We start from the raw sequence: 115,343 nt of genomic DNA, 5'->3' as shown, positions 1-115,343 counted from the left end.
ATATACTCACCAAAACTAGCTAAAGGATAATCCGCTAATAATTCATTAGCAAGTGTAATATTAGCCGTACTACTATCTCCTTCTGTAAGTGCTATTCTTAATTTAAGAAACTTAACGAAATCTTCACTAATCCAAATTGGACTTGCATTAGTAGCATTAGACGGATCAAATAAAGTTAAAGCTGTATTCAAATCCTCTTTAATGAAGGTTAAGTTTTCAGAAACTGTATTTCTTTCAAAAACATCTGAAGTTTCTGGAACAAAATCCATATTAATTGCACCTAAAGTATTAGGATTACTATAGTCTGTTGTATAATACTGAACAACTTCAAAGTGACATAACGCTCTTATAGCTAACAATTGTGCCTTTATGTGATTCGCTTCAACTAATTCTTGACCAGTAAAAGTTAAACGATCTAATACGCCAAGTACACGATTCGCAAAATTGATTGTTACATATCTATTATTCCAAATGTTATGAGGAATACTTCCACTAGTAAAACTTACTACATAGTTGTAATCCTGAGCACCCTGACCATTACTAGCTAAACCAGCTTTAAGGTTATCACCTAAAATTGCATTAGCGTATAAAGAATTACCTGTTCCATTACCACCTCCATCTGGAGCATAAGCGGCATAAACACCAAGTAGTCCCGATTGTACGTCGGCTAAAGATCTATAGGCAGCATCCTCTGTAAGCTCCCCTTCTTGCAAAATATCAGTGGCATCCTCACAAGAGACTGACAAAGACAATGCAAATAAAAATAATATTTTAAATATATGTTTTTTCATCTTAAATTTTTATTAAAAATTAACTGTTACTCCTAGAGTATATATTTTAGGTGTTGGGAACTGCCCTCTATCCGTTGTTCTAAAGTTAGATTCAGGATCCCATCCTCTATATTTAGAAAACGTAATTAAATTCTCACCTTGCAAGTATAGTCTTACACCACTTACTGGTAACTTTTCTAATGCCTCTTTTGGAAGTGAGTATGCTAACGTAATATTTCTTAATCTAAGGAATGATGCATCTTCAAGATATCTATCCGTAGAATTAATATAATCAACACTACCAAAAGCAGACCCTACACGAGGTACTTCAGTAATATCACCTACATTCTGCCAAGCATCAAATAAAGTAACTGATCTATTTCTACCATTCTCTATAGAACCTTGAGATACTTCCTGTAAACTAGCATAATCTAAATTGTTTCTATAAACTTCAGCAACGAAAGACCATTGTGTAGTGAATGCGAAACCTTTATATTGTATATCCGTACCAAAACCACCTTGAAAAACAGGGTAGATTGATTTATCAGAAAACACTCTATCTTCATCCAATAGCGTCTCTGTTAATGAACCATCTAATTTTCTAAATAATGGATTACCATTTGCTGGATTAACACCTGCATAAGGCACCAAGTAGAAAGATCCTAATGACTGACCTTCACCTAACGCTGTAGAACCACCATTATTAACTAACCCATTAGATGATGGAGGTAAAGCCTCAATCTCATTCTTGTTATAAGATCCATTAGCATTTACAGATATTCTCCAATCACTATCATTAAATAATCTGTACGATAATTGTAATTCAACACCTTTATTTACCATAGTACCTAGATTAGAATCAATTGTACCGCCTGTAGCATTTAACAGTGAAATATTATTATTCTGAAACAAATCTTCCGTCTTTTTCTCGTAAACATCAATCGCACCAGTAAGCTTACTATTCCAAATTTGGAAATCTAATCCAACATTCGTTTGAGTAGTTTCTTCCCATCTCAAAGATGTATTAGCCACTTGAGCAGCCACAGTTGAAACTGAACCATTATAACCAGTTCCTGCAGTATATAGGTTTCTAGTTAAATTAAGACCCCCATAATAAGTACCTGCAATCCTGTCATTACCAGAAATACCATGAGATGCTCTAAGCTTTAATAAATTAAAAGCACTACCATCCATAAAAGGTTCAGCATCGATATTCCAACGACCACCAACAGACCAAAATGTACCCCATTTGTTATCATCAATAAATCTAAACGAATTATCTCTTCTTATTCCTGCAGAGAAACCATATTTACCATCATATTCATAATCTAATTGACTGAATAAAGACATATTTCCAACTGTAACAGTAGTTTGACCTACAGTATCAATATATGGGTTAGTTGTGTTTCCGTTGATAACTTCAGTTGTTGTTCCAGGAATAAAAGCAGCACCTGAACCTACTAAACGTGGATCAAGACCAAATTGCGAATAATTAAATCCATCTAAATGTCCTTTTAAATACTCCATAAAAACAGTAACGTCTAGATTATGTTTATCACCAAAAGTGTTATTATAATTTAACGAAGTAACTGAGTTAAATCTAAAATCTCTTAAGAATGACTCAGACTGAATACCACCAAATTGAGCATCTACACCTTGTGCTGACTGAAACGGCCCTAATATACTTTCTGGGTGAAGAATATCTATAGCTCTTTCACTACTGTAATCCACACCTAATTGAATACCTGCCGTAAGATTTTTGGCAAAATTCCAATTTGCATTAAAAGACGCTAAAACTTTTACTTCCTCTTCTTTGTCAGTATTAAGCGCTATACTATTTAATAGAACATATGGAAAATTAGAAGCTCCACGTCCAAGAATAGCATTAATATCACCTGGCTGAATACCACCATCACGAGTTATTGAACCATCAGCTGCATATGGACTTAAATAAGGTAATCCCTGTAAAGCAGCACTAAACGGATTAAAAAATGTAGAACCAGAACCAGAACCATCTTGCTCATTTGTAGTAGAAACACCTACAGACAAGTTTAAACCATAATTAAATTTGTCATTAGAAGATTTACCACTGAAGTTATTTCTTACAGAGAAACGTTTAAATGCCGATCCAATAAAAATACCATCTTGTTCAAAATATTGTAATGAGGTAAAATTATTAGAATTTTCTCCACCAGATGTAATTGATAAGTTATGAGAATTAGTTGTTCCTTTTCTAAAAAACACATCCGCCCAATTTGTATTTGTTTGATTAGCTAAAGCATTAATCTCACTTGCTGATAACTCAGCACCTAAGCCACCATTATTTTGATTTTGCCAATTTAAAACCTCTCTTGAGTTCATCAACTCAAAAGGCTGATCTTGTAATTCATTATAACCGAAAGTAGAAGTATATTTAAACTCTAACCCTTGATTATAACGACCTCTCTTAGTTGTAATCACAATCGCTCCATTCGCAGCTCTGTTTCCATAAATATTTGCTGCAGCAGCATCCTTTAAAACTGCAAATGATGCAATATCAGTTGGATTGATACTTCTAAAATTATCTTCATCTACCGGAATTCCATCTACAACAAATAATGGCTCGATATTACCATTAATAGATCCAGGCCCTCTTAATATTATAGTACTATCCGACCCTGGCTGCCCAGAACCTGTAGCAATATTTAAACCAGCAACCTGACCTTGAAGGTTTTGCAAAGCAGAAGCATTTGCTCTATCTTCTAATATCTCTGCATTAACCGTAGTTATAGCAGCAGTTACTGTTCTTACAGAAGCAGCATTACCGTAGGCAACCACTACAACTTCATCAAGTTGGCTGTCTGCTTTTAAAGCTACATTCACAACCGAACTAGAACCTACACTTTTTTCTACGCTTACAAATCCTACGTAAGAAAAAATTAAGATATCATTTTCATTTGCCTTAATGGAAAATTTCCCATCAAAATCTGTTTGTTGACCTCTAGAGGTCCCTTTTACAATTACACTAGCTCCAGGAAGGGGTAAACCATCCGTTACTGTTGTAACTGTACCTGTGATAGTCTTCTCTTGTGCAAAAGAAAACTGCATCACGAACGCCATAAATAGCGTTAATAACCATGTTAATTTTAATTTCATAAAACAATTATTTGAGTTAGTCTAATTGCAAACATCTTAATTAAATATTAAATAACCAAGCAATTTTCCAAAAATAATGTTAACTCTGTTGCGAATATGATAACTATTCATAGATTGCTATTTCCCCAATGTTTTTAGGCATTAACTCAATAGTTAGATGTGAAAAATGAGAAAGGGTTGCGTTAAAATTTTAACTTTGTTCAAAATTTAACATTTTGGTATTAAAAATTCAGTTTTCAACTTATAATATTGAATGTGGTACGGATGAAGCAGGAAGAGGTTGCTTAGCTGGTCCGGTGACAGCTGCTGCTGTTATATTACCCGTTACATTTAAAAACACACAACTAAATGATTCTAAGCAGCTTTCCAAAAAAAACAGAGTAATTTTAAAACCCTTAATTGAAAACGAGAGTGTCTCTTATGGTGTTCAACATATTTTTGAACAAGAAATCGACACTATTAATATATTAAACGCTTCCATAAAAGCCATGCATGGCGCTATTTCTAAATTAAAAACGATTCCAGAGTTTATTATTGTAGATGGTAATAGGTTTAAACCCTATGAAAACATTCCACATGCCACAATAATAAAAGGTGATAGTAAATATCTAAGTATAGCTGCTGCTTCCGTTTTAGCAAAAACATATAGAGATGCCTATATGGAAAAAATCCATGAAGAATTCCCGATGTACAATTGGAAACAAAATAAAGGCTACCCTACAAAAGAACACAGAGCTGCGATAAAAAAATACGGGATTACTAAATATCACAGAAAATCATTTAGATTATTGCCTGAGCAATACAAATTGGATATATAACTTTTTATATTTGTAAACTAAACACAACTTAATGAAGCGACTTGGTTTTTTATCGATTTTGTTCACCCTAGTTTTGGCCTGCCAAAAAGACTACAGCAAAACCAAACAACCTTATAAATTAATTCCAACCGAAACATCTGCTATCATTCAAGTAAATGAGCTTAATGATTTTGTTACTAGTATTGAAAATAATGACGTGCTTTCTGGACTATATAATAAAGAGTTAAAAAATGCTTCTCTATTTCTAAACCAGCTTAACACAACGCAGCAAGTTTATATTTCTTTTACAGATTCTAATTATCTAATTCTCTCAGAAAACGACAGCACTTTATTTGTGCTTGATTCGGTTAAGAATATTATTTCGACAACTTTGGTCGATTCAGAAATTGAAAAAACCCAAATAAATGATAACATATTCTATCATAAAATTATAGGAAATACTTTTGCAGGCTCAAACGATTTAGAACTTTTAAAAACGCTAAACACTGATAACGAAAACACAGAGCTTAGTAACTTAATTGAGACCACAGATAAAAAATCGATCGCTTCCATTTTATTTAAGTCAGAGGCTACTAATTATTCTAAACTATTATTTTCGGATGTCATAAATAAAGGCAGCAAAACCTTTACGGTCTTAGATTTTGACTACACTGAAAAAGGCCTGAATTACAACGGTATATTAACATCTAAAGATTCAAGTGCTCACAATTTGGATAGTTTTAAAAATACTGTTCCTCAAAAAACAAATACACCCTTAATTGCTCCATATAACACAAGCTCTTTAGTGAGTATTACATACGATAATTTTTCAGTATTTAACAAAAACAACAACTACCTAAAGGATAGCCTAGTAGACGTTTCTGAAACTTTCTTAAATTTTACGGATGAAATTGCCCTGATTGACAATGCCCTAGTGCTTCATTCATTGGATCCGAACTTAATTATAGAATCCATTGAAGATAAGTCTATATCTGAATCATTTAGAGATATTGACATCTATGAGTTTGGATACCCTAACTTCTTCGAGTCTAATTTAATGCCCTTTATTACTTTTGAAAATGCTAATTTCTTTTCTGTTTTTGAAAATTTTATTGTGTTTTCTAATTCTTCCGAAATCTTAAAATCAATTCTAACAGACGCTTTAAATAACAATACACTTGCTAATTCGGATGCCTTTTTAAGTATTAGCGAAAACCTGAGTGATGAAGCCTCCTTATTTATCTTTAAGGATTCTGAACAACTCTCCACTGTTTTAGACCAAACCATGAACGGCTACAATGCCAATGCTGTTCAGTTTATACGTGAAGATACCTATACACATATTAATGGAATAATTCAGAAATTCAAAAAAAGAGCGGCTTCAAATTCTGTTGCGGAAACTTTTACCACCCCACTTGAAGCCACAATATTAACAGTACCGCAAGCCGTTAAAAATCATGTTTCTAAATCGCATGATATTGTGGTTCAGGATGTAAATAATATGCTCTATCTTATTTCAAGTTCCGGCAATATTCTTTGGAAAAAACAACTCCAAGGACGAATTCTGGGTCAAGTAGATCAGATTGACATGTATAAAAACGGCAGGTTACAATTAGCTTTTACGACACCAAACCAACTATATGTTTTAGACAGAAATGGCAACGATGTTTCTCCTTTTCCTTTAAAATTTAATGACGCCATTACACAACCTCTTTCTGTATTTGATTACGATAAACGAAAGGATTACAGATTAATGGTAACGCAAGGTAAACACCTACTAATGTACAATGCCAAAGGGCAATCTGTTAGTGGCTTTAAGTATAAGAATAATGATTCTGAAATTTCATCAAAACCCAAACATTTTAGAATTGGAAGTAAAGATTACATCGTATTTGGCGCAGGTGAAAATCTTAAAGTTTTAAACCGCCAAGGCGACATTAGAATTAATGTAAAAGACAAGATTCGTTTTTCTGATAACGACGTGTATTTATACCAGAATAAGTTTACGACAACAAATACACTTGGCGAACTTATCCAAGTGGATACCAAAGGAAATCTAAGCACAAAAAATCTAAATCTTACAGATAAGCATAAAATCGCAACGACTAGCAAAACATTAGTTTCCTTAAGAGAGAATAGATTAATTATTAAATCGAGAACCGTTGATTTGGACTATGGCGAATATACAGAGCCTAGAATATTTTACCTGAATGATAAGATTTACGTTACCACTACAGATTTGCAATCTAAAAAAGTATATCTTTTTGATAGTCAAGGAAAATCAATTCCAAATTTTCCTGTTTTTGGCACTTCAGCTGCAGTGCTAGAAAAACTAGATAATGATAGTGGTTTAGAACTTATTACGCAAAGTGATGATAAAACGATAGTGGTTTACAAACTACACTAAAATCATCCTTATTTTAGTATTATTTTCACTTAGAATAAGCACATTCTTTTGTAGTATTGTACAATCAAAATATAGACGACAATTCCCATCATGATAAAAAGACAGAAAGCATCCTTAAGAAGCTGTATAATTCACAAAGTTGGCAACAAATTTAATGGCACAAAAAATGCTTTTTCAGATGCTATTGTAGATTTTGATGAAGCCACTTACAATTTAATGTTGCCTTATCTTTTAAAGCCCTTTATGAGTGTTGCTGAAAATTATCGTTTTCACCACCACAGTGATGTAGCACTCAATGAAATCAACACCTACAGCGAACAATTATTTAAGGAAGATGCTGATTTCGTAGAGATTTCAAAACATATTGTTACGCATTTATTTGAGCAAAGTAATTCGGCTCAAATTAAAACCGGAGATGTCCTTATTTGTCATTTTGAAAACATACAATACGAAGACTATTTTACAGATGCTATTGGGATCTTTAAAATTGAAAATAAAACTGAGTTTTTTCAGACTTATTTAGAAGATAATAACTACGATATTTTAGTTCAAAAAGGTATCCAAGCCAAAAAGGTAGATAAAGGTTGTTTAATCTTAAATACTTCTGATATGGAAGGCAAAATTGTACTTAGTGTAGACAACAACACTTACGATACACAATACTGGATTAAAAGCTTCCTAAACATAAGATATCCAGACGATAGCAATCAGCACACCAAAAATTGTATTGAACTTTGTAGAGAGTTTTCTAAAGAAGTTCTACAACCTAATTTTGGTGGTCAGGAACAGAGTAACTTCCTAGCTAAAACAGTTGACTTTTTCAAAGAAAATGAAATTGTAAATATCGACACTTTTAAAGAAGAAGTTTTTGACGAAGAAGATAAAATTCAATTGTTTGAAGATTATAAGAAAACTTACGAAACGGACAACAAAGTTCTCATTAGAAACCAGTTTGACGTCTCTGAAGTGGCCTTAAAAAAGCAAAAACAAAAATTAAAACCGAAATAAAATTAGATACCAACATACAAATAAAACTCGATGTTGATGCACCTGATGCTTCTGCTGAGTATTTAGAACGCGGTTATGATGAAGAGAAGAAAATGCACTTTTATAAGGTGTTTTTTAATGACGAGTCTTAATTTGAGTTAGTAAAGTCAGGCTCATATGGATAAAATTAAACGAAATTCGCTTCAAAAAGCGCACTAAAATGCTTTAAAAGCTTCACTTTAACTTCATTTTCATTTACGCTATCGACACCCAATTCATTATTCAATGTTGTCACCGCTTTACCTCGAATGCCGCATGGAATAATATGATCAAAATAGCCTAAATCTGCATTCACATTTAAGGCGAATCCATGCATGGTAACCCAACGGCTAGCCCGTACTCCCATAGCACAAATCTTTCGAGCAAATGGAGTCCCTACATCGAGCCAAACACCTGTTTCACCTGGACTGCGCTCTGTTTTTAAACCATATTCAGCTAAAGTTAGAATGATCACTTCTTCTAAAAACCGTAAGTATTTATGAATATCTGTAAAGAAATTATCTAAGTCTAAAATCGGATAGCCTACTATTTGTCCCGGACCGTGATAAGTAATATCTCCACCTCTATTAATTTTATAAAACGTCGCACCTTTTTCTGCTAATTGACTTTCAGAAAGCAATAGATTTGAGAGATCACCACTTTTACCCAAAGTATAGACATGAGGATGTTCTACAAAGAGAAAATGATTCTCAGTAATTAAACCAGCATCTTCTCTTCGATTCTTTATTTTAGTATCTAAAATAGCTTTAAAGAGTGTTTCCTGGTAATCCCAAGTGTCCTTAAAATCTTTAGTTCCTAAATCTTGTAGTTGTATTTTTTTATTCAAAATAATTATTCTTTTAATCCTCTAAAACAACTTCAATATTCAATATTTCAGGATCCTTTAGCATATCTATAAATCCTACCTCATAAGTAACGGTTTTCCGATCGTCACTGTACATGGCCCCTTCTTTCGAAAATGATTTTACAGCTTTAGGAAAGTGATAATTAATTATATACTTAGAAGATCCCAACATCAAGGCCGATTTATCTATACTATCTAAAGATTTTTGATGTTTTTCTAAATCAATAATCTCAGCATTTCTTCTAAAAACGGTACCATCATATGAGTAACTAACCAAAGTTGAGCCTTCATTACCCATACTAGAAAATGGACTTAAAGGCAAATTATCACTAGCAGTGTCATCACCTTTTAAATTATTGAAACTATTCATTGCTTTGTACATATCGCGCAACTCACTAGCATCATCAAAGTCTGTTTCTAAATCAAAAAACATCTTCTTCTTATCTGGATCCATAACCATATGAATTTTATAATCCTCCATGGCTTTAATCTTTTCCTGTTCTCCTACAGACAAATTCGCTATACTATCTTTATATTCTACCAAAAAGTCCTTAAAAACGATTGTTGAATCCACAGCTTTACTCATTTCATCAGAAGCATTCTCGCCCAGTTGCCCTAACACATCCATCATTTCTGATGCATCCATTGAGAATTTCACCTTACCACTACCGTCTTCATTGATATAGATATTTTCAGAAAACTGACAACTTGTTAGCAGCATTATAAACGCACAAGAAAGCACCGTAAAAACCTTTTTCATTTTAATCTTTTAAATACATTATTAAGACCGCAAAGGTAAGAATTTTATCGCTTTGGGTTATTGAGAATAATCAATGCTGCTATAACGCCTGGCACCCAACCACAAAGCCATAATAGAAAGGTAATAAGAATTGATCCACAGCCTTTATCTAAGACAGCTAAAGGTGGACAAATAATAGAAAGGATAACGCGCCAGATACTCATAATTTCGTTTGATGATTTGATGTATTTATAGGACGTCATTTTAATCTAAATGTTACACTTTTTATGAATTCATAATATTGAAATTAGAATAAAATTCAATAAAGTATTATGACTATAAAATAATATTGATTCTTATTCTGAATTCTTGTTTATCAACTAAAGAGATTCAGAATGACCTCCCTCTGCCAAAATACCATATAAAAGTGTTCTTCAAGATTCTTTAAAGTGTCATAAAAACATTTCTAAACAACCATAATTATTAAGAAAATTTAGAGCTTGTTAAATCTAACTAAAAAGGAGCTCGTTAATTTTTGTAAAAAGTGTAATTTTGCAGCCACTTACCAACACTTGGTAAGTTTATAAAATTAATTAAGAATGCAACTTTCAGAACAAGAATTGGTAAGACGCCAAAAGTTAGAAAAGCTTAGAGCTTTAGGGATTAACCCTTATCCAGCGGATTTATTTCCCGTAAACCACACTTCAAAACAGATAAAATCTAATTTTGAAGATGGTAAACAGGTTATTATCGCAGGTCGTCTAATGGCTATTAACATTCAAGGGAAAGCGTCTTTTGCACAATTGCAAGATAGCGAAGGTCGTATTCAGGTGTATTTTAATAGAGACGAAATTTGTACAGGTGAGGATAAGTCACTTTACAATGATGTCTTTAAAAAATTATTAGACTTAGGTGATTTTGTAGGTATTGAAGGGACACTTTTTACAACGCAAGTTGGCGAAAAGACTGTTATGGTAAAGGATTTTAAATTGCTTAGTAAAGCTTTAAAACCATTACCCATCCCAAAACAAAAGGATGGAAAAACCTATGATGCATTTACAGATCCAGAAATGCGTTACAGACAACGTTATGCCGATTTAGTAGTTAATCCTCATGTAAAAGAAGTGTTTATAAAGCGTACTAAACTTTTTAATGCGATGCGTCAATTTTTTAATGATGCTGGTTATTTTGAAGTTGAAACACCGGTTTTACAGCCTATTCCTGGAGGAGCTGCGGCACGTCCGTTTATGACACATCACAACAGTTTAGACATTCCATTATACATGCGAATTGCTAACGAGTTATACCTAAAACGTTTAATCGTAGGTGGTTTTGATGGAGTTTATGAGTTTTCTAAAAACTTCAGAAATGAAGGTATGGACAGAACGCATAATCCAGAATTTACTGCCATGGAAATCTATGTATCTTACAAAGATTACAATTGGATGATGGATTTCTGTGAGCAATTATTAGAGCATTGTGCTATTGCTGTAAACGGAACTTCAGATGCTACATTTGGCGAACATAAAATCAATTTTCAAGCACCTTATAAGCGTATTACCATGCGCGATTCTATTTTAGAATTTACAGGCTTTGATATTTACAATAAATCTGAAGACGACATAAGAGCGGCTGCAAAAGGCATGCATATTGAGGTTGACGAGACCATGGGTAAAGGCAAGTTGATTGATGAGATTTTTGGTGAGAAATGTGAAGGAAATTACATTCAACCAACGTTCATTACCGACTATCCGAAAGAGATGAGCCCATTATGTAAAGAGCATAGAGAAAATCCTGAATTAACCGAGCGTTTTGAGTTAATGGTTTGTGGTAAAGAAGTTGCTAACGCCTATTCTGAGCTTAACGATCCTATAGACCAACGCGAGCGTTTTGAGCACCAGTTAAGTTTAGCTAAAAAAGGAGATGATGAAGCGACAGAATTTATAGATCACGATTTTTTACGTGCACTTGAATACGGAATGCCTCCAACATCTGGAATGGGAATTGGAATGGACCGTTTAATAATGTTCTTAACCAACAATCAGAGTATCCAAGAAGTATTATTCTTCCCTCAAATGCGACCAGAGAAGAAAAAAGTGGATTTAAGCGATAACGAAAAAGCGATTTTAGAAGTTTTAAAAGCTGAAAAACGCATGGACTTAAATGTGCTTAAATCAAAATCTGGCTTAAGTAATAAAGGTTGGGATAAAGGTTTAAAAGGTTTGAGTAAACATGGTTTAACAAAGGTTGAAAAAACTGATGACGGTTTGTTTGTAGAGCTCGTTTAAAAGCTATTAATTATAAATATAAAAAAGGAATTACCGAGAGGTAGTTCCTTTTTTATTCTATTTTTCATGAAACATTAATAGCCAAAATCACTTTATTATTTTTTTAGTAATTTGCCTAATAATAGTCAACCAAAAACTGTATCATATCACATGAAAAATCTATCTATATTAATCCTTTTTGCTTTACTTTTTACTTCATGTGAAAAAGAAGATTCAATAACTCCAGTTGTTATCCCAAACGTAGCAACCGAGTTTAAAACAAATCTTTCTGAGTTGAATTTATTTTCAGGAAATCTAAATGAATTAAACATTACCACAAAAGCATTTGAGTACAATCTTAGCACTACTCTATTTTCTGATTACGCACATAAGCAACGTATCATCGCTCTACCTGAAGGCACAAGCATGGAATTTGACGGTGATGGTTTACCGCTTTTTCCAGAGAATACCGTAATTGCGAAAACATTTTATTACAATCACGATGAACGCGATTTATCCTTAGGAAGAACCATAATTGAAACCCGTATTTTAATGAAATTAAATGGCGAATGGGAAACGGGAGATTACAAATGGAACGACGAACAAACAGAGGCTGTTTTAGATTTAGGTGGAAGCTCGCTGCCTGTAACTTGGATTGATGTAGAAGGCAATACGAATTCCACGACTTATAAAATTCCGTCAAATACAGATTGTTTTACTTGCCATGGTAATAATGGCAATATTATACCCATAGGACCAAAATTACGATCCATGAATTTTGAAATCAATGGTATCAATCAATTAGAACAATTTATCAGCAACTCTCAATTAACAGGTGTTGCAAATAGTGCTTCTATTACAAGTTTACCGAATTGGGAAGATGAAGGCTTTAGATTAGAAGCTAGAGCAAGAGCCTACATGGATATTAATTGTGCGCATTGCCATATTCCTGGTGGAAGCTGTGCCGATGAAACCACCTTAAATCTGGCCTTTGAAACGCCACTCGATGAAAGTCAAATTGTAGAGCAAAGCCACCTTGTTAGTTATAGAATATCGTTTTATCTAGATGGTTTAAGTATGCCATTTATAGGCACTTCAATGATGCATACAGAAGGTGTAGAACTAATTCAGTCTTACCTAGACACCCTAGAATAACCACGTTAAAGAAATACTAAAATCAGTTTTTAAATTAACATATTCTTAATAGAATACGTATTTTCAACAAAATTTAAAAACTAACTATTTTGAAAAACGTACCCATTAAACTACTCTTTGTAGTTTCCGCCTTTTTAGCGTTTTCTTGCTCTACTGCAAAAAAAGCTGGAAAATCAGGCAAAGATGCCACAGCAATGGCTAAAACTTCAGCAAAGAAACCTGGAAAAAACGATCCAAAACCTTATGACAAAGTCATCACTAAAGATGCCAAAAGTGATAAAGGATTATTCACAGTTCATACTTTAGATGACAAGTTTTATTACGAAATACCAGACTCTCTTTTTAATAGAGAAATGTTAATGGTTACTCGTATTGCTAAAACAGCTTCAGAGCTAGGTTTTGGTGGAGGCAAAACTAATGAGCAAGTATTGAGATGGGAGAAAAAAGACAAAAAAGTTATACTTAGAGTTGTGTCTTATAATGTTGTTGCTGCTGATTCTCTTCCGGTCAGTGAAGCTGTTTTAAATTCTAATTTCGAACCTGTTTTATACACATTTCCTATTGAAGCATTTAGCAAAGACTCTACAAGCACAGTGATAGATGCAACGCCTTTATTTGAGAAAGATGTAAAACCTTTAGGATTACCACAACGTAATAGGTCTTCTTATAAAATATCGCGTTTAGAAAGTGATAAATCATTTATCGAGACCATTAAAAGTTACCCTAGAAATATTGAAGCACGTCACGTAAAAACGTATGCTGCAGGAAATCCCCCATCTAATTCTAGCACAGGTAGTGTTTCGATAGAAATGGCTAACTCTATGATTCTGTTACCAGATGTACCTATGAAGCGCCGTTATTTTGACGAACGCGTAGGTTGGTTTTCAAGAGACCAAACAGATTATGGACAAGCAGATCAAAAAAGCAAAACTTTAACTTATTTAGATCGTTGGAGATTAGAGGTTAAAGATGAAGACATTGAAAAGTTTAAGCGTGGTGAATTAGTAGTACCTAAAAAACAAATTGTATACTACGTTGATAGAGCGACTCCAGAACAATGGAAAAAATACATTAAGCAAGGTATTGAAGATTGGCAAGTCGCTTTTGAAGCAGCAGGTTTTAAAGATGCTATAATTGCTAAAGAACCACCAACGGTTGAAGAAGATCCAGAATGGAGCCCAGAAGATGCACGTTACTCAGTTGTACGTTATTTAGCCTCTCCTATTCCAAATGCTAATGGACCTCACGTAAGTGACCCAAGAACAGGTGAAATATTAGAAAGTGATATCAACTGGTATCATAATGTAATGTCTTTATTACGTGGATGGTTCTTTGTTCAAACTGCTGCAATTAACCCAGAAGCACAAAGTCCACAGTTTAAAGATGAAGTTATGGGACGTTTAATTCGTTTTGTATCCTCTCACGAAGTGGGTCATACATTAGGTTTACCTCATAACATGGGATCTAGTGTTGCGTACCCTGTAGAGAAATTGCGTGATGCTGAATTCACTAAAGAATTTGGTACTGCTCCATCAATTATGGATTATGCACGTTTTAACTATATCGCTCAACCAGGTGATGAAGGTGTAGCTTTAATGCCAGATATCGGAACATATGATAAGTACGCTATATCTTGGGGTTATAGACCAATTTTAGATAAAACTGCAGAAGAAGAAAAGCCAATCCTTAACGCATGGATTATGGAGCACGCTGGTGACCCAATGTATCGTTTTGGACACCAACAAGCTGGTGACGTAGTTGATCCTAGTTCTCAAACTGAAGATTTAGGTGATAATGCTATGTTAGCAAGTGAATATGGAATTAAAAACCTTAAACGTATTGTACCAAACTTAATTGAATGGACAACTGAAGCTGGTGAAAACTATGACGATTTAGATGAAATGTACGGTCATGTGATTTCTCAATTTAATCGTTATATGGGTCACGTTTCTAACAATATTGGTGGTGTTTACGAAAACTACAAAGCTGCAGATCAAGAAGGAGTTGTGTATACTGCTGTGCCTAAAGCACACCAAAAGGAAGCAATGAACTTTATTCAAGAGAACCTATTTGAAACTCCAGAATGGTTAATTGATAAAAATATTTTTGATCGTATTGAATTTACAGGTTCTATAGAACGTGTTCGTGCTTTACAATCTAGAACTGTTAATAATATTTTAAGCTTAGGAAAAATGCAACGTTTAATAGAAGCATATACCTTTGATAGTGCAGCCTATTCTTTACCAGATATGATGAGCGATTTACGTTCAGGTATTTGGAGTGAATTACGTACAGGTAAAAAAATTGATACCTACAGACGTAATTTACAACGTGCACATATTGATAGATTAGAGTATTTGATGACTGCAAAGGACCAAGCTCCTAGCAGAAGATCTAGTTCTTACGTTAAGGTTACTCCTGTTAATACTAGCCAATCTGATATTAGAGCGGTTGTAAGAGCTGAGTTAACATCATTACGTAGTCAATTACGTTCGGCACGTGGTGGAGATGCTATGAGCAGAATCCATATTGCTGATGCCATTGAGCGTATCAATCTTATTTTAGATCCTAAGTAATCTAAATTTAAATACATTTTTAAAAAGGCTTCAATTAATTTTGAAGCCTTTTTTTAGTTTAAAATAGTTTGAATAATTTTATGATAGCCTTCAAACTCAATTAAATTATTATGCTCACCTCCTTCAACTGTAATAAATTCGAGATCTTCAATATTTAATTCTAAAAGTTTTTTAGCTGATGCATAAGGTACAACACCATCATTAGTTCCATGAATAATTGTAATTGGACACGATGCATCTGGTAAGAATTGATAGGTTGGAAAATGATACTTTAACAATTGCTTTATAGGCAATACAGGAAACCGATCTTTTGCAACATCTAAAATACTGTGATAGGGTGTTTCTAAAATCAATTGTTTGGGATTGTTTTTTGAAGCTACGTACGAGGCAATTCCTGTCCCTAATGATCGACCATATAAAGTGATTTGATTTTCAGAATACTGCGTTAAAAGATAATCATAACAATATTGTGCATCACTATATATAGCTACTTCACTTAGTTTTCCTGTACTTTTTCCATAGGTTCGGTAGTCCATTATTAAGACATCATACTCCATATCAACAAAATATTCTGAAACCGTTCCCCAACGACTTAAATCACCAGCGTTTCCATGAAAATAAAGGATAACTCCTTTTGGGTTTTCAGCCTTAAAATGAAGTGCGTTTATAATGGTATTGTCATCTGTTTTAAAGAATAATTCTTCAAAATTATGTTGAAACTGGTATTGATAATTTTGCTCTAAAGTATTAGGCAAAAACAATAACTTTTCTTGCAAAAAATAAAGTGCGGATGCTATCATAATAAATATGCTTAAAAGTACAATTATAAACTTTTTAAGTCTTTTTTTTAATATCACTTTAGTGGTGCGCTCCATTTGTTTCTTAGTATTTAGTAACCAAAGGTATTACAATAGTCTTTTGGAATAGGTAAACTAAAATAACACACTGATTATGCTCAAGATTAAATCATTTTAAAAACCTCACAGCACAAAGAATGCTGCAAGGTTTTGGGTTAGTAATTAACCGATCATCAAAACTAATCGTCGTCTTCTTTTGTCTCCAATTCATTATTTATATAAGCTACATCTCTGGTGTTTTTCTGCACTGCAATAGCCGAAAACAAACTCAAAGTAAATGACATAGCATAGAAGCCTTTTTCACTTAATTCTAAATCCGCATTCCATAGTCCTATGGTTAGCAAAACTATGGATGCGATAGACGTAAACCAGCTAATGCCGTAGTACATTTCGGTAACCTGAATGTTTTCGAGTTTATCTCTAACGGCTTTTTGTCCTGAGATTACTGAGAACAATCCGAAAAGTAAAATCGTAAAATAATAGCCTTTTTCGTTAAGCATCATCTCTGCATTCCAAAGTCCAATACAATAAGCAACCATACCAATAAGTAAGGCCGACCACGAGGCTCCAATAAATGCTGGTGTTGGCTTATGATTATATAACTTCTTTTCTTTCTTTTCTTTCTTTTTTGATTTTAAATTTTCTTCGTCTTTTAAAGACACTGTTGTTTGATAATTCATACTATTTTGTTTTAATGATTATGAGGCAAATCTCGAATAAAAATCAAGAAGCATAAAATCACAATTCAAACGAAACCGACGATATATTTTATAGACTACATTTAAAATTACCTATATTTAGGGATAAATTAAATATATTTATGACGTTTAAATGATAGCATTAAAATCTATAATTGATACATTAACTATTGAAGAACAACAGAAATTCGTAAATTACCTTCAACAAAAGAACAAGCGGAAAGACACCAAGAACATTCAATTATTTAAGGTACTCGCATATTCTAATGACGATTCTAAAAACATTTGCAATCAACTTTATAAAGTAGAAAACTGCAATGCTTACCATGCCTTAAGAAAACGCCTATTTCAATCCTTAATAGATTTTACCGCGAATAAAAACCTCGAAGATGAGAGCTCCATAGACATACAGGTTATTAAGTACATTTTAGCATCACGAACCTTTTTACTTCAAAAAAATATGAGATCGCATATAAAGTTTTAGACAAGGCTGAACGCTTAGCAGATGAGCATTTAATGTTCCCAATACTCAACGAAATCTATCATACCAAAATCCAATATGCTTCTAATTATCCTAAAGTAGGATTAGATAACTTAATTGTTAAACAAAAGAAAATCAGAAAAAGCATCAATTAGAAGATGAACTCAATATCGTGTATGCTAAATTAAAATCGATGTTAAATGACGTCACATATGAAGGCACCGTCATTGATTTCGAATTAGAACTCGAACACCTACTAAAAGCACATCATATTGAAATTAACACATCGCTTTCCTTTAAATCCTTGTATCAGATTTTAGCGATTGCTAATATTTCGGCTTTAGTCACAAAAAAATATTATTCCATCGAAAGCTTTGTGATGAAGAGTTATGACATTCTAAAACAAAAGAAGGAAACCGACAAGCAACTTTTTTATCAAATTGAAATCGTTTATATAATTGCGAACACACTTTTCAGGAATAAAAAATTTGAAGCTTCTACACGTTACATCAAAGAAATGGAACAGCTCATGCAGCTGAAAAAACGGGCCTATTACAAATCCTTCATATTAAAAAAAACCTTAGTTAAAGCTTTAAACCTCAACTACAGCAATAAACAAGATGACGCTATTATATTAATTGAAAGCTTCACTAATAAAAAACATGAAGACACAGAAACCTTACTCGACTTACAACTTACATGCTTTATGTTTTACTTTCAAAAAGGAGACTTTTTAAAGTCCAAATCCATCTCATCCAAATTTTATCATACCGACCAATGGTATAAAGAAAAAGTAGGTATGGATTGGGTGATTAAAAAAAACGTTGCAGAACTTCTATTATATATAGAACTACAAGAAGACGACTTGTTTTATTCACGATTAAAAAGTTTTAGGCGACGCTACTCAAGCTACTTGAACCAAATTGGACAATCCCGAATTCTAACTTTTATAAAATTTGCAGAACTATATTACATAAAACCAGAAAACATAAACACAACAGAATTTCTAAATAAATTAGAGTTAACCTTTGAGTGGACTACAATAAACAAAGAGGATATATTTATCATAAGCTTCTATGCATGGCTGAAAAGCAAGGCTGACAAGGAAAACGTATTTCAAACAACACTAAGGCTAATAAAAATGTAACAAATGTTAATATACGTGTTAAAAAACGAATCATAGTTAAACCTAAATACTTACTCTAGGTCTAAACAAGTATAACATAAAACATAAAAGACATGAGAAATTTATTAGTAATCGCCGTAGCTCTATTTACACTAAATGGCATGGCACAGGAAAAAGAAAAGAGATCGGACCGCAAAGATAGATCAGAATTAAGAATGCAAATGACACCTAGTGATATTGCCGATTTAAAATCAAAAAAATTAACTTTAAAACTAGACTTAACTGATGCGCAGCAGAAAAAAATACATACTATTTTCTTAAGCGAAGCAAAAGCCAATGAAGGTTTAAGGCAAAAACATAAAGCCGCAGAAGGAGAAAAAAGAGAAAAGCCTTCTCAAGAAGAATTCCTTAAGATGCAAAATACCAGATTAGATCAGCAGATTGAAATGAAGCGCGAAATGAAAACGATCTTAAATGCAGAACAGTATGCTAAGTTCGAAAAAATGAAGCCTAGAGATCATAAAAAAAGAGGTGATCGTCATAAAAAACGTGATGAAAAACGCGAAGGAAAACACAACAAACAACAAGACGAAAACTAATATATAATCGTCTAATTTTGAAGAAAAAGTATCGCTTCGGTGATACTTTTTCTTTTTATTGAATAAAATTGTTATTTTAGTGTCGAATTTAAAAATTAATAATGAAAAAGACTATCACACTCTGTTTATTTGTATTTGCACTATTTTTAGGAACTCAGACTGCTGTTGCACAAAACAGTAATACTGACAAAGAAGCAAATGCTATTATAGAAGCTAAAGCTATTAAGACCACTAAGGGTTTAATTAAATTTATTCAGTTAGAAAAAGACAAGACAGAAGAAGTCTACAAAGTAGTAAAAGAGCATACTAGCGATTTATATTTCATTGAAAATGAAAAAAACTCAACTGAAAAAGAAGTATTTATTAAAACAACAGCTGCAAACGAACAGCTTGATAACAAAATGAAAGTTCTTTTAAATAAAGTACAATTTGAACGCTTTAAACGTTTTCAAAAAAGTTAAGCTCAGTTTTTTATAAAAAAAAGTCTCGCAAATAGCGAGACTTTTTCTGTTTATAAATCTTTCGCAATGTCCTCGACAGCTGCAATGGTTTCGTTTAAATCTTCATAAGTTAAAGCATCCGTTATAAACCAGGTTTCAAATGCACTGGGAGCAATATAAATACCTTTGTTTAACATGCCGTGAAAGAACTTTTTAAAAGTGTCATTATTCCCTTTAGCAGCAGAGTCAAAATCCACTACAGCATCTTCTGAAAAATGCACAGAAATCATAGACCCTATTCTATTGATTGTATGTGTCACATTATTTTTATTAAGCGCATCAGCAATACCGTTATGAAGATATTTTGTTTTCTCCTCTAGCCTATTCATCAAATCAGCATCAGCATTAATGGTTTTAAGCATAGCCAAACCTGCTGCCATAGCTAACGGATTCCCACTTAAAGTTCCCGCTTGATACACTGGGCCAATTGGAGCTAAATAGTTCATAATTTCATTTCGAGCAGCAAAGGCACCAACTGGCAATCCACCACCAACAACTTTTCCGAAACAAACGATATCTGCATTAATATTTTTAAGTTCTTGCACGCCTCCATTTGCCAATCTAAAACCCGTCATTACCTCATCAAAAATCAATAAGATATCATTTGAGTCGCAAATAGACCTTAAACCTTCTAAAAACCCATCTACAGGAGGAATACAGCCCATATTACCAGCAACAGGCTCAATAATAATTGCAGCTATGACGTCTTTATTTGCTTCAACTAATTCGTTTACATTTTCAAGATCATTATAGCGTGCCAATAATGTGTCTTTTGCGGTTCCTTCTGTTACACCAGGACTATTGGGTGTTCCAAATGTTATGGCACCACTTCCTGCTGCAATCAAAAACGAATCGCTATGCCCATGATAACAACCCGCAAATTTTATAATCTTATCTTTTTTAGTAAAGCCTCTAGCTAAACGAATAGCACTCATACACGCTTCAGTCCCTGAATTAACAAAACGAATTTTATCAATATTTGGCACCATAGAAACCGATAATTCTGCAATCTCAGTTTCAATAGCTGTTGGCATCCCAAATGAAGTTCCTTGTTTTGCTTTTTTCTATAACCGCATCTACTACAGGAGGAAATGCATGCCCCAGCAACATTGGACCCCAAGAATTTATATAATCTATAAAACGATTTCCATCTTCATCATAGACATAAGCTCCTTTTGCTGACTTAGCAAAAATAGGAGTTCCACCAACGGCACTAAAAGCTCTTACGGGTGAATTGACTCCACCAGGAATAACTTTTTGAGCCTCTTTAAATAAAGCACTACTTCTTTGATATAACATAAATTAATTAGGAATAATAAGTTGTTGACCAATAGTAAGGTCATTTGATTTTAAATTATTTTTAACTTTAATAGCATCAACCGTAGTTTTATATAATCTAGATAAAGAATACAACGTATCTCCTTTAGCCACCGTGTGCTTTTTAGACGTCACCTTCTTTGGTCCCTCTATTATAGTGGTTGATCTGCGCGATGACTTAGTAGTTGTTCCATTAAGGACTTCATCATCATATTTATCAAGATTATAGCGTTCAATTAAGCTAATCAGTTTTTCAGGATATTTACGATCTGTTGCATAACCTGCCGCTCTTAAGCCTTTAGCCCAACCTTTATAATCATCGGGTCTTAGATCAAATAAACTCGCATAACGGCTACGGCCTGTTAAGAATTCAGAATGGTCTTCGTAAGACATTTCTGCTTTATCATACTTCCTAAAACATTCTTGAGAACGATCATCATCGTGGTAAATCTTAGCACCTGTCCAACCGTGGCATTTAATCCCAAAGTGATTATTTGCCTTAACCGCTAAACGTCCTTTTCCAACACCAGATTCTAAAATACCTTGAGCCAAGGTAATACTCGCTGGAATTTTATGAGTCCGCATTTTGTTTTTGGAAATTTCAGCATATAAACTAATATAAACCTCAACACTACTTGGAGCTTTATTTTCTTCTACAGCTGACGGATTTGTTTCAACCGTTTCAACCGTTTTAACCTCCTCTTTTTTGTCTTTTACTACAACTGTTTTAGTCGTACTACTTCGTTTCTTTTTAGTTACAATACCTTTTTTAGGACCACAACTCATTGCCAATACTGCAACTAATAAGATTAAATATCTGAACTTCATGTTTTATATTTCAATTAAAGGGCGATTTTTACGCTTCAACATATCATTTACACCTGCAATTCCTTGCAAACCTCCTGTGTGAATGACAAGTATTTTAGAACCTGTTGAAAAATATCCAAGAGCAATTAAATCAAATATTCCAAATAGCATTTTACCTGTATAAATCGGATCTAATGGTATATTATAATCGTTCTTAAACGTATTAATAAACGAAATCAATTCGGGCTTTATTTTACCATAACCACCAAAATGATAATCTGATATTAATTTCCAATTATCTTGATTTGCAAATTTACGAATATCTTCTTGTAAAAAATCACCTTTTAAAGCCGGAAAGCCTAATATTTTCTGATGCTTTTTCGACGAATTAATTAAGCCAGAAATTGTCCCACCTGTTCCTACAGCACAACAGATATAATCAAATTTAAAATCGTCTGCTTCCAAGATTTCCTCACAACCTTTGACAGCCAATTCATTTGTACCACCTTCGGGAATTAAATAAAAATCCCCAAATTCATTTCTTAAGCTATTTATAAAATCATCATTCGTTTTAATCCGATACACCTCCCGAGACACAAATTCAAACTGCATACCACAAGATTTTGCAAACGTCAAGGTTGGGTTTAAATCTTTCTTTTCCCTTAACTCCTCCCCTCTTATGACCCCAATCGTATTAAAACCATATTCTTTTCCGGCGTAAGCCACAGCAGCAATATGATTTGAAAACGCACCTCCAAAGGTTAATAAGGTTTTTACATTAGTAGTTTTAGCGTCTTCAATATTGAATTTTAACTTGCGATACTTATTTCCAGAAATAAACGGATGAATTAAATCTTCGCGTTTAATTGCAATTTTAATCGAAGAATCTGGAACAGATAAGTGCTGATTATGAGTATTATAATTTAACAACGGCTTTATTTTTATAGCAACAAAGTTAGTTGATGGCGAATAAAAAATCGCAAAATTTAATTTCTAATAAATTTAAACACATTATACAAAGGTCTAGATTTTAAATAGTCGAGATCCTTTTCATGCCCATAAGCTTCACGTTCAAAAGAAATATTTCTATAGGCTAAATCCCATTTTTTATATTGAATTAATCGACATAAAAATTCAATTGTGTAAAGGATATAAAATGGAAGAACAAACAATTCAAGCTGTTGCTTGAGATGAATTCTTTCATGATTTATAAGTACAGCATTACGCTTTAAATCCTCAGTCTTTAAAAACATAAAAGGAAAAATGGTAACGCCCAAATAACCTTTTGGCACTATATATTTCGAAATCAATATCATGCTTTATTCGTTTCAAAAATCAAACCAAATTACGTTATCTTTGTTATACCAAATGAATTTTAAAATTATTGAAGGTAAATTTGGAATATATTTTCTTTAAATTAAATTGAAAATATAAAGGAAATAGCAACGAATTTAACCCAGCATTTTGATGTTTATTTGGTATTAACTATGAAAAAATACGTCCCAATTGAAGACGGTGATTATTATCTGACACCCGAAGGTTACCGCTGTTTTACTGAGCAATACCACTTGAAACGTGGCTATTGTTGCGAAAGCGGCTGCAGACATTGTCCTTATGGATTCAACAAAAACACATTAAAAAAGAAGTAATGCATACTACAAAACTCTCGTTCAAAGATCAAATATTAGAAGGCATTCCAAACATATTACCAGAACCAAAGCCTTACGATGCTTCAATAAATCATGCACCGAAACGTAAAGCAATTCTTTCTGCAGAAGAAGAAAAATTAGCGCTTAGAAATGCTTTGCGTTATTTTGATAAAAAAGATCATAAAACCTTATTACCTGAGTTTAAAAACGAGTTAGATACTTATGGCAGAATCTACATGTACCGTTTACGACCAGATTATAAAATGTATGCCAGGCCAATTTCTGAATATCCAGCAAAATCAACACAAGCTGCAGCCATTATGCTAATGATTCAGAATAATTTAGATTATGCCGTGGCACAACATCCGCACGAATTAATTACTTATGGTGGTAATGGAGGCGTGTTTTCAAACTGGGCACAGTACCGATTAACTATGAAGTATTTGGCCGAAATGAATGATGAACAAACCCTGACCATGTACTCTGGTCATCCTATGGGATTGTTTCCATCGCATAAAGAAGCACCAAGAGTTGTGGTAACCAACGGTATGATGATCCCGAATTACTCGAAACCAGACGACTGGGAGAAATTTAACGCTTTAGGAGTTACACAATACGGACAAATGACTGCCGGAAGCTACATGTATATTGGCCCACAAGGCATCGTACACGGTACAACTATTACAGTACTTAACGGTTTTAGGAAAATTAAAAAGGAACCAAAAGGCAATTTATTTGTAACTTCAGGTTTAGGAGGCATGTCTGGCGCACAACCAAAAGCTGGAAACATTGCAGGCTGTATTACCGTTTGTGCTGAAGTAAATCCTAAAATCACACAAGTACGATTAGATCAAGGTTGGATCGATGAAAAAATAACCGATTTAGATCAACTTGTTACTCGTGTTGAAAAAGCTAAAGCTGATAAAGAAACCATTTCAATCGCTTATCTCGGAAACATTGTAGATGTATGGGAAAAATTTGATGAAGCTAATGTTCATGTTGATCTAGGAAGCGACCAAACATCGCTTCATAATCCTTGGGCCGGAGGCTATTATCCTGTGGATATTTCTTTTGAGGATGCTAACGACATGATGGCGAATCAACCCGAATTATTTAAAGAGAAAGTTCAAGAAACCTTACGACGTCATACAAACGCTATAAATAAACACACCTCAAAAGGCACTTATTTCTTCGATTATGGAAACGCCTTTTTATTGGAAGCCTCTCGTGCTGGTGCCGATATTATGGCAGAAAATGGTATCGATTTTAGATACCCAAGTTACGTACAAGATATTATGGGACCAATGTGTTTTGATTATGGTTTTGGTCCATTTCGTTGGGTTTGTGCTTCTGGTAAGCCGGAAGATTTGATAAAAACGGATGCTATTGCCTGTAAAGTTTTAGAAGACATTAAAAAGAATTCTCCTGAAGAAATTCAGCAACAAATGGCTGATAATATTCAATGGATTAAAGGTGCACAAGAAAACAAACTTGTGGTAGGTTCTCAAGCTCGAATTTTATATGCAGATGCAGAAGGCCGAATGAAAATTGCCGAAGCCTTTAACCAAGCCATAAAAAATGGTGAAATCGGAACCGTTATTTTAGGAAGAGATCATCATGATGTTTCAGGAACCGATTCCCCATACAGAGAGACTAGTAATATTTATGACGGCTCACGCTTTACAGCAGATATGGCTATACAAAATGTGATTGGTGATAGCTTTAGAGGAGCCACATGGGTAAGCATTCACAATGGTGGAGGTGTCGGATGGGGCGAAGTTATAAACGGCGGATTTGGTATGGTTCTTGATGGTACTAAGGAAGCATCAAAAAAATTAAAACAAATGCTGTTTTGGGACGTCAATAACGGTATTTCAAGACGAAGTTGGGCTAGAAATGAAGGAGCCGTTTTTGCAATAAGACGTGCTATGGAAATCGAGCCTAACCTAAAAGTTACTTTGCCAAATTTCGTTGATGACGAATTATTAAATTAAGTGTAATTAAAAAACAAACCCATTATGAAAAAACTACTCAAACTTACTCCAATGTTTCTTTTATTAATAGGATTAGCATCTTGTAGCTCAGTTAAAGTTGCAGCTGACTATGATAGAGAAGCTAATTTTGACAGTTACAAAACTTTCGCTTTTTTCAAACCTGGAATTGACAAGGCAGAAATCAACGACATTGATAAGCGAAGAATTCTAAGAGCAATTGAAGCCGAACTAATGGCTAAAGGTTATACCAAATCAGAAAATCCAGATATGCTAGTGAGTATATTCACCAAATCTAACCAACGTGTTGATGTTTACAACAATGCTTGGGGCAACGGTGCTTGGGGCTGGGGCGGTTATGGTGGCTGGGGCTGGAGATCTGGCTGGAACAACAACCAAGTCACTACCACTACTGAAGGAATGCTATTTATAGATCTTATTGATGCCAACAAAAAGAATTAATTTGGCAAGGTTCAGGTACAGGAAATCTTAATGCTAGTAACCCAGATAAGAAAGACGAACGTATAAAAGAATTTGTATCTCAAATGTTAGAGCAGTTTCCTCCAGAGGAAAAATAATATATTGCACACAAAAAGAATAGAAAAGCATTGGTATCCACCGATGCTTTTTTGTTTAACAAACTACTGCTTTTTAGATTAAATTCAAAAAGTCTACCTTTGCCGCCTTTTACAAATAAAAAGTATTATGTTCGGTCAAAAAACCATTAAAAATTTCACACAAAACCCTAAGAATGATATTCTTGCAGGCATCACGGTATCACTCGCAATGATTCCAGAGGTGGTTGCCTTTGCCTTTGTTGCTCAAATTAGTCCTATAGTAGCCCTCTTTGGTGCCTTTATAATTGGAATCATCTCTGCACTTTTTGGAGGAAGACCTGGCTTAATATCTGGAGCTGCAGGAGCTGTTGCTGTTATTTTTGTTCACATGATTCAAGAAGGACATGCTAAAGGTCTTTTATTTGATACACCTGTAGAAAACATGGGCTACTTCTATTTGTTAGCTGCCGTTGTTTTAATGGGTATTATTCAAATATTAGCAGGTGTACTGAAGCTTGGGAAATTTGTACGTTTAATTCCTCACCCTGTAATGATGGGCTTTGTAAACGGTTTAGCTATTGTGATTTTCATGGCGCAATTAGGTATGTTCAAAGAAAACAACAAGGATCTTTTTGGACAAAACATGCGTAATACCGAATCTAAGGAATTGGTTTACAATGTTAACGACAGTGATAATACCGTAAGAGATTTAATTTCTGGCACTAAATTGTTTTCAATACAAGGAGACTCTGTTATTAACATCAATACAGGTGAAGCTGTTTTTATCATGTCGAACAATCAAGTTTTCGATGTGAATACTAAAAAAGTCGTTTTCAATCTTCAAGACAACGGCTTATATTCTGTAAAGGACAATGGCGTTTTAAAGTCCACAATGGAAGGAGAAAAACTCTATATAATGATTGGTTTGGTATTATTAACCATGCTTATTATTTGGGGTTTACCTAAATTAACTAAAAAATGCCTGCTGCATTGACGGCGATTTTAATAGTGACTTTGATTTCTATTTTTGGAGGACTTCAATCCATTAATGTAGGTGATTTTATTAGAGATGGTGGTGGAGCTGGCTTGAATGGACTTGATGAGCTTTCTAGCAAACTCAACCTTGCAGAGCTTTGGAGTCATTTGCCATTTAACTTAGACACTTTAAAATTCATTGCACCTTATGCCTTTTTAGCGGCATCAGTAGGTTTGATTGAAACCTTAATGACTATGAATCTTGTGGATGAATTAACAGACTCAAGAGGAGATGGAAACAGAGAATGTATCGCTCAGGGTTCAGGAAACATGCTTAGCGGAATCTTTGGAGGTACTGGTGGTTGTGGTATGATTGGACAAACCGTAATTAATATTAATGCAGGTGGTAGAGGCCGTTTGTCTGGTGTAATGATGGCAATAACGTTACTTACTTTTATCTTATTCGCTGATAAATATATTGAGCAAGTGCCAATTGCAGCCTTAGTCGGTGTTATGTTTATGATGGTTATTGAAACCTTTGCTTGGTCTAGTTTCCGAATTATGAAAAAGATACCTATGTCAGATGCTGTGGTACTTGTCATTGTTTCTGTTGTAACGGTGATCTTCGATTTAGCAATCGCCGTATTCGTTGGTGTAATTATTTCAGCCTTATCTTTTGCATGGGAAAATGCGAAGAAAATTAGAGCACGTAAGCGTATTCAAGCCGATGGTACAAAAACATATGAAATTTGGGGACCATTGTTCTTTGGTAGTATTACAGCTTTTAATGAAAAATTCGATATTAAAAATGATCCAGATAATGTAGAAATCGATTTTGTTGAAGCGCGTATTTCTGATCATTCAGCTATTGAAGCTATTTTCATTATTGTTGAAAAATATCAAGCTGAAGGAAAAACAATAAAACTAAAACACTTAAGTGAAGACTGTAAAATTTTGCTTTATAAGGCGAGTCCTAAATTTAAGGATGTTATCGTTGAAGCTATTAACGACCCTAGATATCATTTAGCGGCTGATCCTGAAAAATTTACAAGACCATTATCTGAATATAACGTTTAAATTTAATTGGCTATAAGCAGAGATTAAAGCGCTTATTACAATAATTAAAAATAACTAGATTAAAATAATTGAATTTCAATTAATTACCTTATATTTGCACCTTAATTTAATATATTTTAATATGAGTACTGGTACAGTAAAATTTTTTAATGACTCTAAAGGTTTTGGATTCATAACAGAAGAAGGAAACAATAAAGAGCATTTTGTACATATTTCTGGTTTAGTCGATGAGATTAGAGAAGGTGATAATGTAGAATTCGATTTAGCAGAAGGAAAAAAAGGATTAAACGCAGTTAATGTAAAAGTTATATAATTATATATCTTACAATCTTTTTAAGAATAGAGCCTGTCTTTTAGATAGGCTTTTTTATGTCTAATAGTTAAATATAATGGTGTAATCAGGTTAATCTATTTTAAGATTTAACAATCTGTCTTTTTATATTTTTTCTCTAAAAAAGAATAGGTCGGCTTATTTAATTATTGCTAAGCACCAAAAGCATACACTGACATTTTTCGTGATAATACTATTTTAAAACTATGCTTTAAATTCACGTCTATAATCCTTCTTTTAAGTTGTAAAAAACAACCTCATCTAATTGCGTTTTCAAATAGGAAATGGCGCTATTACTTCTTTTACCCGATTTACAATAAACGACGACAGGTAAAGTAATATCTATTTCTTGAAATCGTTTTGATAACTGTCCCAAAGGAATATGTTGTCCTCCAATGTGATATCTTTCTCTTTCAGAAACCTCCCTAACATCTAATAAGTTATAATGCTCTTTGTTTTTATTTAATTCATCTAGCGTGATTTCTTTAGTTGAAGTAATTCCGCAGAAAAAATTATAATCTTTTTCTAAAGCCATAATTTCTGAAGTTTCGTCTTTTTCAAAACCCAATATTTGTTGATTCAGACTTAAAGCATCAAATAATAATAGCCTATTCGTTAGCACGTCTCCAATACCACAAATAATTTTAATAGCTTCATTTGCCTGTAAACTCCCAATGATTCCAGGCAACACTCCTAAAACTCCTATTTCTGAACAATTGGGAGAATCTTCTGGTTTTGGAGGTGTAGGGTATAAGCATCTATAAGTTCCGCTTCCTAAATAATTAAAGACACTAACTTGACCTTCAAATTTAAAAATAGCACCATAAACTAATGGTTTATTAGTAATTACTGCCGCATCATTTGCTAAATATCTTGTTGAAAAATTATCGCTTCCGTCTATTATAATATCATAATTAGGAAATAAAGCAATAGCATTTTCACGTGTTAGTTTTTCGTTATAAGAATTGAAAAGTACAAATGGATTTAATTGAGATAATCGCTTAGCAGCAGTTTCAGCTTTAGACAAACCAATATCCTTTATAGTGTATAAAATTTGACGCTGCAAATTACTTTGATCAACTACATCATGATCTATTATACCAATAGTTCCAACACCTGCCGCTGTTAAATATTGCAAAACAGGACAACCTAAACCACCTGCTCCAATGACTAAAACCTTTGCTTGCTTCAGTTTTAATTGTCCGACTTCTCCTATTTCATCTAAAATAAGATGGCGATTATATTGCTTTCTTTCTTCTAGGGTAAGGCTCATTACTTTTGTATTTCTTCAAAATGTTCCCAATCTTTCCAAACCACTTCTAATCCTTGACCTTTTAACATTTTAACGACTTCTTCTGTACTTCTTTCATCGGAAATTTCAAACTGCTCTAACGATTGTGGCTCTACAGTATAACCACCCGGATTTGTTTTAGATTCTGCACTAATTGAAGTGGCACCTAATTGCACAATATTATTTCTAAATATTTCGTTTTCTCTTGTAGACATAGACAATTCTATATCTTCATCTAACAGACGAAAAGCACATATTAGCTGCACCAAATCACTATCGGTCATTTCTACTTTCGGCTCTAAACCCCCAGAATGCGGTCGCAACCTTGGAAATGAAATGGAGTACTTTGTCTTCCAATACGTTTTCTGTAAATATTTTAAATGTAATGCTGTAAAAAAACTATCTGCACGCCAATCTTCTAAACCAAACAAAGCACCTAATCCAATTTTATGAACACCTGCTTTCCCTAATCTATCTGGCGTATCTAAACGGTAATTAAAATTAGATTTTTTTCCTTTTGGATGGTGTTTCTTATACTCTTCTCTGTGATACGTTTCTTGATATACCAATACGGCGTACAATCCGTTTTCAATTAACAACTCGTATTCCTCTTGATCTAGAGGCTGTACTTCTATAGTAATATTCGAGAATTGAGAACGTATTATTTTAATCGCGTTTTTAATATAGCTTACGCCTACCGTTCTGTTAGCCTCTCCTGTAACTAATAAGATATGGTCGTAGCCTTTTCCCTTTAAAAACGCCACTTCTTTTAAAATTTCAACATCTGTTAATGTGCGTCTTGGTATTTTATTAGTCATACTAAATCCGCAATACGTACAAATATTTTGACACTCATTACTTAAATACATTGGTGCGTACATTTGTATAGTATTCCCAAATCGTTTTTTAGTGAGTCTACTGCTTTTCTGTGCCATTCGTTCTAAAAATGGCTTTGCTGCAGGAGAAATTAAGGCTTCAAAATCTTCTAAATCCAGCTTTTCTTTTGCCAAAGCATTTTCTACCTCAACTTCTGTTTTACTGAAGATGCTTTTCAGTGTGTTATCCCAATTATAAGTATCGAAGAGTTCTATGAAATTTGCCATATTTTAGTTTAAAAAACTTGTTAACGGACTACTAGCTTCCGCTTTATTCTTAATTGGTGCTAGTTTTGCTTCAAACGCCATTCTACCAGCTTCCACGGCCATTTTAAAAGCTTTTGCCATAGCTACCGGATTTTTAGACACTGCAATTGCCGTATTTACTAAGACAGCATCTGCACCTAATTCCATTGCATAAGCTGCATGCGATGGTGCGCCAATACCAGCATCTACAATGACAGGCACATTAGATTGCTCGATAATAATCTCTAAAAAATCTTGTGTTTTTAATCCTTTATTACTTCCTATTGGAGCTCCCAATGGCATAACACATTGCACGCCCACATCTTCTAATCGTTTACACAGTACAGGGTCCGCATGAATGTAAGGCATCACTACAAATCCTAATTTTACTAATGCTTCAGCCGCTTTTAAAGTTTCTATAGGATCTGGCAATAAATATCTAGGGTCCGGATGAATTTCTAATTTAACCCAATTAGTACCTAAAGCTTCTCTTGATAATTCTGCTGCAAAAACAGCTTCTTTTGCCGTTCTAACACCAGATGTGTTTGGCAATAAATTAATATGAGCATGTTTTAAATGCCTTAAAATATCATCTTCATTATTTTGAACATCTACTCTTTTTAAAGCCACAGTTATGAGCTCACTTTCGGAAGCTAATAAAGCGTCTTTCATTACTTCTGAAGAGCTAAACTTTCCTGTTCCAGTGAATAATCTAGAGGTGAATTCTTTATCTGCTATTTTTAATATTTTATTCATTTTTACTTTTTTGAATCTATGTTAGATTAAGAATACTTATGCTTTTATTTCTGACGAATTTAAGATTTCATAAAACTTAGAAATACTTGTAAAATCTTTAGTTATTGTTCCCGAAACGGCTATTCCGTAAACACCTGTGTTTATAATTGCTGAAACATCTTCCATGCAAATACCACCAATAGCGATTATAGGCGTGTCTGTTTTTAACGTTCCTATTAACTGCTTGTAACCTTCGATACCTAAAATTGGACTTAAATTCTTTTTAGTTTCTGTAAACTGAAAAGGTCCTAAACCAATATAATCCACACGCTTTTCTATTAGAACTTTGCAATCCTCTAAAGTGTTGGCAGTGCCTCCAATTAGATATTGTTTTCCCAAATAGGTTCTAGCTTTTAATGGACATGCGTCTGTTTTTCCTAAATGAACACCGTCTGCTTTTACGGCTTTAGCTATTTTATAATGATCATTTATTATGAGCTTTACTTTAAATTGAGTGGTGACTTCTCTAGCTTTTTTTGCAGTTTCTAAAATGATATCTAGTGCCATTTCTTTTAAACGCAACTGTACTAATTCTACTCCGTTTTCACATGCTTTTTGTATGTTTTCTAAATGATCTTGCGGTGTTTTACCTTGAGAGATATAATGTAGTTTACTTAGCATTTTCTGTGTATTTATGTGTTCCTAGCAAGGTGTTGTTTGAATTTAAAAACTGTTCGGTATACCATTTTACATTTTTACAAGCATCTTCTATGTTCATTCCTTTTTCTAAATTAGAAGCTAATGCTGACGATAAAACACAACCACTTCCATGCTTTTGAAAAACGGTTTCTGCAATTGGCGGAATGTTTAGCTTTACTATTTTACTATAGTAAACTTCGTCCCATCCTTTTTTATCTGTTCTATGACCTCCTTTTAAGTAGGTATTTGTTCTTTCTGATATAAAATCGATGGTGTCTTCTATAGATTTCTCTGGAAATAAGGCTTCAATCTCTTCGTAATTTGGTGTAATAAAATCACAACTTCTCAAGACTTCTTCTAAAATTTTTAAATCTTGTTTATTATGAAAACTAAAACCTGCACTCGCTTTTAAAACAGGATCTAGTACTATTTTTATAGTTGGATTTAGCTTTTTTAATGTTTGAATAACGTCTAATAAAACATCCCAAGACTGGATGATTCCTATTTTTACTACAGCAATTGAAAAGCGTTGAAACAATAGTTCTATCTGATTTAAAATGATTTCTTTTTCTATCCAAATACAATCTTTAAAATCTATATCGTTTTGAACAGTAACTGCCGTACACACGGATAAACCGTACAAACCATGCGCTTCAAATGTTTTAATATCTGACGTAATTCCGGCACCACTTGATGGATCTAAACCCGCTATTGTTAAGATGTAGTTTTTTTGATTCAATTTTTATGTATTTAACATCAGTAGGTTATTAAAAAAACACTTATTTGATGGTGTGTTTTTTATAGGTTTCTTTTATTTTTATAAAATGCTCTAATGGGTTTTCAGCATTCCAAACGCCACCTAAAACACCTATTCCTTTAAATCCTAACGTTATCGTTTCTTCTATCGTTTCAGCATTAATACCGCCCATACCGATGATTGTTTTATCAATATGGTTAACGTCAAAACCTTTTCCCTTATATCCTTTTTTTGATATTGAAGAAAAAACAGGACTTAATAAATGATAATCGAACTCAAAATAACACGCTTTTAAGACTTCTGGTTCATGAAATGAAGAGCTTATTGTTTTACCAAACATATTTAGATTTTTGAAATATTGACCAGGATTATCTATATGGTCAATTCTTTTTTGTTCTTGAAAATGAATACCTTTTAAATTGAAATCGTTTATCAACTCATGGAAATAATGCACTACAATTCTGTTGTGATATTCTTTATCAATTTTGTTTAAATACGCAACGTGTTCTTCGTAATTTTTATCTGGTTTTCTCAAATGATACACCAATAAACCTTCTCTAAATAATTGGTTTAGTATTTCTATTTCGTTTGGAATATCGTTTTCTGGTGCGATAAGAACTATCATAGTGTTTTTAGTTTTTAATAATAAGATTACCTCGTCGTACCTCCTCGTAATGACGGTTACTTGGATTTTGAGTTAGGGATTACTCAGTTATTCTATTTTATTAAATAGGAACTCGTGAGTGTTACACAATTATAGTGGCATCCTTTTGCCGTCAGTTCGAGTAAATTTATGCAGTGCAACTGAATAAATTTGTATCGAGAACCAGCAAAAGATATAACGGAAAGCCCGACCACGCTTTTTTTTCAAAGCGTGGGAACTTCCTAATCATTTTACAAATAGACTTCGGATCCTTTTTCTTTAAACTCTTTAGATTTCTCTTCCATTCCTTTTGCAATAACCTCGTTATCTACAATATCGTTAACTGCAGCAAAATCGCGTACCTCTTGAGAAATTTTCATAGAGCAGAATTTTGGTCCGCACATAGAACAAAAATGAGCGATTTTAGCACCTGCAGCAGGCAACGTTTCATCATGATATTCGCGAGCACGTTCTGGATCTAAGCCTAAATTAAACTGATCTTCCCAACGAAACTCAAAACGCGCCATACTCAACGCATTGTCTCTGTGTTGCGAACCTGGGTGACCTTTTGCTAAATCGGCAGCATGCGCAGCCAATTTATACGTCACCACACCAACGCGCACATCTTCTTTATTTGGTAAACCTAAGTGCTCTTTTGGAGTTACGTAGCACAACATGGCGCAACCGTACCAACCTATCATTGCGGCTCCAATACCAGAAGTAATATGATCGTAACCTGGAGCAATATCTGTAGTTAAAGGGCCTAAAGTGTAAAAAGGAGCTTCGTCGCAAAGCTCTATTTGCTTCTCCATATTTTCTTTAATCATGTGCATTGGCACGTGTCCTGGTCCTTCTATAAAACACTGTACTTCGTGTTTACGTGCAATTTGCGTTAGCTCTCCTAGCGTTTCTAATTCTGCAAATTGTGCTTCGTCATTAGCATCTGCAACAGAACCCGGACGCAGACCATCGCCTAAAGAAAAGGCTACATCGTACTGTTTTAAGATTTCGCAAATATCCTCGAAATGCGTATATAAAAAACTTTCTTTATGATGTGCTAAACACCATTTCGCCATAATAGATCCGCCACGAGAAACAATACCTGTAACACGTTTTGCCGTCATTGGCACATAACGTAATAACACACCTGCGTGAATGGTAAAATAATCGACTCCTTGTTCGGCTTGCTCTATTAATGTATCGCGAAAAATCTCCCATGTTAAGTCTTCGGCAACACCATTTACTTTTTCTAATGCTTGGTAAATTGGCACGGTACCCACTGGCACTGGAGAGTTACGAATAATCCACTCGCGCGTTTCGTGAATGTTTTCTCCGGTAGATAAATCCATAATATTATCTGCTCCCCAACGGCAAGCCCACACCGCTTTTTCTACTTCTTCTTCTATGGATGAGGTAACGGCAGAGTTTCCAATATTTGCATTTATTTTCACTAAGAAGTTTCGACCTAAAATCATAGGTTCTGCTTCTGGGTGGTTAATATTTGAAGGAATTATTGCACGACCTCTTGCGACTTCCGACCTTACAAATTCTGGTGTAATTTTATCTGGAATAGAAGCACCAAAGTGTTCGCCTTTGTGTTGCTTTCTAATCTCTGTCATTTCATCTATTCGTTGGTTTTCTCGAATAGCGATATACTCCATTTCTGGTGTTATTAGTCCTTTTTTAGCATAATGCAATTGGGTTACATTTTGACCCTTTTTAGCTCTTAGCGGATTCTTTAATAACTTAAAACGCATGTGATCTAAACTAGCATCGTTTAAACGCTCGTTACAATATTCTGAAGAGAATGATTCTAATTCCTCTACATCACCACGTTCTTTAATCCAAGGTTCTCGAATTCTTTCTATACCGGTATGTACATCTATTGATTTGTCTGGATCTGTGTAAGGTCCGGAAGTATCATAAATAGTTATGGGCTCGTTGGGTGTTTTCTTTTTTGTTATTGAGTCTACCGTATCACTCAATGTAATTTCACGCATGGCAACTTTAATTTGCGGGTGAATTTTTCCGTTGACATAGATTTTCTTAGAATTCGGAAACGGATGTCTTGTAATACCGTTTTGCTTTGGAGCTGTGTCTTTGTTCTTCATTTGATAATTGGTTTCCTTTTAAAATAAAAATCATCCTCCTTGAGTAGATTTTATAATTAAAATATCATCATTATTTTGAAGTAATCTTGAAGACCAATCTGTTTTTTTAACCACAGTATTATTTATAGCAATAGCAATGCCGTTTGTTTGAATTTTTAAATTTTCAACAAACTCTTGTAGTGTTATGTTTTCTAAAATGTGGTGATCTTCTTGGTTTACTTTTATAGCAATCATATTTATAAAATATTATTGTAAACCAGAATGGTAGTATTTCGATGTCTTATCGAACATAACTTTTTCCTACGTTGGTATTAACCAAATCAGGTTCTAAGGATGTTTCTCAAACTAATTTAATAGCTACTCCTAAAGTTTACACCTCAAATATAGAAGATTATTTACGACTTCCATACGCTTTCCAATTTATTTTTTAAATCTCTTTTTTTGAAAAAACATATTTTAACTAAAATCTATTTCTATAAAAATGAAGCAAATTGAAGTCATAAAAAAAAGGGACTCATAATTGTTTTCCAATTACGAATCCCTTTTATTACACACATAACTAGGTGTGCAAGACTATTATAAACTTAATAGTTTAGTAACTTTTCTATCTTAGCTTTCACTTTTTCTGTTGAAGGAATCATTGTTTGCTCTAAAATAGAATTTAATGGTATTGCAGGCATATTCTCACTACCAATAGTCATTACTGGCGCATCTAAATGTTTAAAACATTCTTCTTGAATTTTTCCAGATAACGCTCTTGCAAAACTATTGTTCGAAGGCTCCTCTGTTACAACAAGACACTTTCCTGTTTTCTTTACCGATTTCATAATCGTGTCTTCATCTAATGGAAACAACGTACGTAAATCGATAACTTCTATCTGATCTTGCATCCCTAATTCTTCTGAAGCATTCATTGCCCAATGCACTCCCATTCCGTAAGTCACAATGGTTAATGTTTCTACATTTTCTTGCTTCCAAATTTCTTGCAACACCCATGCTTTACCAAAAGGCAATACATAATCTTCACTTGGCTCAACAGATGTTGCCCCTTGTGTTCCTGGTACTTTAGACCAATATAAACCTTTGTGTTCTAAAATTACAACCGGATTAGGATCGTAGTAAGCTGCTTTCATTAAACCTTTTAAATCTGCTCCATTACTTGGATATGCTATTTTAATACCACGAATATTTGTAATTACAGATTCTACTGAAGATGAATGGTAAGGTCCTCCGCTTCCATAAGCACCAATTGGCACTCTAAGAATCATAGAAACTGGCCATTTACCATTAGATAAATAACAACTTCTACTCACTTCTGTAAATAACTGATTTAAGCCAGGCCAGATATAATCGGCAAACTGAACCTCAACAATGGGCTTTAATCCAACTGCAGACATACCAACTGTAGAACCGACAATAAAGGCTTCTTGAATTGGTGTATTGAACACACGATCGTCTCCAAATTTTTGTGCTAACGTTGCTGCTTCTCTAAAGACACCACCAAGTCTTCCACCAACATCTTGCCCATAAAGTAAACATTCTTTATGCTTTTTCATCAGTTCTTCTACTGCGAATAAAGCACAATCTACCATGACTACTTTCTCTGCGCCTTCTGGCGAACGTGTTCCTTTTTCCTCGGTAATTGGTGTGGGTACAAAATCGTTTGTAAATAAATCCTCAGGTTTTGGATCTTCGGCTTTTAAAGCTCTTTCAAAATCGGATTGTACTTTCGTTTTCGCTGAATTTTCAATGTCTAAAACGTCTTGTTCTGAAAATCCAGCATCTAGTAATTGTTGTTTAATAACCGGATAAGGATCACGAGAACGCGCTTCGTCTAAATCATCGCGATACCATTCCATTCTTACACCAGAAGTATGGTGATTTAATAACGGTACTTTTGCGTGCACTAAAACAGGCCTACGCTCTGTACGAATGGTTTCTATTACTTTCTCTAATGCTTCGTAACTTTCTGTAAAGTTGGCACCATCTATTGAGATAGCGTCTAAACCTTTAAATCCAGCTGCATATTCGAATGCATTTTGCGCTCTCGTTTCTGCTGCATTGGCACTAATATCCCAACCGTTATCTTGTACTAAATATAAGATTGGCATTTGCTTTAAAGCTGCCATTTGAAAAGCTTCTGCTATTTCTCCTTCGGTTACAGAGGCGTCTCCTAAAGAACACACTACAATTGGCGCATTCCCGCGAAGGCGGGAATCTTCTGAATGAACTGAGGCATCATAATCGTTAGAAAAACTATCAGTTCCGTTTTTGGTCTCATTCTCATCCGCAAAGAGATTACCGCTTTCGCGGTAATTAAATCCCATAGCAACTCCTGTTGCTGGAATGGTTTGCATTCCTGTTGCGGAAGATTGGTGTGGAATTTTTGGCTTATCGTCGTCCTTTAAACTTGGATGCGAATAGTATGTTCTTCCTCCAGAAAATGGATCGTCTTTTTTAGCTAATAATTGCAACATTAAATCGTAAGGCTCTAAACCAAAAGATAATAACATGGCATCGTCTCTGTAATATGGAAATGCATAATCTTGAGGTAATAATTGTAAACCTAAAGCTATTTGAATGGCTTCGTGTCCACGAGATGTTGCATGTACGTATTTTGAAACTTGTTTAAAATTAGCTTCGTATAATTCTGCCATAGCTTTTGCTGTGCAGAATTTTGAAAATCCTTTTTCTAGTGTTTCTTTTTTCATCTTGAATCGTTCTGTCATTGCGAGGACGAAGGACGTGGCAAGCTCTTGATGAGATGCTTCGCTTTCGCTCTTAATGACATTAATTTATGTTTAATTATTACTCAGAGTTTCACTGAGTTTTCACAGAGATTCTCTGAGATTCTTAGCTTCGATTTGAATGATATCATCTACTTCGAAGTGGATTCCTGCTTTCGCAGGAATGACAATCGTTGCGTCGGTTCGAGTGAAATTGCTTTTCTTGCAATTTTGTATCGAGGACTTTGCATGACTTCTCGATACAATTCTGATAAAAAAATCGGAATTACTCGAAGTGATATTGCTCACGCGTTAGGGATTACTCATTCATTCTTATTTAATAAATAAGAACTCGTGATTACTTCGCACTTGAACGACCTGTTTGAGCTCCTTTTTGCTTTTTTCAAAAAGAGCGAGTAGTGAAAGCCCGCCCCTTGTGGTAACGCCCAAACAACTCTAAGCTAATTCCTTTTCTACTTTAGTCATCCAGTTAAATTGGTCGTCTAGCTTGCCCGTTTTAATAGCATTCAAGGTGTCGTTAACTTCTAATCCAATTGGACTTTCATCAGAAACATGAATCGTCTCGTCTTCTAATCCAATCTCTTGAATGTACGCTATACCAACGGCTGTTCCTGTTCCGAAGGCTTCTTCTAAAGTCCCGTTTTCTGATGCTGTTTTAATTTCATCGATAGTAATTTTTCGTTCTGTTACCGTGAAATTCATTGCACGTAACATCTCTATAACACTAGCTCTAGTAATACCATGTAAAACTGAACCGTCGAGCTCTGGTGTGATAAATTCTCCATTGATTTTGAAGAAAATATTCATGGTACCAACTTCTTGAATATACTTATGTTCTGCGGCATCTAACCATAATACTTGGTCGTAACCTTTGGCTTTTGCTAATTCTGTTGGACGAATGGCTGCTGCATAATTTCCAGCGGCTTTAGCTTCACCAGTTCCGCCTTGTGCTGCTCTAATGAATTGCTTCTCTGCCCATAATTTAATGCGTTTACTAAAAAATGGACCCGCTGGAGATGCCATAATTATAAACTTATAATGAGTTGCTGCTCTCATACCAATAAAGGGCTCATCCGCATACATAAATGGTCTTAAATAAAGTGCGCTTCCATCGGTTGGCGGAATCCAATTGTGCTCTAAACCAACCAATTCTTTAAGTCCTTCTACAAATAAATCTTCAGGAATATTTGGCATTCCCATACGATCTGCACTTTTATTTAAACGTTTGGCATTTTCTTTTGGTCGAAACAACATTGGTGCGCCTTCGGTGTCTTTATAGGCTTTCATACCTTCAAAAATGGCTTGTCCGTAATGTAAAGCCATTGCTGCTGGATGCGTTGGAATTAATCCCATAGGAATAACTCTTGGGTTAACCCATTCTCCGTTTTCATAATCGCAAATAAACATGTGATCGGTGAATGTGGTGCCTAATGGAATATTGTTGAAGTCTAAGGCATCAACTTTTGATGTTTCTACTTTAGTGATTGAAATGTTGTAACTCATAATTTGCTGTCATTCCTGCGTAGGCAGGAATCTATTTAATTTATTATTTCATAGTGGATTCCTGCCTTCGCAGGAATGACAAATGATTTATATTTCTCTATTAATATCAAATTGTTCAAAATAATCGGCTACGCGTCGTACAAAGCTTCCGCCTAGAAAGCCATCTACGACTCTGTGGTCGAATGATAATGATAAATACATCATACTGCGTATTGCTATTTCATCACCTTTTTCTGTAGTAATGACTTCAGGTCTTTTCTTTATAATACCCAATGCTAAGATGGCAACTTCTGGTTGATTAATTATTGGTGTTCCCATGACACTTCCAAAAGTTCCTACATTAGAAATTGTGAAGGTGCTGCCTTTTATATCATCTCCTGCTAGTTTGTTTTCTCTTGCTTTTCCTGCTAATTCGTTTACGTTAGCTGCAATGGTTTTTAAATCTTTAGTGTCTGCATTTTTTACCACAGGAACTATTAAGTTTCCGCTTGGTAATGCGGTTGCCATACCAATATTGATATCTTCTTTTACAATGATATTATTACCATCGACAGAAGCATTAATATTTGGAAAATCTTTTACTGCTTTCGCTACAGCTTCTACAAATAATGGCGTGAAGGTTAAACGTTCGCCATGCTTTTCTTGAAAAGCCACTTTGTTAGCGTTTCTCCAATTAACCATATTCGTCATATCTGCTTCTACATAAGCAGTAACGTGAGGCGATGTATGTTTTGAGTACACCATGTGATCTGCAATCATTTGGCGCATTCTGTCCATTTCGATTACTTTTCCTTTGCCTTTATCGAAGTTTAATTGTGGGATTCTATAAGCTGTTGGATCTTTTTCGGCTACTGGCTGTGCGAATTTGTAAGGTCGTCCTTCGTCTATATATTGAAATACATCGCTTTTACGAAGTCTGCCTTCGTTTCCTGTTGCAGGAATACGTGCTAACTCCTCAAAACTAATGTGGTGTTCTTTTGCTATTTTTATAATTAATGGCGAAAAGAAGGTGTTTGAGTTCGAAGTTGAAAATGAAGTCGAACTTGAGTTGGAAGGCTGCTGTACTGGCTTTGGTCTATTAAGCTTTGCCTTATTTTCATTAGCGCTCGAACTTGCAGCTTTAAGTTCATTTTGTACTTTCGATTTCTTCACTTCTGAAACTTCTAAAATCGCCATAACTTCTCCAACAGGCACAACATCTTTTGCTTGAAACATGGCTTTTACTAAAGTCCCTGCTGATGGTGCTGGCACTTCGTTATCTACTTTATCTGTAGCGACTTCAAGTATAATATCTCCTTCTTCGAAAGAGTCTCCTTCTGATATTAACCAATTGATAATTGTTCCTTCAGTTATACTTTCGCCCATTTTAGGCATCTTTAATTCAAATATTCCTGCGAAGGCAGGAACCTTTTTATCTTTCATCTCTCAATCTATTAAAGTCTATATTCCAATTATCACTAATATCAACCCAATCTGGATTCATATCTTCAATTAATTTTATTTTCCAATCACGCTTCCACTTTTTCAACCGTTTTTCTCTAACAATTGCTCCATCTGTATTACTATATTCTTCAAATTATACTAGTTTATTACAATTATATTTTGATGTAAATGAATCCGGATATATTTTTAATTTGTGTTCTTTCACTCGTTCTTCCAAATTATTTGTAACACCTATATAAATAGTTCCTTTAAATTTATTCGACATTATATAGATATACCAAAGACTCAAAATTATAAACTAATAAGATTCCTGCATGCGCAGGAAGTTGGTTCCTTCGGTTATACTTTCGCCCATTTTAGGCATTTTTAATTCAAAAGTCATCAAGCTAATATAGTTTAGGATTATAAGAATTAAAGATAAAGCATATCGAATTACACAATTGTTAAAACCTTTTAATTTACCTATAAAAAGGATAATATTCTTTATTTAAATAATACTCCAGATGATTTATCTTTTAATCCTTAAATTTACCGCTTTAAAACAACTAATTTTCTCATGCCACATACACTCGATAAAATAGACACACAACTACTAGCTATACTCCAAAAAAATAGTAATCGGACCACAAAGAGTATTGCTGAAGAACTCGGCATGAGCACTTCACCAATATTTGAACGCATTAAAAAATTAGAAAAAGAAGGGTATATTGAAAAATATGTGGCCGTTTTAAACAATAAGAAAATCGGTTTAAAACTGACTGTTTTTATAGGAATCACGTTGCAAGGGCACACAAGAAGTTATTTGGAAAAGTTTGTAAAGGAAATCAACAACTTTCCGGAAGTTATAGAATGCCACAGAGTCAGTGGAAATTTTGACTATTTATTGAAACTCGTCGTTGAAGATATTGAGGCTTATGAAACCTTTATTATTTCGAAGTTAACACTGCTTCCTTATTTAGGTAATGTTCAAAGTTTAATTGCTTTATCGACGAGTAAAGAAACTAATGAGATTGATTTGAGTCGGGTTTTGTAGTCCTGTAAGGTTTTGAAAACCTTACAGGTCTTTAATATTCAAATTGAAAAACACTGGGCTTCTCGATACAATTCTGATAAAAAATCAGAATCACTCGAAGTGATGTCATTTTATTTTTTGAATGTTTCTCTAAGTGTTTTATAAACATCATCTTGCATTTTCATGTTTTCCGGCACTTCTCTTAATGGTTCAACTTCTCTTAAACTCTCGTGACAATCTGCTGGTAATTTTTGGTACAACTGTGTACCTTTTGTTTTCCAGGCAATCATTTCGTCTGTGATTCCTCTAATCACTTTTGCAGGATTTCCAACGACTAAGCTTCTATATGGAATTTTAGTTTCTGCTTTCACAAAAGACATCGCTCCAATGATACATTCGTCACCAATTTCAGCATCATCCATGATTACAGTATTCATTCCAATTAGACAATTTTTACCCAAATTTGCACCATGAATAATGGCTCCATGACCAACATGTGCACTTTCTTTAAGCGTAATAGACTTACCAGGAAACATGTGAACGGTACAGTTTTCTTGGACGTTTACACCATCTTCTAAAATGATTTGTCCCCAATCTCCACGAACGGCTGCTCCCGGACCAACATAACAGTTTTTTCCAATGATGACATTTCCTGTTACTGCCGCAAGCGGGTGCACGAAACTGGATTCATGAACAACTGGTGTGTAATTTTTGAATTTGTATATCATAAGTTTTGAGCTGTGAGTTATTAGCTGTGAGTTGGATTACTTTTTAACATTGAGTTTTCTTCTTAAAGAAGAAATCATTTTGCCTATTTCTGTTAACATAGCACGGTTTGATTCAAATTCCTCCTTAGAAATATACGCTCTTAAAAAGGCTTTTGTATTCCATGTTACGCATTCATGACTACTATCCCAAGCCATTTTTAAATACCTATTAAAATTAGCATCCGTACTTGCCGAACCTTCAGATATATTTGCTGCTATAGAATCTGCTGCTCGTGAAAATTGAGAAGTTAACCTAAACATTTCTTTTTTTGGAAAAGTTTCTACTAACTTATTAATATCTTCTCCAAAAGTAATTGCTTTCTGATAGACAATTAAATTTTCAAAACTAAAATGATACTTGCTTTCAAATTCCATATTATAATTGTTTTTGAATAAAACTTCTCACAACTCACAACTCATAGCTCAAACCTCATCACTACTTAAACCCTTTTAATTTTCTTTTGTAAAATCACTCAACACAAGTTTACCACTAGTTGCTGCGCGTTCTGCTAATAATGCATCCCAATGATCTGTTCCTTGCCAGAATACTTTTTTCATTTCTAGCATGGCTTCTGTATTATAGGTACATAAGTGTTCTGCTGTTGTTTTTACAGCGTCATCTAACATTTCTGTGCTTTCATACACTTGGGTAAATAATCCTTTTTGTTTTGCCCATTCTGCTGGATAAAATGTGTTGGCGTCTATGGCTATTTGAGACATTGCGCTTAATCCTATTTTACGCTCAATTGCTGGCCCAACTACAAATGGCCCAATACCAATATTTAATTCGCTTAACTTAATAGCTGCGAATTTGGATGCCATGCAATAATCGGTGGAAGCTGCTAGTCCAACACCACCTCCAACGGTTTTTCCTTGAATGCGACCGATAATAAATTTCGGACATTTACGCATAGCATTAATCACGTTTGCAAATCCAGAAAAGAATACTTTTCCTGTTGCTGCGTCGTTGATGTTTATTAGTTCTTCGAAACTTGCACCAGCACAAAACGTTCTATCGCCTCCACTTTTAAGAACCAAGACTTTAATAGCGTCGTTAGTTCCAGCATCTGTAATGGTTTGCGCTAGTTTTGCTAAAACATCTCCAGGCAAGGAATTGTGTGCAGGATGGAAAAACTCGATGTATCCTACTTCGTTTTGTATATCTAATGTTACGTATGGTGTACTCATATTCTTAGTTTGTCAATGCGCACTTGTTGCGCATTCGTATTAATCTTTGTTCTCGTTATATTTAGAAAGATCCCAATTTAAACTCAAATCAATCCATTTCGGATTCATTTCGGTTATTTGATTCTTCTTCCATTCTTTTTTCCATTTCTTAATGGTCTTTTCTCTTCTGATGGCGATTCTTATATCTGAATGTTCTTCAAAATAGACTAATTTTTTAATGTTGTAATGCCCAACGTGAGTTCCAAATGTTGCTACTTTATGCTCACTCATTCGTCGTTCCATATTATTTGTTACACCAACGTAAAAGATGTGGTTTCTTTCATGTGTTAGAATGTATGTATAATACTTTTTAGACATTTCGTTTCAATTTAAGCGACTGCAATTTATATTATCGCTAAAATTCAAGCGACTGCGCAATAAATGCGCAGTGACTTTTTATTAATAATTATAGTAATCCAAATTGTTCAAAGTGATGGTTAAGGTGTTTTCTTTCTAATAAATACGATTCGTATTTATTCAACTCCCCGAAAACTAAATTCTTTAATTCAGCTTCTGGATTTTCTTTGAAAAACTCTAAATACTTTTCACGTTGTGCTTTAAACTTATCTATTGCTGTTACTAAATCAGGATGCTTTAGAGGTTCTAAAGTTTCTTTTTCTAATTGAGGAAATTGTGAGTTCTTAGGGAACTTATCATAGTTCCATAAACTATTATGGACTTTATCTAAAATGGTTGAAGGTGTTGCTATTTCAAAATCTTGAATTTCTCCTGAAGCAATTTTATAAGTATATTCTAAATGCTCAATCATGTGCTGAGGTGTCATGATTCCCCATTCAGGTTTTGCATCCTCTTTTAATGCGTAAAGACAGTCGTTGATTTTATCTTCAGTCATTTCAGTTAAAACTTCTTGCTTTTTCTGAACCATAGTCAAGACTGTTGCGAATGCTACTTTCTCATCGGTATTAGCATCAAAAATTTCGGCATACCATTTTACAATTCCGCTTGGATGTTCTGCAGAAGCAACATCTCTATCTACTTTTTGCTTACAAGTAAGTCTTACATAAATTGTATCGTTGTGATATAATGGACGTAAGAATCTGCATTCTTCTAATCCGTAATTTGCTGAAACTGGTCCTTTATTTGGATACACAAATAATCCTGCTGCTGCTGAAATAATGAAATAACCATGGGCTGTTCTTTGTTCGAAAATACTTCCGTCTAAAGATGTAATATCGGTATGCGCATAAAAGTGATCCCAAGTAACATTTGCAAAATTGATAATATCGGTATCGGTAAATGTACGTCTGTGGGTTTTCATAGACATTCCTGGTTGAATGTCTTCCCAATGGTATTTAAATGGATGCTGTGGCGCTTCCTTATATTTTGCGTTTTGCTGGTATATACCAGTAATTTCTGTAATTGTTGTTGGCGAACCTTGGATGGCTGTACGTTGTAAATAATGTTTTACACCACGCATTCCTCCCATTTCTTCTCCTCCTCCAGCACGTCCAGGACCTCCATGAACCAAATATGGTAATGGCGAACCATGACCTGTACTTTCTTTAGCCATATCGCGATTAACAACCATAATACGACCATGATGACTTGCTGCATTTATAACATACTCTTTAGCAATCTTGTCGTCATTTGTGGCAATTGAAGATACTAACGACCCTTTACCCATTTGAGCTAATAGAATAGCTTCATCTAAGTTTTTATAAGGCATTATTGTACTTACTGGACCAAAGGCTTCACGTTCGTGAATTATTGTATTTTCAAAAGGATGATCAGAACGTAATAAAATCGGGCTAATAAAAGCGCCTTTTTTAGCATCTGCTCCAATGGTGTTTATTTCATCTAAACTTCCATAAACAATTTGTGCTTCTTTAGATAAATCATTTACTGAGTCTCTAACTGCTTGCACTTGTTGATGACTTACTAGTGATCCCATTCTAACTTCTTTAAGTCTTGGATCTCCAATAGTTATTTTATCTAAAGCTTTAGATAATGCAGTTTGCACATCTTCCACTAAATTTTGCGGAACAATAATTCTACGTATTGCAGTACATTTTTGTCCAGCTTTAACCGTCATTTCTTTTCTTACTTCTTTAATAAACAAGTCGAATTCTGGTGTTCCAGGAACGGCATCTTCTCCTAAGATGGATGCGTTTAATGAATCGGCTTCCATGGTAAATGGCACAGATTCTTGTATCAATTGCGGATGCGCTTTTAATAAGCGTCCTACTTTTGCAGAACCCGTAAAAGTGACAACATCTTGAGACTCTACAGTATCTAAAATGGTTTTTACCGTTCCGTTTATAATTTGTAATGCGCCTTCTGGTAAAATACCGGACGCTATTATTTCTTTTGCGACAGCCTCTGCTAAATACGAAGTGGAAGGTGCTGGTAAAACCACAGCAGGAACTCCAGCCATCCAGTTTACGGCACATTTTTCTAACATTCCCCAAACCGGGAAATTGAAGGCATTAATATGTACCGCAACCCCTTTTTTAGGCACCATAATATGATGTGCCATAAAGCGTCCGCCACGAGATAAATCTATTGCATCACCTTCTACATGATACGGTTGATTTGGAAATAGTTTACGTAATGAAGCATTCGCGAATAAATTCCCAAAACCACCTTCGATGTCTATCCAACTATCTACTTTGGTTGCTCCAGTTCTGTAACTTAATTCGTAAAATGAATTTTTCCTTTTAGTAAGATATAATGCTAAACTTTTAAGCATATTTCCACGTTCTTGGAAAGTCATTTTTCGAAGAACCTCTCCTCCTTTTGTTCTTCCGTAGTTTAGAATTTCTGGAACGTCTAAACCTTCAATAGCGATGCTAGTAAAAGCTTCGCCAGTAACTGCATCTAGAATTGGTGTTCCTTCTTCTTTACCTGTTGTCCATTGTCCTTGAACGTAATGCTGTATTTTATTCATCGATAAATTTATTTATCGTTCCCGAGAAATCGGGAATCTATTTTTATATCTTCTCGATACAATTCCGATAAAAAATCGGAATCACTCGAAGTGACGTTGATTTTTACTTTTTAGTGGATTCCTGCCTGCGCAGGAATGACAAAACTTTAATTAATCACTAACCTTAGTTAATAAGTGCGTTAGCGATTACTCGTTCATTGTTATTTGAAAAATAAGAACTCGTGATTGCTTCGCAGTTGAATGGTTTGTTTGAGCTCCTTTTTGTTTTTCTCAAAAAGAGCGAGTAGTGAAAGCGCGACCCTTGTGGTAACGCCCAAACTATATTACAAATTCACATTTTCAATAATTGCTGCATAACCTTGACCAACACCAATACACATCGTGATTAACGCATATTTTTTGTTCTGTTGTTTTAACTCTAAAGCCGCTGAATAAGCAACTCTTGCACCTGTAACACCAAGCGGATGACCAATAGCAATCGCGCCTCCATTTGGATTAATTCGCGGGTCGTTATCTGCCAATCCCCAAGCGCGAATACATGCTAATGTTTGCGCTGCAAAGGCTTCGTTAAGCTCAATGATATCCATATCTTCCATGGTTAATCCTGCTTTTGCCAATGCTTTATTAGAGGCTTGCACAGGACCAATCCCCATAATTCTTGGCTCTACACCTACGACTGCTGAACTTACGATTCGTGCTAATGGTTTTAGATTGTATTTTTTTACGGCATCTGCTGACGCGATAATAGTTGCTGCTGCTCCATCGTTTAATCCTGAAGAATTTCCAGCTGTTACACTTCCGTCTTCTTTTTTAAAGGCTGGTCTTAGTTTTCCTAAGATTTCTAAAGAGCTTGTTGGCTTTACAAATTCATCTTTAGAAAAAAGAATTGGATCTTTTTTACGCTGTGGAATTTCAACGGTTACAATTTCTTTTGCTAGTCGTCCGTTTTCTTGTGCTTTGGTTGCTTTCTGCTGACTCCAAAGTGCGAACTTATCTTGATCTTCTCTTGATATATTATATTTTTCTACAAGATTTTCGGCAGTGTTTCCCATCCCATCTGTTCCGTACATTTGTTGCATTTTCGGATTGATAAAACGCCACCCAAAAGTAGAATCATACATTTTAGAATCGCCTCCAAATGCCGTAGATGGTTTTGCCATTACGTATGGTCCGCGCGTCATATTCTCCACGCCACCAGAAATAAACACGTCGCCATCTCCTGCTTTTATAGCTCTATTTGCGTGAATGATTGCCGATAATCCCGAACTACATAAACGGTTTACAGTTTCTCCAGGAACGGTAAATGGCAAACCTGCTAATAAGGATGACATTCTCGCAACATTACGATTGTCTTCTCCTGCTTGGTTTGCGCAACCCATTATCACATCGTCATAGGCTTCCTTTGGGATGCTTGGGTTTCTTTTTACGATTTCTGAAATTACTAATGCACCCAAATCATCTGTTCTCACAGCAGATAATGTGCCTTTGTAGTTTCCTATTGGTGTTCTAATTCCGTCTATTATGTATGCTTCCATGTTTGAAGTTGATATTGAAATTGATTCTTCTATTTCAAATTAATATTTTTACTCTTATTGTGGATTCCTGCCTACGCAGGAATGACAAATTGTTATAAACAATAGATTGTCTTGTTTTAGCAGGAATTGGTTAATCTAAAAGTGCAGAAAATGTATCTCCATTTCTAATATCTCCTGTATTGTAGCCTTTCATAAACCACTCCATACGTTGTTGTGATGTGCCATGCGTAAAACTGTCTGAATTGACGCTTCCGCTTGTTCTTTTTTGAATCGCATCATCACCAACAGCATTGGCAGCACTCATGGCTTCCTCTATATCTCCTTCTTGTAAATATTTTTTATTATGATGTGCCCAAACTCCTGCATAGAAATCAGCTTGCAATTCTTGTGCTACCGATAATTTATTGGCTTCGGTTTGGTTGGTCTGACTTTGTAACTGTCTAACTTTAGTAGAGGTTCCAAGAATGGTTTGAATATGATGTCCGACTTCATGAGCTGTGACATAAGCAATAGCAAAATCACCACCTTTAGCTCCGAAACGTGTTTTTAGTTCGTCGAAAAAAGCTAAATCCATATATAATTTTTGATCTCCCGGACAGTAAAAAGGTCCAGAAGCAGAAGTTGCACTTCCACAAGCTGTAGAAACCGCATCTGTGAATAAGACCATTTTTGGTTCTTTATAATCCCCTAAATTATATTCTCTAAAAATCTGATTCCATACGTCTTCGGTATCCGCTAAAACTGTAGCCATAAAATCTCCCATTTCTTGTTCTTGGCTGGTCAATTCGCGTTGCTCAACTTGTTGTGTCGTTTGACTATTGGCTACTTGCTCTATAATTGGCGCTAATTGTTGTCCTGTTTCACCTCCAAAAAGTTGCAATAGAATAACGACAACAGCAATGACTCCTCCACCTGCAGCTAATTTGCCTTTATTCCCAATACCACGTTGGTCCTCGAGATTTCCGCTTTGTCTTCTACCTTTCCATTTCATTTTTAATATTTTTAGATTTTTATTCCCAATCTTTTTGAGTTCTATAAACGACACCTTTAAAAAGTGCAACTAATTCTTCTCCTCGTTTTACTTCAATAATATTAAAGCCTAATCTATTTTTTACAGATTCTATTACAGATTCTGCAACTATATAATCACCTTCATCTAAAGCTTCGATATGATTAATGCTTGTTTCTATAGACACGGCATATTTACCATGTGTATTTGCTGCAAATCCAAAAGCTGTATCGGCTAATGAATAACTGATACCACCATGTGCTTTATTCATGCTGTTTAACATTTCCTTTCTAATGGTCATTCCGACTTTACAGCGTCCGATTTCACATTCTAGAATTTCTATGCCTAGCCACGTGCTGTAGGCGTCTTGGGAAAGCATCCGCTCAGGAATGAGGTTTGAGGCTATAGGTTTGCTTTTAGTTGACATTAATATTTATTTAATTCTTTTTAAAATTGCACTTCTCAAGGAAGTTATCATTTTTGATAGTTCTGTTATTAATTTTCTATTTTCTTCGTCTTCTTCAGCAGTAATATAATTTCTCATTTGAGCTTTCGAACTACATGAAATACACTCATGTGCACTGTGCCAAGCATTTCCTAAATAGTTGTGGAATTGTTTATCTGTGCCACTCGATCCCTCGGCTATATTTAAAGCTATAGAGTCAGCTGCTCTTTTAAATTGTGAGGTAAGTTCAAATCGTTCTTCTTTTGGAAATTTCTTTCCTAATCGATTTACCACTTCTCCAAACTCCATGGCTTTGGCATATATTCCTAAATCTTCAAATTTAAAATGATACTTCGATTTTCTCATACCTCAAACCTGGTTTTCAAAAAACCTCAAACCTGTTTTATTCATGTTGCGTAATAATGGACTACAACGGTATCTATCTTCGTGATATTCGTTATACAATTCATCCATTTTATTTACGCACCAATCGATTCCTTTTTCGTCTGCCCAAGCCAATAATCCATTTGGATAATTGACACCTTTAGTCATGGCAATGTCTATATCTTCTGCGGATGCAATATTTAAAAATAAGGCATCTGCTGCTTCGTTGATGAGCATGACTAATACACGATCGAAAATTTGATTTTTCAAAAACTCTTCGTCTTCATAAGTTTCAAAAGTCTTTGTATTTACATGGTTTGTCTCAATTATTTTTCCGTTTTTATCATAATCATAAAAACCTTTTCCTGATTTACGTCCTAAATAACCTGCTTCTGAAAAGCGTTTTTGGGTTAATGATGGTTTATATCTTGGGTCGAAATAGAATGCTGTAAAAACGGTTTCGGTTACCGTATAATTCACATCGTTTCCTATGAAATCCATAAGTTCGAACGGTCCCATTCTGAAACCGCCTAAAGATTTTAAACTATGATCGATCGTTGCAAAATCGGCTAATCCTTCTTCATAAATTCGTAAAGCTTCTCCATAAAATGGTCTAGCGACTCTGTTTACTATAAATCCTGGTGTGTCTTTGGCAACTGCTACATCTTTTTTCCAATCTTTAATCGTTTGTATGGCTTTTTCAAGAACTTCAGTTGACGTTTGAATGGCTGGAATAACCTCAACCAATTTCATTAAAGGTGCTGGATTGAAAAAGTGAACCCCGACACAACGCTCTGGTTTATTAAGTGATGCAGCAATAGATGCTATTGACAAACTTGATGTGTTTGATGCAATAATACAATCATCAGCAACATAGCTCTCTAGTTCTGAAAACACTTTTTTCTTGATGTCAAGGTTTTCAATAATGGCTTCAATAGTCAAGTCTGAATCTGCTAAATCTTTTAGGTTACTTACGTAAGCGATGTTTGCTTGAATTCTATCTTTTTCAGAAGTATCAATTCTTCCTTTTTCAATTAAACGCAATAATATTTTTTCAAGACTTCCTTTAGCTTTATCTAAAGCTGCTTGATTAGTATCGTATAATTTCACTTTACATCCAGACGTTGCAGCAACTTGTGCGATGCCACTTCCCATGGTTCCAGAACCTATAATTCCTATATTCATATAATTTCTATTATTGTGGATTCCTGCCTACGCAGGAATGACAAAATTATTTATTCTTTAATTGAGACCCTTCGACTGCTCTCGGGGTGACAGTTATCTAAAATGGTAGATTTTTCACATCTACATTACCACCAGAAATAATAATCCCGATGTTTTTAGTTGCAAATTCTTCTTTATTTTTTAATACGGCTGCAAAAGCTACCGCACTTGATGGCTCTACAATAATCTTCATGCGTTCCCAAATTAATTGCATAGCTTTAATGATTTCATTTTCTTCCACACAAATTATTTTCTCTACATGTTTTTGAATTATAGGAAAATTACGATCGCCTAAATGTGTTCTTAGCCCATCAGCAATAGTTGCAAACGTAGTGTTCGTTTCTATTTTACCTGAAATTAATGAGCGATAGGCATCATCTACAGCTTTAGGCTCAGCACCAATCACTTTACATTTTTTTGAAAAATAATGTGCTGCCAAAGCGGTTCCTGCAATAAGACCTCCTCCTCCAACAGGTGCTAGAATAATATCTAAATTTGGTTGTTCTTCTAAAAGCTCAATTGCTGCTGTACTGTTACCATAAATCACCTCATCTTGATTTGATGGATGTAAAAATGATGCTCCTTTTTCTTCTTTAATTTTATTAGCTGTTGCTTCTCTTGCTTGAGGTGTCGATTCACATTCTATGATTTCTCCCTCATAAGTTTTAACCGCATTTTTTTTGACTTGTGGTGCATTTTTTGGCATTACAATGTATGCCTTAACGCCTAATTTCTGTGCGGCTAATGACACCGCTTGAGCAAAATTACCTGACGAATGTGTCACCACTCCTCGCTGTCTTTCTTCTTTAGAAAGTGAAAGGATAGCGTTTGCAGCCCCTCGCATCTTAAAGGCTCCCATTTTTTGAAAGTTCTCACATTTGAAATACAAATTGCATCCTGATTTTTCATTTAACAATTGCGACGTTAACACAGGTGTTTTGTGAATAAATGGTTCTATCCGGTTGTGCGCTTCTATGAGGGTTTGTTTATTCATCCTATAATAGATTCCTGCCTTCGCAGGAATGACAAAACTTTAGTTTCCTTTAAAATTTGGTTGACGTTTTTCTATAAATGCAGCCACTCCTTCTTTGTAATCTTCGCTTTGTGCGGCTTCAATTTGTAATTTAGATTCTAAAGCTAATTGCGATTCTAAATCATTGGTCATTGATTTATTGAATAATTCTTTAATCATACCCAATGCTTTTGTAGGCATGTTTGCGAGTTTCAAAGCTAACTTATCGACATCTTCTTCAAAACTTTCTAATGGAATCATTTTATAAATCATGCCCATTTTTTCAGCTTCCTCAGCTCCAATTTTATCACCTAACATGGCTAACGCTAATGCTTTTTGAAAACCGATTAGTCTTGGCAAAAAGAATGTACCTGCACTATCCGGAACCAGACCTATTAAACTAAACGCTTGAATGAAACTTACTTTTTCGTGAGCAACAACAATATCACAAGCTAAAGCAATGTTTGCTCCCGCTCCTGCTGCTACACCGTTTACAGCTGCGATTACTGGTTTTTTAATATTTCTAATTCTAGTAATTATTGGATTATAATGCTCTTCTAATATTTTTTTGAATCCAGGATTTAAATCTGGATCCGTCACTTCTTTTAAATCTTGACCAGCACAAAATGCTTTTCCATTTCCGGTTAAAACAATAGCTCTCACTTCTTCATTTTTTTCACAAGCATCTAATGTGTCGTGCAATAAAAATGCCATTTCACGATTGAAACTATTAAATACTTCTGGTCGGTTTAGCGTTATGTATGCTATTTTATTTTCTATTTTTAAAAGTATACTTTTACTCATCTGTTTTTCTTTTATTGTGGATTCCTGCCTTCGCAGGAATGACAAAACTTTTATTTGTTCTCGATACAAAATTGCAAAAAAGCAATTTCATTCGAACTGACATCAGGTTTCTATTTTAAGCACTTGAAATAATCAAATGGTTCTTGACAATCGTCACATTGAAACTGCGCTTTACAAGCTGTGGAACCAAACTGACTTACTAATCTTGTGTTTTGTGAACCACAATTGGTGCACTTAACTATTCTTTTATCGTTAAGCAATACATCTTTATCTGCTTCTGCGCTTAAAGGTGCTGCAATTCCGTAATCTTCTAATGCTTTTCTTCCTCTTGGTGTAATCCAATCGGTTGTCCATGCTGGATGTAAAATCAATTCTATTTTAGACTCGTATCCGGCTTGTTTTAATGCTGATTTTATATCATCGCCAATCACATCCATTGCTGGACAACCACTATAGGTTGGTGTGATTTCAACTTTAACTATACTATTTTTTATAACCGCAGAACGTACCACTCCCATATCCATGATGGATAATACGGGGATTTCGGGATCGGAAACTTTTTCCAGAATTGGAATTAAGATTTCGTCTATGTTTTGTTCTGTTGTTGTCATTTTTTGAATTTGAAGTTGAAGTTGAAACTGAATTTGAAGTGTTCTTCTTTCAAATTCAAGTTCGATTTCAATTTCTTTTATTTTTTACCATTCCATATTAGGATATGTACGTTGCATATACTGAAGCTCCGTTAATAAATAGCCTAAATGCTCCGTATGAATTCCTTCTTTACCCCCTTTTTGAAACCACTTCGATTCAGGTGTTTCAAGAGTTGATTCGTCTAAAACGGCACTCACTCTTGTATAATAAGTGTCTTTTAGTTTTGTAACATCAACTCCTATTCCTTCTGTAACCATAGCTTTATCTGTTTCGGTTTGATGAAATAACTCATCGGTATACGTCCATAAACCATCAATAGCTTCTTGCATTTTTGCTTTACTTTCTTCTGTACCGTCACCTAAGCGTCTAATCCAATCTGAAGAAAAACGTTCATGGTAACTCACTTCTTTTATACATTTATTCGCAATTGCTGACAATGTTAAATCGGTACTTTTTTGTAATTCGGCAAGAAATGCTAAATGGTAAACATCGAATAAAAACTGACGCGCCATCGTGTATGCGAAATTTGTATTTGGTTGTTCTACCAACAGCACATTTTTATATTCACGCTCTTTACGTAGCATGGCAATATCATCTTCTGTTCTATCGTCACCTGCTATTTTTGCAGCATATTGAAAATAGCTTCGTACTTGACCAAATAAATCTAATGAGATATTTGTACAGGCGATGTCTGTTTCTAAACTTGGACCGTGACCTGTTAATTCTCCTAGTCTTTGACCGAGGATTAGGCTGTTGTCTGCTATGCCAAGTATATAGTTGTATAAGTTTTCTTTCATTTTAATCAAAATTGAAATTGAAGTTGAATTTGAATTCGAAAACCTTCAATTGATATTTTTATTCTAGTTACAATAATTCGAATTAATTGATCATTTTCATCTTTCAATTCTCTTATACTTTCCTCAGAAATTAATTTTGCTTTAGTCTGAATGTTTAAATTCCTTAAGGACTCTCTTAACTCTTTTAAGCAAATTATCAGTTTATTTATTTTGTCTTGAATGAGATTCTTCACTATGCACTTCGACTGCGCTCAGTGTGACACTCTAAATAACATTGAGATTGAATAAATGAGATTCCTGCCTTCGCAGGAATTTTACATATGCTTCACCTCGTCTGGTAGATCGTAAAATGTTGGATGACGATAGACTTTATCTTGAGCAGGCTCAAACATTTCACCATTGTGTTCTGGATTTGATGCTGTGATATTTATTGATTCCACAACCCAAATACTCACACCTTCATTTCGTCTTGTATATACATCTCTTGCATTTTCTAAAGCCATCTCTGCATCTGCAGCATGAAGGCTTCCGAAATGACGGTGTTCTAATCCATTTTTACTTCTTACGAAGATTTCCCAAAGTGGCCAGTTTTTTGTTGACATAATATTATAGTTAACACCTACAAGGTTTTGAAAACCTTGCAGGATAATTAAATTGCTTGTTTTGTTTCTTGCTTGTTTCTTTTCGGCATAAGCCATAGCTGCATCTCTAACCCATTCTCCTTCTTCCCATGCACCAACTCTTGCTTTCATTCGTTCTTTATTACAAGGTCCATGACCTTTGACGACTTGCCAAAACTCATCCCAATTAATTTCTCCGAAATCATAGCTTTGACGTTCCTCGTTCCATTTTAAATCTGGATCTGGAATGGCAAGTCCAATTAATTCGGCTTGAGGAACCGTTTGGTCTATAAATTGCTGACGCAAATCATCATTCGATTTTCGTTTCAATTTCCATTTCATGGATTGTTCTGTATGTATAGATTCTGCGTCTGTTGGACCTAACATCATTAAGCTTGGCCACCACCAACGGTTTAAAGCGTCTTGTGCCATATCTTTCTGCACTGGTGTTCCGTTTGCTAGTTTCATCATAATCTCGAAACCTTGACGTTGATGAAAACTTTCTTCTTTACACACACGAACCATTGCTCTTGCATAAGGACCGTAAGACGTATTACATAGAGGTACTTGATTTATAATCGCAGCACCATCAACTAGCCAACCTACAGCTCCCATATCTGCCCAAGTAATTGTTGGGTAATTAAATATGGAAGAATACTTCGCTTTTCCGGAATGCAATTGTTCGTATAACTCATCGCGAGAAACCCCTAAAGTTTCACAAGCGGAATAGAGGTATAAACCATGACCAGCTTCATCTTGAACTTTAGCTAATAAGGCCACTTTTCGTCTCAACGAAGGTGCTCTAGTTATCCAATTGCCTTCGGGAAGCATGCCTACAATTTCGGAATGTGCGTGTTGCGACATCTGACGAATATGCGTTTTACGATATTTTTCTGGCATCCAGTCTTTAGGTTCGATTTTCTCGTCTCTTGCGATACGAGCTTCGAATTGTTCTTCTAGATTTTTTATTTGTTCTTCACTCATTTTTTTAAGCTTTTAGCTTTTGGCTATTTGCCTTTAGCTTGTTGAACTTTATTTTTTATTAGCTGTTGGCTGTTGGCCTTTTGCTGTTGGCGCGTTAAGGATTGCAGCGTTATCCTTTTTTGTCTTTTTCAAAAAAGATTTAAGCGGAAAGCCTGACCCTTTTTTGGGTAACGCCAAAATTTTTATTTCAATTCATGAACTTGTTATTATTCATAAGATGCCTTTTTTCAAAGGGACTTTTAGACGTCAAAATCGACAACTACTTTATCTGTTGTTGGTACGGCTTGACAACTCAGTACTAAATTTTGTGACACTTCTTTTTCGTCTAGTGCGTAATTGATTTTCATTTCAACTGCACCATCAATGACTTTACATTTACAAGTACTACAAACGCCTCCTTTACATGCGAAAGGCAAATCTGCACCTGCACCCAAGGCGGCATCTAATATATTATCGTATTCTTTGGTCATGGTGAAAACGAATTCTTTTCCGCCATCGACAATAGTAACCTCAACGCCTTCTACATTTTGCTGTGCTAAACGCTCTGCTCGCTTTATATCCTCATCTGAAAGTCCGGTTACAAACAGCTCATAATGCACGAGTTCTTTTGGTAATCCTGCATTAATTAAATATTCACTGACGTAATTGACCATCTTTTCTGGACCACACAAAAACACTTCACTTGTATCTGGAATATCTATAAATGTTTTTGTTAAAACTTGCATCTTTTCATCATCAAATCTCCCGTTGAACAATTCGATATCTCTTCGTTCTTTGGTTAAGAAATAATAAATCTCAAATCTTCCAAAATAGGTATTCCGAAGTTGCTCTAACTCTTCCTTAAAGATAATGGATTTTGCGGTCTTATTAACGTAAAATAATTTACAAGTCGAATTTGGTTCTGCCTGCAAATGTGCTTTAACCATTGACAAAACTGGTGTAACACCACTTCCGGCAGCAAAGAACAAATAATTCTTTCCTTTTTCTGCATTGACTTCTACACCAAATGTTCCGCTAGGGGACATTACTTCTAGTTGGTCACCGGCTTTTAATTCCTCATTTATATAGGTTGAAAATTTTCCGCCTGGAATTAGCTTTACCGCAACTTTCCATTGACCGTCTAATGGACTTGAGCAAAGTGAATACGAACGACGTACATCTTCTCCGTTAATGTCTGCTTTTAAAGTTAAATGCTGACCTTGACGAAATTTGAATGCACTGTGTAATTCCAAGGGAACTTCAAAGGTTATGACTGAAGTATCTTCGGTTTCCTTATATATATCTTTAATTTTAAGCTTATAAAACTGTGCCATAGAAGTTGTTGAACTAACAAACTAACACTTGTTAGTTTGTTTGACAAAGTTAGTAAATAAATTTAAATTTATTTCACAACACCTTTTATAAGAATTTCATTAAGGTTATTGGTGAGTTCTTTAAGGTTTACATCTTCCTTCTTGGGTATCCATAAATAAAGAGAACGCAAGGTGGTTAAGATGGAAAACATCATCACATCTGGTTTTATATCTATGATTTCACCTGAATTTACACCTTCGATAAGAATCGTTTTAAAATCGTTTTCATAATCGCTACGCAACTTTTTGTAATGATTTAATTGCGATTCTAAATGCATCCAGTCGTGATTTAAAGCTGCCATACCATAAATGTTTTGACTTGAAATTTCGACATGAAGCGCAATAATTTCTTTTAGTTTTTCGATACAAGTAGCATTACTTGCAAGAACGGAGGTCATACCTACTGTAAATTTTTCTGCGATAGAAATAATGATGCTTTCTAATATATCTTGTTTGGAATTGATATGATTGTATAAACTCGCAGCTTTGATATTCATAGCTGTGGCTAAATCTCGCATAGTAACTGCACTATAACCTTTTTCTTTAAAGAGTTTGGCTGCAACTCTTATAATTTCTTCTTGACGTGTCTCTTGTTTCATGGCGCTCTAAAGTACTAAAATAGTCAGAATTTTAAGCGCAACGTAATTTTAATGTAACTTTGGTTACGAAGGCTTCTTTTAACTTTTCAGAAGTTTGCTTAAAAATAAATACCATGGGACTATTAAATGCTCTATTTGGAAAATCGACTAACAAGGTTGCAGAATACTTAAAAAAAGATGCTGTAATTTTAGATGTTAGAACACCTAGCGAATACCAAGGCGGTCATATTAAAAATGCAGTACATATTCCGGTTCAGGAATTAGGTGATAGATTTAATGAAGTTAAGAAGTTGAACAAACCTGTTATAGCCTATTGTGCAAGTGGCATGCGTTCTGGTAGTGCAGCAAGTCTACTGAAGTCTAAAGGTGTTGATGCTATAAATGGTGGCGGAATGAGTAGCCTACAACGGAAGTTGAGCTAAGTTTTAATCGAATATACGTTCTAAATTATTAAGCTCACTTAATTCTGAAATAGGACTTTGATTGTATTCTAGTGTCCAACCTAAAGAATTAGTCAACATAAAGAACTTAGCCAATTCGCTAATTAGTCTGTTTTGTGCATTCGATTTTAAGTCAGACGCTTCAATCTTTTTCATTAGCGACTTGTTCACCGTCTCCTTTATACTATTATAGTCTTTGGCCTCGAATGGATTAAGATAATCCGCCTGCATATCGTAATATTCAAAATCTGGACTGATTTTAATTTCTTCTTTAGGAATACTTAGGATTTGAAGTGTTTTAGTTGCTTCATCAATTTTATATTCAATTTTACTTAAATCGTAACCAATAGTTACATCTGCATTTACGATGACTAAAGCTTTCTTTTCTGCTGAAATTAAATCACCGAAAACACCTTTAGAATTCTTGTATGTGAACACTTCACTAAAATGACCTTCGGTAACCACAAGTTTACCAACATTCTTAATTTGCTCTTGAATTAAAGCACTACTTTCTTTTAGTACAATTTTATCTTCCTGTTTATCATCACAATATCTAAAAGTGAATACAACAATTAAGGTTAAGATAACACCAAATACTATTTTCCGCATAGGCTAATTTAAGAAAAATACAATTCAAAATGGCTGAAATAAGGTGTAATTAAATCTTGTTTATCTGCCTTACAACGAGGACTTAAGTGTATTATCTAGGAAAAACGTAACACATCTTGAATATCATTATCTATCAATTTATGGTGATAACTTAGTAGTATACTAATCAAATATTGATGTCCCAAAACAGCTTATTTGCAAGTTCTCTAATCTAAAAATATAATTGTTATGATTAAAAACATAAGCACATTATTAGTCCTACTTTTGACCTCTATAAGTTTTGGTCAGAACATAATTTTACTTCAAAACACGAATCCAAAAGCAAAAGAATTAAAACACAGTTTAAACTCTACCAAAGACAGCTTAATGTTAGGTTGTGATTCTAAGATTTTAAAAGTTGAAATTTTCAATGAAAACTACGAACAACTGATTATTGTAGAAGCTAACAACACCAAAATCTCTTTAAAAGATATCCCGAATGGAAATTTTATAATAGAGACCAGAATAGATGAAAAGATTATCGTTATGGATTTAATTAAGCATGACGATTATAATGACACTTCTAATTCGGGCCTGTATCATAACATGGAACAAATAATAGAAGGAAAAGGAATGATGTTAGATGAAGAGCTAAAAGTCATTAAGAGTTCCCCAAATAAAAGTATAGAGTTTATTTTAACTGGTGGGAAAGCAAAAAATCATAGCGCTAAAAATCAAAAATATTTTTGGACAGAAACACAAATCATTAATGAAAGTGGCTCTAGTAAAACTATGAGATTAGCCGATCAGAAATCAGTAGACAAAATGATTCATAGACATAAACTTGAGATTAACAGTGACTCTGGTAAACTAAATAAGTTGACGGTTTGGGAAGTCTATAACAAAGGCGAATTTATGGAAAACCAGGTTTCGAATCCAGAATTCGTATATTCATCATCAACCGATCTATATAATCACATTCCTTATTATTCTACAACTAATAATATTCAAAATTTATAGATTTTAAATAATAATTAGCTTGATTTTAGCATAAAACAAACAACACTTTCCACGTTATTATATGTGTTATATCGGTGGACATAACACATTATCAAAGAAATATACCATGCATCTAAATTTTAATGCAGCGCTCTAAAAAGCACATAACTTTGTCTGTAATATTAAAGTAATTTAATTGTTTTGCTTGGTATTAAAATTGTTCCCCAAAACAAAAAACCTACTTATTATGAGACGACTATACTTCATCGTATTGTTACTTTTGTCATCCCTAGTTTATGGGCAAAAATCCGTACTACTTCAAAATGTAAACAATAGAGCTAAAGAGCTACAACACCACCTTAATAAAACTGAAGATAGCATCATCTTTAAATCTGAACGTACTATTTACGAAATCATGATTTTCAATGATGATTTTGAACGTATCATTAAAGTAAAAGATACAAATGCAAAACTTCTAATTGCAGACATACCTGTAGGTCGTTATGCCGTTGAAGCAGTCCTAATTGACAAACTTATTGTTATTACGCTGTTGCGAAATGAAAGTTTCAATTTACAGAAATTAACTCCTTTACTAACTACCACTACAAGTCCTTACAGTAAAGACATATCGCCTTCAAAAGTCGTTTCTACAGTTAAAAAAGAACCCTTTGGTTCTGAGAATAATACCGGGAGGACCGACTTAAGTCTATCCGGAAAAACAGCTACACCTTTTATAAAAGAAGAAAAGTCGCTTACACTAAGTAAAGGCTTCACATCTAAAACATCAATACGACCACGAGAAAACGCAGAAAACACTGCAAAATCTACCTATTGGGTCATTCATAAGATAAACAACGGTTCTAGTTCTGAAAAGATATTAAAAATAGTAGATCAGAAAACTGTTGATCGTATGATTCAAAAAAATGAGATTGATATGAAAACCTTTTCAGGACGATTAAACGAGCTTACTGTTTGGCAAATTCACAATACAACTGGCTTTGTGCAACATAAAAGAAGAAACAAGACAAACTATATGAATATCGAATCGGACAGCTTTAATTTCGTTCCATACTATAAAACGGATCATAATCTAGACCGTAACTAAGGTATTCTACTTTTTAAGCTCAAGCTTTTCAGCAAAATAATCACAAAAATCTTTCATATCTCCAGTCATTTTTTCGTCTTGTGTCGCTCTTAAGAATGAATCGCTCATGGTCACCAAAGTTTGATGAAAGAAAAGTTTCATTTCATCTACTGGCATATCTTTAGTCCACAAGTCTATTTTTAAAGTTTCTTGCGCATTACTATCCCATACGGATAACATGATCGCTTTAGCCTCTTCGTTATCTACTCCACCATCTTGAGCTGACCAGTTTAGTTTTTCTGGCACTCTATTCTCATCGAGTTCAACGTTTAATACTATTTTAGATTTTATAACTTTAGACATTACTTTTTTGGTTTAAATTTTGATTTTCTAAATATTTCTTCAGGTTCAGTTTGCATAATTTTCATCATATCCTCACCTGTAGTTTCTGCATAAGCTTTTACAATTTGCCAGCCTAAATATTGACCTAAACGCCCTGGCGACTCATTATCTAATTGAAGATAAAACTTTGTAAACGGAGCATCTGCAATAAAGCGGTTTGGCAATTTAGGGTCTGTACTGTATAATAATTCTTTTTCAATAAAATAACTCCAGATCTGACTTTCATTGGCTTCTGCCCATTTTAGTTGCAGTTCAGAATAACCAATTTTTTCAGCATCTGTTTTAAACGGAATTATAACGTCTTTAAAATAGAGTAATTTTCCGAAGTAAATCATTTCATCTAACAAGGTTTTTCTGTTGGCTTGAAAAACATATTTTTTCGCATAACCATCAGCTAAATCCACCACAATCCGCTCCGGTGTAAAGTTTTTAGCCAAATACGCTGGTATATTACCGTCTACATAAAACCGATGAGTTTCCCCTAAATAATTATCTAAGGCTATCAAAGCAATGCTATCGGTAACAATAACATTATCTCTATACTGTACATCATTAGTTAAGGTTATAACTCTTGGCACAGAAAATACTTTATCATAATATTTAATATGTTGAAACATGGCAACCAACTCTTCTTTTGGCTCCTTAAAATCTTTAAAAGCATAATCGACTTCTTGCAAAATTTCATTCTGTAAAGTGTCATTAATTCTATTCACCCAAATAGAATCTGGCGTATGTTTAGAAAACATAAATGGATAAGCCGCTTTTAACTGCGATAAATCTTTGGGAGTTGCTTCATAAAATGCTTTATCAAAACGTTCTACATTAAAATTGACTTCAATTTTAGCGATTTCTTGTTCAACTTTAGATTCCTTATCACAAGAAAGCATTGTAAAAACTGTTAATAAAATAAAGTAAATTCTTATCTGCATCTGGTAAAATATTTTTAATCCTAACTCGATTGCGTTATTTTTGTTGTGCAAAGGTACACTTCTTTGTTTTAAAAATTAAAAATTATGCAAACCGAAAACGTAGTAAATCACATTGTAAATTGGCTAAAAGACTATGCCACAAACGCCAAAGTAAACGGTTTTGTTATTGGAATATCTGGAGGAATTGATTCCGCAGTGACTTCTACACTTTGTGCCAAAACTGGTTTTGATGTTTTATGCATAGAAATGCCAATTCACCAAGCTCCAAGTCATGTCACAAGAGCCCAAGAACATATTTCGTTTTTAAAAAGTCAGTTTCCTAATGTAAAAGATACCGTTGTAAACTTGACTCCTGTTTTTGAAGAATTTAAAACAGAAGTAAGTTTAAACAGCAATCAAGCTACTGTTGATATGGCATTAGCCAACACTAGAGCTCGTTTGAGAATGACAACGTTATACTACCACGCAGGACTTTTAGGACTCTTAGTAGCAGGTACAGGTAATAAGGTTGAAGATTTTGGTGTAGGTTTTTACACAAAATATGGTGATGGCGGAGTTGATTTAAGTCCGATTGCCGATTTAATGAAATCAGAAGTGTATGCTATTGGAAATTATTTAAACGTACCACAATCAATTATAAAAGCTGCTCCTAGCGATGGTCTCTTTGGAGATGCTCGTAGCGATGAAGATCAAATTGGAGCGTCTTACCCAGAGTTGGAATGGGCAATGCAAGTTACAGAAGAAGGTAAGACTGCTAGCGATTTTGAAGGCAGAAAACGCGAGGTCATTACTATTTATATGCGTTACAACTCTTCCAACAAACACAAAATGAACCCAATACCAGTTTGTGAAATTCCTAAAAATTTAAAATAATTATTGCATTTTACCAAACAAATTAGCTAAATTATTTAATTTTTAACTATTTTTACTCAATAAGCATCCACACAGTTTTTGAAATTAACATTATACAAAGTAAATATTAACCCTAACCAAAAACCAAAATACAATTATCATGATACATATTCTGATTGTAGATAGTCATCCTATTGTAAGGACAGGATTAGAACTATTTTTAAACAGTAAAGCAGATTTTAAAGTCATTGGTAGTTTAGGAAGTGGAATTGAGATATTTGAATTTGTAAGACGCAATAAAGTTGACGTTATTATATCTGAAATCGACTTACCAGAACTTAACGGAATTACTGCACTGAGAGCCATAAAAAAGGAAAACAAATCTGTTCAGGTTTTAATGTTTAGTCATCAACCTGAAGAAATATATGCCATAAGCACAATTAAAGCAGGTGCTTCTGGATATTTAAACAAAGGAGCTAGCGTTGACGAAATAGAAACTGCCATTAGAAAAATTAGCGCTGGCGAAACGTCTCTAAGCGAAAAAATGGATAAGCATTTCCGTTATGAAGACACACGCAAAAGCAGAAGTCGCATGTTTAAAAAGCTATCTACTAGAGAGGTTGAAGTTTTAAAACTACTCTCTATTGGTCGTAAAAATAAAGAAATAGCGCAAGAATTAGATATTAACGAAAAAACAGTTAGCACGTATAAAGCCCGATTGTTTAAGAAGTTAAATGTCACAAATATTGTTGATTTAATTCACCAAGCGAAGCATCACAATTTAACCTAATAAGATTTTATTACTAGCCCAAAACTTTGCCTAACTTACGAGACAACAACATTTTAAGACCAACATAATCTTTTACATCTTCCATTATAACACGTAGATCGACATTTTCTTTTAAGGTTTCATTTTTATATTCGGCTACTTTTTGATCAATTAAATGACAACGTAAACTTAGAATAGTTTGACTCACTAGCTGTGACACAGAATCTTTCTTTTCTTTAGGTATAATTAGATTACGCTCCCAATCGTGTAGATTATAGCGCTCATCCTCCATTAAAATACTTGTAACTGTACTTGCTGCATCTTGATCTAATTGATTGATGAAATTTTTGGTTAAAAACCCTTCCTCTTGATTCAATTTATCAATAATAGAATAATAAAGTGCTTTAAATTGTGGATTAGAAAATTGCATTTCATCTTCTTGAAGATCTAAATATACTTTCTCAAATACACGCGCTTCATGTTTTGTTGGCTCTAAAAGCAACTCCCCTGAGGTCTCGTCCTCTTGTAGAATTAAGTCCTCAAACTGCTCTGTTCTATCACCATAAAGCATCAAAATTTCAATAATTTTTTTCTCTAATTCATATTGAATATCAACTTTTGGCTTACGACTAGGCTCTTCATTCCTAAAAACTTCAAATGGAGGTTCATTTGGATCAGAAGAACTAGATGAAGTATACGACTTGGGTTTATTATTATCCTGAGCCTGTTTATTATTAATTTGTGCTAAAGTTGTAAATAGTACATTCTCGCTAATATCCATAATACGCGCACATTCTTGAATGTAAATTTCACGTTTTATCTGATCGGGAATCTTAGCAATACTGTTCACGATTTCGCGAATGGTCTCCGCTTTTTTAATCGGATCATTATTAGCCTCCTTAACTAAAAGCGAGGCTTTAAACTGAATAAAATCTTTGGCATTCCCTTCAAGATAAGCCGTAAGCTCTTCTAAGGTGTTTGATTTAGAAAAACTATCAGGATCTTCACCATCAGGAAACGTACAAATTTTAACATTTACTCCTTGCTCTAGTATTAAATCGATACCACGAATAGATGCTCTAATTCCTGCGGCATCACCATCAAACAGAACGGTAATGTTATTTGTTAAACGGTTAATTAAGCGAATTTGATCTGGCGATAAGGCTGTACCAGAAGAAGACACCACATTGGTAATACCTGTTTGATGAAACTGAATGACATCTGTATAACCTTCTACTAAGTAACAATTATCTTCTTTTGCTATCGTTTGTTTAGCATGATATAGACCATACAAGATCTTACTTTTATGATAGATTTCACTCTCTGGTGAATTTAGATATTTGGCAGCTTTTTTATCATTGGTTAAAATACGTCCACCAAAACCAAGAACACGCCCACTCATGCTATGAATAGGAAACATCACTCTGCCTTTGAATCTGTCGAAACGTTTTTCTCCTTTAACAATAGTTAAACCGGTTTGCTCTAAAAAATTAAGTTTATAGCCTTTACCTAAGGCATCATCTGTAAACCCTTGCCACTCGTCTAAAGAATAACCAAGGTCGAATTTCTTAATGGTTTCTTCTGTGAAGCCACGCTCTTTAAAATAGCTTAAACCAATGGCTTTTCCTGGATTTGTTTTATGCAGTACATTCTGAAAATAACTACTAGCATACTCACTCACCAAATACAAACTCTCGCGGTTATCTGCTTGTGCTCTTTCTTCGTCGGTGCGTTCAGTTTCTTCTATTTCAATATTGTACTTTTTTGCTAAATATTTTATAGCCTCAGGATACGTAAAATGCTCGTGCTCCATTAAAAATGTCACGGCATTACCACCTTTTCCACTCGAAAAATCTTTCCAAATTTGTTTAACTGGCGACACCACAAAACTTGGAGAACGTTCTTCACTAAAAGGACTTAAGCCTTTATAGTTTGTACCCGCTTTTTTTAACTGTACAAAATCGCCAATTACCTCTTCTACGCGAGCGGTTTCAAATACTTGTGCAATGGAGTTTTGTGAGATCAATTTTAGTGTTTTAGCAAGTTTGCAAATTTAAGATAAAACAATTTGTATTAAAAGCTATTCATAAAAACTAATTTGATTTTTGCTATAAGACTACTTAATGACAGATTGATTCTTCACAACTACTAAAGATGCTCAAATTAAAACATCTCATTTCGACATTATTATTATAAATTGGATTTAACATTGTCAATAACCTTTAGGAAATCGACACAAACAAAAAGCCTTAATCTAAAATACGATTAAGACTTTTTAACACCCAAAAATTGATTGATTTAATCCATATCAAAACGTATACCTACTGAAATATTATTTTGATCTACCACTTGATTTTTAAATATTGGGTTAAGATCGTATTTTACATATAAAGCAATTTCTCCCAAAGCCACATAACCACTTAAGCCATACACAAATTCGTTAACCTCATAACCACCACGTTGCTTATTTTTTATTCTATCACCATCGTCCTTGTACTTTAGTTTTTGCATGCTACCAATATTTAAACCTGCATAACCACCTAAACCTACTTTTAATTTTTTGTGCGTTGAATATCTAAAGTAATTGTCTTTCTCAATTTTTTTAGAAGGTCCAAATTCTATGTGCATTGGAAATACTAAATTAGTTGTTCTAAACTTTGACTTATTTAAATCTGAAGGAAATTCTTGAAGCGAAATTTCGCCATCAGTATTCACTAAATAATTATTATCCTTCATTTCAAATTTATTCCACTGAAAAGAGAAGCCATATTTTAATCTCCAGAAATTAGAGTCTTCAAAAATTCTAGTTTTCCAAGCATAGCCTAATTCATAGAAATCAGAGTTAGCTATTTTATATGGTGAATCACTAAGACTCTGTCCTTCGATTAAAGCATTATTAAATCCTAAAGCAAAGACAACATTTGTAGTTGTACGTCTATCATATTTTCTAGGCTTATCATTAGATTTTTCTCCAAAATAAACAAAGCTTTCCTTGTCTTCTTCTCCAGATCCTATCCTAAGGACATAACCATATTCTTCACCATCTTCAACACTATAAGTATCATCGTTTCTTTTTAATAATTCGATTTTATTATCTATAATAGCTAAACGATTTTCAATATTTAGAGCTCTGTTTTTTGCAGCTTCCTTCTTTAAGTTTTCTGCTTCTGCTGCTGTTATTTTACCGTCATCTAAGCGTTGATTAATCGCTGCTATTTCTGATTTTAAAAAATCTCTTTCTTCATTTTCGATGTTAATTTTGAGATCTTTAAGTGATTCAATTTTTAAGTGATTCGCTGACGTTTTAGTGCTATCAACCTTTGTTTCTTGTGCTTGTACTGTTGTAAATGCTAGTGCTATCACTAAGCATGCTACCAATCTTGTAATGCTGTTCATAACTGTTCGTTTTTTGATTTATTGATTATTGATGTTTACTTCGGCTACGCTACCAACCAAACTAATTTGATTCTTGTTCTAGGGTCTCTTAATGAGATCCCTTTTTTTAAAGGGACTTAGTTATTACGATTTGCAACCGCAGTTTTAACCGTTCCGTAACTCTCCTTTAAGGCCTCAAATACTTTACTTCTAAAGGATTGTCCCATTTCATCTTCAACGCTCATTAATAAATTATTTGCATCTACTGTTCTTGATGATTCATTCTGGATGTTTTGCTTAAACAATTCTTTACTCGCCATTTTTAATAAAGAATCTATTTCTCGATCTGTAACTGATGTTTTCTCAGACTTTAAAGTAACGATAGCCTCTGCTACTGCAATTTTTAACTTTGCTTCTTTTAAAAGACGTTGTGCTTCGTTATTAAGTCGCTCTTCCTCATTTAGAAGAATACGTTTCCTCTTTAGCTCACCCGTGTTTGCTAATTGATCTTGAGACTCAGACTTTTTGTTTACCGTTTTTTTGTAATCTATTTTATTTGACTTGTTATCTGCTGCTAAATCCTCTTTTTTATCTTCTACGTTTTTATCCTTAACCACAACATTAATGGATTCTTTTTGATTTGGTTTTAAGATTTCATTATTTAATTGTTGCTCTATCACCTCCTCTTCAACGATTTGAGGCAACACCATTTCCGATTCTGGTGTACTAAAAAACGGTATTGATATCGCAATCATAATCAATAAACCTGCGGCTATACTTAACCACCAAAACATTGGTTTTTTAGATTTGTTATCTTCTGCATCTAAACGCTCAGATAGCTTAGACCAACCTTCTGATGATGGCGACAAGGTTCGCTTCTCCAGCTTATCCTTTATATTTTCTTCAAACTTAATTGGTGCCATAACTGTTGTTATTTAATTCTTTTAATTTATTTTGAAGCATCTGTCGTGCTTTAAACAATTGTGATTTTGAAGTGCCTTCTGATATTTTCAATAACTCAGCAATTTCATTATGCTTATACCCTTCAATCGCATACATTACAAAAACCATTCGGTATCCTTCTGGTAAACTATCTATGAGTTGTTGTATTTCTGCAACTTCGATATTTGTATTAATGTTGTTTTCTGAGCCTTGATCCAAATAATCATCTTCAACTGCAAATTCTATAGTCTTCTTTTGTCTTAAATATGAAATAGCTTCGCGAACCATAATTCGTCTTATCCAACCTTCAAAACTACCTTCATGTTTATACGTTTTTAAGTATTTAAACACTTTAAAAAAACCATTCAACATTACCTCTTCTGATTGATACACATCTTTTATATAGTACCTACAAACACTCAACATTTTTGGCGCATGTAACTCGTACAATACATGCTGTGCTTCACGATTTTGTTTCGCAGCGCGCTCTATAAGTTTAGTTTCGTTTTTATGAAGTTGAATAACTTTCATGGTTTGGTTTAAATTCTGATAACGTTCAGATGCCTTTCTATTTATAAAGACGCAATTTTGTTATTAAAGGTTGCTTTGAAAATAAAAAAAATCGAAAATAAATTTTAACGTACTGAATATTAGTTATTTAAATTATGTAATAATTTGATTTATTTTTTAATTCTCCTATGATGCTTCCACTTTTTTACACCTAATTTTTCCGTTTTAGGCTCATTTGTAGAAAACATCATTTTAAAATATCCTAAGGTTCCAAGCGTAAGCATTATCGAAAAGAAGACTAGCATAAGAGTTACCCAAGCAGGCACCGTGTTACCATAGAATATGCCATAAATCAGTAATAAGTTAAAACCAATCATAAGAAATGGAATAAAAAAGTAAAGACCAACCTTAGCAATTGAATCTTTATAGCTTGTCATCTCAAAATTAAAAGCATACATACATATACCTACACATAGAAATAAAAATATAAAACAGAAGATAAATGCTCCTATAAATTTTATTACGAGATTAAAACCGAGTGTAATAACCTTACCTGATGCTTTGTTATAATTAACTTTATAGATATCTCCAACTTGCATACTGGAGGTAGAGAAATCTAATTCTCTATGAACCTCCTCATTATTCTGAGTTATAAATCTTACTGTTGGTGTGTACATCATATATGAACTTCCATCATCTGAATCATAATGGACTTCTGATGTAAAACTAACAACAGTTGATGTATAATTTTGCCCAGATGTTAGCACTGCGTAAATATCGTAACTAGCGCTATACATAAAGAACAATGAACCGATAGCTAAACTATTAATAGAGAGTATTACTAGACTTATATAGCCAAAAGTCATACAGCCACTTTTACCTAACCTTTTAACAAAAAAATAGCTGAGCACCATAGAAATGACGAACCCAGATAAAAGAAAAACAGAATTGATAGTCATAAAGCTTGCATTATAAAAAAGGCTCTAATTTATTATAGCGCTATTTTTTAAAATAAAGATTATTAAATTACTTCTTTCGATCAATAACATAGTCCACCATAAGCTTAAGAGATGCTCTGTAAGGTGATTCGGGGTAATTTGCCAATATAGTTAAGGCTTCTTCTTGAAAAGCTTTCATTTTAGAAACCGCATAATCCAAGCCACCATTGTCTTTAACAAAAGTAATGACCTCGTTAACTCGTTTTCTATCTTTATTATGATTTTTAACCGAATTAATTAACCACGACTTTTCTTTCTTAGTACAATTATTAAGTACATAAATTAGTGGAAGCGTCATTTTTTGCTCCTTAATATCTATACCTGTTGGTTTACCGATGGCCTCTTTACCATAATCGAACAAATCATCTTTAATTTGAAATGCCATACCTATTAACTCACCAAATTTACGCATGACTTCTACGTCTGGTGAATTAGGCTTTACAGAAGCGGCACCCAAACTACAACAGGCCGCAATTAAAGTTGCGGTTTTTTGTCGGATGATTTCGTAATATATATCTTCGGTGATATCTAGCTGTCTCGCTTTTTCTATTTGAAGTAATTCGCCTTCGCTCATTTCGCGTACAGCGACAGAGATGATTTTTAGTAAATCGAAATCATTATTATCTATAGAAAGTAATAACCCTTTAGACAGTAAAAAATCACCAATGAGAACGGCAATCTTATTTTTCCAGAGGGCGTTAATTGAAAAGAATCCACGTCTTCGGTTACTATCGTCTACCACGTCATCATGAACCAATGTCGCGGTATGAATGAGCTCAATAACCGAAGCACCTCTATAGGTGCGCTCGCAAACCTCTCCGTTATTCATCATTTTTGCTACCAAAAACACAAACATTGGTCGCATTTGTTTGCCTTTACGGTTTACTATATAATGAGTAATACGATTGAGAAGTGCTACCTTACTAGCCATAGAGAGTTGAAACTTTTGTTCAAAAAGATCCATCTCGTAGGCAATAGGTTGTTTTATCTGTTCGGTTATTTTCATTTTTATGGATAAACTCAAAAATCGATTCTCGAATTACACAAAACTACAATTAATGTTAAGCTTTTTACAATAAATAAAAGCAAAAGAATAATGTATGTATTACCTATAGTAATTTACGAATTCCATTTTACTAACAATTAGATATTAAAAAACCATTTTCTTTTGAAAATGGTTTTTTAAAATTATTACAAACTTAAAATTTATTTTTTTACTAATTGCTGAGTATAAGAATTAGCTCCATCAGTAATTTTAACAATATAAGTACCAGTACTAAGGTCCGAAATATCATAAGAATCTTGAACATTATACTTTTTTAATAATCTACCACTAATATCTATAATTGAAATGTCAAAATTATTAGAATCATTTAAGTTAACCAAATCGATTTTAAATTCGCTATTTGTTGGATTTGGGTAAATAGCCGTAGCTACCTTACTAAAGTCACTTACACTTAAGACTCCATCAATTAAAATATCATCTAAACTTAATAAATTTCCGTCAGTATGGGTATTTACCCAAGCGAGAAAAATGGTTTCTCCATTATACGAACTTAAATCTACAGTTGTCGTTGTTACATTTTCTAAAAGATCATTCTCTGCCGCAGCAACAACTAGTAAATCAGTTGATAGATCTGCTTTAGAAGCCGTTCCTGTCGAAATCTTAAGTGTATAGCCGTCTGCCCAAGGTTCCACATCATGTGATCTTATTTTAAACGACAATGTAGCATTTGCACCTTCAGGTATTGCAATACCAGGTGTTACCAACCAACGATCCGCTGATGCAGGCACTGTGAACCATGACGTTGTGGCAGCCGCAAAGTTCCCTTCTTCAGCTTCCCAATCAACAATACTCCAAGCATCTGTGATAATTGGAGAATAACCTGATTGAGGAATATTTCCATCATTATACAAGGTCCATCCTTCTGCAGATAAATCTATTATAACCTCAAAATCTTCGCTAAAAAGGTTTTGACCAAATGAAAATAATGGAACTAAAAATAATACGAGTAATGTTTTTTTCATGTCTTTCAGTTTTATTTAATGATTAAATAACCAATTTATAAATTTTCTACTACTGAAACAAATTCAAAATGATTATTTAACTTTCTTATTCGAACTTGATAATAAAGACGTGTCTGAACTGTTATTTTATAAAAAATAAGATGAATTCATAACAAATTCATAAAGAAAAGAATTACTACTTTGATTACACATAATGGCTTACCATAAATTTTAGTCTCTAAAACTTCTTTAACCTGTAATTCAAAAAAAAAAAATCAGTTTTAGTAAAATCTGCTATTAAAGTTTGGGATCAATAAACAAAGTAGTGTGGGTTAGATTATTAATATTTTTCATCAAAAGGCACAAAAAAAGGGTTAAAAAGATTAAGCCGCAGGTTGTTATATTAATTCTAAAATCATAAAAATGCTTTTTTACAACATGTTATTCCTTAGTAAATCTTCTTAGTTAAATAAGCAACATTTAATTAATAGCCATAAAATAAATATCTAAAATAGAGCTGAATCCACTCCATTCATTACGAAAATAGAAATTTTAACTTTTACTCCTCAGAATAATTTGTAACTTTATACCTACTAATTAAAAAATCAAAAACACATGAAAAAAATTACTTTATTACTTTTTGCTTTATTTACATTCATATTTAGCAATCAAATTTCTGCACAATGTACGGTCGACTCAGCAGCAGGACCATACACTGATTTCAATGGCACATTTGGTGGTGCGCCATGTGACGATGGAACTGGATCTCCTTTTAATGAACTTACATTTTCAGCTTGGGCAGATGAAGCTTATTTAATGGACAATATAATATCTGGATACACTTACACTTTTAGCCTATGTAATGGTGATGGTGCTGGTACTTGGGTACCTAGCTATACAATTATTGCTCCTTCTGGTGCTACTGATGCTGTTGGTTTAGACGCAGGATCTACTTGCGCAATAACATGGACAGCTACTGAAGCAGGAACATATACTATTGTAATTTCTGAAGAAGGAGTTGCTTGTGGTACTTCAACAAATTCAGCAGTTAATAATGGATTTCCTGCTATTACTGGTACTGATGGAGAAAATTGCCCTGTTTGTAATGAGACTACAATACCTTCATCAACAGCAACTGCACCTTATCCTGCAGATGGAGAAACAGCTGTTGCAATAAGCTCACCAGACGGTGGATTATCATTTGAGTGGACAGCTCCAGCAATAGATGGTGAAACATACAATTTAAATATTGGCGGAACCAACCCTCCTACACAAACTCTTGAAGGGATTAACAGTGGTGACCTAATTACTGGTTTAGCTGTAAGCACTACTTACTATTGGAGTATTGATGTTGTTAATTGTTTTGGAGCAACAACAACTACAACTGTATGGAGTTTTACTACTGATGATACATTATTAAGTATTGATGAAAACGCATTAACTACTTTTAGTGTATACCCTAATCCAACTGCTAATATTTTAAACATTAAATCATCTCAAGAAATTGATAATGTTACAGTGTTTAACTTATTAGGTCAAAACGTTGCAAGTTTCTCTAAAAATGAGATTACTAATTCATCTATTGACATGTCTGAATTATCAAATGGACTTTATTTAGTTAAAATTACTTCTGGAGATAAAACGCAAACATTGAGAGTAACGAAAGAATAATCTTCTGATTACAAATATTAAAAATGAAAAAAGCGGCAATTGCCGCTTTTTTTTTATGTCTTAATTTAAAAATGATTTAACTTTTATTAGCCAACTGTCCACAAGCGGCATCAATATCCTTACCTCTACTTCTCCTTACAGTTACCGTAATATTATTAGCCTCAAGAACACTAACATACATATCTATGGCTTTTGAATCGGCTTGCTGAAATTCGCCATCATCAATAGGATTGTATTCTATAAGATTGACTTTACTAGGTGCGAATTTGCAAAACTCAACTAGAGCTTCTGCATCTTTTCGTTTATCATTGATACCATCCCAAACCACATACTCATAAGTTATTCTATTCTTCGTTGCGGCATACCAATATTGAAGAGATTCTCTCAAATCGCTTAAGGGAAATGTTGCGTTAAATGGCATTATAGACGTACGAATCTCATCGATTGCAGAATGCAGTGAAACTGCTAACTTAAATTTCACATTATCATCTGCCATCTTCTTAATCATTTTTGGCACTCCAGAGGTTGATACCACAATTCGTTTTGGTGACATTCCTAAACCTTCAGGTGATGTGATTTTATCTATGGCTTTAAGAACGTTATTATAGTTCATTAAAGGTTCTCCCATTCCCATAAAAACAATATTACTCAACGGTCTGTTGTGGTATAATCTACTTTCGTTATCTATAGCTACCACTTGATCGTATATTTCATCTGGATTTAGATTCCGCATACGTTTTAATCGCGACGTCGCACAAAACCTACAATCTAAACTACAACCCACCTGAGACGACACACATGCTGTAGTTCTAGTTGCTGTTGGTATAAGTACAGATTCTACAATTAAATCATCGTGAAGTCTTACAGCGTTCTTAATAGTACCATCAGAGCTACGTTGCATCTGATCTACCTTTATATGGTTAATAACAAAGTTATCTTCTAGCATTTGTCGTGTTTCCAAAGATACGTTAGTCATATCTTCAAAACTATAGGCTGACTTTTGCCATAACCACTCGTAAACCTGATTCCCTCTAAAAGCTTTATCTCCTTGTGAGACAAAGAAATCTCTTAATTGGTCTTTGGTTAGTGCTCTTACGTCTTTTTTCTTGGTTTCCATATTTTGCAAAAGTAGTGAATGTATTATTAAAATTGAGGCTTCTCGTAAAGTCGCTATGCTGCAAAGATAAAAATCTCAATTCATATCGATTTAGAGTATCATATTTGGTTTAAAGTAACAGGTGAACATCGGATGGCGCGTTAAGGATAAATGCCAAATTAAACATGTAATGTTGTCATAAATCGTTTCTTTTTAGCTTACTCTTTACAAAAAAATAGTACCGTAACACAGGCTATGCTAAGATTTTTTCGTTTCTATTAATCTAAAAATAATTCAATTTATTTATACAAAAATACATATTCAACTTGGCTATAGTGGAAAGCCCACAGAAATTTGGATCTTTTATCCAAATTACAAGGACTTGCAGCGAACAGCCTGACCCTTGGGTAACGCCAAAAATATTAAAAACAAAAAAAAGCCTCAATGAAGAGACTTTTTTTATAGTTTATGATTGCTGTGCTTAGATGATTAACATTGCATCACCATAAGAGTAAAATTTATACTTTTCTTTTACCGCTTCTTCGTATGCTTTCTTCATAAAATCATGACCTGCAAAAGCCGATGTCATCATTAACAACGTAGATTTTGGCGTATGAAAGTTAGTAATCATACAATTAGCAATGCTAAACTCATAAGGAGGAAATATAAATTTGTTAGTCCATCCTTCAAATTCGTTTAATCTTCCGTTTGATGATACTGAGCTTTCAATAGTACGCATTGATGTTGTACCTACAGCACAAACACGCTTTTTCTTTTCTATACCTTCATTTACGATATCTGCAGCACTTTTCTTAATTACAATCTCTTCACTGTCCATTTTATGTTTAGACAAATCTTCAACCTCAACCGGGTTAAATGTACCTAAACCTACATGTAAAGTGACTTCTGCAGTTTTAACACCTTTTATCTCTAAACGTTTTAATAAGTGTTTAGAAAAGTGAAGACCTGCTGTTGGCGCTGCGACAGCTCCTTCATTCTTTGCATAAATTGTTTGGTATCGCTCTTCATCTTCTGGCTCTACCTCTCTGTTTATATACTTTGGCAAAGGAGTTTCACCAAGTTGCGTTAATTTTGTTCTAAAGTCCGTGTAAGATCCATCATAAAGGAAACGCAAAGTTCTACCTCTAGACGTAGTGTTATCTATAACTTCGGCAACTAAAGTTTCATCGTCACCAAAATATAATTTATTACCAATTCTTATTTTACGAGCCGGATCTACTAACACATCCCAAAGACGTTGATCTTGGTTTAACTCACGTAGTAAAAACACTTCGATACGTGCGCCTGTTTTTTCTTTATTACCAAATAAACGTGCCGGAAACACTTTGGTATCATTCATTATCATCACATCACCTTCATCAAAATAATCGATAATATCTTTGAATTGCTTGTGCTCGATAGTTTGTTTTGCTCTATCAAGAACCATCAATCTAGATTCGTCTCTGTGTTCTGCAGGACGTTCTGCTAATAATTCGTCTGGAAGGTCAAAATGGAAATGTGATAATTTCATGTATATTATTTTTTTTCGAATTGCAAAGATACAATCTCAACATAGGCCTTGTCAAGTAAATAAGGGTTTATTTTAAATTGAACCCTATCGCTTTAAAATCTTCCCAAAATTGAGGGTATGATTTACTCACCACATCAGCGTTTTCGATAACAATTGGCACTTTTAAACCTAAAGGAGCAAAAGCCATGGCCATTCTATGATCATTATATGTTGCTATTGTTATATTACTATTAACTGTTTTTGATGGCTTTAAATGTAAAGAAAGGTCTGTAATGATTACTTCTGCACCTAACTTTTCTAATTCCGTTTTAAGCGCGACTAAACGATCTGTTTCTTTTATTTTAAGAGTATGTAAGCCTATCATATAACATTCTAATCCTAAACCAAATACTGTTACAGCTATGGTTTGTGCAATATCTGGTGCATTTTTTAAATCTAATTCAACCACAGAATTAATGTCAATATTTGATGATTTCTGAAGTGTAATCGATTCATCTAAAAACGTCGTGGTAACTCCAAATTTCTCATAAATATCAGCTAATACAGAATCTCCTTGCAAACTCTTGTTTTTATAGGCTCCGATAGTAATTTCTGTATCGACATCACTTAAAGCTATTAAACCATAAAAATAGGATGCTGATGACCAATCGGATTCAACAGTTAGTGTTTGAGGTTCTAGGTTTGCTGCATTAGGTTTTACTGAAATGGTGTTTTCTACAAAACTAGTTTCTACACCAATACTATTTAACAGACTCAAAGTCATATTAATATAAGGCACAGATGTTATTTTTCCTTTTAGCGTTAATTCTAATCCGTTTTCTAATTTAGACGCAATTAGCAATAATGCCGAAATATACTGACTACTCACATTGGCTTCTAAAGTAACCTTATGTTCCGTTAATTCTCTACCCTTTATTTTTAGAGGAGGAAAACCATCATTTTCTAAATACGTAATTTCTGCTCCTAACATTTTTAAAGCATCGACCAATATTTTAATTGGGCGTTCTTTCATACGAGGTGACCCTGTAATTACAGTTTCTCTATCCTTTTGAATTGAAAAATAGGCCGTTAAAAATCGCATGGCTGTACCAGCATGATGAATATCTATGAGTTCCGTTTCTGAAATCAATGCTTTTCGCATTAGCACTGAATCATCAGAATTAGACACATTATTGATACTAATCTGAGGATATAACGCTTGAAGTAATAACAATCGATTAGATTCACTCTTAGATCCCGTAATTTGAATCTTTTGGTGATTATTTAGTTTTGATTTTTGGATACTAATGTCCATAAGAAAGCTTTAAAATATAAATGAATTACAAAACTACTTTAATTTATCATTATTGTGATGCCTGTTGTGATCTCGTTTTGTTTTTAGATCCATTTTCTTATCAAAAGCAGCCTGTAAATCTATACCTGTTTGGTTTGCTAAGCACAATACCACGAACATTACATCAGATAATTCTTCTCCTAAATCTTTACCTTTATCACTTTCTTTTTCGCTTTGTTCGCCATAACGTCTGGCTATAATACGTGCCACTTCACCAACCTCTTCGGTTAGCTGCGCCATATTTGTAAGTTCATTAAAATAACGTACACCGTGTTCATTAATCCAATCGTCAACTTCTTTTTGTGCGTTTTTAATATCCATGTTTATACTTTAGTTAATACAATTTGTTCCGCTTGTTTTTCTACTATTTTGCTGTAAAAGGCTTTAAACGCCTTGCAATCTACTGGCAAAATTAAAGGATTAGTAATATCTAATTGCGACTTTAATTGCAAATATTTTCCGTTTTGCTGAACAAGATACGTAAATGTTACGTTAACATTATAAAACCTAATACTTCTGACTTAGGAAGAAATTCTACATCGGAGCCTTCTGACAGCAAAACATTAACTATATATTTACCTGTATCAGGGATTACCAAATCGATTGGATATTCACGTTCTTCCAATTTAAATGGATTTTCTTTCGTTGCTAAAAATAATAGAGAAAAAAGAGGAATACGTCTTATCAATAATTTTCTTATTATTTAAAGTTGCTGTGAGCTCCGTTGTCATTTTACATCTGTAATTATTAATGACAAAAAAAAGAAACTTATATCTTCATTGTGATATAAAAATGGCTGCAGAAGCAGCTGAATTTTTTATAGGATGTTTTTCTTTTAGTTAGGCGTTTAAAATTTCACTAAATCCATAATTCTGAGAACTTAAAAAGTTAAGACTATTACCAATGTAAATAGTGGGTCTTTAATTATTGTATTGGTGATTAGGTTGAATTATTATATAAGAAATCATTAAGCCTTAATTAATACCACTTTACTTTTATCGTGTTTTACAATCTGTTTTCTAAACTCTCTAAACGCTTTATAATCTTCCTTTGGATAGTTTCCTTTTAGTAGAATATAAGTTCTTGTGTATTTCAACTTATTGGCTTCTAATTTTTCTAATTTAAAACTATATGTACCGAACTTGGTTTTAATATCCTTAGCTTCTGTCATGGCTTCCACCTTAAAATCTTCTGGTAATTGAATAATAAATTCATCAGAGTCTTTAAAAGAACGCTCTACTTTAAATTCTAATTTTCGATCCGTATATCTCGAAGGAATGGAAGTCACCGTATTAAACATATTGGGTTGAAAAATAAGTCTATCACCACTCTTTGAAGCATAATTTGTTGCTGATAATTTAACCGCTTCACTTAGAACAATAATTTCTTTATCATTTATAATATTGATATTTTCAATAAAGATATTCTTGATATTATCCCAATAGTCCTTGTAATAGATATGCTGATCTTGTTCCGTTTTATTTTGAATACCATCATGCAGACTATACTGATAACCTGTAGTTTTAACAGTTACATCTGACGTAAAACCACCTGTTGCATCCATAATAACATTAGCGTTTGTTTTCTGAAGACTTTCGTCTGCTTCATAAATTTTAGTTCGTACTATTTCACCTCCTTCTGGCTTTACTAATAATACAGATCGATCATCCGTAAAACCAGCAGAAAACCCAAAAGGATTAGTTTGATTTGTGCACTCTAAAAAAATATTCTCACCATTATTAGGAACACAAAGAATAGCGTGATTCCCTTGAGCTGATGAAAACTCTTCATCAATATCTAAAATATTACGACTTCCAAAAACCAACGTATAATACGAAGGCACATCTACGGCTTCTAATAACGCTTTTGTATAGTTTGTTAAACCTTTACAATCCCCATAACCAAGCTTACTTACGTCGTCTGCCAACATCGGTTTCCAACCGCCTATTCCTATCTGAACACTTATATAACGTGTTCTATCTTGCATGTATTTATAAACCAATCTGGCACGCTCAATTTTATCATCTATACCTTCAGTTAGCGTTTTTACATCGTCTATAGCTGATTGCGGTAATATATCTGTACCAGTTAAAAGCTCTCCATAAACCCATTTTCCAAAATCCTGCCAATTAGTGTTTACACCTTCTACACCATTCATATTAAACTTCGTAAGTGCTGGTTTTACATTAGGAGTAAATGTAACGAGTGAAGGGCTATACGATTCGTAGTTAACCCCTGGAAAATTCTCGATTCTAAAATGATTCTCCGAGACTTCAATTACGTTATTATTCTCAATATTTTCCTTTTTAAGTTTTAAAGGTATTCCTGAATTATTTTCAATTTTATACTCGGCAAATTGAATGGCTAAAAAATAACCGTTGATTGGTCTCCATTGGGGAATAAAAGCCGTAGTATTATGTTTCACTTCAGATATAAACTCAATAGTATAAGGGTAACTAGTAGGTGTGTAATCGTAATACTTAACACGACTATCAGAATATAATGTTCCTCCACTTACAGCGCTATTATCTGTAAAGTCATTCTTTCTTATCTTCTTTATTTCTTCACCAAAACTATCGTAAACTCTAGCTTCTATCGTTTTAATACTTGAGTTTTCACTATAAAATTCTAAAGAGTTGGCATGCTTATCTCCGTATTTGTTATAAACTGTAACGATACGCTTTGTATGTACCACCATATTATCTATAGCATTTATCTCTATTTTTTGATTATCATACCTAACAATCGCATTAACTTTTGTTGTTAGTTCTTGTGGAGCAAGCATTGCAATATAGGTGTCTTCAGATTGAGAAAAGCCGAAAATCGAAAAAAACAATACATAAGAAAAAAGGTTAATCTTGCTAGGTAGTGATTTGAGCATTAGATAGTTTTGTCGGGTTAGTTCTACAATATAGAAAGGAAAAACAAACAGCCAAACTATTTCTGATATAAATCTCTTATGTTTCTAAATTATTCGATGAGAGCCCTATTTCTTTCTAAAGTTGATTGATAAATTTCAGTTTATAAATGAATACTCATGACTTTCAAACCGTATTAACTCATTTCTACTTACTGGAATGACAAATAAAATTTTAAAATTATATGCGTTGTAATTTGCTCTTGGGTATTACTCTTTATTTTTTGAGTCAATAATTATGGTAACCGGCCCGTCATTGACCAAATGCACTTTCATATCGGCACCAAAATCACCAGTTTGTATAGATTTTCCTAATGTCGTTTGAAGTGTTTTAATAAAGGCTTCATATAACGGAATTGCAATGTCTGGTTTCGCAGCTTTAATATAACTTGGTCGATTTCCTTTTTTTGTACTGGCGTGAAGTGTGAATTGACTTACCAAAATAACGTTTCCTTCAGAAGCTTTTAGGGAGATATTCATTACACCATCTTCATCCGGAAAAATACGAAGATTAGCTATTTTATTGCAGAGCCAATCAATGTCTTCTTGAGTATCCTCATTTTCAATTCCCAATAAAATTAAAAGTCCTTTTTGAATTGTTGCGACTTCAGAATCATCTATAGCAACTGAAGCTTCAGAAACTCTTTGTATTACTATTCTCATATATTAATAACTAAATCGAACCTTACTACGACTAACTAGAAACGATTACGCCTCATCCCAATTATCCGTTCTGTAATGCTCATCTTCTCCTTCTAAAATCTGCACATAACTTTTGTATCTTGAATAAGAAACCTCATTAGCTTCTAGAGCATCCTTTACAGCACATTTTGGCTCGTTGAGATGAATACAATTATTAAACTTACAATCTTGTTTTAAAGCGAAAAACTCAGGAAAATAATCGCCAACTTCTTCTTTTTCCATATCAACAACTCCAAATCCTTTAATTCCTGGAGTATCAATAATAACTGCATCGAAACTAAGATCAAACATTTCGGCAAATGTTGTGGTATGCTGTCCTTGGCTATGCTGCGAGGAAATGGCTTTGGTTTTTAGATCTAAGGACGGTTCAATAGCATTTACTAAAGTAGATTTACCAACACCGGAATGACCAGCAAACATGCTTACTTTACCTTCCATTAAGGATTTAACCTGATCGATATTTTTTCCTGTGGTTGCAGAAATACCAATACACTCGTAACCTATAGCTCTGTATACACTAGCAAGATATTTTACTTCTAGAAAAGTCTCTTCATCATAAGTATCTACTTTATTAAATAGTAACACTGTTTTAATAGAATAGGCTTCTGCTGTCACTAAAAACCGATCAATAAAAGTGGTAAACGTTGGAGGGTTATCTATAGTCACTAATAAAAACACCTGATCAATGTTTGATGCAATAATGTGCGTTTGCTTAGAAAGGTTAACCGACTTACGAACGATGTAGTTTTTACGCTCTTCAATTCGGTGAATCACGCCTGTATCCGTATTATTTTTAGTTTCTAACTCAAATTCTACTTTATCGCCAACAGCAATTGGGTTGGTACTTTTAATACCAGCCAATCTAAAACGGCCTTTTATTCTACATTCATAGAATTTACCATTTAGGGTTTTTACAGTGTACCAACTGCCCGTAGATTTATATACTGTTCCTGTCATTACAACAAAGATGGTCATTATTGTTTAATGGAACAAAAAAGCTCGCAAAATATACGAGCCATTTTCTTAACTTCTTATTGCTTTGATGAATTCTAACTGTTTTCCATCAGCTATAATGTTTATAATATAAATTCCTATAGTCAATTGTGACAAATCAATTCTTACGTTTTCTCTAATCTTTTGATGTGTTAAATTTTGAATTATTTGACCAGAAATATTGGCTATTGAAATTTTTACTTCATTATAATCTTCATTCAAATTTAATTGAAAAACCCCGTTTGAAGATGGATTTGGGAAGAGCTTAGGACGTACTTGATTTGACAATAATTTATAATTAACAGATGTTTCAATGCCAACTCCACATCGTGTCTCACTATAACAAACAGCTCTACAAATGGACTTACGACCATTTAAAAAGCCATTAACAACAGCCGCTTTAAGCTTTCCACCTTCAATCAATTCAATTTCTAAATGTTTATCTTTATTTAAGACTATCTCTTTGCTTTCATATCCGATATAAGAAACAGACAACGTATCTCCTGGATTAGCTTCAATTTTAAATTGACCCTTGTTATTTGTTGCAATTCCTTTGGTCGAATTTTTAATGAGGATACTAGCTGATTCTAAAGTAATAGAATCATTAGAAACAACTCCTGTTACTAAAATTTGCGCTATTGAAGTCACTGTAAAACATAATGCAATAATTAATATTGTAATTCTTTTCATGAGTAATTGGTTTTGGTTCATATACCAAACTTACTCGGAAGCTAAAAGTAAAAAAACGGACAATGCGTGAATGGTACATTTAAATGAGTAAACGCATCATATAAAAAAGGCTCGCAAATTGCGAGCCTTTAAATTTTAGTTATTTATAATCTTTTCTTGATGGATAATTGATTCTTGGTGAATCGCTTTAAACATTTTTAAAATAAATTCTTCACTAAGTCCTCTTTCATCTCCTTCTAACACCATTTTCCCTAAGATTTCGTTCCAACGCTTATTTTGTAACACGGCAACATTCTTTTCTTTCTTAAGTAATCCGATACCATCAGCAACTTTCATACGTTTGCCTAACAAATCAATAATCTGGTTATCTACAACATCTATCTGAGCTCTTAAATTATTAAGTTCAGAGTTGTATTCTGCTTCAGGATCTGATTCTTTTCTAATCTTCAAATCTTTCATAATCTGAACAAGACTACTTGGTGTTACCTGCTGTGCAGCATCACTCCATGCATTTTCAGGGTCAAAATGCGTTTCGATCATTAAGCCGTCAAAATTAAGATCTAAAGCCGTTTGAGACACTTCTAAAATCATATCTCTATTTCCTGTAATATGAGAAGGATCATTAATTAAAGGTAAATCTGGAAATCTATTTTGAAACTCAATCGCCAATTGCCATTCTGGTATATTTCTGTATTTCGATTTTTCATACGTTGAAAATCCTCTGTGTATGGCTCCCAAATTTTTAATTCCTGCAGAATATAATCTTTCAATACCTCCTAACCATAATGATAAATCAGGATTTACTGGATTCTTAACCAATACTATTTTATCTGTTCCTTCTAATGCATCAGCAATTTCTTGCATAATAAATGGACTCACTGTAGAACGTGCACCAATCCATAATAAATCTACATCATACTCTAAGGCTAATTTCACATGTGCTGCGTTTGCAACTTCTGTACAGGTTTTCATTCCTGTTTCTTCCTTAACTTTTTGCAACCATTTTAAACCTAAAGCTCCTACTCCTTCAAAATTACCTGGACGTGTTCTTGGTTTCCAAATACCTGCTCTATAGTAATTAACATCAGTATCTTTTAGCTCGTGTGCTATTCTCAATACTTGCTCTTCTGTTTCCGCACTGCAAGGACCTGCAATTACTAATGGATGATCTAGATTCATATCATCCAACCAAGTTCTCATTTCTTTCTTGTTTTCCATTTTGCTTTTATTCTTAATTACTATTGTATTCCGTTTAATATATCTTTTATGTGATTTGTTTTTTCCATTTCGTTATAAACAGCTTCAAAATCATTGTCTTCCATTAACTGTTTAAAATGCTTTAGATTATCTATATACTCATCTAAAGTCTCTATAACATTGGCTTTATTTTGTTTAAAAATTGGTGTCCACATTGCTGGCGAACTTTTTGCTAAACGCACTGTACTTGCAAATCCACTGCCTGCCATATCAAAAATATCGCGTTCATTTCTTTCTTTGTCAATCACCGTTTTTCCTAACATAAACGCACTTATATGTGATAAATGCGAGACGTAAGCAATATGCTTATCATGTGCTTTAGGATTCATATAACGAATCCGCATCCCTAAATCTGAAAACAACTTTAATGCTTTTTCTTGAAGTTTGAAGGCTGTTTCCTCTACTTCACATATAATATTGGTCTTGTATTTATACAAGCCATGAATCGCCGCTTTTGGTCCAGAATGCTCTGTACCAGCAATAGGATGCACTGCTAAATAATTTCTTCGCTTCGGGTGATTTCTCACTTTATCACAAATATCCTCTTTAGTAGAACCTGCATCAAAGACAATAGCGTCATCCGAAATATGATTTAAAACTTTAGGTAAAACATCTAAAGTTGCATCTACAGGAATTGCTATAATTACAATATCTGCTTTATTTAAATCTTCAAAATTTGCCTTTTCATCAATAACTCCTAATTGCAAAGCCTCTTCAAGATGTGCTTCAGTTGTATCAATTCCAAAAACCTTACATTCTGGATGCAACGCTTTTATGTCCAACGCAAAGCTCCCTCCAATTAATCCTACTCCTATAATAAAAATATTATTCACTTTTTACTTTTAATTTTCACTGCTTATTAACTATACTCTTGCAATGGCCTCTTCGATAACGTCTTCTGAAGCACATAACGAAAACCTTACATAGCCTTCACCATTGCTACCAAACACAGTGCCTGGCGTAATAAATATAGAATGTTCTTTTAATACTAAATCTGTAAATTCTTCCGATTTCATATGTGGTGGTAATTTTGCCCAAACAAACAATCCAGTAGCATGCTCATCGTAAGTACAATTAAGTCCTTTGGCTAATTTCCATACTAATGCTCTTCGTCTTTGATAGACACTATTTAAACTCTTAAACCACATTTCTGAACATTTTAAAGCTTCAATAGCTCCTTTTTGTATGCCATAAAACATACCCGAATCCATATTGCTTTTCACGCGTAAAACAGCACTTATAAAATCGTAATTACCAACTAACATGCCCACACGCCAGCCCGCCATATTAAAAGTTTTACTTAATGAATTCAATTCTAAACACACGTCCTTTGCATTCTTATACCTTAAAATACTTACGGGTTTATCATTCAGAATAAAACTATACGGATTGTCGTTTACGATTAAAATATCGTGTCGTTTTCCAAACGCAATCACCTTGTCATAAAACTTATTAGTCGCGTTTGCACCCGTTGGCATATGCGGATAATTGATCCACATAATTTTAACTCGTTTTAAATCTAAACGCTCTAAAGCAGCAAAATCTGGTTCCCAATTATTATCTTCCTTTAAGTCGTAAAACACAGGCTTTGCTTCCAAAAGTTTAGTTACTGAAGCATACGTCGGATACCCAGGGTTAGGAATTAACACTTTATCTCCTTTATTTAGAAAAGCCATAGAAATGTGCATAATGCCTTCCTTGCTTCCCATTAGTGGTAATATTTCGGTTTGCGAACTTAAATTAACCTCGTAATGCGTTTTATAAAAGTTTGCAATTCCTTCCCTCAGTTCTGGCAAGCCTTGGTAACTTTGATATTGATGTGCTTTCTCATCCAATAAACTATCTTGAAGCAGCATAGAAGCCTTAAAAGGCGGCTCTAAATCTGGACTCCCAATACCCAAATTAATAATGGGCTTGCCTTGTGATTTTAAAAGCGCCACTTCTCTCAATTTCTTAGAGAAATAGTATTCTTCGACATTTTGTAAACGTTTTGCAACTTCTATCATAGTCTTGCATTTTTATATTCTCCCAATATTTTAAAATTCTCAGCCATTAATCCTATTATAGACTTGGCTTTTTCATAATCTTTATAATCAACAAAAGTAACATCAACAAAAAACGCATATTTCCAAGGAGTATCTATTTTTGGTAATGATTGAATTTTAGTAAGGTTAAGTTTACAATCACTCAACACATTTAACAAAGCTGCTAAACTGCCACGTTTATGATCTAATTCAAACTTTAAAGATGCTTTATTAATATATGCGTTATCAGTATGATTATTTTCACGTCGCACAATAACAAAACGTGTTTCGTTATGTTTTATCGTTTGAATACTTTCTGCTAAAACATTAAGACCATATAATTGTGCTGCATTTTTACTCGCTATGGCTGCAATGCCTTTTAAATTTTGCTCTGAAATTTGTTTTGCAACATCAGCTGTATCTTTAGCTTCCACCAATTTTATATGCGGATACTCTCTAAAAAACACTTTACATTGTAGTAAAGCCATTGGATGAGAATGCACCTCTAAAATATCTTCAATAGATTGATTACTTAGCGCCATTAAACTATGCTGAATATCTAAATAACATTCACCAACAATACTTAAGTTATGATTATCAATTAGCGCATAATTAGGGATAATTGATCCTGCAATAGAATTTTCTAAAGCCATTACAATTTCATCCGTTTGCTCCTCTAGTAGTGTATCAATAACACTATCAAAAGTCATACATTCTACAACTTCAGCTTCACCATTAAAATAATGTTGAACAACTTCGTGATGAAATGAACCTTTAATTCCTTGTATTGCAATTGGTTTCTTCAAAATTTATTAATCTTATTTATATTCTAAAAACAGTTCAACATTTATCAACTTCTAAAAAATTGGCATAAAAAAAGTCCCGATTAAATCGAGACTTTTAAAACTATATTTTCAAATAAAACATACTCAGTCTCGTTCCTTTAGCTAAAAAAGAAATAAAACCAGTTATAATATGCTCTAGATATGTTCATATTCATTTTCCACATCAGTGGAAATCTTTAATTATAGGGCTAATGTAATTATTATTTTCACAAATCAAAATTGTTGAATTAGTTTTTTCCAAATAATTGCAAAGTTTTAAAGAATTAACAATAATTGCAATACAATATTCGGAAATACCTATTTTTGAATAAATTCTATCTGTATGTCAATCGAAGTTTCAAACATTACCAAATTATACAAAGATCAGAAAGCACTTAATAATGTTTCTTTTAAGGTAAATGATGCAGAAATCGTTGGTTTTCTGGGGCCAAATGGCGCTGGAAAGTCCACTATGATGAAAATATTAACCACTTATATTGAAGCTTCTGAAGGTTCTGCAAGTGTAAATGGGTTTGACGTGACTTCAGAAAAGAAGAATGTACAAAGTAGTGTTGGGTATTTACCAGAGCACAATCCGCTTTACACGGACTTGTATGTTAAAGAATATTTGAATTTTAACGCGAATGTTTATGGTACGCCTAAATCGCGCATAGAAGAGGTTATAGAATTAACGGGATTACAACCAGAGGCTCACAAAAAAATAAGTCAACTTTCTAAAGGTTACAGACAGCGTGTTGGCTTAGCAAATGCTTTGTTGCACAATCCTGATGTCTTAATATTAGATGAACCTACAACGGGTTTAGACCCAAACCAATTAGTGGATATTAGAAACCTCATCAAAAACATTGGAAAAGAAAAAACAGTGTTTTTATCTACGCATATTATGCAAGAAGTTGAGGCCATGTGCGATCGTGTGATTATTATTAATAAAGGGGAAGTAGTTGCCGATAAATACTTGAAAGATTTACGAGATGGCCAGGAACAAATTGTAATTGTTGAATTTGACTTTAGAGTAGAAGATGCCTTTTTATTAAAATTACCAAAAGTAAAATCGGTAAAGAACACCTATGGTTTTGTTTATGAAATCACGTTTTCCACTAAAGAAGATATGCGCTCACATGTGTTTGATTTTGCACATGATAATGAACTAAAGATTTTACAACTGAATCAGAAGAATGCGAGTTTAGAAAGTTTGTTTAGAGAACTTACTAAATAGTATAGTGGTGGAGGTTATAATTGAGTTTGTTTTTACAGCAATTTTTGAGTCATTACCAAAACTTATAGGAACCTCTTTACGTTGGTGTTATTACTTAGGAACCAAAAGTTTCGGAACCGTTTTTAGCGAGAATTGGAACAAACGCATCGGTTTTCTAGCAATTAGTATTGTGTTAGTAATTTTACTGAGTTCTTAATTGTTTATTGAAACAACAACCGCCCAGTATAGATGCGCTCAATATCTACAATTGGAGGCTCATTAACAGAGATTAAATCTCCTGTACCTCTAAGACTTCCTGTTAAAGTTTGTTGTGGATTTACAACCATATCATTACTGCCACGATGATAAACATGAACATTCTGAGCCAATAAATCTTCACCTTCAAAACGACCGGCACCTGCATAAAAACCTACAAACAAATCACCTACCGCGCCTTCAACATAAAAAAATGACAGGTTATTGGATTCTATATTCAGGTTTTCAGAATTAATATTGAGCCTAAAATCACCAACGGTAAATTCATTTTCTTCATTAAAATCTTCGGATATCAAGGTCAGCGTATCATAATTTAAAATGCCTTCTGAAGAAATATCATATTGTGTAGACGTTCTTATTTCTGTAAGCGTGGGTGTTTCTACGTATATTTTAGTGATTCCATAATCTCTTACGTAGTTGCAAGAATTATTATCTGTTAAAACCAATCGATCGCCAACCACTTCGACTGTAACATCGTTCATTAGATTTTCACCAGTTTCAATTGTGACTTTATAATCTGGTGCGTCTTTAATAATAAGTTCGACATCTTTATGAACAAGAATGCGTTCAAAACTAGGCACTGAAACTTCTTGTTGAATGATATTTCCAGATGTTTGAAAACAATCGTTAGCATCTTCGCTATTACAAGCAAATATGAACAAGCTAAATATGTAAACTAATTTTCTCATAATCTTACGCCTATTCCAAATTCTACAGCTTCTGCTTTTGCTCCATGTGATTTTAATGTTATAGCACCAAATAGTTTTTTTCCGAAGTACCGTTTTAAACCTATTCTTATATACGTTCTACCTTCAAAATCGAAAGGATAGTATATATAATAACCTAATTGTGATTCAACAGATATGCGGTTAATAAACAATTCATGTCCCACAAAAAGTCCAACACGTTTATAATCTTCATCTCCACTTACATTTTCTTCTGGTAGCGAAACGGATTGGTAATAGATTAATTCCTTTAAAAAGTTTGAGAAAAATACATCTGCACCAAACTGAATGGCACTTACATGGCTTAAGCGTTTATCGGCATAAGCAGACAACACGTAAAATGGAAATTGCCCACTTCCAATGACATCACTTTCGTTGATTCCTGATCTAAATGCAAAATTATATTTTATCTTTTCTGTGAATTTTTCATCATTAACAGTTTCAACAAATTCACTTTCTTCGGAATCTAGATGATAGTTTACACCCAAATTAAAAGCTATGGTATTTACACTTGTGTTTGGTGCCTTAACATTGGCATTAGAATAATGTATTAAAGTCAGACCGGCTTGAATACCAAAACGATTAAAAAGGCGGTCTTTTTTATAGTTAAGCATCACATAGGTTGAACTCAAGATATCAGATCCAAAAGCGACATTCTTTGGATTTTCAATCTTATCATAAGGATTGGTAGAAAAACTTAAACCTTGTCCTATCCGCAACATGACATTACGTTTCAGAAAATAAAAATTGTAGTGCGCGTAGAGACCAAAATTGTTACCTAATGTCTCGCTCTTTAAATCTTGATAAATGAAAGATGCTCCATAATCTGGATAATTATAACGTTGTTCCCAAGCTTCGTTTCCAAACGTTTGCTTATTCCAACTAAAAATAAAACCTTCAGGATGGCCTTTAATTAAGTGCGCAATACTGTTATTATGAAGTGCTATATTGCCACCAAAATAATTGAGATCAAAATACGTATTCTGTTTTTCTTGTTGTCCATAAAGTACTATAGACATTAGTAATAAAATTGTACGTAATAGATTTCGCATTGGCAATTATTGAGGTGCAAAAATAGTCAATAATTACAATTAGGCACTTAAGTAAGAGACAAGACTTTACACAAATAAAGTAGCGATTAACGCTATAGCTGTTAACACTAAAAGTTGCAAAGCAAATCTAAAATCTGATTTATACTTATTTATTAATTTCATGATAAAGGGCTTAATAATAAAGTGCAAATATCTAATTAAATGAACACTCTTTTGTTAATTAAAGCCTAAGAAATTGTTATGTATTTGACGCGACTTTAAGATTCTGGAGCTAATTCTATTTCCAACTCATTTAAGATATCTGAAATAGGAATTTGACAACTCAGTCTGCTATTATCTTTTACATTAAAAGCTTCAGATAACATCGCCTCTTCTTCGTCTTCCATTGTATTTAACTTATGCGCTGAGTTCACATAACATTGACAAGAGGCACACATTGCCATACCACCACAGACTCCAATTGTACCCTCAGGCGCTAACTCATAAGAACGCACCACTTCCATTAAATTCATGGCCATGTCTGTTGGAGCTAAAATGGTGTGCTTTTCACCATATCGGTCCGTAATATGAATGGTAACATCTTGCATTATACTATTGCCTTTACGACTGCTTTTGGAGATTCTTTTCTTGTACCATCAAAACCATTTATACCACTTACTGTTGTGTATTTTAGAACGAATTTCTTTCCAGGATTTAGTCTTTTATAAGCGGACTGACACATTAAAGTCGCTTCATGAAAACCACAAAGAATTAATTTTAATTTTCCTTCATAGGTATTGACATCGCCTATGGCATATATACCAGGAATATTCGTTTGGTAATCTACTGTATCGACCTTAATGGCATTTTTTTCAATCTCCAATCCCCAATCTCCAATTGGTCCTAATTTTGGTGATAAACCAAAGAGTGGAATAAAAGCATCTGCCTCTATAATTTGAGTGTCTCCATCTTTAGTCACCGCTACTCCTTCAATTTTATGTTTACCTTGAAGTCCTGTAATTTCAGCTGGTGTAATGATGTTTATTTTGTTGAGTAATTTTAATTCTTGAACACGTTCTACAGAATCTAGAGCACCTCTAAATTCATTTCGTCGGTGAACCAAAGTCACTTCTGAAGCGACATCAGCAAGAAAGATACTCCAGTCTAAAGCTGAATCTCCTCCTCCTGCAATTACTACTTTTTTATCGCGATACACTTCTGGATCTTTAATAAAATATGCTAAACCGTTATCTTCATAGCTATCGATATTTTCTAATTGTGGTTTTCTTGGTTCAAAACTGCCTAAACCACCAGCAATAGCTATAATTGGAGCATTATGTTGTGTGCCCTTATTTGTCGTAACGATAAAACTTCCATCGGCTAAAGTCTCAATCGTTTCGGCACGTTCACCTAAAGTAAAACCAGGTTGAAATTGTTTGCCTTGTTCTAATAAATTCGAAGTTAAATCACCGGCTAAAATCTCAGGAAATCCCGGAATATCATAAATTGGTTTCTTAGGATATAATTCGGAGCATTGACCACCAGGTTGGGGCAATGCATCAATTAAATGGCACTTTAATTTTAGCAATCCAGCTTCAAATACTGTAAATAAACCTGTTGGTCCTGCTCCTATAATAAGTATATCTGTTGTAATCATAATCTACATTTTTTCGACTAAACCTTTAGTGAATTCGTTTAATTTTTCAACTTTCTGCTCAAAGTCTCCTTTAATTGTTTTTCTATATATATTGAGATTCTTTACTAAATCGTCAATATTTTCTGGTATGACATCTTCAAAAAACTGACGTAATCGTTTGGCTGTAGTTGGTGATTGTCCATTAGTGGAAATCGCCACTTTTACATTGCCTTTAGTTACGATGCCTCCCATATAAAAATCACAATATGGTGGATTGTCTGCCACATTAACCAATTTGTTTTGAGAACGGCAATCGTTGTATATTTTGATATTTACTTCAGGTAGATCTGTTGTTGCAATCACCATATGATGCCCTTTTAAATAGCCGTTTTTATAAATATCGTCAACACGTTTTACGTTTCCGGTTTTAGCAATTGCAATCGTTCCTTCTCTATACATTGGTGAGACCATAGTGACATTGGCATCTGGACTCGATTTTAAAAGAAACGTTAATTTTTCTTCTGCGACATTGCCACCTCCCACAATCAAAACATTGAGGTTCTTAGCTTTTAAAAAGATGGGATATAAATTATTCCGTTCCATAATTAAGCTATTTGTTTCTGAATGTTATACTGTGCTAAATCTGCTTTAGTATAAATATCGGTAAGATCTACACGTTGATTTACAACTTCCCCTATGATGATAATTGCAGGATTTGATAGTTGTTTTTCTTCAACAATAGCTTCGATATTAGACATTTTACCGATACCAACATTTTCATTTGGTCTGGTTCCATTTTGAATAATAGCAATGGCTGTTTCAGACTTTCCTTCCTTAGAAAAAATTTGAACAATTTCGGAAAGTTTACTCATTCCCATTAAAATAACTACAGTAGCTGTCGATTGTGCTGCTAAAGCAATATCTCCTGAAATTTCATGTGATTTTGTGGTTCCTGTAATGACCCAAAAACTTTCAGCGGCATTCCGCTTCGTTAATGGAATACCTTGATATGCTGGCACTGCAGCCGACGAGGAAATACCGGGAACAATAGCCACTTCAATCGCGTATTCTTTAGCATAATCTAATTCTTCCGCACCACGACCAAATATAAAAGGATCACCACCTTTTAAACGCACCACATGACCAAATCTTAAAGCGCGTTGCACTATTAATTCGTTAATTTGATTTTGCTGATACGCATAACACCCTTTTCGTTTACCAACAAAAATCAATTCTGTATTTGGCGCTGCGTATTGTAATAATTCTACATTTACAAGAGCATCATACATAATGACATCTGCAGATTTTATAGCTTTAATGGCCTTTACTGTAATTAAATCTACATCTCCTGGGCCTGCGCCTACTATCGTTAATCTTGGTGTCATACTCTTAGTTTTATGCAACAACTTGTGTATCTCTAAAAGCTCTGACACTTTTTAAAAATTGTTCTGCTGCGTTTATATAATTATTGGCAAAGTCTTTAGTTGGTGGAAATACTTTGATTTGATAAATAAGATCTGAAAAAGATGTTCCTAATTCTATTTTTTTAGTTTCTACAAAAAGTTCATCAAATTGTGAAATGATGCCAGCTTGGGTGTTGGTGCTGATATTTTCTGAAAGTAAAATGGCTTTTGCGGAATTTACCATTGAGCGATACGCTTCATAAATAGCACTCGAATATACTTTGTTAGAATAAGCCTCTTTTGATTCTTCAATTTTCTCATCACTTTCTAGGAATAATGTGGCGATTAAATCGATAACGACTCCGGCGCACTCACCTATTCCAATGGCTTTTACATATTGTTCTTCTGTTCCCCAATCGATAAAATCTTCTTGAGTCAAATTTTCAGTGTCCGATAAATCCGTTAATAAGTGATAGAAATACTTTTCGCCTTTTTCTTTATAATAGTCGACGAATTGTTTGCCTTCCGCATTTGCTTCAAAATCGTTTAGTATTCTACGTAAAGCATCTGGTCCTCTTCTGCTCGGAATTTTAACCACCTTATCAGCGAAATACGCATTTCCGTTCCCTAAGTTTCCACCGCCTAAAAGCACTTGCAATGCCGGAGCTACTAATTTATCTTTCGTCCGAATTGACATCCCTTGAAAACCAATATTTGCCATATTGTGCTGTCCACAAGCATTCATACAACCACTGATTTTAATCATTAAATCAGAATTTTCGAGATATTGAGGGTACTCCGTTTTAATAACACGTTCTAATTCTTCGGCTATCCCAGTACTACTTGCAATCCCTAAGTTGCAAGTATCCGTACCAGGACATGCTGTTATATCGACAGCTTTATTATAACCCGCTTCAACGAAACCTAACTTCTCTAATTCAACATAAAAAAATGGTAACAAATCTTCTTTTACAAAAGGGATTAAGATGTTCTGACGTAAACTCAATCGCAATTCACCTGCTGCATAGTGCTCAACCAAATCGGCTAATAAGCGTGCTTTATCTGTGTAGAAATCACCCAATAAAACTTTGATTCCAATGGCAACATACCCCTCTTGTTTTTGAGGAATTACATTGGTCGATTTCCATAAATTATACGCCTCCGTATTTTTAATTTCTACATTTGGAGCCGTTACAGAAACTGGTTTTGACACCTTATAATTTGAAGTATCAATCGTTACGGATTTAAATTCTATGGCATTTTGTTCTTCTTCAACCAAAACTTTAAACGCGTCTAATCCTAAATCTTTTATCAAGAATTTAAGTCGTGCTTTGGCTCTACTCTTACGTTCTCCATAACGATCGAACACTCGTAGAACCCCTTCCATCAAAGGAATAATTTTATCTGACGGTAAGAATTCATAAAACAAATCGGCATGCCTAGGTTGTGATCCTAAACCACCACCTAACATTACCTTAAAACCTTTCACTTCATTTTCAATTTTGGCGATAAAACCTAAATCGTGCATGTACGACAACCCTGTATCTTCATCTGAAGCCGAAAAGGATACTTTAAACTTTCGACCCATTTCTTGACACACAGAATTCCGTAAAAAGAACTTGAATAAAGCATCTGCATAAGGCGAAACGTCAAAAGGTTCGTTAGTGTCAATACCAGCTGTTTCAGATGCTGTGACATTTCTAACCGTATTACCACAAGCCTCTCTGATAGTGACATCATCGCGCTCTAATTCTGCCCAAAGTTCTGGTGTTCTATTGATATCCACATAATGAATTTGAATATCTTGACGTGTTGTAATATGCAATCGGCTTCTAGAATATTCATCTGAAACTTCAGCAATACGGCGCAATTGATGACTCAAGACTTTACCATAAGGTAATTTAATTCTAATCATTTGTACACCTTCTTGGCGTTGACCATAAATTCCTCTCGCCAAACGGAGGCTTCTGAATTTTTCTTCGTCAATTTTCCCATTTTGAAAAAGCTCAATTTTATTGGCTAATTCAAGGATATCCTTTTGTACTACTGGATTTTCTAATTCTGTTCTAAAACTCTGCATCTGTTCTATTTATTGAAAATGTATACCACATTCTCTATTGAGAAGTGCTTTTATAGGATCGAAATAATAGTTGTTTTTCGCTAATTGGTTATCTTCTATATATTGATCTAAATCCGAATCGCTCCAATAGTAAAATGGACTCACTTTAAGAATACCATCTTTGCTATAACTTAAAATACTTTTCTTGTCTCTATATTCTGTTTGTCTCACTCTGATATTAGTAAACCATACATCAGGATTCTGCTCTTTTAAAGCACGTCTAAATGGCTCTAACTTTACCGCTTCTGAAAAAACTGCATGATTGTCATCTTCTAAACTTGGTAGTCCAATGGTAGAATCAATCTCTTCTCTAGTATATAAACTTTTATATTTTAGAATATTAAGCTTATATTTTTCTATCAACTTAGCAGCATGTTCGTAAGTGGTTGGTTGGTTATATAAAGTATCGCACCACACTACTTTTATATCTTTATCGAGTTGAGACATTGTGCTCAATAAAACCGAAGAATAGATTCCAAAACTAGTTGTCACAATCTTATTATCAGACAACTTTAAAGCCCATTCTGCAATTTCATTCGGAGTTTTATCTCGTAATTTTTGGTTCCAAACGTCTATATCTATGTCTATCATTTTCCCCATTTTATAGAATTCCAAGTACGTTCATGAAAGAAATAAAGCACCATTTTAGATACTAATTCTATACCTCCAATTGAAAATGCTAATGCCAAAGTGCCTGTAACCAGATAAGAAATGGTTACTGTTGCTAATGTGCCGACAACTCTCCAACTGACAGTCTTTACGATACTTCGTTTAATATTTTCTTGAGTAGAATTAGATTCTTGTTTATCATTTTCTAAACTTAAATCTGCTTGTAATACGCGATCCATAATTGCTATTAAATTTTATAATCCTTTTACCCTATAGATTTAGTAGGATAATGCAAACATATAAATTAATTCCAGTTTAAGACCTGATAATTTCGAAAAAAAAGGATAAAAAAAATAGGAATATGCTAATTAGACAAATCAGCTAAGGTTGTATTTCGGAATATTTCGAGGGTATTATCGCGCACTTTTAGCATTAATTTATTTACGGCGCATGCGTCTTCATCTAAGCAATCATCACACTTTTCGTAAAAATTCAAACTTACACATGGCACCATTGCAATAGGACCTTCTAATAATCGCATTACAGTTGTCATAGGAATTTCTTTCGGATCCTTTAATAAATAGTATCCTCCACCTTTTCCTTTTTGGAACCTAACAATCCATTTTTTCTTAAGGTCAATAATATACTTTCCAGAAATTTTTGAGATATATTTTCTGTTTTTGAAATTGTAGATATTTGAACAGGAACACGATCTTTCTGTCGTGCTAAGTGTACCAAGGCTTTTATTCCGTATTTTGTTTTCTTTGAAAGCATAATGTAAATCTAGTCCTTTTTTATAAATTTTGAATACTAAATTGTAGTTCAGAATACACCAAAACCTAATAAATTCATAAAAAAGGGAATTAAAATTTCATTCCATATAATTTTTCTACTTTTGTACCATCAAAAATTGAGAGGAAAAATTTGATCTGATTGCAACCTCTGACGCCGAATGTAATTCAGCCGAAACAAAAAATGCTAAAGCAGTAAGTTTTCTACTTCTCTAGCGACCAAGCAATCTGAAATTTTCCGTAGATTTAATATAACCTAAAAATAGGACATATGCCATATTTATTTACTTCAGAAAGTGTATCTGAAGGACATCCAGACAAAGTAGCAGATCAAATTAGTGATGCTCTCATCGATAACTTTTTAGCTTTTGATCCAGAATCTAAAGTCGCTTGTGAAACTCTTGTTACCACAGGACAGGTTGTTCTTGCTGGTGAAGTAAAATCGAACACCTACCTCGATGTACAGAAAATAGCAAGAGACACCATTAACAAAATAGGCTATACAAAAAGTGCTTATATGTTTGATGGCAATTCTTGTGGAGTCTTTTCTGCCATACATGAGCAATCAGAAGAAATTAATCGTGGTGTAGATAGAGCCTCAAAAGAAGAGCAAGGTGCTGGTGACCAAGGTATGATGTTTGGTTATGCAACCAACGAAACCGAAAATTATATGCCTTTAGCTTTAGACTTATCACACAGAATTCTAAAAGAATTAGCTGAGTTACGTCGCGAGAATAAAGACATTACCTATTTAAGACCAGATTCTAAAAGTCAGGTTACCATAGAATATAGTGATGATAACGTGCCACAACGCATTGACGCTATCGTGGTATCTACACAGCATGATGAGTTTGATGCTGATGAAGTGATGTTAGCTAAAATCCGTAAGGATATTATTGAAATCTTAATTCCTAGAGTTATTGCTAAGTTACCTGAGCACATTCAAGAATTATTTAATGATGACATTACCTATCATATTAACCCAACAGGGAAATTTGTAATTGGTGGACCTCATGGTGATACTGGTTTAACAGGTCGTAAAATTATAGTAGATACTTACGGAGGAAAAGGCGCACATGGTGGTGGAGCTTTCTCAGGAAAAGATCCAAGTAAAGTAGATAGAAGTGCCGCTTATGCAACAAGACATATTGCTAAGAACTTAGTTGCTGCAGGTTTATGTGACCAAATTTTAGTGCAAGTTTCTTATGCTATTGGTGTTGCTAAACCAATGGGGATTTTTGTTGATACTTATGGTACTTGTCATTTTAATTTAACCGATGGTGAAATTGCAAAAACAGTTGAAAAACTATTTGATATGCGACCAGCTTTTATTGAAGAACGTTTAAAATTACGTCAACCAATGTATAGCGAAACTGCGGCTTATGGCCACATGGGAAGACAGAACGAAGTGGTTACTAAATCATTTGAGCAACCGAATGGTGAACCGATCACTTTAGACGTAGAATTGTTTACTTGGGAAAAGTTAGACTATGTTGATAAGGTAAAAGCTGCTTTTGAAATAGTTTAGATTTTAAATCATTATAATATATAATAAAACACCCTAACTTAAAATTAAGTTAGGGTGTTTTCATTTAAACTAATAAACTTTATTTACTCTTCTAAACTAATACTTTTAATATTATCATTATAAACGCGATCTATTAAAATATGTCTTGGATCTATCGCTGCTTTAACTGGCAATGAATCTAACTGCACAGTAATTGATGTGTTTGCCTTATTAAACATCATACGTTTTTGACTGTAAAGTCGTTCTTCAGCATCATCCATAAAGAAACCAACGTCTATCCAATCGTTTATGGCGGTCTGAGTTTCGTTTCCTAAACTATCCGATTTTATTTTAGAACTCTCAATCTCTAAAGTAACTTCATACTTTCCGTTATCCAGCACTTTATAGTTCGCTTCTTTTAGACGATTATCGTACAGTGTAATTTCCTTAAACCAATCGGTAATCACATAATTTAAAGAATCTGGAACTTGCGGCTCTAAGTGCCTTAAAAAATCTAACGAGGTTGGATATGGTGGTTTTTTATAGCGGTATTCTTCTAAAAAGCTTTTCATTGCTAAATTAACCTTGTCTTCTCCTATATAATCTTGAAGTGCATACAAAATCACACTACCTTTTCCATAATGGATATAGCCTTGATTTTCTACTTTATATAGCGGTAATTCTTTTTCGCGTTCACCACTACGACCTCTTAAATAACGATCGTGATTGTACTTTAAGAACTCTCTCATTTTCATCGGATTCTCTGTCATACCTTTTAAAGTCATTAAAGATGAATATTCAGAAAAGGCTTCACTCATCATTGTGCCTCCCTGCATATTTGCTCCAATAACTTGGTGTGCCCACCATTGGTGACCCATTTCATGAGCAATAACGGCATCTACTACATTATTTTCGGTTTCATCTTCAAGATTAACAACAAAACCTATCGCTTCAGAATATGGCATTGTTCCAGGAAATGCTTGTGCAAAAGAATCATATCTCGGAAACTCTATAATTCGACATTGTTTATGAAAATAAGGTCCAAAATTTTCGATATAATAAGCCAATGAACGTTCTACAGCATCGAGCATCATATCTACGTTTTCAGGATGATTTTCATCATAATAAACTTCAATATCAATCCCATTCCATTTGCGTGTTTTAATTTCATAATCCGCAGACATAAAGGAATAGAAATTCAGCGATGGCGTATCTGTTTTATAATGGTAATGGTTTCTACCATTTTCTTCCCACTTCTTAATTAAAGAACCCGGAGCAATGGCAGTTTGCTCTTTTATCGTAGAAATATAGGTTTCTACATTTATAAAATCAGATTGGCCGTTATTGAGGTAATTACGATTATGAAGCTCACTTAATTCTGACGTTAATTCTGGCGTACGCTCTTTAGGCTCTAGATCATATTTTTTTCGTGTGTTATTATCACTAAGCTCATAACTTTCATTATAACCCATGGTTGGTAAAATATCCCCATTATTAAAGAAGGTTCCATTCTTAATAATATTGGTTGCCCCTCTTCCATTTTCAAAGCCTTTGGTAATAAACTTATTGTCAATATTCATTACAATAGTATCACCCGGTTGTAACGGAGGCGTTAATTTATAAATGGTATATAAATAAGTGGTGTCCTTGTAAACAGGTTTCGCATTAGGAATATTCAATTTGGTGTCCCAACCATCATTATTAAAAAAGTGGAGTGAATCAATAACCTGACTAGATTCATTCGTTAATTCAATAGCTGCCTTAACATGAATATCCCGTTTATTCGGAAAAATATCGATGTAGTATTTAGCATCAGTAACTTTAGGATGCACCGCCTTTTTATACTTATTGTATTTCTTTTCAAAATCTGCCATTAATTGCTCAGTGGTGTCACTAGAACGATATGGATTTAAAACTTGCGTATTATAATACACAAAACCCGCCACACCTAGCCAAACGATAAACGTTAAGGCTATAAAGCCACGATAGCTTTTAGGCACTTCTTTTCTCGCCGTTTTAATACGACTCCATAATGAGTTTTTTGTGCCTCTATTCCATAACGCTCCTGCAATTAGTAGTCCTAAAACTGAAATTAAAACCCAATAGAGGTTAAACCATAATTTGCTAGTTAAGCCAGGTCCAAAAGCATTCATATCAGAATACATAATGGAAGCACCTCCTCCAATACTCAACATATTGCTACTAATATCAAAAATACTCAGTATAATATCCCAAACCAACAATACTAAAACCGAGATAAAGTAGCCAATATACTTGTTACTAGACAAGACTTGAATTGTAATCATAATACCACCAAACACTATGTAAAGTGGAAGGTTTTCGTATACTAAATCTAAAAAATAAACGTCTAATTCAATCCTTGAAAATCCGTGTAATAATTGATAAACAATACCAATCAGAATAAAGAACAAATTTAAAATCACTGTAATGCCAACTAATGATAACGCTTTAGCTGCCAAAGAAATAAAAGAGGTGTGAGCCGTAGCATCGACCACTTCATTTATTTTAGAATCTCTATCGCGCCAAATTAATTCGCCACTAAAAAAGATAAGAATAATAATGGTAAAAATATTAGTATTATCCTTTATGGAATCCATTAATTTATAGGTAAGCGGATAAGATTGTAATCCGAAATACTCAAAGCCACCACTTAAATCTGCGACTAAAATAATGATACAAAATAGAAATAGTATTTTAAAAGTTACACTCTTTACAATACTCAAAAAGTTGGTGTAAAAAAAGCTTTTAAACTGCACCCAATTCGCAGAAACGTTATAAGTAGGATTAACTTTAGGACGATCAAAAACAGTTTCATTTGTAGTCTTACTTACTTTTTGGTTTTTTACTTTTTTGTTCTTTGTCTTAAAAGAAAAACTAAAGTAAGACAACATTAAAACCACAATACCAACGGACATCCAAATGAAACGGTTCCAAAATAAGACTCCGTTAAACCCAGGACTAATGGTATTCTTTTCAATAGGTGTAAAATACTTTGTTTCTATGGCATAGGTATTAATCCCAAAAACATCTGAAAGCGCAGCCATGGTTTCATTATCTACATCAGACATTAAAGAACCTGAAACGATATAAGCCACAATAATCACTAAACCACCAACAAAAGAAATAACGGTACTTTTCCATTTGTTAGCCATTGCAAAAATTACTGAGCCAGCCAAAAACATATTTGGCAATATGAATAGTAAATAATTATTGATAAAGGTTTCGAGATAAAAATCACCAAACCGTTCGGTATCCATCCATCCAAAAATAGAATTCATATAGGTTCCTAAAAGCATACCTATAAATACACCTAATAAGGGTAACGTAGAAACAAGCAATGCTCCAAAAAAGCGCCCAAAAAAGTAACCTGGTTTACTTAAAGGAGTTGTAAATAAAATTTCATTAAACTCATTATTATGATCTCGTAATGCTGCATTATTAAAGAAAGCAACAGCCATTAAAAGACTGAAAATACAGAATACAGTGACGTGAATAGTAATGGTGTATGGCGAATTGCGGTACACATTACCGATGGCGCCACCAACTTGGACATTATCACTAACTGTAGCGAAAAACTCCATTAATGCCAATATGAAGATAAAGATATACACCATGGGTTGCTTGAGTGTATATTTTAATTCTGATAAAAAGAATGTTTTAAACATGATTTAAAATGGTTAGGAAGGATTAAACTAATACGTTTGATGTGTTGATTCTTGAAAAGAATACATCTTCTAGATCAGGAGCAACTTGCTCAAATCCGTTCTGAGGATGTTCTTCACTAAACACATGAATCAATGGTTGTCCTCCTACCATTTTATTTGAAATTATTTTATAATCCGTAGCATACCCTTGAAGCTGATCTCTACTCACAATCTTTTGAAAAACTTTACCGTTTAACGCTTCAATTGCAGATTGAGGCGAACCGTGATAAACAATTTCACCTAAATTCATTATCGCCATTTTGGTACATAATTCTCGTACATCTTCTACAATATGTGTTGAAAGAATAACGATGACTTCTTTACCAACGTCTGCCAATAAGTTGTAGAAACGATTTCGTTCACCAGGATCTAAACCTGCTGTAGGTTCATCTACAATAATAAGTTTTGGATTGCCTATAAGTGCTTGTGCAATACCCACACGCTGTTTCATTCCACCAGAAAAGCCTTTTACAGATTTATTACGCTTTTCATAAAGGTTAACTTTGTCTAATAAATAATTGACTAATTCTTTACGTTCTTTAGCGTTAGTGATGCCTTTTAAAATTGCTAAATGCGTTAATAATTGTTCCGCTGTAATACGAGGATATACTCCAAATTCTTGTGGTAAATAGCCTAAGACTTTACGAAGTTCTGCCGGATCATTTAAAATATCAATATCATCTAAAGTTGCGGTACCTGAATCTGCTTCTTGCAAGGTTGCGAGTGTTCGCATTAGTGACGATTTCCCAGCGCCATTTGGACCTAGAAGTCCAAACATACCGTTTTCTAATTCTAGACTTACATTATCTAAAGCTTTGACACCATTAGCATATGTTTTTGATAAATTATTGATTTTTAGCGTACTCATGAAAAGATTTTTTGGTTGATTAGTTATAAATAAGACGGCCCATATTGAAAAGTGTTACATTATCCATAACATTTTAATTTCCAATAAGCTATCCTTTTATAATTAAAGACGCAAAAATTAGGCAAATGGTTGCCTACTCAATTAAGAATTTGAGCTTAGTGAATTCGTAAAAAAACAGGTGTTACTTTCTTAAATAGGTAATAAACGAAAACGCATACGCATGCTTTTCATCAGCATCATGTGTTGTTCTCTTTACCTCTTGCCATTTGGTCTCATCAATTTCCGGGAAAAACGTATCGGCATTTTCAAACTCAGCATGTACACGTGTTATTTCAAGTTTATCTGCCAAAGGCATGGATTGCTTATAGATTTCACCTCCTCCAATAATAAAAGGTTGTTTATCCGATCTTGCTGCGTCTAAAGCGTCATGAAGTGAATTAACAACAATAACATCACTGGGAACTTTATAACCATCTTGCCTTGTAATAACAATGTGAGTACGGTTTGGTAAGGGTTTCGGGAAGCTTTCAAAAGTTTTACGTCCCATAATAATATGATGACCGTTCGTTAAGGACTTAAAATGCTTAAGATCGTCACTTAGGTGCCAAATTAAATCGTTGTCTTTTCCTATAGCATTATCTTCACCTGCAGCCACAATTATGGTTAGATCAGAATTCTTTTTTTTTGTGCTATAGTGTCTTTTTTGTTCGGTTCTGTATACGCTTGCGTCTGAGCACTTTTAGGTTCCTCTTTAACAAAGTTCTGTTTTAACTTATCTATGCGTGCTTGTTGTTGATTTACTAGTTTTTCAAGCTGTTGCTTTTCCCAGTCTTTACCCATAAATTTATTGGTAATAAAAACACTTACAAAGTGATAAATAAAAAGAAAAAACCATGCCAAAATCGCATATACAAACCAATCAATCCCAGCAGGTTTAAAAGTTTCTCCAATTTTTAAAACGGTATTTGCTAAAATCAAAAAGACGGCACCAATTAAAAAGATAACGAAATGAACATACAATCGCTTCTTTTGCTTAATGCGTTTTTGAGCATTTTCAATGAGCTCTAATTGATCTTTATCTATGGTTGTAACTTGTTTTTTTTTGCCGAACATAATCGTAATTTAATAAGATAAAGATACTTTATTTTCACTAAAACGATTGGGGGATTTTAGCTGTTTTCTACTTTTTTATTTCCGAAAACGATATCACTGAAAATCAATACAATATGAATAAGTTCTTTTGTTATTAATCCGTTAAAATAAGCATCGAAATTTTACGTAGTATATGATTAATTGAATCCAATATTATTAAATCCATAAATCTTTAGTTTTTAGATAATTAAACATTTACAAGTACTGTATTCTTTTCTATTTTTGTTTTATAATTAATTCTATTATTAAAATTTATTATTATGGCAATTAAAAAACAGTATTTAAAGTCTAAACCTGTTTGTAAAGTAACATTTTCTGTTCCTGCAAAAGAGGCAAAAAATGTAGCCGTTGTTGGAAGCTTTAACGAGTGGAATACTGAAGCTACTGAATTAAAAAACAAAAGAACGGAACTTTTAAAGGCACTTTAGATTTAGCTAAAGATACATCTTATGAGTTTAGATACTTGGTTGATGGTGCTTACATCAATGATGATCAAGCAGATTCTTATGCATTCAACGAATTTGCAGGAGAAGAAAACTGTGTAATCAATTTATAGGATTTTTCTATAAAATAAAGACATCAAAAAAAAGCATATCGATTTAGTTCGAAATGCTTTTTTAATTTACGCTAACAACCGAATCGTCATTAAAACACTAAAACGTGTCTCAACAGGTTTTCCATTGCTTGTTCCTGGCTCCTTAAATTTTGGCATTCGTTTTATAAGTTGAATAACATCTACAGCAATGGCCTTATGATGTGCCTTAACATTAATTTGCTCAGTTTTACCCTTTTTGTTAATGACAAATTCGACATGAAATTGGGTAGTTAAATCCGTTGGAAAGACTTTCTCTGCGAGTTCATAGTTAAAACTCACTTTGATATAATCCATAATTTTATCTGAAGTGCATTGTTTAGTCTCTTCAAAACTTAATTCTTGATTACACCCTCTATAAACAGGATACGACGCGTCTTCATTTTCTTGTGCACTCAAAAACAAGCTAAAAAAGAAAATAACAGCAATAACGAAATTTCTCATTAAACAAAATTTAAACGGCTACTTTACCTTTAATATGTGGATGCGGGTTGTAATCTACCAATGTAAAATCACCAAATTTAAAATCGAAAATATCGTTCACTTCAGGATTTAAAATCATTTTAGGTAACGGCCTAATATCTCTAGACAATTGTAATTCTAGCTGCTCCTTATGATTATTATAAATGTGAGCATCACCAAATGTGTGAATAAAATCACCCGCTTCATAGCCACAAACCTGAGCCATCATCATGGTAAATAAAGCGTAAGATGCAATATTAAATGGTACGCCTAAAAACGTATCTGCACTTCGTTGGTAGAGTTGGCAAGATAATTTACCATCAGCAACATAAAATTGAAAAAACGCATGACACGGAGGCAAAGCCGCTTTTCCATTAGCTACATTCTCTGAAAATGACTTAGATGTATCTGGTAATACTGAAGGATTCCAAGCCGAAACTAACATTCTACGACTATTAGGATTGGTTTTTAAAGTTTGAATAACCTCTTTAATTTGATCGATTTCTTCACTAGCCCAGTTTCTCCATTGATGACCATAAACAGGACCAAGGTCACCGTTTTCATCAGCCCAATCATTCCAAATTTTCACTCCATTTTGAGTAAGATAATTAATATTAGTATCACCTTTTAAGAACCAAAGTAATTCATAAATAATAGATTTTAGATGTAACTTTTTGGTCGTTACCATTGGAAATCCTTGGCTTAAATCGAAACGCATTTGGTAACCAAAAACACTTTTTGTTCCTGTACCTGTACGATCTCCTTTTTCGTTACCTTCTGCTAAAATATGCTTTACTAAATCGTGATATTGCTTCATAACATTTCCCACGAAATTGGGAATCTCTTTTAATTAAACTTTACTGTAATTCTAAATTACTGATTAGGTCATCAACAATACGAAAATAAGAAAAAAGCATCAAATGTGATATCTGATGCTTTAGTATATGTGAAATATTATTTTTTAATAATTCTGCTACCCAATAATCATTCCCGCAATAGTCGCAGAAATTAAAGAAGCAATTGTTCCTCCGATTAAAGCCTTCATACCAAATTTAGACAATTGTGTACGTTGTCCTGGTGCTAAAGAACCAATACCTCCAATTTGAATCCCTATAGATGCGAAATTAGCAAAACCACATAACATATAAGTGGCCATAATAATAGACTTCTCATACGTAAGATGGGTTGCGTTCGCTGCATTTTTTAAATCAGCCAATTGTATATAACCTATAAACTCACTTGCTGCTAGTTTAATTCCAAGCAACTGTCCCATCAAAGCCATGTCTTCAGACGCCACACCTATAAGCCACATTAATGGAGCAAATAGATACCCTAAAAGAAATTCTAAGGATAGACTGTCGTATGGCGTATTGCCTGCTATAATTTCATTTAGAGACGTAAAATGCCAATCTATATTTAAAGCAGCAATTGTGAAACCATCAAATCCCGCAAGACCTCCAAGAATCCCATTTATCATAGCAATAAAAGCTACGAATACCAATAACATTGCACCAACATTAACCGCTAATCTTAAGCCTTCAGTTGTTCCGTTTGCAATAGCTTCCAAAATATTAGAACCTATTTTTTCTTGAGACACAGTAACATCTGTATTTACTTCTTCTGTTTGAGGGAATAATATTTTTGAAATCACTATCGCACCTGGCGCAGCCATTACTGAAGCCGCTAATAAATGCTTAGCATAAAATAATTGCAATGCCTCATCTTCACCACCTAAAAAGCCAATATACGCCGCTAAAACAGCACCTGCAACGGTTGCCATTCCACCAATCATCACTAAAAGTATTTCAGATTTATTCATTTTCTCCAAATACGCTTTAATAAGCAAAGGAGCCTCTGTTTGACCTAAGAAAATGTTACCCGCAACACTTAAACTTTCTGGACCAGAAATGCCAAGAACCTTAGATAACAACCACCCCATACCTTTTACTACTTTTTGGATGAGCCCTAAATAGAATAAAACTGACGTTAAAGCTGAAAAGAATATAATCGTTGGTAATACTTGAAAAGCAAAAATAAATCCGAAAGAGTTGATATCTAACATCCCTCCAAATAGAAATTCACTACCGGCTTGTGTAAATCCAAGAATAGCAATAAATCCTTGGCCGATATATTCAAAAAACTGTCTTTACAAAATCTACTTTTAAAACCCCAATTGCTATAACCAATTGAAATACTAAACCTACTCCAACAGTTTTCCAATTAATAGCTTTACGGTTACTACTGAACAGAAAAGCGATAAAAATCAAAGTTACCATACCTAAAATCCCTCTCCACAAACTGGTAAAGGAAAAACCTTGGTTTGGTATGATTTCATCTATAGTTGACACAGGTGTAACAATAGCTTCTTCTTCAGCTGCTACTAAATTAAAATGCATTTCTTTTCCCGAGAAGACTAAAGTAGAATCTGTAAGTTCAGTTATTTTATATCTTTTAATAGAGTTTAATGAATCGTTGTGATAAAGTACCAACAAGTTATTTTGATACATATAATCTCCTTTAATACTGTTTACTGAGTTTGAAGAAAAATTAAATTCACCTTTTTTAAACTCTAGCGTTTTATAAGTACTTTCAGAAGCAGTTGACTCCCACGTTTTTTCAAGTTCCTGGGCTGTAATTGATGAAAGTCCAATAAAAATAGCCAGAAAAGCCTTGAAAAACTGATTCATAAAAAGAAGTATTAATTAACGTTTAGAAATTTCGTCTCTTACTTTGGCAGCCTTTTCATAATCTTCATTATTAACAGCTTCATTTAAGAGTTCATTGAGTTCTTCGAGAGATTTATTTTTATAACCTTCTTGTTCTGCAGATGCAGTTTCAATTTCTTCAACAATAAGATCATCAACAAGAATGCTATCTTGCTCTTCGTCGTCTTCCTTTTTAGGATTGACTTTAAGATAGATTCCAGCTTTATCAAGAATATTTTTATATGTAAAAATAGGAGCTTGAAAACGTAAAGCCAACGCAATAGCATCGCTAGTTCTTGCGTCTATAATTTCTTCAATTTTATCGCGTTCGCAAATTAAGCTTGAATAGAACACACCATCAACCAACTTATGAATAATCACTTGTTTGACAACAATATCGAAACGATCTGCGAAGTTTTTAAATAAATCGTGAGTTAAAGGACGTGGAGGTCGGATTTCTTTTTCTAATGCAATAGCAATAGACTGCGCCTCAAAAGCACCAATTACAATTGGTAGTTTCCGATCACCATCCACTTCATTAAGTATTAAAGCGTAAGCACCATTTTGGGTTTGACTGTAAGAGATGCCTTTGATATTTAAACGAACTAAACTCATAATTTATAAAACACAAAGAACTGTTTAAATTTGGACTTTACCAACTGCATTGTGCAGATTTGGTTAATTTCCTCTATACTTTCGATAAAACGCAAGTGAATAAGAGGAATCTAAATTTAAACAGTCCTTAATTAATACCGCATCCTTTTATTATGAATTGGTATTGAATATTACAAGGTAATAAAATTATGCGTTTGCCGCTTTAAAAGCTTTTAATTTTTCAATTAATTTAGGCACAACTTCAAATGCATCACCTACAATTCCATAATCTGCAGCCTTAAAGAAAGGCGCTTCTGGATCTGTATTTATTACCACTTTTACTTTTGAAGAGTTAATACCAGCTAAATGCTGAATCGCTCCAGAAATACCAATAGCAATATATAGGTTAGACGCAACAGGTTTTCCTGTTTGACCTACATGTTCTCCATGTGGTCTCCATCCTAAATCTGATACAGGTTTAGAACACGCCGTTGCTGCTCCTAAAACTTCTGCAAGTTCTTCAATCATTCCCCAGTTTTCCGGACCTTTTAATCCTCTACCACCAGAAACAACGATTTCCGCATCTGCAATACTTACTTTATCTGTTGCTTTATCTACCGACTCAACTTTTACCCCAGATTCTGGAATTGAAGGTGAAAAATCTTCTATTGACGCATTGCCTTCCGACTCTACCAAACCAAATGAATTGTTAGATAAACCAATAACTTTTATAGCTGTAGTAATTTCTGTATTAGCAAACGCTTTATTTGTAAATGCCGAATGTTTTACTGTAAACGGCGAAACATTAGACGGTGCTGCAACAACATTAGAGACATAACCAGCATCTAAACCTACAGCTAGTAATGGTGCTAAATATTTACTATTGGCGCTTGCACTAACCACAACCACTTTTGATTCTTCATTTTTAGCTGCGGCTTCTAAAGCAGCAGCATATTTTTTAGCGTTAAACACTTTTAAACCCTCGTCTTTTACTAAAAGTACTTTAGAAGCTCCGTAGTTACCTAGCGTTTCTGCGTTATCGGCATTAAAGGCTACAGCAGTTACTGAAGTTCCCATCTGGTCTGCAACAGCTTTAGCATAAGAAACAACTTCTAAAGCCGCCTTTTTAAATTTTCCGTTTTCGGACTCTGTGTATACTAGAATTGACATAATTTTTATTTTTGTCATTCCTGCGAAAGCAGGAATCTATGTTGTTATAATTTATTTTATGGATTCCTGCCTACGCAGGAATGACAGATTAAATCACTTTAGCTTCGTTATGAAGTAAGTTTACTAATTCGTCTATATTATCGGCATCAACTAATTTAACTGCACCTTTAGGAGCTGGTTTTTCAAAACTTACCGCCTTAGTTTCTGCATTAGCATCTGTAGGTTCTACAACCGTCAATGGCTTTTTACGTGCCATCATAATGCCTCTCATGTTTGGAATACGAAGATCACTTTCTTCAACTAATCCTTTTTGACCACCAATAACTAAAGGTAACGACGTACTAACTGTTTCCTTACCTCCATCAATTTCCCTAACCGCTTTTGCGTTAGTTCCATCAACTTCTAAACTAATACAGTTGGCAACAAAATTAGCACCAATTATTCCTGCTAACATACCAGGAACCATTGCACCATTATAATCAATAGATTCTCTACCAGCAATAACTAAATCGTAACCACCATCATTGACCACTTTAGCTAATTGTCTTGCAACCGCATAACCGTCAGTAGCTGGTGTGTTTACTCTAATTGCTGAATCCGCACCAATAGCTAAAGCTTTTCTTAAAGTTGGTTCTGTTTCTGCACCACCAACATTAACAACATCTACACTTGCTCCTTGTTTTTCTTTAAACCACATAGCGCGTGTAAGACCAAATTCGTCATTAGGATTAATAACATACTGAACACCGTTAGTGTCAAACTTTGTATCTCCATCTGTAAAATTAATCTTCGATGTTGTATCAGGTACATGACTAATACATACTAATATCTTCATATAAAATAATTTATTTTAAACGTCTTTTTCTTGAGTACGAAGATAAAAATAATAATTTGAATTTTACTATGCATGCATAGTAAATATTTGAAAAATTCATTTTTTCTGTATTAAACTATTGATTTTTCAAAAATTTGAAGATTTTTTGCTGATTCTATTACAATTCAATTTTTCTACATTTTAAAAGTCTTAGTTAAAGATCAAATAAATCAGAGAAAACATAAAGCTTCAAAATATTTTCTTTTTTCACCTCAAATTTAATGTCATTATATAGTCTAGAATTATTATTTTGTTTTTCGAATAAAAAATAGAAAATGAAGACAATTCAATTTAGAGAAGCTATTTGTGAAGCCATGAGCGAGGAAATGCGCAGAGATGAAAGTGTTTATCTTATGGGTGAAGAAGTAGCAGAATATAATGGTGCATACAAGGCATCTAAAGGTATGTTAGATGAATTTGGCGCTAAGCGCGTTATTGACACTCCTATTGCAGAACTTGGTTTTGCTGGTATTGCTATTGGATCTACCATGACTGGAAACCGTCCTATTGTAGAATACATGACGTTTAACTTCTCTCTGGTTGGTATTGACCAAATTATAAATAATGCGGCTAAAATTAGACAAATGTCTGGTGGACAATTTAAATGTCCAATCGTGTTTAGAGGCCCAACAGCTTCTGCTGGTCAATTAGGAGCAACACATTCACAAGCTTTTGAAAACTGGTTTGCTAACACTCCAGGACTTAAAGTTGTTGTACCTTCAAATCCTTATGATGCCAAAGGTTTATTAAAATCTGCGATTAGAGATGACGATCCAGTTATTTTTATGGAAAGCGAGCAAATGTATGGTGATAAAGGTGAAGTGCCAGAAGGAGAATATGTAGTTCCTATTGGAGTTGCTGAAATTAAACGTGAAGGAACAGATGTTACTATCGTATCTTTTGGTAAAATCATCAAAGAAGCCTACAAAGCTGCTGACGAATTAGAAAAAGAAGGTATTTCTTGTGAGATCATCGATTTAAGAACTGTTCGTCCTATGGATAGAGCTGCAATTTTAAAATCTGTAAAGAAAACAAATCGTTTAGTTGTTTTAGAAGAAGCATGGCCTTTTGGAAATGTTGCTACTGAAATTACTTACTTAGTACAATCTGAAGCATTTGATTTTTTAGATGCTCCAATAATTAAAATAAATACGGCAGATACTCCTGCACCTTATTCACCTGTTTTATTAGCAGAATGGCTACCAAATAGCGATGATGTTGTTAAAGCAGTAAAAAAAGTGATGTACAAATAAATAAAAAGCAAATATCTGCGTTTAGTAAACTTCATTCGTAACCCTCTAACTTATGTTTAGCACGGTTGTTGATGAAGTTTATTTTTTAATATGAAACTAAAACTACTTATCCCATTTCTTGTTCTTGGAATTTTTTCTGCTATGGCTCAGACCAAAGTTAGCGGTCACGTTTTTGATGAAAACAACGTACCAATTCCATTTGCCAATGTATTATTTAAAGGTTCTACAGAAGGTACTATTACCAATGAAGACGGTAAATTCTATCTAGAATCCGATAACACTTGGGACAACTTAATCGTTTCTTTTATAGGTTTTGAAATCCTAGAAGTACCCCTAACTAAATCCGTTAATTACGATCTAAAATTCATTCTTAAAGAAGAAGCATCATCACTAGATGAAGTGCTTATTGTTACAGGAAAGCAATCTAAAAAAGCATCAGAGAATCCGGCAATTAGAATTCTTAAAAAGATTTGGGAACGTAAACGTCAAAATGGTTTAAACCAGTTTAAACAATACGAATACGATCAGTACGAAAAAGTAGAATTTGACCTCAACACTATTGACAGTGCTCTAATAAAAAGTAAGCTTTTTAAGGGTATGGAATTCGTTTTTAACGAAGTTGACACGTCTAATGTTACAGGAAAAACCTACTTACCAATTTTCTTAAATGAATCTGTTAAGAAAATATCTGGAGATAATGTGATTAACAAAAAACATGAAGAGTTAAAAGGGAATAAGAATTCAGGTTTTAGCAACAATCAAGTTATTATAGATTTTATAGACGATCTCTATTCAGAATATAATGTCTACGATAATTACTTAAAATTCTTCGATAAAAGCTTTGTAAGTCCTTTGAGCAGAACAGGTGTTCAAACGTATAACTACGTATTATCCGATAGCGCCTTTATAGATAACAAATGGTGCTACAACATTATTTATTACCCTAGACGAAAAAACGAATTGACCTTTAAAGGTGATTTTTGGGTGAATGACTCAACTTATGCCATTAAAGAAATTAATCTTCAAGCATCAAAAAGCGCGAATATAAACTGGGTTAAAGAAATTTATATTGAACAAGAGTTTGAAGTATTAAACGATTCTGTATTTCTGATAAAACGTGATTATTTCCTTTCGGATTTTGCCATGAATAAAAAAGAAATGTCCAGAGGTGTATATGGAAAACGAACAACTATTTATGACAATTATAAATTTGACCAACCTAAAGACCCAAAGTTTTATGACAAGGTCGTTTATAACTATGATGAAGATGTTTACAACCGAGAGGACGATTTTTGGCAAACCAATAGACTTGAAAACTTAAGTAAAGATGAAAAAGGTGTGTATAAAATGTTAGACACACTAAAAACGGTTAAGAAATTTAAACGCTTGTATAACTTAGGAAGTATTCTGGCTTCAGGTTATATAGAGTTCCCAAGTGTAAATTTAGATTACGGTCCTCTTTTTTCAACCTTTGGTTACAACGAAGTTGAAGGTGTACGATTGCGCACAGGAGGAAGAACGTACTTTGGCCCTAACGATTTATGGCGTATTGAAGGTTTTGTAGCATACGGGTTTAAAGATGATAAATTTAAATACGGAGTTTCTGGAAAATGGCTTTTAGACAAACGTAGTCGATTTACTATTTTTGGTGGTAACAGGCGCGACGTAGAACAAATCGGAGCAAGTTTAACAAGTTCTTCGGATGTTTTAGGTCGTAGTTTAGCATCATCTGCAGTTATTGGTACCGGAACAAATGATAAACTATCAAATATCAATTTAACCAATTTTGGAGCCTCTATAGAGCCTTCTCGAAATTTTGAAGTGCGCATAGATGGAAGCTTCCGTACTATAAGTTCAGCGTCACCAACATTTAGTTTAGATTATATTGATCCTGAATCATTATCAGGTATTTCATCTGAAATTAAACAATTTGAATCGCGACTATCTTTGGGCTATTTCCCAAAACGTCAAATGACAGGTTTTGGAGTAGAACGTAAAAATAAGAATGATAATTTCGCTAGTCTTTTTGCACAAGTGAGTCGTGGAGATCGCAATTGGTTTGATAGTGACTTTGACTATACCAAGGTTCAGTTCTCATATATACAACCATGGCAAGTTGGCGGTTTCGGAAGGTTAGTTACCTCTGTAGAATTGGGTAAAACATTTGGAGAGGTGCCTTTAGGATTGTTGAGTGTTGTTCCTGGTAACCAATCCTATTTTTCAATATACAACACCTTTACACAATTAGATTATTACGAATTTGTTACAGACACTTATAGTTCAGTGCATTTAGAGCACAATTTTAATGGTCGTATTTTTTCTCGTATTCCGTTCTTAAAAAAATACAACTTAAGAGCTATTTTAGGATTACGAGGTGTTTGGGGAGAACTTTCTGATGAAAACATGGCTTTAAACAGTACAGGTAACCTAATGGAAATTCCATTAGTTGCGCCAGATACACGTATGTATTACGAATACAGTTTTGGTGTGGCTAACATTTTTAAAGTGTTGCGTTTAGACTTTAACTTTAGAGGAAATTATTTAGACCGACCAGACGCAAGACCCTTTGGTATTACTGGTAGTTTTGGGTTCTATTTTTAACCTAAAAAACAAAAGGATT

General features: G+C 33.9%; 106 protein-coding genes, 7 pseudogenes and 1 riboswitch (1 of these 114 running past the window's edge). Of the genes and pseudogenes, 28 read left to right on the top strand and 85 right to left on the bottom strand.

The window, feature by feature from the left end; genetic code table 11:
• A protein-coding gene (locus ADIWIN_RS11145; protein ID WP_020895277.1) for a RagB/SusD family nutrient uptake outer membrane protein crosses the window boundary here: on the bottom strand, nucleotides 1-791 show its 5' portion. The gene continues 676 nt to the left of window position 1, outside the view; the window shows 791 of its 1,467 coding nt (coding positions 1-791); the start codon lies at nucleotides 789-791; its stop codon lies beyond the left edge, outside the window.
• A gap of 12 nt (nucleotides 792-803) precedes the next feature.
• Nucleotides 804-3,905, bottom strand: coding sequence for a SusC/RagA family TonB-linked outer membrane protein (locus ADIWIN_RS11140; protein ID WP_020895276.1), 3,102 nt, complete (start codon nucleotides 3,903-3,905; stop codon nucleotides 804-806).
• Nucleotides 3,906-4,120: 215 nt separating this feature from the next.
• Here ADIWIN_RS11140 and rnhB point away from each other — a divergent pair, with 215 nt between their 5' ends.
• The 3 genes from rnhB to ADIWIN_RS11125 all read left to right on the top strand — a co-directional run bounded on the left by rnhB (nucleotide 4,121) and on the right by ADIWIN_RS11125 (nucleotide 8,117).
• On the top strand, nucleotides 4,121-4,723 hold the full coding sequence (gene rnhB / locus ADIWIN_RS11135; RefSeq protein ID WP_020895275.1) for a ribonuclease HII: 603 nt from the start codon (nucleotides 4,121-4,123) through the stop codon (nucleotides 4,721-4,723).
• Between the two features lie 31 nt (nucleotides 4,724-4,754).
• Entirely contained in the window at nucleotides 4,755-7,109 is a 2,355-nt protein-coding gene (locus tag ADIWIN_RS11130) for a hypothetical protein (RefSeq protein ID WP_040757057.1), read from the top strand.
• A 90-nt stretch (nucleotides 7,110-7,199) separates the two neighbouring features.
• Nucleotides 7,200-8,117 carry a nucleoid-associated protein gene (locus tag ADIWIN_RS11125; protein WP_020895273.1) on the top strand — a complete coding sequence of 306 codons (918 nt, stop codon included), beginning with the start codon at nucleotides 7,200-7,202 and terminating at the stop codon, nucleotides 8,115-8,117.
• 166 nt (nucleotides 8,118-8,283) lie between these two features.
• On the opposite strand, the gene lipB is transcribed toward ADIWIN_RS11125, so the two are convergent.
• From lipB to ADIWIN_RS20075, 3 genes are read right to left on the bottom strand one after another with little or no spacing between them, the layout of a single operon-like run.
• Nucleotides 8,284-8,982 carry a lipoyl(octanoyl) transferase LipB gene (lipB, locus tag ADIWIN_RS11120; RefSeq protein ID WP_020895272.1) on the bottom strand — a complete coding sequence of 233 codons (699 nt, stop codon included), beginning with the start codon at nucleotides 8,980-8,982 and terminating at the stop codon, nucleotides 8,284-8,286.
• Between the two features lie 13 nt (nucleotides 8,983-8,995).
• Nucleotides 8,996-9,760 (bottom strand): hypothetical protein, encoded by a 765-nt coding sequence (locus tag ADIWIN_RS11115; RefSeq protein ID WP_020895271.1) that lies wholly within the window; start codon nucleotides 9,758-9,760, stop codon nucleotides 8,996-8,998.
• A gap of 44 nt (nucleotides 9,761-9,804) precedes the next feature.
• Nucleotides 9,805-9,963 (bottom strand): YqaE/Pmp3 family membrane protein, encoded by a 159-nt coding sequence (locus tag ADIWIN_RS20075; RefSeq protein ID WP_020895270.1) that lies wholly within the window; start codon nucleotides 9,961-9,963, stop codon nucleotides 9,805-9,807.
• Nucleotides 9,964-10,338: 375 nt separating this feature from the next.
• Here ADIWIN_RS20075 and lysS point away from each other — a divergent pair, with 375 nt between their 5' ends.
• The 3 genes from lysS (at nucleotide 10,339) to ADIWIN_RS11100 (ending at nucleotide 15,737) form a co-directional block, all read left to right on the top strand.
• Entirely contained in the window at nucleotides 10,339-12,027 is a 1,689-nt protein-coding gene (gene lysS, locus ADIWIN_RS11110) for a lysine--tRNA ligase (protein WP_020895269.1), read from the top strand.
• 150 nt (nucleotides 12,028-12,177) lie between these two features.
• Nucleotides 12,178-13,161 (top strand): hypothetical protein, encoded by a 984-nt coding sequence (locus ADIWIN_RS11105; RefSeq protein WP_020895268.1) that lies wholly within the window; start codon nucleotides 12,178-12,180, stop codon nucleotides 13,159-13,161.
• An 86-nt stretch (nucleotides 13,162-13,247) separates the two neighbouring features.
• Nucleotides 13,248-15,737: a zinc-dependent metalloprotease gene (locus tag ADIWIN_RS11100; RefSeq protein ID WP_040757055.1), complete on the top strand. Its 2,490-nt coding sequence runs from the start codon at nucleotides 13,248-13,250 to the stop codon at nucleotides 15,735-15,737.
• Between the two features lie 53 nt (nucleotides 15,738-15,790).
• On the opposite strand, the gene ADIWIN_RS11095 is transcribed toward ADIWIN_RS11100, so the two are convergent.
• Both ADIWIN_RS11095 and yiaA read right to left on the bottom strand, forming a co-directional pair.
• Nucleotides 15,791-16,537, bottom strand: coding sequence for an alpha/beta hydrolase (locus ADIWIN_RS11095; protein ID WP_020895266.1), 747 nt, complete (start codon nucleotides 16,535-16,537; stop codon nucleotides 15,791-15,793).
• A gap of 236 nt (nucleotides 16,538-16,773) precedes the next feature.
• Nucleotides 16,774-17,274, bottom strand: coding sequence for an inner membrane protein YiaA (yiaA, locus tag ADIWIN_RS11090; protein ID WP_020895265.1), 501 nt, complete (start codon nucleotides 17,272-17,274; stop codon nucleotides 16,774-16,776).
• A 151-nt stretch (nucleotides 17,275-17,425) separates the two neighbouring features.
• Here yiaA and ADIWIN_RS21380 point away from each other — a divergent pair, with 151 nt between their 5' ends.
• The 4 genes from ADIWIN_RS21380 (at nucleotide 17,426) to ADIWIN_RS11075 (ending at nucleotide 19,959) form a co-directional block, all read left to right on the top strand.
• On the top strand, nucleotides 17,426-17,776 hold the full coding sequence (locus ADIWIN_RS21380; protein ID WP_020895264.1) for a hypothetical protein: 351 nt from the start codon (nucleotides 17,426-17,428) through the stop codon (nucleotides 17,774-17,776).
• A gap of 190 nt (nucleotides 17,777-17,966) precedes the next feature.
• Nucleotides 17,967-18,920, top strand: coding sequence for a hypothetical protein (locus ADIWIN_RS21375; protein ID WP_020895262.1), 954 nt, complete (start codon nucleotides 17,967-17,969; stop codon nucleotides 18,918-18,920).
• A 92-nt stretch (nucleotides 18,921-19,012) separates the two neighbouring features.
• Nucleotides 19,013-19,498: a hypothetical protein gene (locus ADIWIN_RS11080; RefSeq protein ID WP_152487251.1), complete on the top strand. Its 486-nt coding sequence runs from the start codon at nucleotides 19,013-19,015 to the stop codon at nucleotides 19,496-19,498.
• Between the two features lie 101 nt (nucleotides 19,499-19,599).
• The gene (locus ADIWIN_RS11075; protein WP_020895260.1) at nucleotides 19,600-19,959 is read left to right on the top strand and encodes a hypothetical protein; all 360 of its coding nucleotides are present in this window, start codon (nucleotides 19,600-19,602) and stop codon (nucleotides 19,957-19,959) included.
• A 50-nt stretch (nucleotides 19,960-20,009) separates the two neighbouring features.
• Here the strand turns inward: ADIWIN_RS11075 and hemL are convergent.
• The 4 genes and pseudogenes from hemL to ADIWIN_RS11055 form a co-directional block, all read right to left on the bottom strand.
• Nucleotides 20,010-21,297: pseudogene (hemL, locus tag ADIWIN_RS11070) on the bottom strand (glutamate-1-semialdehyde 2,1-aminomutase).
• A gap of 3 nt (nucleotides 21,298-21,300) precedes the next feature.
• Nucleotides 21,301-22,143 (bottom strand): glucosaminidase domain-containing protein, encoded by an 843-nt coding sequence (locus ADIWIN_RS11065; RefSeq protein WP_040757050.1) that lies wholly within the window; start codon nucleotides 22,141-22,143, stop codon nucleotides 21,301-21,303.
• Nucleotides 22,144-22,146: 3 nt separating this feature from the next.
• Nucleotides 22,147-23,061, bottom strand: a complete 915-nt coding sequence (locus tag ADIWIN_RS11060) for a 1-aminocyclopropane-1-carboxylate deaminase/D-cysteine desulfhydrase (protein ID WP_081669568.1) — start codon at nucleotides 23,059-23,061, stop codon at nucleotides 22,147-22,149.
• Nucleotides 23,062-23,108: 47 nt separating this feature from the next.
• Entirely contained in the window at nucleotides 23,109-23,438 is a 330-nt protein-coding gene (locus tag ADIWIN_RS11055; protein ID WP_040757049.1) for a hypothetical protein, read from the bottom strand.
• A gap of 171 nt (nucleotides 23,439-23,609) precedes the next feature.
• On the opposite strand from ADIWIN_RS11055, the gene ADIWIN_RS20525 reads away from it, so the two are divergent.
• The 5 genes and pseudogenes from ADIWIN_RS20525 (at nucleotide 23,610) to ADIWIN_RS11035 (ending at nucleotide 28,684) form a co-directional block, all read left to right on the top strand.
• Nucleotides 23,610-23,771 (top strand): C1orf53 family protein, encoded by a 162-nt coding sequence (locus tag ADIWIN_RS20525; RefSeq protein ID WP_161624671.1) that lies wholly within the window; start codon nucleotides 23,610-23,612, stop codon nucleotides 23,769-23,771.
• A complete protein-coding gene (hutU, locus tag ADIWIN_RS11050; RefSeq protein WP_040757072.1) occupies nucleotides 23,771-25,765 on the top strand; it encodes a urocanate hydratase in 1,995 nt (664 codons plus the stop codon). The genes ADIWIN_RS20525 and hutU overlap by 1 nt, the downstream gene beginning before the upstream one ends.
• Nucleotides 25,766-25,789: 24 nt before the next feature.
• Nucleotides 25,790-26,340: pseudogene (locus ADIWIN_RS11045) on the top strand (DUF4136 domain-containing protein).
• Nucleotides 26,341-26,467: 127 nt separating this feature from the next.
• Nucleotides 26,468-28,371: pseudogene (locus ADIWIN_RS19605) on the top strand (SulP family inorganic anion transporter).
• A gap of 121 nt (nucleotides 28,372-28,492) precedes the next feature.
• Entirely contained in the window at nucleotides 28,493-28,684 is a 192-nt protein-coding gene (locus ADIWIN_RS11035; protein WP_020895249.1) for a cold-shock protein, read from the top strand.
• Nucleotides 28,685-28,925: 241 nt separating this feature from the next.
• Here ADIWIN_RS11035 and moeB read toward each other — a convergent pair whose 3' ends face one another.
• The 12 genes from moeB to ADIWIN_RS21925 form a co-directional block, all read right to left on the bottom strand.
• Nucleotides 28,926-29,975 (bottom strand): HesA/MoeB/ThiF family protein, encoded by a 1,050-nt coding sequence (moeB, locus tag ADIWIN_RS11030; protein WP_020895248.1) that lies wholly within the window; start codon nucleotides 29,973-29,975, stop codon nucleotides 28,926-28,928.
• On the bottom strand, nucleotides 29,975-31,096 hold the full coding sequence (thiH, locus tag ADIWIN_RS11025; RefSeq protein ID WP_020895247.1) for a 2-iminoacetate synthase ThiH: 1,122 nt from the start codon (nucleotides 31,094-31,096) through the stop codon (nucleotides 29,975-29,977). The genes moeB and thiH overlap by 1 nt, the downstream gene beginning before the upstream one ends.
• Before the next feature lie 3 nt (nucleotides 31,097-31,099).
• A complete protein-coding gene (locus ADIWIN_RS11020; protein WP_020895246.1) occupies nucleotides 31,100-31,870 on the bottom strand; it encodes a thiazole synthase in 771 nt (256 codons plus the stop codon).
• Between the two features lie 36 nt (nucleotides 31,871-31,906).
• The gene (thiE, locus tag ADIWIN_RS11015) at nucleotides 31,907-32,530 is read right to left on the bottom strand and encodes a thiamine phosphate synthase (protein WP_020895245.1); all 624 of its coding nucleotides are present in this window, start codon (nucleotides 32,528-32,530) and stop codon (nucleotides 31,907-31,909) included.
• The gene (locus ADIWIN_RS11010; RefSeq protein ID WP_020895244.1) at nucleotides 32,520-33,287 is read right to left on the bottom strand and encodes a hydroxymethylpyrimidine/phosphomethylpyrimidine kinase; all 768 of its coding nucleotides are present in this window, start codon (nucleotides 33,285-33,287) and stop codon (nucleotides 32,520-32,522) included. The genes thiE and ADIWIN_RS11010 overlap by 11 nt, the downstream gene beginning before the upstream one ends.
• A 40-nt stretch (nucleotides 33,288-33,327) precedes the next feature.
• Nucleotides 33,328-33,930, bottom strand: a complete 603-nt coding sequence (locus ADIWIN_RS11005; RefSeq protein WP_020895243.1) for a thiamine phosphate synthase — start codon at nucleotides 33,928-33,930, stop codon at nucleotides 33,328-33,330.
• 269 nt (nucleotides 33,931-34,199) lie between these two features.
• Complete coding sequence (gene thiC, locus ADIWIN_RS11000; protein WP_020895242.1) at nucleotides 34,200-36,059, bottom strand: phosphomethylpyrimidine synthase ThiC; 1,860 nt, start codon at nucleotides 36,057-36,059, stop codon at nucleotides 34,200-34,202.
• A 30-nt stretch (nucleotides 36,060-36,089) separates the two neighbouring features.
• Nucleotides 36,090-36,293 (bottom strand): sulfur carrier protein ThiS, encoded by a 204-nt coding sequence (gene thiS, locus ADIWIN_RS10995; RefSeq protein WP_020895241.1) that lies wholly within the window; start codon nucleotides 36,291-36,293, stop codon nucleotides 36,090-36,092.
• Between the two features lie 46 nt (nucleotides 36,294-36,339).
• Nucleotides 36,340-36,434: riboswitch (TPP riboswitch) on the bottom strand.
• A gap of 209 nt (nucleotides 36,435-36,643) precedes the next feature.
• Nucleotides 36,644-38,770, bottom strand: a complete 2,127-nt coding sequence (locus tag ADIWIN_RS10990) for an alpha-ketoacid dehydrogenase subunit alpha/beta (protein ID WP_020895239.1) — start codon at nucleotides 38,768-38,770, stop codon at nucleotides 36,644-36,646.
• Nucleotides 38,771-39,241: 471 nt separating this feature from the next.
• Entirely contained in the window at nucleotides 39,242-40,309 is a 1,068-nt protein-coding gene (locus tag ADIWIN_RS10985; protein ID WP_020895238.1) for a branched-chain amino acid aminotransferase, read from the bottom strand.
• A gap of 87 nt (nucleotides 40,310-40,396) precedes the next feature.
• Complete coding sequence (locus tag ADIWIN_RS10980) at nucleotides 40,397-41,731, bottom strand: dihydrolipoamide acetyltransferase family protein (RefSeq protein WP_020895237.1); 1,335 nt, start codon at nucleotides 41,729-41,731, stop codon at nucleotides 40,397-40,399.
• Between the two features lie 154 nt (nucleotides 41,732-41,885).
• Nucleotides 41,886-42,041 carry a GIY-YIG nuclease family protein gene (locus tag ADIWIN_RS21925; protein WP_316929651.1) on the bottom strand — a complete coding sequence of 52 codons (156 nt, stop codon included), beginning with the start codon at nucleotides 42,039-42,041 and terminating at the stop codon, nucleotides 41,886-41,888.
• Nucleotides 42,042-42,308: 267 nt separating this feature from the next.
• Here ADIWIN_RS21925 and ADIWIN_RS10970 point away from each other — a divergent pair, with 267 nt between their 5' ends.
• Complete coding sequence (locus ADIWIN_RS10970; RefSeq protein ID WP_020895234.1) at nucleotides 42,309-42,785, top strand: Lrp/AsnC family transcriptional regulator; 477 nt, start codon at nucleotides 42,309-42,311, stop codon at nucleotides 42,783-42,785.
• A gap of 110 nt (nucleotides 42,786-42,895) precedes the next feature.
• On the opposite strand, the gene ADIWIN_RS10965 is transcribed toward ADIWIN_RS10970, so the two are convergent.
• The 19 genes and pseudogenes from ADIWIN_RS10965 to ADIWIN_RS10880 form a co-directional block, all read right to left on the bottom strand.
• Nucleotides 42,896-43,492, bottom strand: coding sequence for an acyltransferase (locus ADIWIN_RS10965; protein ID WP_020895233.1), 597 nt, complete (start codon nucleotides 43,490-43,492; stop codon nucleotides 42,896-42,898).
• Between the two features lie 36 nt (nucleotides 43,493-43,528).
• Nucleotides 43,529-43,906, bottom strand: coding sequence for a four helix bundle protein (locus ADIWIN_RS10960; protein WP_020895232.1), 378 nt, complete (start codon nucleotides 43,904-43,906; stop codon nucleotides 43,529-43,531).
• A 75-nt stretch (nucleotides 43,907-43,981) separates the two neighbouring features.
• Nucleotides 43,982-44,719 carry an enoyl-CoA hydratase/isomerase family protein gene (locus ADIWIN_RS10955; protein ID WP_020895231.1) on the bottom strand — a complete coding sequence of 246 codons (738 nt, stop codon included), beginning with the start codon at nucleotides 44,717-44,719 and terminating at the stop codon, nucleotides 43,982-43,984.
• A 39-nt stretch (nucleotides 44,720-44,758) separates the two neighbouring features.
• On the bottom strand, nucleotides 44,759-45,076 hold the full coding sequence (locus ADIWIN_RS10950) for a GIY-YIG nuclease family protein (RefSeq protein ID WP_040757045.1): 318 nt from the start codon (nucleotides 45,074-45,076) through the stop codon (nucleotides 44,759-44,761).
• A gap of 88 nt (nucleotides 45,077-45,164) precedes the next feature.
• Nucleotides 45,165-47,666 carry a phenylacetic acid degradation bifunctional protein PaaZ gene (paaZ, locus tag ADIWIN_RS10945; RefSeq protein WP_020895229.1) on the bottom strand — a complete coding sequence of 834 codons (2,502 nt, stop codon included), beginning with the start codon at nucleotides 47,664-47,666 and terminating at the stop codon, nucleotides 45,165-45,167.
• Between the two features lie 323 nt (nucleotides 47,667-47,989).
• A complete protein-coding gene (gene pcaF, locus ADIWIN_RS10940; RefSeq protein WP_020895228.1) occupies nucleotides 47,990-49,201 on the bottom strand; it encodes a 3-oxoadipyl-CoA thiolase in 1,212 nt (403 codons plus the stop codon).
• Nucleotides 49,202-49,331: 130 nt separating this feature from the next.
• Nucleotides 49,332-50,192, bottom strand: a complete 861-nt coding sequence (ypfJ, locus tag ADIWIN_RS10935; RefSeq protein WP_020895227.1) for a KPN_02809 family neutral zinc metallopeptidase — start codon at nucleotides 50,190-50,192, stop codon at nucleotides 49,332-49,334.
• A 19-nt stretch (nucleotides 50,193-50,211) separates the two neighbouring features.
• Nucleotides 50,212-50,637 carry a PaaI family thioesterase gene (locus tag ADIWIN_RS10930; protein ID WP_020895226.1) on the bottom strand — a complete coding sequence of 142 codons (426 nt, stop codon included), beginning with the start codon at nucleotides 50,635-50,637 and terminating at the stop codon, nucleotides 50,212-50,214.
• 6 nt (nucleotides 50,638-50,643) lie between these two features.
• Nucleotides 50,644-51,021 carry a four helix bundle protein gene (locus ADIWIN_RS10925; protein WP_020895225.1) on the bottom strand — a complete coding sequence of 126 codons (378 nt, stop codon included), beginning with the start codon at nucleotides 51,019-51,021 and terminating at the stop codon, nucleotides 50,644-50,646.
• A 3-nt stretch (nucleotides 51,022-51,024) separates the two neighbouring features.
• Nucleotides 51,025-52,224 carry a 3-hydroxyacyl-CoA dehydrogenase NAD-binding domain-containing protein gene (locus tag ADIWIN_RS10920; protein WP_020895224.1) on the bottom strand — a complete coding sequence of 400 codons (1,200 nt, stop codon included), beginning with the start codon at nucleotides 52,222-52,224 and terminating at the stop codon, nucleotides 51,025-51,027.
• 97 nt (nucleotides 52,225-52,321) lie between these two features.
• Complete coding sequence (locus ADIWIN_RS10915) at nucleotides 52,322-53,257, bottom strand: pyridoxal-phosphate dependent enzyme (RefSeq protein WP_040757044.1); 936 nt, start codon at nucleotides 53,255-53,257, stop codon at nucleotides 52,322-52,324.
• A gap of 39 nt (nucleotides 53,258-53,296) precedes the next feature.
• Nucleotides 53,297-54,079: an enoyl-CoA hydratase-related protein gene (locus ADIWIN_RS10910; protein WP_020895222.1), complete on the bottom strand. Its 783-nt coding sequence runs from the start codon at nucleotides 54,077-54,079 to the stop codon at nucleotides 53,297-53,299.
• A gap of 110 nt (nucleotides 54,080-54,189) precedes the next feature.
• Nucleotides 54,190-54,690 carry a 1,2-phenylacetyl-CoA epoxidase subunit PaaD gene (paaD, locus tag ADIWIN_RS10905; protein WP_020895221.1) on the bottom strand — a complete coding sequence of 167 codons (501 nt, stop codon included), beginning with the start codon at nucleotides 54,688-54,690 and terminating at the stop codon, nucleotides 54,190-54,192.
• Between the two features lie 84 nt (nucleotides 54,691-54,774).
• On the bottom strand, nucleotides 54,775-55,527 hold the full coding sequence (paaC, locus tag ADIWIN_RS10900; RefSeq protein ID WP_020895220.1) for a 1,2-phenylacetyl-CoA epoxidase subunit PaaC: 753 nt from the start codon (nucleotides 55,525-55,527) through the stop codon (nucleotides 54,775-54,777).
• Between the two features lie 5 nt (nucleotides 55,528-55,532).
• A complete protein-coding gene (locus ADIWIN_RS10895; protein ID WP_040757043.1) occupies nucleotides 55,533-55,760 on the bottom strand; it encodes a four helix bundle protein in 228 nt (75 codons plus the stop codon).
• Nucleotides 55,761-55,841: 81 nt separating this feature from the next.
• A complete protein-coding gene (paaB, locus tag ADIWIN_RS20870) occupies nucleotides 55,842-56,129 on the bottom strand; it encodes a 1,2-phenylacetyl-CoA epoxidase subunit PaaB (RefSeq protein ID WP_200859799.1) in 288 nt (95 codons plus the stop codon).
• 60 nt (nucleotides 56,130-56,189) lie between these two features.
• Nucleotides 56,190-57,131, bottom strand: a pseudogene (paaA, locus tag ADIWIN_RS10890) (1,2-phenylacetyl-CoA epoxidase subunit PaaA); the annotation flags it as partial.
• Nucleotides 57,132-57,370: 239 nt separating this feature from the next.
• Nucleotides 57,371-58,444, bottom strand: coding sequence for an FAD-binding oxidoreductase (locus tag ADIWIN_RS10885; protein WP_020895217.1), 1,074 nt, complete (start codon nucleotides 58,442-58,444; stop codon nucleotides 57,371-57,373).
• A gap of 68 nt (nucleotides 58,445-58,512) precedes the next feature.
• Nucleotides 58,513-59,082: a TetR/AcrR family transcriptional regulator gene (locus ADIWIN_RS10880; RefSeq protein WP_020895216.1), complete on the bottom strand. Its 570-nt coding sequence runs from the start codon at nucleotides 59,080-59,082 to the stop codon at nucleotides 58,513-58,515.
• Nucleotides 59,083-59,195: 113 nt separating this feature from the next.
• Here ADIWIN_RS10880 and ADIWIN_RS10875 point away from each other — a divergent pair, with 113 nt between their 5' ends.
• Nucleotides 59,196-59,504, top strand: a complete 309-nt coding sequence (locus ADIWIN_RS10875; RefSeq protein ID WP_020895214.1) for a rhodanese-like domain-containing protein — start codon at nucleotides 59,196-59,198, stop codon at nucleotides 59,502-59,504.
• 3 nt (nucleotides 59,505-59,507) lie between these two features.
• Here the strand turns inward: ADIWIN_RS10875 and ADIWIN_RS10870 are convergent, their stop codons facing one another.
• Complete coding sequence (locus ADIWIN_RS10870; RefSeq protein WP_020895213.1) at nucleotides 59,508-60,131, bottom strand: DUF4230 domain-containing protein; 624 nt, start codon at nucleotides 60,129-60,131, stop codon at nucleotides 59,508-59,510.
• A 228-nt stretch (nucleotides 60,132-60,359) separates the two neighbouring features.
• On the opposite strand from ADIWIN_RS10870, the gene ADIWIN_RS10865 reads away from it, so the two are divergent.
• Together ADIWIN_RS10865 and ADIWIN_RS10860 are read left to right on the top strand one after the other, a co-directional pair.
• Entirely contained in the window at nucleotides 60,360-61,130 is a 771-nt protein-coding gene (locus ADIWIN_RS10865; RefSeq protein ID WP_020895212.1) for a hypothetical protein, read from the top strand.
• 226 nt (nucleotides 61,131-61,356) lie between these two features.
• On the top strand, nucleotides 61,357-62,214 hold the full coding sequence (locus tag ADIWIN_RS10860; protein WP_152487250.1) for a hypothetical protein: 858 nt from the start codon (nucleotides 61,357-61,359) through the stop codon (nucleotides 62,212-62,214).
• Nucleotides 62,215-62,220: 6 nt separating this feature from the next.
• On the opposite strand, the gene gldC is transcribed toward ADIWIN_RS10860, so the two are convergent.
• On the bottom strand, nucleotides 62,221-62,556 hold the full coding sequence (gene gldC / locus ADIWIN_RS10855; protein ID WP_020895210.1) for a gliding motility protein GldC: 336 nt from the start codon (nucleotides 62,554-62,556) through the stop codon (nucleotides 62,221-62,223).
• Nucleotides 62,556-63,524 (bottom strand): gliding motility lipoprotein GldB, encoded by a 969-nt coding sequence (gene gldB, locus ADIWIN_RS10850; RefSeq protein WP_040757065.1) that lies wholly within the window; start codon nucleotides 63,522-63,524, stop codon nucleotides 62,556-62,558. The genes gldC and gldB overlap by 1 nt, the downstream gene beginning before the upstream one ends.
• Nucleotides 63,525-63,608: 84 nt before the next feature.
• Here gldB and nadE point away from each other — a divergent pair, with 84 nt between their 5' ends.
• Nucleotides 63,609-64,397, top strand: a complete 789-nt coding sequence (gene nadE / locus ADIWIN_RS10845; RefSeq protein ID WP_020895208.1) for an NAD(+) synthase — start codon at nucleotides 63,609-63,611, stop codon at nucleotides 64,395-64,397.
• Nucleotides 64,398-64,536: 139 nt separating this feature from the next.
• Nucleotides 64,537-65,166: a response regulator gene (locus tag ADIWIN_RS10840; protein WP_020895207.1), complete on the top strand. Its 630-nt coding sequence runs from the start codon at nucleotides 64,537-64,539 to the stop codon at nucleotides 65,164-65,166.
• A gap of 13 nt (nucleotides 65,167-65,179) precedes the next feature.
• On the opposite strand, the gene dnaG is transcribed toward ADIWIN_RS10840, so the two are convergent.
• The 7 genes from dnaG to ADIWIN_RS10805 form a co-directional block, all read right to left on the bottom strand.
• On the bottom strand, nucleotides 65,180-67,171 hold the full coding sequence (gene dnaG, locus ADIWIN_RS10835) for a DNA primase (RefSeq protein ID WP_020895206.1): 1,992 nt from the start codon (nucleotides 67,169-67,171) through the stop codon (nucleotides 65,180-65,182).
• 272 nt (nucleotides 67,172-67,443) lie between these two features.
• Nucleotides 67,444-68,541 carry a hypothetical protein gene (locus ADIWIN_RS10830; protein ID WP_020895205.1) on the bottom strand — a complete coding sequence of 366 codons (1,098 nt, stop codon included), beginning with the start codon at nucleotides 68,539-68,541 and terminating at the stop codon, nucleotides 67,444-67,446.
• A 116-nt stretch (nucleotides 68,542-68,657) separates the two neighbouring features.
• Nucleotides 68,658-69,443 carry a hypothetical protein gene (locus tag ADIWIN_RS10825; protein ID WP_020895204.1) on the bottom strand — a complete coding sequence of 262 codons (786 nt, stop codon included), beginning with the start codon at nucleotides 69,441-69,443 and terminating at the stop codon, nucleotides 68,658-68,660.
• On the bottom strand, nucleotides 69,430-69,993 hold the full coding sequence (locus ADIWIN_RS10820; protein WP_020895203.1) for an RNA polymerase sigma factor: 564 nt from the start codon (nucleotides 69,991-69,993) through the stop codon (nucleotides 69,430-69,432). Before ADIWIN_RS10820 ends, ADIWIN_RS10825 begins: the two co-directional genes overlap by 14 nt.
• 149 nt (nucleotides 69,994-70,142) lie before the next feature.
• Complete coding sequence (locus ADIWIN_RS10815) at nucleotides 70,143-70,838, bottom strand: hypothetical protein (protein ID WP_020895202.1); 696 nt, start codon at nucleotides 70,836-70,838, stop codon at nucleotides 70,143-70,145.
• Nucleotides 70,839-70,998: 160 nt separating this feature from the next.
• Complete coding sequence (locus ADIWIN_RS10810; protein ID WP_040757040.1) at nucleotides 70,999-71,976, bottom strand: polyprenyl synthetase family protein; 978 nt, start codon at nucleotides 71,974-71,976, stop codon at nucleotides 70,999-71,001.
• Between the two features lie 200 nt (nucleotides 71,977-72,176).
• Nucleotides 72,177-72,998: a T9SS-dependent choice-of-anchor J family protein gene (locus ADIWIN_RS10805; protein WP_020895200.1), complete on the bottom strand. Its 822-nt coding sequence runs from the start codon at nucleotides 72,996-72,998 to the stop codon at nucleotides 72,177-72,179.
• Between the two features lie 594 nt (nucleotides 72,999-73,592).
• Here ADIWIN_RS10805 and ADIWIN_RS10800 point away from each other — a divergent pair.
• Complete coding sequence (locus ADIWIN_RS10800; protein WP_020895199.1) at nucleotides 73,593-74,648, top strand: T9SS type A sorting domain-containing protein; 1,056 nt, start codon at nucleotides 73,593-73,595, stop codon at nucleotides 74,646-74,648.
• Between the two features lie 76 nt (nucleotides 74,649-74,724).
• On the opposite strand, the gene rlmN is transcribed toward ADIWIN_RS10800, so the two are convergent.
• From rlmN to ADIWIN_RS10735, 13 genes are all read right to left on the bottom strand, one after another.
• The gene (rlmN, locus tag ADIWIN_RS10795; RefSeq protein ID WP_020895198.1) at nucleotides 74,725-75,765 is read right to left on the bottom strand and encodes a dual-specificity RNA methyltransferase RlmN; all 1,041 of its coding nucleotides are present in this window, start codon (nucleotides 75,763-75,765) and stop codon (nucleotides 74,725-74,727) included.
• A gap of 460 nt (nucleotides 75,766-76,225) precedes the next feature.
• Nucleotides 76,226-77,275 (bottom strand): tRNA preQ1(34) S-adenosylmethionine ribosyltransferase-isomerase QueA, encoded by a 1,050-nt coding sequence (gene queA / locus ADIWIN_RS10790; RefSeq protein ID WP_020895197.1) that lies wholly within the window; start codon nucleotides 77,273-77,275, stop codon nucleotides 76,226-76,228.
• Between the two features lie 67 nt (nucleotides 77,276-77,342).
• Nucleotides 77,343-78,569, bottom strand: a complete 1,227-nt coding sequence (locus ADIWIN_RS10785; protein ID WP_020895196.1) for a 3-phosphoshikimate 1-carboxyvinyltransferase — start codon at nucleotides 78,567-78,569, stop codon at nucleotides 77,343-77,345.
• Between the two features lie 33 nt (nucleotides 78,570-78,602).
• Nucleotides 78,603-78,929, bottom strand: a complete 327-nt coding sequence (locus tag ADIWIN_RS10780; RefSeq protein WP_020895195.1) for a nucleotide pyrophosphohydrolase — start codon at nucleotides 78,927-78,929, stop codon at nucleotides 78,603-78,605.
• Nucleotides 78,930-78,931: 2 nt separating this feature from the next.
• Nucleotides 78,932-79,060, bottom strand: coding sequence for a hypothetical protein (locus ADIWIN_RS21660; protein ID WP_020895194.1), 129 nt, complete (start codon nucleotides 79,058-79,060; stop codon nucleotides 78,932-78,934).
• A 515-nt stretch (nucleotides 79,061-79,575) separates the two neighbouring features.
• A complete protein-coding gene (locus ADIWIN_RS10770; RefSeq protein ID WP_020895193.1) occupies nucleotides 79,576-81,489 on the bottom strand; it encodes a DUF3858 domain-containing protein in 1,914 nt (637 codons plus the stop codon).
• 246 nt (nucleotides 81,490-81,735) lie between these two features.
• Nucleotides 81,736-82,188 carry a D-aminoacyl-tRNA deacylase gene (dtd, locus tag ADIWIN_RS10765; protein WP_020895192.1) on the bottom strand — a complete coding sequence of 151 codons (453 nt, stop codon included), beginning with the start codon at nucleotides 82,186-82,188 and terminating at the stop codon, nucleotides 81,736-81,738.
• Between the two features lie 45 nt (nucleotides 82,189-82,233).
• Complete coding sequence (gene rsgA / locus ADIWIN_RS10760; RefSeq protein WP_040757063.1) at nucleotides 82,234-83,184, bottom strand: ribosome small subunit-dependent GTPase A; 951 nt, start codon at nucleotides 83,182-83,184, stop codon at nucleotides 82,234-82,236.
• 66 nt (nucleotides 83,185-83,250) lie between these two features.
• On the bottom strand, nucleotides 83,251-83,910 hold the full coding sequence (locus tag ADIWIN_RS10755; RefSeq protein ID WP_020895190.1) for a carboxypeptidase-like regulatory domain-containing protein: 660 nt from the start codon (nucleotides 83,908-83,910) through the stop codon (nucleotides 83,251-83,253).
• 135 nt (nucleotides 83,911-84,045) lie between these two features.
• On the bottom strand, nucleotides 84,046-85,128 hold the full coding sequence (locus tag ADIWIN_RS10750) for a bifunctional 3-deoxy-7-phosphoheptulonate synthase/chorismate mutase type II (RefSeq protein WP_020895189.1): 1,083 nt from the start codon (nucleotides 85,126-85,128) through the stop codon (nucleotides 84,046-84,048).
• Nucleotides 85,129-85,148: 20 nt separating this feature from the next.
• Complete coding sequence (locus ADIWIN_RS10745) at nucleotides 85,149-86,000, bottom strand: prephenate dehydrogenase (RefSeq protein ID WP_020895188.1); 852 nt, start codon at nucleotides 85,998-86,000, stop codon at nucleotides 85,149-85,151.
• 30 nt (nucleotides 86,001-86,030) lie between these two features.
• Complete coding sequence (locus ADIWIN_RS10740; RefSeq protein WP_020895187.1) at nucleotides 86,031-87,173, bottom strand: pyridoxal phosphate-dependent aminotransferase; 1,143 nt, start codon at nucleotides 87,171-87,173, stop codon at nucleotides 86,031-86,033.
• On the bottom strand, nucleotides 87,170-87,997 hold the full coding sequence (locus ADIWIN_RS10735) for a prephenate dehydratase (protein WP_020895186.1): 828 nt from the start codon (nucleotides 87,995-87,997) through the stop codon (nucleotides 87,170-87,172). The genes ADIWIN_RS10740 and ADIWIN_RS10735 overlap by 4 nt, the downstream gene beginning before the upstream one ends.
• Nucleotides 87,998-88,358: 361 nt before the next feature.
• Here ADIWIN_RS10735 and gldA point away from each other — a divergent pair, with 361 nt between their 5' ends.
• Together gldA and ADIWIN_RS10725 are read left to right on the top strand one after the other, a co-directional pair.
• Nucleotides 88,359-89,252, top strand: coding sequence for a gliding motility-associated ABC transporter ATP-binding subunit GldA (gldA, locus tag ADIWIN_RS10730; RefSeq protein WP_020895185.1), 894 nt, complete (start codon nucleotides 88,359-88,361; stop codon nucleotides 89,250-89,252).
• Between the two features lie 7 nt (nucleotides 89,253-89,259).
• The gene (locus ADIWIN_RS10725) at nucleotides 89,260-89,448 is read left to right on the top strand and encodes a hypothetical protein (RefSeq protein WP_020895184.1); all 189 of its coding nucleotides are present in this window, start codon (nucleotides 89,260-89,262) and stop codon (nucleotides 89,446-89,448) included.
• 4 nt (nucleotides 89,449-89,452) lie between these two features.
• On the opposite strand, the gene ADIWIN_RS10720 is transcribed toward ADIWIN_RS10725, so the two are convergent.
• From ADIWIN_RS10720 to ADIWIN_RS10675, 10 genes and pseudogenes are all read right to left on the bottom strand, one after another.
• Nucleotides 89,453-90,196, bottom strand: coding sequence for a head GIN domain-containing protein (locus ADIWIN_RS10720; protein WP_020895183.1), 744 nt, complete (start codon nucleotides 90,194-90,196; stop codon nucleotides 89,453-89,455).
• Nucleotides 90,193-91,284, bottom strand: a complete 1,092-nt coding sequence (locus ADIWIN_RS10715; RefSeq protein ID WP_040757036.1) for an acyloxyacyl hydrolase — start codon at nucleotides 91,282-91,284, stop codon at nucleotides 90,193-90,195. Before ADIWIN_RS10715 ends, ADIWIN_RS10720 begins: the two co-directional genes overlap by 4 nt.
• A 257-nt stretch (nucleotides 91,285-91,541) precedes the next feature.
• A complete protein-coding gene (locus ADIWIN_RS10710; protein WP_020895180.1) occupies nucleotides 91,542-91,871 on the bottom strand; it encodes a 2Fe-2S iron-sulfur cluster-binding family protein in 330 nt (109 codons plus the stop codon).
• Nucleotides 91,871-92,920 carry an NAD(P)/FAD-dependent oxidoreductase gene (locus ADIWIN_RS10705; protein WP_020895179.1) on the bottom strand — a complete coding sequence of 350 codons (1,050 nt, stop codon included), beginning with the start codon at nucleotides 92,918-92,920 and terminating at the stop codon, nucleotides 91,871-91,873. The genes ADIWIN_RS10710 and ADIWIN_RS10705 overlap by 1 nt, the downstream gene beginning before the upstream one ends.
• Nucleotides 92,921-92,923: 3 nt before the next feature.
• Nucleotides 92,924-93,502 (bottom strand): precorrin-2 dehydrogenase/sirohydrochlorin ferrochelatase family protein, encoded by a 579-nt coding sequence (locus ADIWIN_RS10700; protein WP_020895178.1) that lies wholly within the window; start codon nucleotides 93,500-93,502, stop codon nucleotides 92,924-92,926.
• Nucleotides 93,503-93,504: 2 nt separating this feature from the next.
• The gene (cobA, locus tag ADIWIN_RS10695; protein ID WP_020895177.1) at nucleotides 93,505-94,284 is read right to left on the bottom strand and encodes a uroporphyrinogen-III C-methyltransferase; all 780 of its coding nucleotides are present in this window, start codon (nucleotides 94,282-94,284) and stop codon (nucleotides 93,505-93,507) included.
• A gap of 10 nt (nucleotides 94,285-94,294) precedes the next feature.
• Entirely contained in the window at nucleotides 94,295-96,382 is a 2,088-nt protein-coding gene (locus ADIWIN_RS10690) for a ferredoxin-like domain-containing protein (RefSeq protein ID WP_020895176.1), read from the bottom strand.
• Nucleotides 96,383-96,391: 9 nt separating this feature from the next.
• A complete protein-coding gene (locus tag ADIWIN_RS10685; protein WP_020895175.1) occupies nucleotides 96,392-97,012 on the bottom strand; it encodes a phosphoadenosine phosphosulfate reductase domain-containing protein in 621 nt (206 codons plus the stop codon).
• A complete protein-coding gene (locus ADIWIN_RS10680) occupies nucleotides 97,009-97,269 on the bottom strand; it encodes a DUF2061 domain-containing protein (protein ID WP_020895174.1) in 261 nt (86 codons plus the stop codon). The genes ADIWIN_RS10685 and ADIWIN_RS10680 overlap by 4 nt, the downstream gene beginning before the upstream one ends.
• Before the next feature lie 125 nt (nucleotides 97,270-97,394).
• Nucleotides 97,395-97,804 (bottom strand): annotated as a pseudogene (locus ADIWIN_RS10675) (RrF2 family transcriptional regulator).
• Nucleotides 97,805-98,092: 288 nt separating this feature from the next.
• On the opposite strand from ADIWIN_RS10675, the gene metK reads away from it, so the two are divergent.
• Complete coding sequence (gene metK, locus ADIWIN_RS10670; protein ID WP_020895171.1) at nucleotides 98,093-99,349, top strand: methionine adenosyltransferase; 1,257 nt, start codon at nucleotides 98,093-98,095, stop codon at nucleotides 99,347-99,349.
• 83 nt (nucleotides 99,350-99,432) lie between these two features.
• Here the strand turns inward: metK and ADIWIN_RS10665 are convergent, their stop codons facing one another.
• The 4 genes from ADIWIN_RS10665 to ADIWIN_RS21365 all read right to left on the bottom strand — a co-directional run bounded on the left by ADIWIN_RS10665 (nucleotide 99,433) and on the right by ADIWIN_RS21365 (nucleotide 105,034).
• Nucleotides 99,433-103,014, bottom strand: a complete 3,582-nt coding sequence (locus tag ADIWIN_RS10665) for a M1 family aminopeptidase (RefSeq protein ID WP_040757035.1) — start codon at nucleotides 103,012-103,014, stop codon at nucleotides 99,433-99,435.
• A 22-nt stretch (nucleotides 103,015-103,036) separates the two neighbouring features.
• Nucleotides 103,037-103,921, bottom strand: coding sequence for an ABC transporter ATP-binding protein (locus ADIWIN_RS10660; protein WP_020895169.1), 885 nt, complete (start codon nucleotides 103,919-103,921; stop codon nucleotides 103,037-103,039).
• A gap of 181 nt (nucleotides 103,922-104,102) precedes the next feature.
• Nucleotides 104,103-104,576 (bottom strand): dihydrofolate reductase, encoded by a 474-nt coding sequence (locus ADIWIN_RS21370; RefSeq protein WP_020895168.1) that lies wholly within the window; start codon nucleotides 104,574-104,576, stop codon nucleotides 104,103-104,105.
• An 8-nt stretch (nucleotides 104,577-104,584) separates the two neighbouring features.
• Nucleotides 104,585-105,034 (bottom strand): 2TM domain-containing protein, encoded by a 450-nt coding sequence (locus tag ADIWIN_RS21365; RefSeq protein ID WP_020895167.1) that lies wholly within the window; start codon nucleotides 105,032-105,034, stop codon nucleotides 104,585-104,587.
• A gap of 299 nt (nucleotides 105,035-105,333) precedes the next feature.
• On the opposite strand from ADIWIN_RS21365, the pseudogene ADIWIN_RS10645 reads away from it, so the two are divergent.
• A pseudogene (locus ADIWIN_RS10645) lies at nucleotides 105,334-105,629 on the top strand (isoamylase early set domain-containing protein).
• A 66-nt stretch (nucleotides 105,630-105,695) separates the two neighbouring features.
• Here the strand turns inward: ADIWIN_RS10645 and ADIWIN_RS10640 are convergent.
• The 6 genes and pseudogenes from ADIWIN_RS10640 to ADIWIN_RS10615 form a co-directional block, all read right to left on the bottom strand.
• Nucleotides 105,696-106,109 (bottom strand): energy transducer TonB, encoded by a 414-nt coding sequence (locus ADIWIN_RS10640; RefSeq protein WP_020895165.1) that lies wholly within the window; start codon nucleotides 106,107-106,109, stop codon nucleotides 105,696-105,698.
• A 10-nt stretch (nucleotides 106,110-106,119) separates the two neighbouring features.
• Complete coding sequence (locus ADIWIN_RS10635; protein ID WP_020895164.1) at nucleotides 106,120-106,944, bottom strand: thymidylate synthase; 825 nt, start codon at nucleotides 106,942-106,944, stop codon at nucleotides 106,120-106,122.
• A 156-nt stretch (nucleotides 106,945-107,100) separates the two neighbouring features.
• Nucleotides 107,101-108,814: pseudogene (locus ADIWIN_RS10630) on the bottom strand (NupC/NupG family nucleoside CNT transporter).
• Between the two features lie 15 nt (nucleotides 108,815-108,829).
• Nucleotides 108,830-109,447 (bottom strand): bifunctional nuclease family protein, encoded by a 618-nt coding sequence (locus ADIWIN_RS10625; RefSeq protein WP_020895161.1) that lies wholly within the window; start codon nucleotides 109,445-109,447, stop codon nucleotides 108,830-108,832.
• A 186-nt stretch (nucleotides 109,448-109,633) separates the two neighbouring features.
• Nucleotides 109,634-110,596 carry an electron transfer flavoprotein subunit alpha/FixB family protein gene (locus ADIWIN_RS10620; protein WP_020895160.1) on the bottom strand — a complete coding sequence of 321 codons (963 nt, stop codon included), beginning with the start codon at nucleotides 110,594-110,596 and terminating at the stop codon, nucleotides 109,634-109,636.
• Nucleotides 110,597-110,684: 88 nt separating this feature from the next.
• The gene (locus ADIWIN_RS10615) at nucleotides 110,685-111,431 is read right to left on the bottom strand and encodes an electron transfer flavoprotein subunit beta/FixA family protein (RefSeq protein WP_020895159.1); all 747 of its coding nucleotides are present in this window, start codon (nucleotides 111,429-111,431) and stop codon (nucleotides 110,685-110,687) included.
• Nucleotides 111,432-111,745: 314 nt separating this feature from the next.
• On the opposite strand from ADIWIN_RS10615, the gene ADIWIN_RS10610 reads away from it, so the two are divergent.
• The gene (locus ADIWIN_RS10610; protein WP_020895158.1) at nucleotides 111,746-112,723 is read left to right on the top strand and encodes a pyruvate dehydrogenase complex E1 component subunit beta; all 978 of its coding nucleotides are present in this window, start codon (nucleotides 111,746-111,748) and stop codon (nucleotides 112,721-112,723) included.
• A 90-nt stretch (nucleotides 112,724-112,813) separates the two neighbouring features.
• Nucleotides 112,814-115,324, top strand: coding sequence for a DUF5686 and carboxypeptidase-like regulatory domain-containing protein (locus ADIWIN_RS10605; protein ID WP_020895157.1), 2,511 nt, complete (start codon nucleotides 112,814-112,816; stop codon nucleotides 115,322-115,324).
• Nucleotides 115,325-115,343 lie beyond the last annotated feature (19 nt).

Source organism: Winogradskyella psychrotolerans RS-3, assembly GCF_000427335.1.
In the GTDB taxonomy this organism is placed as follows: domain Bacteria; phylum Bacteroidota; class Bacteroidia; order Flavobacteriales; family Flavobacteriaceae; genus Winogradskyella; species Winogradskyella psychrotolerans.
Note: the sequence above shows the minus strand (reverse complement) of the source record. Positions and strands in the feature narration are given on the sequence as shown.

Coding starts and splice junctions, on each gene's coding strand:
- ADIWIN_RS10815 (WP_020895202.1), bottom strand. CDS start 70,838: ATGACTTTTGGCTATATAAGTCTAGTAATACTCTCTATTAATAGTTTA.
- ADIWIN_RS10700 (WP_020895178.1), bottom strand. CDS start 93,502: ATGGAACGGAATAATTTATATCCCATCTTTTTAAAAGCTAAGAACCTC.
- ADIWIN_RS21375 (WP_020895262.1), top strand. CDS start 17,967: ATGTTAAATGACGTCACATATGAAGGCACCGTCATTGATTTCGAATTA.
- ADIWIN_RS10875 (WP_020895214.1), top strand. CDS start 59,196: ATGGGACTATTAAATGCTCTATTTGGAAAATCGACTAACAAGGTTGCA.
- ADIWIN_RS10685 (WP_020895175.1), bottom strand. CDS start 97,012: ATGATAGACATAGATATAGACGTTTGGAACCAAAAATTACGAGATAAA.
- ADIWIN_RS10805 (WP_020895200.1), bottom strand. CDS start 72,998: ATGAAAAAAACATTACTCGTATTATTTTTAGTTCCATTATTTTCATTT.
- dtd (WP_020895192.1), bottom strand. CDS start 82,188: ATGAGAATAGTAATACAAAGAGTTTCTGAAGCTTCAGTTGCTATAGAT.
- ADIWIN_RS10660 (WP_020895169.1), bottom strand. CDS start 103,921: ATGAGTACGCTAAAAATCAATAATTTATCAAAAACATATGCTAATGGT.
- ADIWIN_RS21365 (WP_020895167.1), bottom strand. CDS start 105,034: ATGTTCGGCAAAAAAAAACAAGTTACAACCATAGATAAAGATCAATTA.
- paaZ (WP_020895229.1), bottom strand. CDS start 47,666: ATGAATAAAATACAGCATTACGTTCAAGGACAATGGACAACAGGTAAA.
- ADIWIN_RS10635 (WP_020895164.1), bottom strand. CDS start 106,944: ATGAAGCAATATCACGATTTAGTAAAGCATATTTTAGCAGAAGGTAAC.
- ADIWIN_RS10780 (WP_020895195.1), bottom strand. CDS start 78,929: ATGGATATTAAAAACGCACAAAAAGAAGTTGACGATTGGATTAATGAA.
- ADIWIN_RS10950 (WP_040757045.1), bottom strand. CDS start 45,076: ATGTCTAAAAAGTATTATACATACATTCTAACACATGAAAGAAACCAC.
- ADIWIN_RS10785 (WP_020895196.1), bottom strand. CDS start 78,569: ATGGACATTAGTATCCAAAAATCAAAACTAAATAATCACCAAAAGATT.
- gldC (WP_020895210.1), bottom strand. CDS start 62,556: ATGTCTAAAGTTATAAAATCTAAAATAGTATTAAACGTTGAACTCGAT.
- ADIWIN_RS10985 (WP_020895238.1), bottom strand. CDS start 40,309: ATGAGTTACAACATTTCAATCACTAAAGTAGAAACATCAAAAGTTGAT.
- ADIWIN_RS10770 (WP_020895193.1), bottom strand. CDS start 81,489: ATGCTCAAATCACTACCTAGCAAGATTAACCTTTTTTCTTATGTATTG.
- ADIWIN_RS10965 (WP_020895233.1), bottom strand. CDS start 43,492: ATGATATACAAATTCAAAAATTACACACCAGTTGTTCATGAATCCAGT.
- metK (WP_020895171.1), top strand. CDS start 98,093: ATGCCATATTTATTTACTTCAGAAAGTGTATCTGAAGGACATCCAGAC.
- ADIWIN_RS10720 (WP_020895183.1), bottom strand. CDS start 90,196: ATGAGAAAATTAGTTTACATATTTAGCTTGTTCATATTTGCTTGTAAT.
- ADIWIN_RS10810 (WP_040757040.1), bottom strand. CDS start 71,976: ATGAAAATAACCGAACAGATAAAACAACCTATTGCCTACGAGATGGAT.
- yiaA (WP_020895265.1), bottom strand. CDS start 17,274: ATGAATTATCAAACAACAGTGTCTTTAAAAGACGAAGAAAATTTAAAA.
- ADIWIN_RS10915 (WP_040757044.1), bottom strand. CDS start 53,257: ATGAATAAACAAACCCTCATAGAAGCGCACAACCGGATAGAACCATTT.
- ADIWIN_RS11115 (WP_020895271.1), bottom strand. CDS start 9,760: ATGAAAAAGGTTTTTACGGTGCTTTCTTGTGCGTTTATAATGCTGCTA.
- ADIWIN_RS10615 (WP_020895159.1), bottom strand. CDS start 111,431: ATGAAGATATTAGTATGTATTAGTCATGTACCTGATACAACATCGAAG.
- ADIWIN_RS11080 (WP_152487251.1), top strand. CDS start 19,013: ATGAGAAATTTATTAGTAATCGCCGTAGCTCTATTTACACTAAATGGC.
- ADIWIN_RS11005 (WP_020895243.1), bottom strand. CDS start 33,930: ATGATAGTTCTTATCGCACCAGAAAACGATATTCCAAACGAAATAGAA.
- ADIWIN_RS11065 (WP_040757050.1), bottom strand. CDS start 22,143: ATGAAGTTCAGATATTTAATCTTATTAGTTGCAGTATTGGCAATGAGT.
- ADIWIN_RS10665 (WP_040757035.1), bottom strand. CDS start 103,014: ATGTTTAAAACATTCTTTTTATCAGAATTAAAATATACACTCAAGCAA.
- ADIWIN_RS10740 (WP_020895187.1), bottom strand. CDS start 87,173: ATGATAGAAGTTGCAAAACGTTTACAAAATGTCGAAGAATACTATTTC.
- ADIWIN_RS11140 (WP_020895276.1), bottom strand. CDS start 3,905: ATGAAATTAAAATTAACATGGTTATTAACGCTATTTATGGCGTTCGTG.
- ADIWIN_RS10750 (WP_020895189.1), bottom strand. CDS start 85,128: ATGGAAAACAAGAAAGAAATGAGAACTTGGTTGGATGATATGAATCTA.
- ADIWIN_RS10930 (WP_020895226.1), bottom strand. CDS start 50,637: ATGTCAACTAAAAGCAAACCTATAGCCTCAAACCTCATTCCTGAGCGG.
- ADIWIN_RS10885 (WP_020895217.1), bottom strand. CDS start 58,444: ATGGCACAGTTTTATAAGCTTAAAATTAAAGATATATATAAGGAAACC.
- hutU (WP_040757072.1), top strand. CDS start 23,771: ATGCATACTACAAAACTCTCGTTCAAAGATCAAATATTAGAAGGCATT.
- ADIWIN_RS11125 (WP_020895273.1), top strand. CDS start 7,200: ATGATAAAAAGACAGAAAGCATCCTTAAGAAGCTGTATAATTCACAAA.
- ypfJ (WP_020895227.1), bottom strand. CDS start 50,192: ATGAAATGGAAAGGTAGAAGACAAAGCGGAAATCTCGAGGACCAACGT.
- ADIWIN_RS21380 (WP_020895264.1), top strand. CDS start 17,426: ATGATAGCATTAAAATCTATAATTGATACATTAACTATTGAAGAACAA.
- ADIWIN_RS10605 (WP_020895157.1), top strand. CDS start 112,814: ATGAAACTAAAACTACTTATCCCATTTCTTGTTCTTGGAATTTTTTCT.
- ADIWIN_RS10705 (WP_020895179.1), bottom strand. CDS start 92,920: ATGATTACAACAGATATACTTATTATAGGAGCAGGACCAACAGGTTTA.
- ADIWIN_RS10820 (WP_020895203.1), bottom strand. CDS start 69,993: ATGAAAGTTATTCAACTTCATAAAAACGAAACTAAACTTATAGAGCGC.
- lysS (WP_020895269.1), top strand. CDS start 10,339: ATGCAACTTTCAGAACAAGAATTGGTAAGACGCCAAAAGTTAGAAAAG.
- ADIWIN_RS10610 (WP_020895158.1), top strand. CDS start 111,746: ATGAAGACAATTCAATTTAGAGAAGCTATTTGTGAAGCCATGAGCGAG.
- ADIWIN_RS10970 (WP_020895234.1), top strand. CDS start 42,309: ATGCCACATACACTCGATAAAATAGACACACAACTACTAGCTATACTC.
- ADIWIN_RS10860 (WP_152487250.1), top strand. CDS start 61,357: ATGAGACGACTATACTTCATCGTATTGTTACTTTTGTCATCCCTAGTT.
- queA (WP_020895197.1), bottom strand. CDS start 77,275: ATGAAATTATCACATTTCCATTTTGACCTTCCAGACGAATTATTAGCA.
- ADIWIN_RS10960 (WP_020895232.1), bottom strand. CDS start 43,906: ATGGAATTTGAAAGCAAGTATCATTTTAGTTTTGAAAATTTAATTGTC.
- rsgA (WP_040757063.1), bottom strand. CDS start 83,184: ATGACAGGAACAGTATATAAATCTACGGGCAGTTGGTACACTGTAAAA.
- thiC (WP_020895242.1), bottom strand. CDS start 36,059: ATGAAGAACAAAGACACAGCTCCAAAGCAAAACGGTATTACAAGACAT.
- ADIWIN_RS11075 (WP_020895260.1), top strand. CDS start 19,600: ATGAAAAAGACTATCACACTCTGTTTATTTGTATTTGCACTATTTTTA.
- thiE (WP_020895245.1), bottom strand. CDS start 32,530: ATGCTAAGTAAACTACATTATATCTCTCAAGGTAAAACACCGCAAGAT.
- ADIWIN_RS10825 (WP_020895204.1), bottom strand. CDS start 69,443: ATGGCACCAATTAAGTTTGAAGAAAATATAAAGGATAAGCTGGAGAAG.
- ADIWIN_RS10925 (WP_020895225.1), bottom strand. CDS start 51,021: ATGAGAAAATCGAAGTATCATTTTAAATTTGAAGATTTAGGAATATAT.
- ADIWIN_RS11130 (WP_040757057.1), top strand. CDS start 4,755: ATGAAGCGACTTGGTTTTTTATCGATTTTGTTCACCCTAGTTTTGGCC.
- paaC (WP_020895220.1), bottom strand. CDS start 55,527: ATGAAAGAAAACTTATACAACTATATACTTGGCATAGCAGACAACAGC.
- ADIWIN_RS10910 (WP_020895222.1), bottom strand. CDS start 54,079: ATGAGTAAAAGTATACTTTTAAAAATAGAAAATAAAATAGCATACATA.
- nadE (WP_020895208.1), top strand. CDS start 63,609: ATGCAAACCGAAAACGTAGTAAATCACATTGTAAATTGGCTAAAAGAC.
- ADIWIN_RS10690 (WP_020895176.1), bottom strand. CDS start 96,382: ATGCAGAGTTTTAGAACAGAATTAGAAAATCCAGTAGTACAAAAGGAT.
- ADIWIN_RS10640 (WP_020895165.1), bottom strand. CDS start 106,109: ATGAGAAATTTCGTTATTGCTGTTATTTTCTTTTTTAGCTTGTTTTTG.
- paaD (WP_020895221.1), bottom strand. CDS start 54,690: ATGACAACAACAGAACAAAACATAGACGAAATCTTAATTCCAATTCTG.
- ADIWIN_RS10955 (WP_020895231.1), bottom strand. CDS start 44,719: ATGAGTACACCATACGTAACATTAGATATACAAAACGAAGTAGGATAC.
- cobA (WP_020895177.1), bottom strand. CDS start 94,284: ATGACACCAAGATTAACGATAGTAGGCGCAGGCCCAGGAGATGTAGAT.
- ADIWIN_RS10710 (WP_020895180.1), bottom strand. CDS start 91,871: ATGCAAGATGTTACCATTCATATTACGGACCGATATGGTGAAAAGCAC.
- ADIWIN_RS10880 (WP_020895216.1), bottom strand. CDS start 59,082: ATGAAACAAGAGACACGTCAAGAAGAAATTATAAGAGTTGCAGCCAAA.
- rlmN (WP_020895198.1), bottom strand. CDS start 75,765: ATGGAAACCAAGAAAAAAGACGTAAGAGCACTAACCAAAGACCAATTA.
- ADIWIN_RS10625 (WP_020895161.1), bottom strand. CDS start 109,447: ATGAGTTTAGTTCGTTTAAATATCAAAGGCATCTCTTACAGTCAAACC.
- ADIWIN_RS10980 (WP_020895237.1), bottom strand. CDS start 41,731: ATGAAAGATAAAAAGGTTCCTGCCTTCGCAGGAATATTTGAATTAAAG.
- ADIWIN_RS10870 (WP_020895213.1), bottom strand. CDS start 60,131: ATGCGGAAAATAGTATTTGGTGTTATCTTAACCTTAATTGTTGTATTC.
- ADIWIN_RS10865 (WP_020895212.1), top strand. CDS start 60,360: ATGATTAAAAACATAAGCACATTATTAGTCCTACTTTTGACCTCTATA.
- ADIWIN_RS10715 (WP_040757036.1), bottom strand. CDS start 91,284: ATGCGAAATCTATTACGTACAATTTTATTACTAATGTCTATAGTACTT.
- ADIWIN_RS11095 (WP_020895266.1), bottom strand. CDS start 16,537: ATGATAGCATCCGCACTTTATTTTTTGCAAGAAAAGTTATTGTTTTTG.
- ADIWIN_RS10620 (WP_020895160.1), bottom strand. CDS start 110,596: ATGTCAATTCTAGTATACACAGAGTCCGAAAACGGAAAATTTAAAAAG.
- ADIWIN_RS10800 (WP_020895199.1), top strand. CDS start 73,593: ATGAAAAAAATTACTTTATTACTTTTTGCTTTATTTACATTCATATTT.
- ADIWIN_RS11105 (WP_020895268.1), top strand. CDS start 12,178: ATGAAAAATCTATCTATATTAATCCTTTTTGCTTTACTTTTTACTTCA.
- gldB (WP_040757065.1), bottom strand. CDS start 63,524: ATGCAGATAAGAATTTACTTTATTTTATTAACAGTTTTTACAATGCTT.
- ADIWIN_RS11055 (WP_040757049.1), bottom strand. CDS start 23,438: ATGATATTGATTTCGAAATATATAGTGCCAAAAGGTTATTTGGGCGTT.
- thiS (WP_020895241.1), bottom strand. CDS start 36,293: ATGATTGCTATAAAAGTAAACCAAGAAGATCACCACATTTTAGAAAAC.
- ADIWIN_RS10830 (WP_020895205.1), bottom strand. CDS start 68,541: ATGAACAGCATTACAAGATTGGTAGCATGCTTAGTGATAGCACTAGCA.
- paaB (WP_200859799.1), bottom strand. CDS start 56,129: ATGTCAACAAAAAACTGGCCACTTTGGGAAATCTTCGTAAGAAGTAAA.
- ADIWIN_RS11020 (WP_020895246.1), bottom strand. CDS start 31,870: ATGAATAAAATATTAAAAATAGCAGATAAAGAATTCACCTCTAGATTA.
- ADIWIN_RS20525 (WP_161624671.1), top strand. CDS start 23,610: ATGAAAAAATACGTCCCAATTGAAGACGGTGATTATTATCTGACACCC.
- ADIWIN_RS10755 (WP_020895190.1), bottom strand. CDS start 83,910: ATGAAAAGAATTACAATATTAATTATTGCATTATGTTTTACAGTGACT.
- gldA (WP_020895185.1), top strand. CDS start 88,359: ATGTCAATCGAAGTTTCAAACATTACCAAATTATACAAAGATCAGAAA.
- ADIWIN_RS10680 (WP_020895174.1), bottom strand. CDS start 97,269: ATGGATCGCGTATTACAAGCAGATTTAAGTTTAGAAAATGATAAACAA.
- ADIWIN_RS10920 (WP_020895224.1), bottom strand. CDS start 52,224: ATGAATATAGGAATTATAGGTTCTGGAACCATGGGAAGTGGCATCGCA.
- ADIWIN_RS10990 (WP_020895239.1), bottom strand. CDS start 38,770: ATGAAAAAAGAAACACTAGAAAAAGGATTTTCAAAATTCTGCACAGCA.
- ADIWIN_RS10840 (WP_020895207.1), top strand. CDS start 64,537: ATGATACATATTCTGATTGTAGATAGTCATCCTATTGTAAGGACAGGA.
- ADIWIN_RS11035 (WP_020895249.1), top strand. CDS start 28,493: ATGAGTACTGGTACAGTAAAATTTTTTAATGACTCTAAAGGTTTTGGA.
- pcaF (WP_020895228.1), bottom strand. CDS start 49,201: ATGGAAGCATACATAATAGACGGAATTAGAACACCAATAGGAAACTAC.
- moeB (WP_020895248.1), bottom strand. CDS start 29,975: ATGAGCCTTACCCTAGAAGAAAGAAAGCAATATAATCGCCATCTTATT.
- thiH (WP_020895247.1), bottom strand. CDS start 31,096: ATGGCAAATTTCATAGAACTCTTCGATACTTATAATTGGGATAACACA.
- ADIWIN_RS20075 (WP_020895270.1), bottom strand. CDS start 9,963: ATGAGTATCTGGCGCGTTATCCTTTCTATTATTTGTCCACCTTTAGCT.